The organism is Streptomyces sp. NPDC041784 (genome assembly GCF_055591025.1).
In genome coordinates this window covers 172,149-285,938 of sequence record NZ_JBVJAB010000013.1, presented here as the reverse complement: position 1 = coordinate 285,938, position 113,790 = coordinate 172,149, and the positions used below count along the sequence as shown (strand labels likewise).

Genomic DNA, 113,790 nt, shown 5'->3' with positions numbered 1-113,790 from the left:
CGGCGGGCGGAGGCGCTCAACGCGCTCGCCATGGGCGACGAGACCGCTGCCGCCCTCGGCGTCCCACCGGCCGTGCTGCGCCGGGAGCTGTTCCTCGTCACCGCCGCCGTGACGGGCACCGTCGTCGCGGTCAGCGGAGCCATCGGGTTCGTCGGGCTGATGGTGCCCCACCTGGTGCGCATGGTGGCCGGCGCCGACCACCGCCGGGTGCTGGTCCTGGCCCCGCTCGCCGGGGCCGTTTTGCTGGTCTGGGCCGACCTGCTCTCCCGGCTCCTGCTCGCCCCGGCCGAGCTGCCCGTCGGGGTGATCACCGCCGTGGTGGGCGTCCCGGCCTTCCTGCTGCTCATGCGGCGCGCCAACCGGCCGCTCGGAGGCCGCTGACGATGACCCGTCCCGGAGGACACCATGCGTCTTGACCTCGACGGTGTGACGGTCGAAGCGGCCGGTGCCCGGATCGTCGACGACATCCGGCTGACCGTGCCCGACGGGCGGTTCGTCGGACTCGTCGGCCCCAACGGCAGCGGCAAGTCCACCCTCCTGCGCTGCGTCTACCGCGCCCTGCGCCCCGCCGCGGGCACGATCCGGCTCGACGGCGACGACCTGCACGCCCTGCCGCCCCTGGCCGCCGCGCGCGTTCTCGCGGCCCTCCCGCAGGAGTCCTCCGCCGAGTTCGACTTCACCGTCGCCGAGGTCGTCGCCATGGGACGGCTGCCCCACCGCGACCGCACCGCCCGGTCCGACGACGAGATCTGCGCCCGGGCCATGGACAGCACCGGCGTCACCCACCTCGCCGACCGCGGCTACCTCGCCCTGTCCGGCGGCGAGCGGCAACGGGTGCTCATCGCCCGCGCGTTGGCCCAGCGGCCGCGCGTGCTCGTCCTCGACGAACCCACCAACCACCTCGACATCTCCCACCAGTTGGAGATCCTCTCCCTGGTCCGGCGCAGCGGACCGACCGCGCTCGCCGCGCTGCACGACCTCAACCTCGCCGCCGCCCACTGCGATCTGCTGTACGTCATCGCCGACGGCCGGATCGTCGCCACCGGCACCCCGTACGACGTGCTCCGTCCGGACCTGCTCGCCGAGGTGTTCGGCGTCCGGGCCCATCCCGTACGCCATCCCGTCACCGGCACCGTCCAGCTCCTCTTCGACCTGCTCCCGTAAGGATCCCCCGTGCCCACCCTGCGTCCCCTCGTCCCGGCCGCCGCCCTCGCCCTCGCCTTCACGGCCACCGGCTGTGGCGCCACCGTCGAGACGTCCCCGACCGCCGACGCGAAGCCCGTCACCCTCACCAACTGCGGCCGGAAGGTCACCTACGACAAGGTCCCCGAGCGCGTGGTCACCAACGACGTCGGCATCACCGAGCTGATGTTCGCGCTCGGCCTGGAGGACCGCATGGCCGGCTTCGCCATGCCCGACGACAAGGGCGACCTGACCGGCGTCCCCTGGAAGGACGGCTACGACAAGGTGACCTGGCTGTCGAAGGACCAGCTCACCAAGGAGAACGTCCTCGACGCCCGTGCCGACCTGGTCTTCGCCGGCTGGAACTACGGCTTCCGCGAGGACAGCGGTTTCACCCCCGACGCCCTGGAGAAGCTCGGCATCCCGTCGTACGTCCTCACCGAGTCCTGCCACAACGGCCGCACCGACACCTCGCGCGGCATCATGCCGCCCCTCGACGCCCTCTACGCCGACCTCACCAACCTCGGCAAGCTGTTCGGCGTCGAGCGGCGGGCGGCCGCGCTCGTCGCCGACTTCAAGAAGCAGGTGGCCGACGTCCGGGCCGAGAACCCCGCCGCCGCGGACCGGCCCAAGGTCTTCCTCTACGACAGCGGCCAGGACCAGCCCTTCACCTCCGGCCGCTTCGCCGCCCCCGACCAGATCATCGGCGAGGCCGGCGGTACCAACGTCATGCACGACGTGCGGGACTCCTGGACGACCGTCGGCTGGGAGAGCGTCGTCGAACGCGACCCGGACGTCATCGTGATCTGCGACTACGGGGACGTGAGCGCCGAGCGGAAGAAGGACTTCCTGCTCTCCTACGCCCCCCTGCGCAACGTGTCCGCCGTCAAGCACCGCAGGATCTTCGTCCTCGACTACGTCGACCTGGTCGAGAGCCCCCGCAACCCGGCGGCGATCGCCCGCCTCGCCGCCTACCTGCGGACCGTGCCGCGGTCCGGCTGAGACTCAGCTCCGCCGGGGCTCGGGAGCCGCGCCGGCCACGAGCTGCGCCAGCGACGTCCCCCGCGCCCACAGCCGCAGCCGGGGCCCGTCGATCAGGAACGTCCGGCCCTCGCGCGCGGCCCACACCTCGTCGCGGTGGGTGAACGTGCCCCGGTGGACGACGAGCCGCAGCGGGGGACCGGACCGCGCCCGCACCCGCGGCCGCCGGCAGGAACAGGCCGCCTCCTCGTCCGGCAGCGGCTCGGCCACCGGCCGGAACGCCACGTCGAGCAGCCGCCCCCGGCCGTCCCGGGCGAAGAGATGGAAGGTGTCGTGCCGGGGCGGCGGCAGCACCCGCCAGCCGTCCCGCCGCAGCATCCGGGCCACCGCGACCACCAGCTCCGCCATGTCCAGCTCCGCCAGTTCCTCGTGCGTGTAGTGCCCGCCGCGCCGCCGGGCGGGCGACCGGGACCGCCGGCCCGCCACGACGGCGACGACGGCGAGCGCCACGACGACCAGGGCACACGCCCGGCCACCGAAAGCACGGGCGACGAATACCAGCCCCACGACCGCGCCGCACCCGGCCACCACCAGCAGGACGAGCGCGGGCAGCACCTCGAACAGCCGGGGCCCGTCCCGTCCCGCCGCCCGTAATGCGCCCACGGTCCGCTTCCGGCGGGCCCGCGCCGACTCGCCCTCCCGTGCCCGCGCCCGCTTGCGTATGTCTGCCATCCGGGTCGGCCCCCCACCCCCGTACACGTGATGTGCGTGTAGGAACGGAATACCCGCTGCGGCGCGCGGAATTCGGCAAACGCCTCCGCGCGCCCCCTCGTGGGCACGGCCCGCCGCTCCCGCGCCGGGCGCCGTTGTCAGTGGTGGATGCGAAGCTGCTGGTCATGGACGAGGCTGAGTTCTTGCGGGGCCGGGTCTACGGCGCCGATCACGACGACGCGGGACCCCGCCCGGACCGCGCGTACGCCGAACTGGTGGGCGGCCCGCTGGACGGTCTGCTCCTGGACGTCACGGGCCTGGCCGAGCACGACCTGCGCGAGGTGGCGCTGACGACGGAGATAGGCCGCTACGGCCCCGGCGGGCGCTCGGTGTACGTCCGGCGCGATGCCGACGGCCGCCGGTTCGACTGGCGGGGGGACACACCGGGCGCGCCCTGACGCGCCCTGGCCTGGCGGGAGCGCGGGGACGTTCGTTCGATCGTACGAACCTGTCGTCGATGGGTTACTTCTGCGTCGCGTACTTGATAGGAAACTTTCCTGTCAGTCGTAGTTCGGTTCCGTAACTCGGTTCCGCAGCTCAGTTCCGCGGCACAGAGACACCCCACCCCCCACTCCTCACCTGGAGCCACTGTGGTGCACGTATTCCGGTCGGCGGACGGTCTCGCCCGTACCTCCCGCCGTACGTTCCTCACCCTCACCGGCGCCCTGGCGGTCGTCCCGCTCCTCGACGCCTCCCACGCGACGGCCGCCCCCGCCGCCGTCCGCGGGCTCGACGACCCGGCGAAGAAGGAGATCGCCATGAAGCTGGTGTCGAGCGCGGAGAACTCCTCGCTCGACTGGAAGGCCCAGTACCAGTACATCGAGGACATCGGCGACGGCCGCGGCTACACCGCCGGCATCATCGGCTTCTGTTCCGGCACCGGCGACATGCTCGACCTCGTCGAGCTCTACGCCGACCGCAAGCCCGGCAACGTCCTCGCCAGGTACCTGCCCGCCCTCCGGGCCGTCGACGGCACCGACTCCCACGCCGGACTCGACCCGAACTTCCCCAGGGACTGGCGCAGGGCCGCCCAGGACACCGCGTTCAAGCAGGCGCAGAACGACGAACGCGACCGCGTCTACTTCAACCCGGCCGTCCGTCAGGGCAAGACCGACGGACTGCGCACCCTGGGCCAGTTCATCTACTACGACGCCATCGTCATGCACGGCGACGGCACCGACCCCACCAGCTTCCGCAACATCCGCAAGCGCGCCCTGAACAGGGCGAAGCCACCGGCCCAGGGCGGCAATGAGACGACGTACCTGAACGCCTTCCTGGACGCGCGCGTCTGGGCGATGAAGCAGGAGGAGGCCCACAGCGACACCAGCCGGGTCGACACCGCCCAGCGCGTCTTCCTCCGCAACGGCAACCTCGACCTCGACCCACCGCTGGACTGGAAGGTCTACGGCGACAGCTATCACCTGGACTGAGCGGCCGGTCCCCCTCGGTCGAGCGGCCGGGCGGGTCACTGTGACGCGCCTGTGACGCCGATTGTGACCTCCGTCACGGCTGGGGTGCCCCCTTCCGTCCAAGATCGACGATTACCGTCCGGTCCACGACAGAAGGCGAGCCCCAGCCGTGTTGGTTCTCCTGGCGATGGTGACGCTGCTCGCGAGCCCCGTGTGGTGCGTCGCGATCTTCGTCAAGTTGGTCTTCCTCGCTCTGCCGGGCCGACGCCCCGACCGGGCGGCGCACACCCTGCGCTGGTTCGCGTGGATGCTCGCCGCTGGGGCGCTCGGCCTCTACCTCGTCGCAGCCGGGGCGGTGCAGCTCTCCGTCCACGAGTCCCAGTCCGGCGCGAACTCCTCTCCGGCTCCCGCCTGCCGTGACGGCTTCGCGCGGGACACCGTCGAGGGCCTCGTCGGCCACCAGGCCTCCTATCTGCCGCCGCGCTTCGACTGCGTACGCGACGACGGCACCACATACCCGAGCAGCGGCGGCTACGCATGGTGGAACCAGCTCACCGTCGGGTTCGCCGTCGTTGCCGCCGTGACGGCGATCGCGGCCTGGTACGTGCGGGCCCACCCGCGGTCGGGGCAGGCCCCGGACCGCCGTCCGAGCGACGAGCCCGTGAGCGGCGCGCCCGGGGCGTAGTGGTCCGGTTCGTGGGTAGTCGCACCGATATGAACGGGGAAGTGAACGCCCAGAGGAGCGGGGAAATGAGGACGGTTCGAAGAGAACCGGTTCCGGTCACGGGAGCGACCGTCGAGACGACGGTGGCCCTGGACGGCGAGGACGGCTGCACAGCCCGCGCGCGAAGTCTCACGAGGGACTTCCTCACCGGCGTCCGACGAGGGGACGGACGGTCGGTACCGGCCCGGACCGTGGACCTCTCCCGGCTGGTGGTGAGCGAACTGGTGACCAACGCCCTCCAGCACGCCCCCGGCCCGGTCCTGCTCCGGCTGCGCGTCGCCGGCCCCCCCGTGGAGATCGTGGTGTGGGACAGGGACCCGGTCCTGCCACTGCCCTGCGCGCCGGATCCGACGCGGGTGGGTCGGCACGGCCTGGAGATCGTGAGGGCCGTGGCGGACGAGTTCGACGCCGTACGGGAAGCCGTCGGCAAACGGGTCGTCGCCCGCCTCGGCCTGTGACGTCTCCGGTGCTCTCGACGAGATCTCCGGTGCTCTCTACGAGACCTTCCGCGCTCGCTACGAGGTCTCCCGCGCCGGGGCCTCCGGCGCCTCGACGACGGCGAACGTCGCCCGCCCCACGGAGAGGACTCCGTCCGACAGCGGGGTGCACCGTACGCCGCCCTTCCCGCGCAGGGCACGCTGCGCCCCCGGTCCGACGGTGACGTCCATCCATGCGCAGGGCCGCGCCGGGCGGTTCACCGCGAACGCGACCGGACCGGACCCGCTGTCCAGCACGATCGTCGAGCCGACCAGGGAGTCGACGTCGACGCCCCGCAGCAGGATGTTCCGGCGGGTCTGCCCCAGTCCGGCCGAGGCGTTGACGTGCCGGGGCAGGTTCTCCTCGGACATGAGGGTCACGGCGGCGTTCCGGTGCGCCGGGCGGCCGAAGTAGCGGTCACCGACCAGCCCCAGACCGGCCCGCACCTCCACCTGTCGCACCAGTTCGTCGTCCGGACCCGCCGACGGGCCGTCCGCGGGCCGTCCGGCGAACCGGTGCGACGGCGACACCAGCAGCTGCACCACTTCCACGTCGGTCATGGTGTCCACGGTACGGCCGCCGCCGCGCGCTTCCGGTCGCCTCAAAGCATCAAGGCCTCAGGGCCGCAGGGGCAGGGTGGCGCACGTGGAGCCGGCCGGCTTGCCGGAGAGCCGGTCGGTCAGCCAGGAGATCGCGTCGCCCTGGTCGGTGAGCAGTGGCACGAAGTGGTTGATCAGCGCACGGCCGACACTCGGCAGGATCACCGGCTTGTACGTCACGGCCGCGCCCTTCGCGCACCAGGCGACCGCCAGCGCCCGTGCCTGCGCGTGGGGCACGAGGTCGTCGGCGGTGCCGGTCGCCAGCCGCACCGGCGACGCGGGCGCGATCGTCCCGATGAGCTGGTCGTCCAGGAACGCCTTCAGCGCAGGTTCCGACGCGACGATGTCGCTGATGGACCGCCCGTCCTTGGTCCAAGACGTGCTGCGCGCCGAGTTGTAGGCGAGCAGCGCGTCGCCCACGCACGTCGTGGACAGATCCTTGAGCGCCGCCTTGCCGGCCGCGTTGAGGTGCGCGTCGGCGATCGGTTCCAGCGCCGGGTCGGACTGGAGGAAGCCGTTGACCGACCAGCCCAGCGCCCCGGCCAGGTCGCTTCCGTCGATGGCCCGGGTGACGGCGGACAGGTCGGCGGGCGGCGCCCCGGCGTAGGTCCCCGCGAGGGTGAGGTCGGGGGCGTAGGACGGCTGGAGTTCAGCCGCGGCGGCCGTGGCCCCGCCGCCCTGGCTGTAGCCGAACAGCGCCACCCGGGAGGCCGCCGTCAGCGACGTGCCTGCCAGGGAGCGGGCGGCGCGTACGGCGTCCAGCACGGCGTGGGCCTCGTCGACCCGGTTGACGTAGGTGTGCAGCCGGTCCGTCGCGCCCAGTCCGGCGTAGTCGGTGACGACGACGGCGATGCCCCGGGCGAGCATGCGGTAGATCGCCAGGGTATCGTAACCGACGGACAGCGTCTGGCCGTTGACGATGAGCGGGTGTTCCAGGCCGAGGGACGCCGCGCACTGGTCGCCCTGGCCCATGGTGCCGGGCGCCACGGCGATCAGCGGCCGTGCCCCGGCGCCCTTCCAGGCGGCCGTGGGTTCGAGGTAGGCGCCGGTGACCGCCATGGGCCGGCCGGTGGAGTCCGTGGACTTGTACATCAGGCGGGTCGCTCTGCCGGGGAGCGGGCCGTCGATACCGGGCAGGCTCAGCGCGAGGGGGAGCGGTTCGCTGCGGACCAGGGCACCGTCGGCCGCCGGGAGCGTGGCCGGCGGGTTGTAGAACGTGGGGATGGTGACGCCGCGGGAGACCACGGCGTCCGTCTGCGGGGCCGCGTCGGCGGGGACGGCGGCGGTTCCGAGGCAGGCGGCCGCGGTGACGGCTGCGGCCAGCAGGCGGGTGGGGGCGGGCATGGCGGACCTCCGGAGAAGGGGGAGGCCGAGCCTTCGTCTGCGGCTCGGGTGGGGTGCGAGCGGGACGGGGCCGCAGTCGCCCACCGCTGCCCCGTACCGCTCTTAGACGAACTGTCAGGACGGTAGCGAGCACTGGGTTACCTCGGGTAGCGCCGGGAAGGTTACGGTTCAGTAATATGCGGGCGGGTGGGCGGACGCGCGGGGCCGCGGTCGGGGGAGGCGGAGGCGGAGGCGCCGCCAAGGGGTGCGCGAGGTGGCGCCGCGAAGGGGTGCGCGAGGTGGCGCCGCGAAGGGGTGTGTGAGGCGGTGGCACCAAGGAGCGCGCGGGGCGCCGGTGCCGCGCTCCCCGTCACGCGCGCCCCCGCCCCGGCGATCACTCCGGAGCAACAGGCGGCTGCAAACGGCCCATTGGCGAAGATTTCCGACAAGACGAGATCACGGCGTTTCGCCGCCACTAGCGTGCTCCTCCTGTCGCACAGCCCCGTCGGCCACAGAAGGCAGTTCCGTCATGCACATCGACCGCACGCGCGCCGCCCGAGCCGGCGACCACACCGCGCAGAACAACACCCACCTGCCGCCCCCGCCCGGCAGCCACGACTCCACGTCCCAGTCGGTGACCGCGGGCGACAACGCCCGGATCACCCAGAAGAACACCCAGGTGAAGTTCTCCATCCCCGTCGTCGGCCCCCTGCTGACCCTGGCCTGGGCCCACCCGCTGCTCGCCGGCGCCGTGGCCGTGGCGCTCGTCGGGGGCGGCGGGGCGGCGATCGCGGCCCTCCCCGACTCCACGTCCTCGCCGTCGACCGAACTGGTCCGCGGCTTCGTCATGAAGGCGGACAGTGAGAAGGCGCCCACGGGCTACGACTTCACACACACCCCGCCGCAGGTGGCCGACGCCGGCACCGACGCCCTGTACGTCCAGGGCAACTCCCTCTACTCCACCAGCGGCAAGATGACCCTGATGGCCTCGTCCGAGGCCCCCACGGCGGAGGGGTGCCGCGACGCCGTCACCCAGAGCCCGAAGCGCCAGATCTACATCAACGTCTCGTCCCTGGTGTGCTACGTGGACCGCAACGGCGACCCCGGCTACATCTCGGTCACCGCCTCCGACGTCGACTCCGTCACCGTCGACACCGCCCACCTGCGCTGACCGACCGGCCCCAACACGTCCGTACCACCGGTGTGGTTGACTACGGACGTGCTGCACGAGTCGGTCTTCCGGACCACGGACCTGCCGGCGGGCGACCGGTTCGAGGCATGGGTGCAGCGCATGGGCGGCACCCACGCGCCCATGCAGCTCAGCAGTAGCCACATCGCGGACTACCACGGCCACCAGCGCGTCATCGAGCTGGGCGACGTGACGGTGTGGCCCGCGACCTTCGACCCCCTGGTCTTCCGCCGTACGGCGAAACTGGTCCGCCAGTCCGATCCCGAGGTCTACCACCTGTCCCTCCTCCTGAAGGGGGAGGGAGCGGCCGACTGGGGCCGGGAGCGCGCGGCCTACCGGATCAACGAGTTCCACACCAACTCCTCCTCGCGCTGCTGGGATGTCGTCACCGGCGCCGACCCGGTCACCATCGTCGGCCTCGAGATACCCCGGTCCCTCGTGGCCGTCCCCGGACACCGCTTCGACCGGGTCATAGGGCGCATGGTCTCGGGCCGCGAGGGCATGGGGGCGCTGCTCGCCCAGTTCCTCCTCCAACTGGTGGCGGACACCTCCCCGTACCACCCCTCGGACGCGCCCCGGCTGGGCGCGGTGGCCACGGACCTGGTCACGGCGGTCCTCGCACACGCCCTGGACAGCGACCTCCGGCTGCCCCCGGAGCTCCACGGCCGGACCCTCACCCTCGAGATCAAGTCCTTCGTCCGCCGCCATCTCGCCGACCCGGACCTGACCCCCGCCACCATCGCCGCCGCCAACCACGTCTCCCGCAGCTACCTCTACCGTCTCTTCCAGGCCGAAGGGCTCGGCGTCGCCTCGTACATCCGCGACCAGCGGCTGGAGCACGCCCGCCGCGACCTCGTCGACCCCCGGCTGCGCGCCCTGCCGGTCCACGCCGTCGCCGCCCGCTGGGGCTTTCCCCGCGCCGCCGAGTTCACCCGGGCCTTCCGTACCGCCTACGGCCTCCCGCCCACCGCCGTACGCGAACAGGCCCTGACCGCGACGTACGACGACACCCCCGGCACCACCCCCGGGGCCACGACCACCAGCGCCACCCCCGGCACCTTCACCGCAACCGGCTCCGAAGTCGGCGCCACCACTGGCACCCTCACCGCAACCGGCTCCGAACCCGAAACCGGCACCGGCCCGCCGCCGCACCCGCCACCGGACGTGGACGCTCCGCCAATCATCCGTGGACGGCACGCCAACGACACACCGGTGGCCCCTGCCGCATCCTGGTGATCACCGCGGGCCCCTCCCGCGGCCGGCCGGGGCGGTGCCAGGACCACGGGGGAGTCCTGGCGTCCGCCCCGACCCGCCGGCGCGGGGAGCGACGGCACGCGTCCGGCCCGCCGTCGGCGCCGAGGGCGTGACCGCGGGGGCGCGACCGCCGTCCGGCACCGGCCCGCAGGCGAATGATCGAGTGGTGACCCCTCCGGCACGGGCGTACCGTCGGACGGGTGGACTGACGGCCGGCGCGACCGCGCCCCGTCTCCTCCCAACAGCCCGCCCCCGAGCGCGCGACACACCATGAGCAGCCTTCCGCAGCCCACCTCCGCAGCCGAGGCCTCCGCCCGAAAGAACGGCGGAGGCGGAAACGCGATGGCGCTGCTGGTCATCGCCTCCTGTCAGCTGATGGTGGTTCTCGACATCACGATCGTGAACATCGCGCTGCCGGACATCCAGCAGTCCCTGGACTTCTCGACCACCAGCCTGTCGTGGGTCGTCAACGCCTACACCCTCACCTTCGGCGGCCTGCTCCTGCTCGGCGGCCGGGCCGGTGACATCCTCGGCAGACGTCGGGTGTTCGTCGTGGGCGTCCTGCTGTTCGTGCTCGCCTCCCTGCTCGGCGGCCTCGCCCAGAGCTCCGGCCAGCTCCTCGCCGCACGCGCCCTCCAGGGCGTCGGCGGCGCCATCGCCTCGCCGACCTCTCTCGCCCTGATCAGTACGACGTTCCGCGAAGGGCCGGAGCGCAACCGGGCCTTCGGGGTCTTCGCCGCGGTCTCGGCCGGCGGCGGCGCGATCGGCCTGCTCGCGGGCGGCATTCTCGTCGAGTGGCTCAACTGGCGCTGGGTGTTCTTCGTCAACGTGCCCATCGGCCTGCTGATCGTCCTCGCCACCCCCCGCTGGATCAAGGAGTCCGAACGCCACCCCGGCCGCTTCGACTTCACCGGCGCGCTCACCTCGACCCTGGGGATGGTCTTCCTGGTCTACGGCTTCATCCGGGCCGCCCAGGACGGCTGGAGCGATGCGCTGACCGTGGCCTCCTTCGTTGCCGCGGTGGTCGTCCTGACGCTGTTCGTGCTGGTGGAGCGGCGCTCCCGGCAGCCCATCACCCCGCTGCACATGTTCGCCGACCGCAACCGGGCGGGCACGTACGGCATCATGCTGTGCCTCGCGGCCGCGATCTTCGGGATGTTCTTCTTCCTGACGCTCTTCGTCCAGGACGTGTTGGACTTCAGCCCCTTGGCGGCGGGTCTGGCCTTCCTCCCCGTCAGCGTGGTGATCGCCGTGGGAGCGGGCCTCGCCTCACGCTTCCTGCCGACGTACGGGCCGAAACCCTTCATGGTGGTCGGCGCGATCCTCGCGGCGGCGGGCCTGTCCTGGCTGACGCTGACGGACGTTCACTCCACGTACGCGGGCAGCATCCTGGGGCCGATGCTGGTGTTCAGCCTCGGCATGGGCATGGAGTTCGTGTCCCTCACCTTGATGGCGCTCTCCAACGTCGAGACCGCGGAGACCGGCGCGGCCTCCGGCCTCCTGAACGCCACCCAGCAGGTCGGCGGGTCCCTCGGCCTGTCCATCCTGGTCACGATGTTCGGCACGGCCAGCCGCAACGAGGCGGACGACCAGGTCGCCGACTTTCTGGCACAGGCGAGTCCGGCCGAACGCCTGCGCTTCCAGCGCACCGGCGAACTTCCCGCGCCCTGGTCGGACGAGGTCCTCACCGCCGGGATCTCGGCCGCCTTCGTCATGGCCGCGATCTTCACGGTCGTCGCCGCGATCATCGCCCTCGTGGTCATCCAGGTCCGCCCGTCGGACCTGGAACGCCTCAAGGGAGGCGCGGGCCCGGGGCCGGTCTGAGGTATGAGTGATCGCCCGGGGGCGCCGGGACGGGGCGCAGCACCGTCAGGGAGTCCTCGACGGCCGCGACCATCGCGAACGCGAAGCGATCCGCCTCCAGGCTGAGCCGGACGTCGTCGGGGTGGATACCGCGATACCCCCGGCGTACGCCTTCGGCGAGTTCCGCGGCCGCCCTCGACCCGGCCGCGCGCCGCACGTACGGCGCCGGGTCCACCGTCCGCCCCGAGGCCAGGCCGGCGATGTACCGGGCGCAGGCGAGGTCCTCCTCGGCGTGTCCGTCGTCGCCGGTGACGAGGTAGGTGACGGACGCCGGATTGCGGCGCACGAGGAGGCGGGCGGTCGCCGCGGCCACGCCGAACCCGGCGCACAGCAGCAGCGGGGCGTTCCTGGCGGCCATCGCCCCGGCCGTCCCGTTCGTGGTCCGCTGCACGAGGCTGCGTCCGGCGAGGTCGAGGGACCCCACGAGGGCGGGTGAGTTGACGGTGTCGAAGCCGGGGGCGGGCGGCCCGTCCGTGAGCGCGATCCAGTCGGGGTGACGGGCCCGGAGCGCACGGGCCGCCTCCGGCGACTCGGCCAGGACGATCCTCTCGGCGCCGCGGTCGAAGGCCACGGCGGCCGTGGCGAAGGCCCGCAGCACGTCGATCACGACGACGGCGGAAGGGATTTCGCCCAGGCCGGCGACACCGGCGAATCGGGACTCCACCCCGGCATCATGGCGCACGAGGACGTATCAGGGCGCGCCGCAGGCGCCGTACGGACTCCGGGTCAGGGTCCGTGCATGGTTCATGGAGACGTGGGAGTCCTGCATCCGGGTGCCATGGGGGCGGGCGTGGCGGCGCAGGCGGTGGCGGCGGGAGCCACGGTGTGGTGGCTGCCGCGGGGCCGCTCGGCGGCGACCCGGCGACGGGCCGAGCGGCTGGGGCTGCGGCCCGCCGGGAGCATCGGCGAACTCGCCGGGACCTGCGGCCTCGTCCTGAGCGTGTGCCCGCCCGCGAACGCACTCGATGTCGCCGAGGAGGTCGCGGCGGCCGGTTTCCGGGGTGTCTACGTCGACGCCAACGCGATCAGTCCCGAGCGGACGGCCGATGTCACCGCGGTGCTGGAGGGCGGCGGCGCGACCGTCGTGGACGGCGGGATCACCGGACCGCCGCCCCGTGAGCCGGGCTCGACCCGGCTGTACCTGTCGGGCGAGGACACGGCCGTCGCCCGCGTCGCCGCCCTCTTCGAGGGCACCGCGCTCACCCCGGTCGTCCTGTCCGGCCCGGTCGGGCGGGCGTCGGCCCTCAAGCTGTCCTTCGCCGCGTACAACAAGATCACGTACGCCCTCGCGGCCCATGCCTGCGCCCTGGCCGACGGCCATGGAGTCCTGGACGACCTGCTCGACCTGGCGCAGCATCTGTTGCCCGGCACACCGCTCGTCGGGACGGACCGGCTGGCCTCGGCCGGGCAGCGGGCCTGGCGCTGGGAACCGGAGATGCGGGAGATCGCCGAGGCCTGCCGGGCGGTCGGGGTGGCGCCCGCGTTCGCCGAGGCGGCGGCGGAGACGTTCGCGCGCTGGGAGGCCCACAAGGACGATCGGACGGTGACCGGCGCGCGGCTGATCGCGGATCTGTCCGAGGAGCAGCCTGGGGACCTCTCAGGGGAGACGGCCGGCTGACGACCTCTTGACCTCGGGCGAGGGCGGGGCTTGGCGGTCCGGCTTTCGCGAGGTCGAGGACTGGTACCGGAGGGTGGTCGGGGGGTAGGCGGGCGGCGGCTCGCCGGGGTGTAGGGGTGTGCCCCGCCGATGGTCGGGCCGTGGGGTGTGGGTGTGGGTGTGGCCGTGCCGCGGGGCGGGGGTCAGTGCCCGCCCCGCCCCCGGGTCACGCGGTTCAGGACGGCCTCCGCCATGGCCGCCTCACCCTTGGCGTTGGGGTGCGCGGGAGCCGCCGGGGAGGTGGGGCGCAACGGCTCGATCCAGCGGACCTCCGGCGCCTTGCACATGTCGTGGCCGATGGTCGGACCGTAGGTGTCCACGTACTCCGCGCGGTTCACCAGGGCCACCAGGCGAAGCATCAGGTTGAGTCGCTTGCCGGTGTCGCGGAGGTAGGGGAAGTCCCCTGCCGCGAACGGCACCTGGGGCGCGCAGCCGGTGCCGTCGTCGGGCAGGAGGTCCGGATAGCCGACGACGAGGACACGCGCGCGTGGGGCCCGGTCGTGCACGGCCCGCAGCACCTGCGCGATCTTGGGCGCGGTCCGGGCGATCGTGACGGCCAGCTGGTCGACGCCGGAGGCGCCGTAGTGGCGCCGGCAGGGATCGCCGGACGGATCCTGGGCGTACAGCCCGGCGCAGGTGCCGATGATCGAACCGAAGCCGATGTCGTTGCCGCCGATCTGGACGGTCACCAGGCCGGTGTTCCTGCCCAGCGCGTCGAGCTGGGGGCCGTTGGTGCCCTGCGACTTCCACATGTTCTCGGTCGTCGCCCCGCTGCAACTGACGTCCTTGAACGTGGACGTCCCAAGGCGCCCGGACACGAGCGACGGGTAGTTGTGGTCGGAGCGCGCACAGTTGGCGTCGACCTGCTGGGGGATGAAGGGGCCGGAGGTGTAGGAGTCCCCGAGCGCCACGTACGCCCGCGCGGCACCTGTGCCGTGTCCCGTGCCGGTGCCGGTGCCGGTGCCGTGTCCGGTGCTCTGCCCGGCGCCGTGTGCCGCGACGGGCGCCGCGGACGTGGCGACGAGGGCGCAGCCGCCGAGGGCGGTCAGGAACGCGACCCCCCTGCGGCGACGTCCGGCTCCTGCTCTCCTGCGTGCGTCGCGTTGCATCGCGGTCCTCCCCTGAACCCACCCCGCCCGTGACGATGCCGCTGACGCCACCGTCCTGATGTTCGACTGGGCTTGTATACCGCCCAGTAGGAGGGAGGGGCCAGAGTTGTGACGGCATGCGTTCGGGGAGGTGAGGGGAGGCGCGCACTTCTGTTCCGATGTGGCTTGAATTCGCCCCGAGCATGGCTCAAACGGCCGTAAGTGCCTATATTTCTTACCACCTGACTCCGACGTCCCTCGGTTCTTCCCTCGCGCACCGGACAGGAAAGGGGACCGGCGTATGAACTGGCGTGAGACGGCGGCCTGCCGCTCCGAGGACCCAGACCTCTTCTTCCCGATCGGCGACGAAGGCCTGTCCCGTCGGCAGATCGAGCAGGCTCGGGCCGTCTGCCTCCGGTGTCCCGTGATGAGAGCCTGCGGTGCCTGGGCCGTGCGCCACGGCGAGAAGCACGGGGTGTGGGGTGCCATGACGGCCGGTGAACGCCGGAGCCTGCGGCTGGGCCGTGCGCCGGAAGCGGTTCTGTGGACTTCCGGAAATTCCTCCGCCGATTCGTGAACCGTTCGGACGCCGTCGTCCGATGAGGGAGTGACGGGCGGTTCGAGTCGGACGGAATGGGAGTGAAGTCACATGATGGGTCTGCTGGTTGGTGGCCTGGTCCTGCTGGTGATCGCGCTGTGGGTACGGGCCGTGGTCGACTGCGTCCGCACCCCGTCGGAGCGCGTTCGGCACGTACCGAAGGTGGTCTGGCTGCTCTTCATCCTCCACGCGCCGCTCCTCGGCGCCATCGTCTGGGTGAACGTCGGCAAGGGGCCCGCGCCGGAGGGTGGCATAGCGAAGACAGTGCGGCCGGAGGCGGCGTTCGCCGACGTCTGCTGACCCTGGACCGCCGCCTGCGCGTCGCCCTATCCGGGGGAGTGCGTGAGCAGATGGTCGACGGCGTCCACGACGTCCGTGGCGCGGTGGTGGGGCACGGTGAGACCCTCGGGCCAGGGCAGCCTGCCCTCGACCCAGATGGTTCTCAGCCCCGTGCGGTACCCGCCGGCGATGTCGGTCTCCGGGTTGTCGCCGGTCATCCAGTCGCCGGCGGTGAGCTGGGTGCCGCAGCGCGCCGCCGCGAGTTCGAACAGTCGAGGGTCGGGCTTGCGGACGTCGATGTCACCGGAGGCGGCGATGCCGTCCACCAATTCGGCGAGCCCGGTGGCCCGCACCTTGGCGCGCTGGATGTCGGACGACCCGTTCGTGGCGACCCCGATGCTCCAGCCGCATTCCTTGAGCAGGCCGAGGCTGTTCAGCACGGCGGGACGGCAGGTGACGGCCGCCGCCAAGCGGTCGACATACACCCGCCACAGATGATCGGCGGACTCGCCCAGGCCGAACTCCGCGCGCAGCCGGGCGAAGTCGCTCCGGTCCGCGTGGTCGGCGAGCCGGGTCAGCAGCCACGCCTCGACCTCGGGCCCGTACCGGTGGTCCCGACAGAGGCCGGCTATGGCATCGGCGAACGCGGCGGTGCGGTCGACGAGGCTGCCGTCCAGGTCGAAGAGGGCGAGACGCATGATCACGACCCTACCCAGGCGCCGGCCGGTTCCGACACGGTCATGGGCGGCGCGGATGGGGAGGGCAAGGTTCCGCCGGGCGTGCACCGCCTGAACCGGCCCGTATCCGTGGACGGTTCACTCGGACGGCTGGTTCTCGGGTCGGTTTCCCGGGGTGCCCGCATGCCTTGGTCATATGCGGAGCAGCATCGCCGCATGGAGAATCCCGCAAGCGAAGGCCCGCTCTCCGCGAGGGGCCCCACGCCCGACGCCCCCGTCGTCTTCACGGCGGACTTCACGTCCACCAGCCAATGGGTGGCGGGACGTTCGTGGGCGTATCCGCAGGGAGGCCCGGTCAATCCGGGCGACGACAAACTGGATCACCTGGTCGAGGACCCCGCCTACAGCCGCTCGGGAACGTTTCGGGCCACCCGCCGCCGGGACGGACGGTGGAACACGGGGCTCCTCACCACGGAGGGAAGCGAGGAGGAGTTCATGGTCCGGGCGGGCGACGTGCTCGAGGCACGGGTCCGGCTGCCGTACGAGGCCGGGGCCTGGCCGGCCATCTGGACCTGGCGGGACGGCGATCAGGAGATCGACGTCTTCGAGTACCATCCCGACAACCCCGACCTGCTGGAACTCACCAACCATGTCCGCGGTGGCAACTTCTACTACCGGGACGCCGCGATCCGGCCCGGCGCGTGGATCGACCTGTGGGTCGAGTTCGGCGTGCGGTCCGTGGTCTGGTGGGTGAACGGCGCCCGGGTGTTCGCCGACCGGCAGGGCGTCGGCCGGACGTGGCACGCGTACCTCATCGTCAACCTCTCGGTGTGCGGCGGGCGTTACCATCCGCCGCCGGCTCCCAAGACCACCGAGATGTCCTACGAGGTTCGGGACCTGGTGGTGCGGCGTCCGGCCAGGGTCCTGGAGCTGCTCGACGACGAGGGGGGTGACGCGGCGGCCGAAGACGGCGACGAACGCTGACCGGCGGGCCGAGCGGTGCACGGCCGCCGGCGAGCGAGGGCGAGCGACTCAGAGGTCCGAGAACGCGAAGACCCCGCACCAGCGAAGTGGTACGGGATCTTCATCCGAGCGCCGGGCAGGCCTTGCACCTGCATTTCCCCGCAGGAAGCGGAGCGTCTTTCCTTGGACCACCAACGCATGACCGAGAACCGGGAGTTCCGGCTTCAGCTCTGACCAAAGCTTAGCGCATCGTCGCGGGGGTGGGATCCACTCCCCTCCCCGGTCCGACATCGTGGACATGGTCATCGGTACCCGAACGCAGCGGGCACAATGCGATGATGTCGTCGACACCGGTTTCTTCCGTATGACCGTCGGGCGACGTCATGGCACAGCGGATCCGCCTCGGCGGATCGGCCCGTGTACCCGAAGCCGTCCACCGCGTTCGGCCACGCCGACCGACCACGAAAGCAGAGCCTCTTCCGTGTTCTCCGTCTTCGACGACACGCCGATCTACCACCGCCTGGTCACCGAACGCGGCGACGTGCCCGCCCAGGTGCGCGGTGAGGCCGAACGCATCAAGCGCGACCTGGACCGCGTCATGTCCAACGCGCCCTCGCTCAACCCGGGGCTTCCCGCGCAGCGGTCGTTCTTCGGCTGAGGGGCGAGGGGCGGGCCGCGCCGGTCCTGTACGCCGGTCACGGACAGTCGTACGTGAAGCGCACCGCCGCCGTCCGCCGGGACGGCGACAGTACGTGCAACTCGGCTTCTGCCGCGTAGTGGCCGCGCCCCTGGAACGTCCAGAGAAGATGCAGCCGCACCTCGTGACGGCCACGGGCGACGCTCGCGTGCAGGACGTCGGAGGTGGTGCCGTCGTTGCGTACCCAGCGGTAGGTGAACTCGCCCGCGCGGCCGTCGGTCCGGACGACTCCGACGACGTCCGCCGTGTCATCGCATCCCGTGCCCGGCTCGGCGGTCGTCACCGAGACGTCCCGCACCGACAGGGTGGGCGTGGAGTGCCCCCGCCAGAACAGGAACACCACGGCGGCCACGAGGACCAGCGCGGGCAGGGTGTGCCGGCGCAGTCGGCGGTGCCGGCGGACCGGTGGCGGCACAGGGGCGAGCGTCGTGTGCACACCGTGCGACAGAGCCGCGGTGACGCCCGGTCCGAAGCGCAGCACCGTGCCGTCCACCCGACCGTGCGGCACGGTCGAGCCGGGGGCGTCCGGCGCCGTGGGCCCGGAGGTGTCCAGCACGGTCGTACCGTCGTCGTCAGGGCGCTGGACCCAGTGGCTCTCCAGCATCGTCGCGCTGTAGTCGTCGTCGTCCTCGACCCGGGTCTTCGCCAGGGGCGGAGGACTCGTCGTGTCGCCGGGGGCCGGCGGACGGTCGTGGGGTGTGGTCATCGGATGTCGCACCGCCGGGTCAGGAGCTGCTGGGACGCGCCGCCGTCGGCGGACGCGGGGGTCGTGGTGGCCCGCACGGTCCAGTAGCAGCCGAGGCCCTGGAAGGTGTGGTCGACCGCCAGCGTGTACTGCGTGGCGCCGCTGCGCCGGAACGAGACGGGGGCGCCGTCCGCGGACCCGGGCTGTCCGGCGGCGTCGCCCGTGAACCAGCCGACGGTGACGGTGAGAGGGCCGGGGCCGTCCGTGGTGACCGTGATCGTGGTGGTGGCCGTGGTGGCGCCCGTCTGCCGGAAGCCGGACACCGTGACGTCCTTGACGCCGGGGGAGACCGGCGGCTGGGAGGTGCTCGTCGAGGGGCTGGGGGAGGCCGACGGGCTCGGTGAACCGGAGGGGGTGCCCGGGTCGGCCGAGGTGACCGGTGGTGAGACCGGGGCGCTGGTGGTGGCCGACGGTGACGGCGAGCCGTCGGACGCCGACGCGCTGGGCGAGGGGGAGAGCGTCGGGGCGGACGACGACGGCGATGCCGAGGGGAGCGCGCTCGCCTCGGACACGGGCGAGGCGCTGGTCGTGGCGACGGCCTGCGTGGGCCGCCCGGAGCCCGCCTCCGCCTCCGCCCCCGCGCCCTGGCCGATGCCCTGGCCGAGGAGGAGCGCGACCAGCACGGCGGCCGTCGCCACGACCACGCCCGGCCAGGTGGGCCGCCACGGATGCGGCCCGCCCGCCCCCGGATCGCGGTGGAGCACGGTGCGGGCCGTGTCGGAGGTCGTGCCGGACGGCGGCCGGGGGACGGGCGGCATCAGGAAGAGCAGCAGCGCCACGAGCGCCGCCAGCCGGCCGCGGCCGCGTTCCTCCCAGTCCTGCCCGTACCCCGCCACGGCGGCCCGCTCCAGGTCCTCGACGAACGCCGCAGCGTCCACGGGCCGCTCCGCCGCCGTCTTCGCCAGCCCCCGGCGCACCAGTGCCCGCACCGCCTCGGGCACCTCCTCGGCCGGCACGGCGCCCTCCACATGCTGGAGCGCCAGCTGTGCGAGGTTCTCCCCCGAGTACGGCTTACGGCCCGTCAGGCACTCGAAGAACGTGGCGGTGGCCGCGTACACGTCCCCGGCGGGCGAGGCCGGCGCGCCCGTCCACTGCTCCGGCGCCATGTAGGCCGGCGTGCCCGCCACCCCGGCCCGGATGCCGGCGTCCACGGCGATGCCGAAGTCGACGAGCTTGGACACCCCCTCCGGGGTGACCAGGACGTTCTCCGGCTTGTAGTCACGGTGGACCACACCGGCCCGGTGCGCGTCGGCCAGGCCGAGCAACGAGCCCTTGAGCACGACCAGCGCGGACTCCGGCGACAGCGGGCTCTGCCGGGCGAGCACGGCCCGCAGGGAGACGCCGTCCACCAGCTCCATCACGATGGCGGCGCCCTCCGGGGCCTCCACGTACTCGTAGAATCCGGCCACGTACGGGCTCTCCAGCCCGCCGAGCAGTTCCGCCTCGGCGCGGAAGCCGTGCACGAAGCCCGGGCGGGTGCGCAGCGACTCACTGAGGTACTTCACGGCCACCGGCAGGCCGGTCGGCTCGTGCACGGCGAGAACCACCCGTCCACTGGCTCCGGAACCGAGTTCGAGCGACTCGGAGTATCCGGGTACGGCCCATGTGGTCATCGCCCCTCCCCCTGCCGTTGTGCGTGTCGTGCCTGTTGTGCCTGTCTAGCGTGTTGTGCGTGTTGTGTCGCCGTGGTCCCGGACAGTGCGGGCCACGGCAGCTGAGACACGATTTCGGCCGGCGCGGTTGCAGGGCGCGGGGAGCGTCGGCCGCTCGGAGGGCCGTGTGCGGGCTGAGTCAGGGTCAGATGCCGTCGGCCGACGGGGGATTGTCAGTGCCGTGTTGAAGAATGTGCGGAAGCGAGATCAACTTCGCCGATTCGGGGTAGGTGATCTTGAGTCGCTACCCCTGAAAGAGGTCACCTCCCTTGCCCGACGCCCGCTTCCGCGCTCAGCTGACCGCAGCCGAGGCCGATGTGCTGCGCATCGTCTCCGATGCACGACGCCCCGTGTTCGTCACCGTGCACACGAACGGGCGCCGCAGGTACAGCTATTGGCGCCCGTTGGACTCCGGCGCCGCCAAGGGAGGCTGCTATGTGGCCCTGCCCACGGAGGAGTGCGACCGGCTGCACGCCGCCGGCCGGATATCCCTCGGCGAACCGGTCACCGACCCCGCCAAGACGACCTACCGGGTCAGCGCGGTCCGTACGGCGGCCGCGCCGCTCCGACTCCCGGTCGCCGCCGCGCCCGCGCCCGTCCCCGTACGGGCCGTCCAGGACCCCGGCCGCGGCCGGGGCCGAGCCGCCTGAGGAGGTCAGTAGAGGGTGTCGCCGGGGGCGACGGGGAGGGTCTCCAGCAGCGGAGAGGCCAGCAGCTCCTCGATCAGCGCCCGGGACCCACCGACGTAGGTGCTGACCAGGTCCACGTCACCGCCCAGGCACCAGGCGCGGTCCTCGGGCCACCACAGGTCCGGCAGTTCCGCGAACTCGTCCAGGGTGACGGGGGAGCCGGCGTCGCCGAGGGACCCGGAGAGCAGCACCTCCTCCCGGCCGGGTGTCTCGAAGCACGGCACCCCGTCGAAGTCCCAGCGGCCGTATCCGGCCCACAGACCGAACCAGCAGCGCTCGGCGGTCCGGGTGTGCCGCGCCAAGACAGGGATGAGGTCCTCGGCAACGCCGGGCGGCGTCGGCCCCTCCGCCGGATGCTCGTCCCAGACGCCGGCCAGGCCGTACTCGGACGCGTTCTGGTAGAACCGCTCCATCCCGATCAGCCGGTGCCACTCCGCTCCCGGCTCCACCGCCCGTCCGTAGGCGGCGGCCACCGCCGACCACGTAACCGGCCGCTCGTCCAGCGACGCCGGATGCAGCACCCGTACGTACGCGTCGAAGCCGGGCGCGGCGACACCCGCGACCGTCCCGAAGTCGCCGTACCCCGGCGCACGTTCGGTCAGCCAGCGGGCCGGCCCGAGATCGGCGTGCTCCACCCGCAGGCGCCCGTAGTGTTCGGGAGCGGGCGTCCGGTCCAGCGGTCGATAGTTGTCCACCCGGCCCATTGTGCCTGGCCGCGGCCTCGCGCCTCCGGGGGACGGAAGGGGGAGGCCCGAGGCCGAGCGGGGACGGGACCCGGCCGGCGCAGGCGTTGGAGCAGAAGCGCCGAGTGCGGGTGCGGATGTGGGAGTCGTCGACGTGGAAGCACCAGGGCCCTGACGCCCTCCAGGACCTGCTGAGGTGCTGGACCGGCACCTGCACCACCTGCACCTCCTACACCACCTGCGGCCACCCCCCAGGGGGAACGCCCCACCGTGTTTCCGGGGCGCGCCGTCCTCCCGTACGACGCCCGGCGGTACCCCGGCCGGGTCTGCTGGGAGGCATGGACTTCAGCAGGCGTACGGCGATGGCGGCGGGGCTCGGCGCCACGGTCGCGGTGGGGACGGGGGCCGCAAGCGAGGGAGCTGCCGCTGCCGCACCGGTCCAACGAACCCGACGTCGACACCACCTTCGGTACCGCCGACGCGCACGCGGCGTTCGTGAAGGCGGCCGCGCTCGGCATCAAGGGCTCCTCGGCGAGGCCCCCGCTCGTCGTCCTGCCCGGCCTCGCGCAGTCCGGCCCCTTCCAGGATCTCCTGCTGGCCAACGACGTCGTGCGGTACGCCGACGCGTGGGCCTTCCACGGTTACTCCGACCCCGCCGAGCAGACCGACCCGCAGGTACCGGGCGCCTCGGCCGAACAGCACGCGCTGGCCTGCCGCCTGGGCGCGGACGTACCGCTGTGGATGACGGAGTGCGGCGCCTTCCTGAACACCGACCGCGATCTGACCGAGGCTCAGCAGATCGTGCAGGCACGGTACCTGGTGCGCTCGACCGTGGAGGGGCTGGCCACCGGGAACGCGCGGCAGTTCTGGTTCGCGGGACCGCCGCTGCACGACGACGGCGTGTACTTCGGGCTCCTGGACCGCGACTTCCGTCCCCTGCCCGCCTACAGCGCCTTCGCCGCCCTCACCTCGCTGCTCGGCGCGGCAGACTTCGTCGGACCCGCACCCCGACTGCCCGACGGCGTGCGGGGGTCGGTGTTCGACAGCGGGCGTGACGGCGAGCGGGTCACGGTCGTGTGGACGGCGGGGCGGCACACGCGCGTGCACCTGCCCGGCGTGGCGTACGACCTCATGGGGCGCCGGATGCACGGGCCCGTGACCGCCTCGCCGGACCCCCTGTACGTCGTCGCACGCGCCGACCCTGGCGGCATACCGGAAACCGCTGCCGAGCAGGGGCGTCGCCCCCTCACCCCGGCCGAGCACATCGTCCTGGGCCAGCGGTACCCCGCCCGCAACGCCGCCCCCGGCAAGCAGGACGGGGACGCCCCGCCGCCGTACGGCTACCGCCTCGGCCGCCGTACGCGCGTGGCCGTCGACGTCTACAACTTCTCCCCGGTACCCCGGCGGGTGACGGTCACCGCCCGGCAGCCCGGTGGCGGCTGGACGGTCCGCCCGCGCGGCACGGGGCAGGTACGGGTGGCGGCCGGGGGCAGGGTGAGTGTCGGCTTCCGGATCGACGCGGGGCGTCCGGTGGGCCGCAGGGTGGACGCGCGCCTGACGTTCACGGCGGAACTCGACGACGGCACGTCCGTGCCCGCGTCCGTGGCCCTCGTGCACCTCGGGTAGCGGGCGGCCCCGGACCCGGCCCGGCGCCCGCGTCCGGACCCATTGTCAGTGGTGGGAGGCAGGATGAGAGGCATGACAACACCTGGTGCAGTGATCGAGGATGCCGCCGCCTACGCGCAGGCGGTCGAGGACGCGGTGAAGGCGGCTGCCGCCTACTACGAGGGCGGTACGTCGGTGCTGGACGACGACGCCTACGACAGGCTGGTGCGCTCCATCGCGGCGTGGGAGGCCGGACACCCCGGCCAGGTGCTGCCGGAGTCGCCCACCGGGAAGGTAGCCGGTGGCGCCGTGGAAGGCGACGTACCGCACACGGTGGCGATGCTGAGCCTGGACAACGTGTTCTCGCCGCAGGAGTTCACCGCGTGGACGGCCTCGCTCGCCCGGCGCGTCGGCCACGACGTGACCCGGTTCAGCGTGGAGCCGAAGCTGGACGGCCTGGCGATCGCGGCGCGCTACACGGAGGGCCGCCTGACGCGGCTGATCACCCGCGGCGACGGGACGGCCGGGGAGGACGTCTCGCACGCGATCGGCACCGTCGAGGGCCTGCCGGAGAGGCTGACCGAGCCGTTCACGGTGGAGGTGCGCGGTGAGGTCCTGATGACCACGGCCCAGTTCGAGCACGCCAACGAGGTGCGCACCGCGCACGGCGGCCAGCCCTTCGCCAACCCCCGCAACGCCGCGGCGGGCACCCTGCGCGCCAAGGAGCGTGCCTACACGGTGCCGATGACCTTCTTCGGCTACGGCCTGCTGCCCCTTCCCGCCACCGAGGCGGCGCTCGCCGAGACCCTCGCCGAGGGCGCGCACAGCGACCTGATGGCCCAGGTGGCCGGGCTCGGCGTGAACACGACGGCCACCACCGCCGTGCCCGGCATGACCGCCGACACGGGCGAGGAGGTGCTGGCCCGGGTGCAGGAGATCGCCGCCCTGCGCGCGGAGCTGCCGTTCGGGATCGACGGGATCGTCGTCAAGGCCGACCTGGCCGCCGACCAGCAGGCCGCCGGGTCGGGCTCGCGCGCACCGCGCTGGGCGATCGCCTACAAGCTGCCGGCCGTGGAGAAGATCACCCGACTGCTCGGGGTCGAGTGGAACGTCGGCCGCACCGGCATCATCGCCCCCCGCGCGGTCCTGGAGCCCGTCGAGATCGACGGCTCGACCATCACGTACGCCACCCTGCACAACCCGGCCGACATCACCCGCCGCGACCTGCGCCTGGGCGACCAGGTCATGGTGCACCGGGCCGGGGACGTCATCCCGCGCGTCGAAGCCCCCGTCGCCCACCTGCGCACCGGTGACGAGCAGCCCATCGCCTTCCCCGAGTCCTGCCCCCGCTGCGGTGCCGACATCGACAGCAGCGAGCAGCGCTGGCGCTGCGCCAACGGCCGCAACTGCCACCTGGTGGCCTCCCTCTCCTACGCCGCCGGCCGCGACCAGCTCGACATCGAGGGACTCGGCCACACCCGTGTCGTCCAGCTCGTCGAGGCCGGTCTGGTCGCCGATCTCGCCGACCTGTTCACCCTCACCCGTGACCAGCTCCTCGGCCTGGAGCGGATGGGGGAGACCAGCACCGACAACCTCCTGGCCGCCCTCGCCACCGCGAGAGACCAGCCGCTGTCCCGGGTGCTGTGCGCGCTCGGCGTCCGCGGCACCGGCCGCTCGATGTCCCGGCGCATCGCCCGCCACTTCGCCACGATGGACCATCTGCGCGCCGCCGACGCCGAGGCGATCCAGCGGGTCGAGGGCATCGGTACGGAGAAGGCCCCGTCGATCGTGGCCGAACTCGCCGAACTCGCCCCGCTCATCGACAAGCTCGCCGCGGTCGGCGTCAACATGACCGAGCCCGGCGCCACCCCGCCGCCGGCCCCCGGCACCGACGCCGATGCCGCCAGCGGCGAGGACGGCACGGCTGCCGCGCCGCCCGCCGGTCCGCTGGCCGGACTGGCGGTGGTGGTCACGGGCGCGATGACCGGCCCCCTGGAGAAGCTCAGCCGCAACGAGATGAACGAACTGATCGAACGAGCCGGCGGCCGTGCCTCCTCCAGCGTCTCCAAGAAGACCAGCCTGGTCGTCGCCGGAGAGGGAGCCGGATCCAAGCGCACCAAGGCCGAGACCCTCGGCATCCGCCTCGTCACCGCGGACGAGTTCGCCGCCCTCGTCGCCGACTGCCTCGACACGGCGGGCAGCGGGGAGGCTGCCGGACAGTGACCACCGCGCACCCGCCGAGGAACTCGGGCACGACGCAGGACGAGCTGGTCGAGGCGATCCGCGCGGCAACGCCCCTGGACAACCTGACGCCGGTGGCGACGCTGGAGGAGGTGGCGGCCGTCGAGGCGGAACTCGGCTTCCGGGTACCGCGCTTCCTGCGCAGGCTCTACACGGAGGTGTCCAACGGCGGCTTCTGCGTCGACGGCAGGGCGGTGGTGTCTCTGACCCCGGTGGACAACTGGTTCTGCGAATTCGAGGACGTCCTGGACGCGCACCGGAGCTTCACCGGACCGACCGACGACCCAGACGACGAGGAGGTGCCGACCGGACTCGTCCCGGTCATCGACCGCGGCTGCTGTATGTGGACCCTCGTGGACTTCCGTACGCCGGAGGGACGGATCTGGGACTGGGACGCCAACACCTGCTGCCGGCTCACCCCCACCACCATCACGTCGGTCGAGCAGTTCTTCGCCGACGGCATGGCGGGGCGGCTCGACCATGCGGGTCCGCACCGGCGGCAACGACTGCACAAGGAGACATGCCGGGAGGGATGAGCCTCTTGGCCGGTCCGGAAGGTCTCCGCGCCCTTCGTGCGGAGACCTCCACGGTCGCCCCGTCAGGGCTTGCGGGCGAGGCCGCCGTGTTCGGCGATGACCTTGGGCGCGGGGGAGGCCGCCTCGGGGCGCCACAGGGGGACGGAGACGACGCCGGGGTCGAGCAGCTCCAGCCCGTCGAAGAAGGACGTGATCTCGTCGACCGTACGGAGGTTGTACGGGACCGCGCCGCTCTTGTTGTAGCCGTCCTGGGCCTGCTCGAAGACCGGGTCGATGCCGCGCGAGCCGTCGTTGATGGAGAGGTAGCTGCCGGAGGGCAGCGCGTCCATCAGGCGGGTGGCGATGGCACGGGCCTGGTCGTAGTCGGCGATGTGGCCCAGGATGTTGCTGAGGATCAGGGCCGTGGGTCGCGTGAAGTCCAGCGTCTCGGCGGCGGCCGCCAGGATGCGCTCGGGGTCGAGCACGTCGGAGTCCACGTAAGCCGTCTTGCCCTGCGGCGTGGAGTAGAGCAGCGCGCGGGCGTGCGCGAGGACCATCGGGTCGTTGTCGACGTAGACGATCCGGGTCTCCGGGGCGATCCGCTGGGCGACCTCGTGCGTGTTGTCGGCGGTGGGCAGGCCGGTGCCGACGTCCAGGAACTGCCGTATGCCCGCCTCGGACACCAGGTACCTGATGTTGCGCTGGAGGAAGGCGCGGCTGCTGCGGGCGATGGTCACAATGCCGGGGAAGACTGCCGTGTACGCGTCACCGGCCTCCTCGTCGACGGGGTAGTTGTCCTTCCCGCCCAGCCAGTAGTTCCAGATCCGGGCCGAATGCGGCACCGACGTGTCGATCTTCTGCTGCGCCGCTGAGCCGGGCGTGGGGGCGTGATCGGTCATGAGCAGTGTCCGTCTTTCAGCCGAGTCATGGAGGGTTCAGCGCACAACATATGCGGCAACGACCCTACTGCGTAAACCAGTTCACTTTTCCGGTGGGTCAGGACCGGGCGCGCACGTGAACCGGCACGTGAACCGGCTTGCCGGGCCGGGGCCGAGCCCCCGGGCACGGTGTCGTGGCTGACGCGGTGGTTGATGTCGTGGCCGAGTCGTGGCTGATGCCGTCGACGCCGTGGATACTGCCCGCATGCATCTCGGCGTGGTCATGGGGATCCTCTACTGCGTGCAGTTCAGCCGTGAGTTGGGGGACGAGGAGGTCGGGCGGATCGCCGACATGGTCCTGGAGCGGCCGCTGTACGACCTCACCGCCGAGGAGCAGTACGCGGCGGTCAAGGCCGCCCTGGCCGCGGACGTCTGGGAACAGGACCTGTCCTGGCAGCCGCACGACGAACCGGCGGTCCGCGAGTTCCTACGGCAGGTGCTGGTACGACTGGACGCGGAGCGCCCGTGGCGGGAACCTCCGCTGCGCGCCCTCGGGTTCGACCGCTGGGAGCAGTACAAGCACGGGACGCGGCTGGCCCACGTACGGCTGTACGCCCTGTCGCAGGACCGGCTGCACGCCCGGCTGCGCACCGTGCCCGGAGATCCGGACGGGCTGCGGGGTGTGGTGCTGCGGCTGCGGTCGGGTGACGAGGTCGCTCTGGTGGCACCGCCGTTGCCGGACGGCCATGACGCGGTGCTGATGGCCGTGGAGCCGCACCGGCCGGCGGCGGAGGTGATCGAGGCGTTCCTCACGCACACCGCGTACGAGCGGGAGCGGGTGTCACCGGCGGCGGGGCGGTCGCGCCGGTCGGCGCGAGGGAGGGGAGGGCTGTGGCGATGGCGGTGGGTACGGTGACACACGCGTGAGGGTGGGCACCACGGAGACCCGGCTCGTCGTGCTGCGCGGCAACTCGGCCTCGGGGAAATCGTCGGTCGCGGCCGGCCTGCGGGACAGCTTCGGACGAGGGCTGGCGCTCGTCGGCCAGGACAACCTCCGCCGAACGGTCCTGAGGGAACGGGACGTGCCCGGCGCGGCCAACATCGGCCTCATCGACACCGTCGCCCGCTACGCGCTCGACGCCGGGTACCACGTCGTGCTCGAAGGCATCCTCTACGCCGACCGCTACGGCGAGATGCTCGCGCGCCTGAGCGCCGACCACCGTGGCCGCACCCACGCCTACTACCTCCACGTGCCCTGGGAGGAGACCCTCACCCGGCACGCCACCAAACCGATCGCCCACGAGGTTCAGGAGACCCAACTCCGTGACTGGTACCGGGAGCTCGACCTGCTCCCGGACGGCCACGAGACGATCGTCCCCGCCCACAGCACGCTCATGGAAACGATCGCCCGCATCATGACGGACACGGGCCTGGCCGGCCTCCCGGCACGGGACTGACGTCCTCAGGGAGTCGCCCGCGCCGGTTCGTCCACCTCCGCGTCCGCCTCCCGCACCGCCCTGAACTCGACCGCCACCACACCGTCGACGTTCCGGCACAGCTCCTCCAGGACGGGTACCGCGACCCGGGAGGAGAGCAGGCCGCTGAGGACGACATGGCCGTGCGCCACGTCCACCTGCACCGCCGAGGGCGACTCGCCCAGCGTCTTGACCAGGACCTCCTCGACGATCTCCGTGCGGATGGCCTGGTCCTTGCGGAGAAAGACGCGCAGCAGGTCACCCCGGCTGACGACGCCGACCAGCCGCTGGTCGTCGTCGACCACCAGGAGCCGTTTGATGCCGTGCCGGGCCATCACCCGGGCGGCGTCGACGACGCTCCAGTCCTCACGCGCGCAGAGGGCGGGCGATGTCATCAGCCCCGCCGCGTCGGTCGCCCAGGCCTTGGCGGGCCGTGGCGCGACGCCGTCCTCCGCCGAGTCGTGCTCCGCCGAGTCGTGCTCCGAGCGCCCCCACATCTTGTGCAGCAGGTCCGCCTCCGACACCACGCCCACCGGGCGGTCGTCGTCGTCCACCACGGGCACCGCGGTGATGTCGTACTCCTGGAGCAGATGGGCGATCTCCTTGAACGGCGTACCGCCCTGGACTCGCACGACCACATCGCTCATGAGGTCGCGTACCTGCTGGTGGTTCATGGGGGCTCCCTTTCTCAGACCACCGTCGTAGAAGGAAACGTCCGGCGGCGCCCCGGTGATCCCCCCTGACTCACACCTCCAATTCTGCCGGACTTGTGCCGGTACGACCGCTGGTACGACCGCCCGTACGGCCGCCGCGCCGGATCCGGCGCGCACGGGGCGGATCGAAGGGGGATCGAATATGGAACCGATCGGTTTACGATGGGTGGAAACCGATCGGCTTCCCGCTGTCGGGAGCCGCTCCCCCTCTGGAGATGATCACGACTGCCATCAAGAACTCCGTCGTCCTCGTGACCGGCGGCAGCCGCGGCGTGGGCAAGGCGCTGGTCGAGGAGCTGTACGCACGCGGCGCCGGCAAGGTCTACGCCACGGCCCGTGACCCGCGCGCCGTGACCCACCCGGACGCGGTTTCGCTGGCGCTGGAAGTGACGGACCCCGCCTCCGTGGCCGCCGCCGCGCAGCAGGCGCAGGACGTCACCGTCCTGGTCAACAACGCCGGCGTGGCCACCGGCGCGCGCTTCCTGACCGCCCCGGTCGAGGACATCCACCGCGAGTTCGACATCAACTTCTACGGGCCGCTCCTGCTCACCCGCGCCTTCACCCCCGTCATCGAGGGCAATGGCGGCGGCCACATCCTCAACGTCCACTCCGTGCTGTCCTGGTTCGCCGACGGCAGCACCTACAGCGCCTCCAAGGCCGCGATGTGGGCGCAGACCAATGCCCTGCGACTGGAGCTGCACCCGCGCGGCATCGGCGTCACCGGCCTGCACATGGGGTACGTCGACACCGACATGACGGCCGGCCTGGACGCCCCCAAGTCCAGCCCCCGCGACATCGCCGTGGCCGCGCTCGACGGCGTCGAGGCGGGAGCCCACGAGGTCCTCGCCGACGACATCACCCGCTGGGTCAAGGGTGCCCTGTCGGGGGACGTGACATCGCTCTACCAGCAGCTCGCCCAGTAGCGGCCCGGCCGTGCGACACAAAGCGATCGTCTTCCTCCGGGGGTGAACGGAGTTAGCCTCCCACCATGACCATGGAAGCGAAGCCCAGCTCCCGCGACCGGCTGCTGGAGGCCGCCGCCGCTCTCGCCTACAGCGAGGGCGTCGGCATCGGTGTCGAGGCGCTGTGCAAGGCGGCGGGCGTCTCCAAGCGGTCGATGTACCAGCTCTTCGAGAGCAAGGACGAGCTGCTCGCCGCGAGCCTGGAACGTCGTGCCGCCGCCTACGCCGCCGTGCTGCTGCCCGAGAGCGAGGCTCCGGGTGCGCCGCGCGAGCGCATCCTGCACGTCTTCCGCATGCTGGAGTCGCAGTCGACCGCCCCCGACTTCCGGGGCTGCCCGTATCTCGCCGTGCAGATCGAGCTGAAGAACCCCGAGCACCCCGCCAGCCGGGTCGCGCACGAGGTCAAGCAGGGGCTCACGGAGTTCTTCCGTGCCGAGGCCGCCCGCGGCGGCGCGAGCGATCCGGAGCTGCTGGCCCGCCAGCTCGTTCTCCTCTTCGACGGAGCGAGCGCGCGCGCCGGTATCGGCGCCGACGACCTGTCGGACCTGGTGACACCGACCGCGGTCACGCTCATGGACGCGGCCGGCGTCCGCTGACGGGCCCCGCGGAGGGCAAGGGGCCCCACGGAATACCGGGGCCCACACGGAAATACGGATGCCCGACCGCCCACGACCTCAATAGCCTCCTCCCATGCCCCACGATTCCGCCCTCCTGAACGTCATCGACGTGGAAGCCACCTGCTGGGACGGGCAGCCGCCGCCCGGCTCGGTGCACGAGATCATCGAGATCGGCCTCACGGTCGTCGACGTGGCGGCCCGGCGTCGGGTGTCCCGGCACCGGATCCTGGTCCGCCCGAGGAGGTCCAGGGTCAGCCCGTTCTGCACCGAGCTGACCGGCCTGACACAGGCCGAGGTGGACCGGGGCGTGTCCTTCGCCGAGGCCTGCCGGATCCTGGCCGACGACTACGACGCGGCGGAACGCCCCTGGGCGAGCTGGGGCGACTACGACCGCCACCAGTTCGCCCGCCAGAGCCGGGCCGACGCGGTGGCCTACCCCTTCGGCTACCCCACCGAGCGCACCCACACCAACGCCAAGGCCGTCTTCACCACGGCCTACGGTCTGCGCCGCAAGCCCGGCATGAGCCAGGCCCTCAAGATCGCCGGGCTGCCTCTGGAGGGACGCCACCACCGGGGCGAGGACGACGCGTGGAACATCGCCGCGCTCGTCCTGGAACTGGTGACGCGCGACGCCTGGCCGGCCACGGCCCCGGCGTGAGCGGACCGGGTCAGCCGCGCGACTGTGCTTCCGCCGTCGTCACGATGGTGCTCTCGCCGTCATCGTGACCGGGCTTCCGCCGACATGCGGACCGCCGCGTCGTGGACCAGCCCGGCGTGCAGTTCGAACAATGCCACCAGGTCGACGTCGTCGCCGGTGACCTCTCGCTGGATGAACAGGCCGTCGGCGCCGGCGATGGCGTAGGTGGCGAGGGTCCGCACGGCGGTCTCGTCCAGGGCCGGGAACAGGGTGGTGATCACTTCGGTGATCTTCCGGCGGGAGATGTCGCGGACCTGGAGGAAGACGGTCCGGCCGCGGGGCTCGGTGGGGCGGCGCTCCAGGGCGAGCATCAGGCCGAGGCGCAGGAAGTCGGGCGCCTCGACCAGGGACCTGGCCACGTTGCCGGCCATCCGCGTGACCCGTTCCGAAGGGGTGCCCGTCTCCTCTCCGGGCAGTTCGACGGCCGTCAGCCAGGTCTCGAAGCTGCGCTCGATGACCGCCGCGATCAGGTCGTCCTTGTCTTTGAAGTGCCAGTAGATCGAGCTGGCCGGCAGGCCGCACTTGGCGCTGACGGCCGCGATGGAGGTGCCGTCGTAGCCGCGCTCGCCCGCGATCTCCACGGTGGCGTCGAGGATGCGCTGCCGCGACTCCACCCCGTTCGCCCGCTTCCTGCGTGACGTCTGCGGACTCGTCATGGGGGCGCCTCTCCCGTTCGTGCACGACTCATGACCTGCTGGAACGGCCATCTGCTGAAGCGTCCACTCTAATTGGACCGGGCTCTGTGGCAGGAGGGCCTGATCCAGGGATCTACGGCAGGAGGTCCGCACCGGGTGCGCCGAGCCGGACCTGCTGCTGCACGGCGGCGGCCCCGGCGCCTCCGGCGTCTCCAACTACGCCCGCAACATCGCCGAACTGGCCAAGGAGTACCGGGTCGTCGTGCCCGACCTGCCCGGCTACGGCCGCAGTACCAAGGGCATGGACGGCGCCGACCCGTTCGGGTACCTCGCCGACGGCATCCGCGGGCTGCTCGACAAGCTGGGCCTGGACAAGGCCCACCTGGTCGGCAACTCCTACGGCGGTGCCTGCGCCCTGCGTCTGGCCCTGGACACGCCCGACCGGGTCGACCGGATGGTGCTGATGGGCCCGGGCGGCATCGGCACCACCCGCGCGCTGCCCACCCCCGGCCTCAACAGCCTCCTCGACTACTACTCCGGGGACGGCCCTTCGCGGCCCAAGCTGGAGAAGTTCATCCGCAACCACCTCGTCTTCAACGCCGCCGACGTGCCCGACTCCGTGATCGATGCCCGCTACGAGGCGAGCATCGACCCGGACGTGATCGCGGCCCCGCCGCTGCGCCGGCCGTCCGGCCCGAACGCGCTGCGCACGCTGTGGAGGATGGACTTCACCCGCGACGAGCGCCTGTCCCGGCTGCCCGTGCCGACGCTGGTGCTGTGGGGCGCGGCCGACAAGGTCAACCGCCCGTCCGGCGGCCGGATGCTGGCCGGCCGCATGCCCGACTGCGACCTCTACGAAGTCGCCAACACCGGGCACTGGGTGCAGTTCGAACGCGCCGGGCTGTTCAACCGGATCTGCGCCGACTTCCTGGCAGGCCGCCGATGAACGCCTCGGTCTTCGGCGCGGTCCACCTCGGCTACATCGTCATCGAGACCGACCGCTTCGCCGACTGGCGCCGCTTCGGGACCGACGCCATCGGCATGCACCACGACGACCTCGACACCGGCCTGATGCGGTTCCGGCTGGACGACCAGGAGTGCCGCTTCCTGCTGCGGCGCGGCCCCGCCGAGGACGTCGTCGCCACCGGCTGGCACCTCGACGACCACACCACCTTCGAACAGATCGAGGCCCGCGTACGCGCCCATGGCGTCCCCGTCGTCGTCGGCACGGCCGAGGAGGCGAAGACGCGCGGCGTCGAACGCCTGCTGCGCTTCCCGGGCCCGAAGGGCATCACCCAGGAGATCTACACCACGCCCGTCACCTCGCCCGAACCCCTGCGGATGCTGGCCTCCGGCTGGGTCACCGGCGACTCCGGCATGGGCCATGTCGCGATCACCTCGACCAGACCCACCCTGATGCGCGGCTACTTCAACACCGTCTTCGACGCCCGCCTCACCGACCACATCGACGAGACCATCAGCGGCGTCAAGCTCAAGATCCGCTTCCTGCGGGTCAACGAACGCCACCACTCCGTCGCGATCGCCGCCGTACACGGGCTGCCCATCGACCCGGTCCGCACCCGCGTCCAGCACCTCAACATCCAGGCCGCCACCCTCGACGACCTCGCCCGCAGCTACGAGCGCGTGCACGAACTCGGCTTCGAGATGGCCCTCTCCGTCGGCCGGCACACCAACGACAAGGAACTCTCCTACTACGCCCGCACCCCCTCGGGCTTCGAGTGGGAGGTCGGCTGGAACCCGATCGTGGTCGACGAGACCACCTGGGAGCCCAGCACCCACCAGGGCATCAGCGTCTGGGGCCACACACCGGTCGGCCGGACCATTGTCGACAAGCTCGAACAGTTCCGCCTCGGCGCCCGCTCCCTCACCCGCCCGGAGAAGACCGTGCCCGCGCTCAGCGGCGCCGGACGCGCCGGAACGCGCGACGGGTGACGGTCCGGGCCGCAGGCCCCGCCGGGCTGGGCTCAGCGGGGCCTTTCGAGCGCGACCCCGGCAAGATCCACAAGCCACCCCCTAGGGTGGAGCCAAGAGGACAGCAGTCCGTCACCCGGGACGCGGCGGCCGGCTGACCGGTCGGCGACCGGGTTCGGTCAGGCCCGTGAGGAGGGCGAGTGGAGCCGAAGAAGGGCGCGCCTCAGCGCTCGGACGCGCAGCGCAACCGGGAGCGCATCCTGGAGGTGGCGCTGGCCGAGCTGACGCGTAGCCCCGACGTCCCGCTGAGCGTGATCGCCAAGAAGGCAGGGGTCGGGCAGGGCACCTTCTACCGCAACTTCCCGAGCCGTGAGGCGCTCGTGCTGGAGGTCCACCGTCACGAGGTGCGCCAACTGACGGACAGCGCGGCGGAGTTGCTCCGGACGCGGGATCCCGCTCAGGCCCTGCGCGCGTGGATGGACCGGCTGGCCGAGTTCGCGATGGCCAAGACCGGCCTGGCCGACGCCCTGCGCCAGGCCACCAGCGCCACGGGCGGCCCCGCGAGGCCGGGGTACGCCCTGGTGGTCGCCGCCATCCAGCTCCTCCTCGACGCCAACCGCGAAGCCGGCGCCATCCGGCCGGGCGTGACGGCCGACGACTTCGTCCTCGCCATCGCCGGCATCTTCCAGATCGACCCGGACGGGGACTGGCGACCCCAGGCCACCCGACTCCTGGACCTCGTCATGGACGGATTGCGCGCGGGGGCTCCCGGCCGCTGAGGGGCGGTGATCGGGACCGCTCGGGCCGTTGGGGACTGATCGGATCGCTTGCTGACCGGACAGCTGTCCGCTACGTTCGGCCCGTAGTGGACAGCTGTCCGCTTAGCGTGTCGTCGTTGCGGCACGGGGGGACGGTGACATCGGCACCCCATGCCCCCGCGCCCCGCACCTCGCACCCCTTTCCCTCTCGACCCGGAAGATGCCCCTGCCATGAAACTCCTCGTTCTCGGCGCCACCGGCCCCACCGGCCGTCATCTCGTCGACCTGGCCGTGCGATCCGGCGACTCGGTCACGGCCCTCGTACGCAACCCGGCGGGCCTGGGCGACCTGGCCGACAAAGTCACAGCGGTCACGGGCGACGCCACCGCGCAGCGCGACGTCGCGACCGCCGCCATGGGGCACGACGCGATCGTCTCCGCCCTCGGCAGGGGCAACTCGGTGCGCGCCGACGGCCTCTTCACGCGCTCCTCGACGGCCGTCATCGGCGCGGCCGGGGAAGCGGGAGTCTCCCGGCTGGTGTGGCTGTCGTCGTTCGGCGTCGGCCGCACCTTCGACTGGTCGAGCGGACCGCAGAAGCTGATCTACAGCACGCTGCTGCGGTCGATCTACGCCGACAAGGAGATCGCGGACGACAGCATTCGTTCCAGCGGGCTGGACTGGACCGTCGTCTACCCGACCCGGCTGACCCACGGGTCCGCCAAGGGCTCCTTCCTCGCCGACGACCGCCTGCCGATGAAGGGCAACCCGACCATCAGCCGGGCGGACGTGGCCGCCTTCCTGCATCGCGCGGTGCACGGCGGCGAGTGGATCCACCGCAGCCCCGTCATCACCGACTGACCCTGCTGTTGCCGGCCCCGCTGAAGACCTGACATCCGAGTCAGGGTCATGATGTTTGCGTACGTGACGTGTGGTAACTCGTCGTGAGGTAGACATCGTCCCGGGGTTGTCCGGCCCACTTCCGGGCTCGCGAAACCCGGACGCAGAAGGCGGATGAAGAGCCGTGACCATGCAGACCGAGGAGAAGGCCGCCGTTCGAGTGGCCGAGACCGGCTGGGCGAAGGCCCGTCACCCGCGAGGCGAGGGCGTGCGTACCTGCCTCGCCGCCGTCGCGGACGAGAACGCCCCGCCCGCCGCCCGCACGAGCGTCGAGGGGAACATCGTCAGGGGCGAGGACTGACCGGTCTCGCCCGGCAGTCGACCCCACGGCGAGGTCTACCCCACGGCGAGGTCTCGGTGCCGGGCGAGGTGCTCAGCGGCGGGTGCGGCCCAGCAGGGCCATGGCCTCGGTCAGCCGCTCGCGGGCCCAGTCGTACTGCGCGGTGTCGGTGTGGCCGCGGTACACGGTCTCGATCACCATGATCAGCACCAGGTGCAGGCAGTACAGGCGGCGGCGCACGGTCTCGGTCCCGGTCAGCGGAGGGTGTCCGTAGCCGCGCATGAAGGCCGTGGAGTCACCGAAGGCCGTGGGCATCTGGGTGCCGGCGAAGCCGAACTCGATGAGCGGATCACCGTAGAAGGCCCTCTCGTGGTCGATGACGCACGCGATCGCCCCGTCGCGGACCATGACGTTGCCGTCCCACAGATCCCACTCCACCAGTCGCGGCTCGCTGACCTCGTCCAGGCTTCCGGCATGCTCGGCCAGAACCTCGCGCACCGTGCCGTAGTCCCAGCCCAGGTCGACCCGGCGGCGTTCGCCGTCGGCCAGGACGTCCTCGACCATGCCCGTGAACACCCGCCGCCAGCAGGGGTCCCCGGGGCCGGCCAGCGGTCCGAACGCCGTACCGCGGACGGCGTTGATCGAACGGTTGGCCGCGCCGACCTGCTCCTTGTAGTCGGCCAGCTCCCGCTCCGGCAGTCCGGGGCCGACGACGCCGAGGTTGTCGGCGTCGACGAACGGCATGAGGAACCAGTCCGCGTCGCACAACTCGTGGCTGCGGTCGGCGAAGTCGACACGGGGGACCGGCACGTCCGTGTGCTTGCCGATCAGGTCCAGCACCGCCAGTTCGATCCCCATCGCGCCCCGCTCGTAGGTCATCACCTCCACCCCGGGCGGAGGCGCGATCTTCAGGACGGCCTCATGGCCGTCGCGCAGCCGTACGCGGTAGGAGACGTTGAACCAGCCGTGCCCCAGCTCGCTCACCCACCCCTCGCCCTCGGGCACCCGGGCCGGACCGTAGGCCCGCTCGACCATGGCCCGCAGAACCTCCGGCGACTGCCGGTTCTTCGTGATGCTCTCCACGCCCACTCCCCGCCTCGACACGACCGACACGACCGATACGACCGATACCGCACGGTCGGAATCCCCGGACCGAGACATCTTCCACCGGTGGCCGAAATCCGGGCCAGCGGATTGCCCCCGGGTCGGGCGTACCCCGTGTCGCCTCCCTCCCCACGGGTACGCGGTGGGTCAGCCCCCGAGCATCTGGAGGGAGACATGCAGCGAGGCAGTGACCGGCTGAGCGTGCACCGGGACGAGGAGATGAAGCACGAGCTTCAGGGCCTGCTCCGGTCCGGGCACCCCACCCGGTCCGAGGAATGGCACGACCCGGAGCCGTCCGCCGAGGACGATCCACAGATCTGGGGCGGCCCGGTGGTGCCGGGCAGCTCCCGGGCGTCGCTGGCGACAGTCCGCCTGGAACTGGGCCGCACCCTGGGCCGCGGCCCCTTCCCTGCGGGCCCCGGCGAGCTGTCCAGGGCCCTGCGCCGCAGGAACGCCCCGGACGGGCTCGTGGAAGCCGTACGGCGCCTGCCGGACAAGGAGCGCTACACAAATCCGCAGGAACTGGCCGAAGCCCTGGTCGGCGGCGGCGGCCGATGACCGCGGCGCCGACCCCGCAGGACAACGAGCGTGCCGGGGCGGTGCGGCCCCGGCACGCCGTGGGTCTTCCTCCCTCTCCTTGCGGCGCGAGGCCGTGGTCTTGCGCGCGATCATGGCGAACACCCGTCCGCTGCCACGGCGAACCCTCGTCCGCCTCCCTCTCCCCGCTCCCTTCCAAGGGCCCCGCGCGCACCGCCGTGGCATGCTCGGAGCATGGAGAGCGAGCCCGCACTCCCTGAGGACAGCGCCGCCCCCGGAGTGCTCGCCCTGGCGAGGGTCGTGGCCAGGCTGCGGGCCGAGGTCGTGGACCTCGAAGGCGTGGCTTCCATGACGGCTGTCGTCGAGCGCGCCAAGGGCGTCGTCATGGCACAGGCGGGCGTGTCGGCGGACGCGGCGTACGAGTTGCTGCTCGCACGTGCGTGCCGGCGGCGGCGCACGCTCATGGAGGAGTGCTGGATCACCCTCGGCCGGACCGGCCAGCCCGGCCGGGACGGCGCCCCGCCGCCGGTGCGCGCCGTCGGCCCGGCGATCGGCACATCCCCGGAGGCCGGCCCCTCCCCGTTCAGCACCGGCCAGAACCTGGCGGGCACTGGCGAGCCCACCCTGCCGGCCGGGCTCGCCGACGCCCTGGCCGGCGCGCGCACGCCCCACGACGTGGCGCGTCTGCTGCGGACGGCGCTCGGCCACGCTGCGGACGTGGACGCCGTCATGATCTACACCGTGGGCGCCGCCGGCAGCCTGGAGCTGGCCGGACACGCCGGCGTCGACGACGCCCTCGACGAGCCATGGAGCCACATCCCGCCCGTCGCGGGTGTCGCGGCGCTGGAGGCGATCGCCGAGGGCAAGCCCGTCTGGCTCGAAGCACCGGAGCGGGACGCCGCCCGCCATCTGCTCATCGGCTCCCCGCCCGCACGCTGGCCGTCCCGCGCCTGGATCCCCGTGTCCGGGGAACGGTCGGCGGCGGCCGTCGTCGGCTTCCTCCGCACCCGCCGCGGCGCGTTCGACACCGGAACACGCACCCTGCTGCGCCGGGCCGTCCGCCTGTGCGGCGGGCCGCTGCGCGTCGGCCGGGTCACGAACGCCGCCGACCCGGCCCAGGACGACGTGGACACCATCCAGCGGATCTTCGACGCCCTGCCCGGACCCGCGGTCCTGCTCACGCCCCTGCGGACGGAGACGGGCACGGTCGAGGACTTCCGGATCGAGGCGGCGGCACCGGAATCGGTCGACGTGGCCGGCCGCCGGGGCAAGGAGCTGGTGGGCCGAAGCATCCTGGAGACGTACCCGACCGTGGCCGGCAGCGCCCTGTGGGACGGGTACCTGGGCACGCTGACGACGGGAACGGCCTACGAGAGCGAACAGTTCGGCTACGAGGAGGTGCTGGCCGGTGTCCCCCGGCGGTCCACCTACTCCGTACGGTCCTCCCGGCTGGGGGACCGCCTGGTCGTGTCCTGGATCCGTCACGACACGAGCGTGCGCGAGGCCCGCCGCCTCGCCGACCTGCAGCGCCTGGGCAACCTCGGCTGGGCGACATGGAACCTCACGACGAACACCATCACCTGGTCCGAGCAGGTCTACGCCATCTTCGGCCGCGACCCCGCCCAGGGGCCCATGCCCCTGGAGGAACTGCCCGAGCAGCTGGTCCCCGACGACCTGCCGAGACTCGGTACGGCCGTCCGGCGGCTGCTCGACGAGGGCGCCCCCATCGACCAGCCGTTCCGGATCACCCTCGCGCAGGGGGTACGGCACCTGCGGATCGTCGCGGAGGCACAGACGGACGCCGATGGCACCCCCGTCGAGGTGCACGGCTTCTTCCAGGACCTCACGGCGCAGCGCGACGCCGAGATCGCCCTGCGCGAGAGCGAGCGCGCGGTCCTCGTCCAGCGCGGCATGCTCCAGGCCGAACGCGCGCTCGCCGCACGCCTCCAGGAAACCCTGCTGCCGATCCCCGAACAGTCGCTGGATCTCGCCGGTCTGTGCGTGGACGTCGCCTACGTGCCCGCCGACAGCGGAGTGAACGTCGGAGGCGACTGGTACAGCGCCATCGAACTCCCGGACAAGAGCGCCCTGTTCGTCGTCGGGGACGTCGCAGGCCACAGTCTCGCCGCGGTAGGCGCGATGGCCCAGCTCAGGTTCACCGCGAAGGGGATGGCCGTCACGGGATCGCCGCTCCCCGACGTCCTGAGCCGCCTCAACACCCTCCTGCTCCACACCCCCGGGGACCCGTACGGGACCACCGCCACCATGGTCATGGCCCACTACCGCCCCTGGAACCGCCAGCTGACCTGGGTGCGGGCCGGGCATCTGCCGCCCCTGCTGCTCCGAGGCGAGGAGGCCGTGTTCCTCCCGCAGCCCGAGGGCATCCTCCTCGGCGCCGCCCGAGCACCCGTGTTCCGGGAGGCCGTGATCGACCTGCTGCCCGCGGACCACCTCCTGCTGTACACCGACGGGCTCGTGGAGGAACCGGGCGAGGACATCGAAGCGGGCCTCGGGCGGCTCGCGGACACCGCGCTCCGGTTCCTGCGCGCCGACCCCGACGACCCCCTCGCCCCGGCCCTGGCCGCGCTGCGACCGCGACACCGCGACGACATCTGTGTCCTGGACATCCACGTGCCCCCGCGCCTCTGAGAGTGCCCGCGCGCCCCTGAGAGTGCTCCCGCGCGTCCCTGAGGTGAGCCCCGGACAGCCCCCGTACCGCGCGGATAGACAGCCCCCGTACCGCGCGGGGTGGGGTGTCCCGAAACAGACTAGTGTTCATATATGGGTGGATTTCGCTCTGCGGGGTGGGGCCCGGTTCCGCCGGAGCCGGACGTGCGTCCCCGGGCCGCCGGTCGTGGTCGCGGTGGCGTGGCCCCGGCGGGTGCCGGACGGCGCCCGGGAGGCGGAGTGACCGGGCGCGTGGCCGAGTCCGACGCCGTACCCGATTCGGTGGAGTCGGTGGATTCGGTGGATGCGGGGCTGCTGGCGGCGGTCGAGGAGTGCGGCGCGTCCCGGGGCCTGCTCTACGTCCTGCCCCCGTCCGGTGACGCGCTGTGGCTGGTGGCGATGACGGGGACGCCCCGCGAGATGACCCTCCCGTGGACCCGGGTCGGCATGTCCGAGTCCATTCCCGTGGCGGACGCCGTACGCGGGGATGAGCTGGTGTGGATCGGCGACACGGAGGAGATGGCCCGCCGCTACCCGCGCACCTCCCTCGTGCTCCCGTACGCCTTCGCGCTGGCCGCCGCTCCCCTCACCGCCGAGGGCGCGGCCGTCGGCGGGCTGGTGCTGCTGTGGCCGGCCTCCCATCCGCCACGGCTCAGCGACGGTGAGCGCGAGGCCGTCGAGGCCGGCTGCCGCCGCCTGGGCCTCCTGCTGCACCGGGCGGCCGAGCGCGACGGACCGCACCCGCCGGACGCGCCGCGGATGCTGCCGCACCCGGTGCGCGCCCGAACCGTTCCGGCCGAGGCGGGCGAGCTGGCCGCGTTCATCGCCCGGCTGCCGGGCGGGGCGTGCGCATTGGACATGACCGGCCGGTTGACCTTCGTCACGCCCGAGGCCGCGACGCTCCTCGGTGTCGACGCCGCCGACCTGGTGGGCGCCCTGCCCTGGGAGGCACTGCCCTGGATGGACGTCCCCGAGATCGAGGACCGCTACCGGTCGGCCGTGGTCAGCGAGGAGCCCACCCGTTTCAGGGCCGTGCGCCCGCCGGACAGCCCCCTGGTCTTCGAGCTCTACCCGGACCCGTCCGGCATCAGCGTCCGGATCACCCCGGGCGCACCACAGGACGAGGACCCGGCGGCCCCGGCCCGGCCGGCCGCCGACCCGTTCGCGACGGAGGAACCACCTGTCGCCGGACCCGGCCGGGCCGGTCTCCTCTACCACCTGATGCACCTGGCCGCCACGCTCACCGAGGCCGTCGGCGTCAAGGACGTGGTGAACCAGGCCGCCGACCAGCTCATGCCCGCGCTCGGCGCCAAGGCCATGGCCCTGATGGCACCGCGCGACGGCCGGTTGAGGATCCTCGGCCACCGCGGCTACGACGCCGAGCTGATGGAACGTTTCGACGACCTGCCCCTCACCGCGGACACCCCCGCCGCGCGCGTGCTGGACACCTGCACCCCGCACTTCTTCGCGACCTTCGACGAACTGCGGCGCTCCTACCCCAGTGCCGTCCACCTCGACGACAAGGTGTCCTGGGCGTTCCTCCCGCTGATCGCCTCCGGCCGCGCCATCGGTTCGCTCGTCCTCGCCTTCGACCGTCCCCAGCACTTCCCGCCCACCGAACGCGCGGCCCTCACCGCCCTGGTCGGCCTGGTCGGCCAGGCCCTCGAACGAGGTCGCCTCTACGACACCCAGTACACCGTGGCCCATCAGCTCCAGGCCGCGCTGCTGCCCCGGCACCTGCCGGAGCTCCCCGGTCTGCGCGTCGCCGCCCGCTATCGGCCGTCCGGCCACGGGGTGGAGGTCGGCGGCGACTTCTACGACCTCATCCGCCTGGACGACACGACCGCCGCCGCCGCGATCGGCGACGTCCAGGGACACGACATCGACGCGGCGGCGCTGATGGGACAGGTGCGCACCGCCGTCCACGGCCACGCGGCCACCGGAGCGTCCCCGGCCGACGTCCTCGGCACGACCAACCGTCTGCTCGTCGACCTGGACCCCGACCGGTTCGCCAGCTGTCTCTACGTCCATCTGGACCTGGTCCACCGGGTGGCCTGCCTGGCCAGCGCCGGCCATCCGCCCGCCGTGCTGCGGTACGCCGACGGCCGCACCGAGGTGCTCCGCGTCCCGCCCGGCCTGCTCCTCGGCATTGAACGCCGGGCCGACTACGTCGCCGTCGAGTACCCGATGCCACCGGGCTGTGTCCTCGTCCTGTACACGGACGGACTCGTCGAACGACCCGGCCTCGACCTGGACGACTCCATCAGCGCGCTCGCGGACCTCGTCGCCCGCGCCGACCCGGGCGACCTCGACGCCATGGCCGACGACCTGATCGGCCGGACGTCCGAGCCGGTCGACGACATCGCCCTGCTCGTCATAGGCGTCGGCCCGTTCCCCTGAGCCCGGTGGCGACGACGACGCACCTCGCCCGCGTTCGTCGCCGGGTGGGCGGGTACGCGGCGCCGATCCTCTGAGGCTCCTCAAGTCGCTTGGCAGGCGCGGGAGACGATGTCCAGGATGATCCACATGACAGGAATCGCGGGGCTGAACAAGAAGCACACCTTCGTGCTGACGATCCGGGACGCGGACGTGGTCGCCACGGCGCTGCGCCAGGCGCTGGCCGAGGCCTCGCCCGAGGAACGCCCGGGACTGGAGCGCGCCGCCGCACTCGTCGAGTCCACCGCCGCCGCCACCGAGACCCGGCTGCGCGCCCACTGGGTCCGCTCCCGGCTCGCCGCCGTCGGCTTCCAGGGTGACATCGCCTCGGTCTCGGCGGTGAAGGCGCTGCGCCAGGCGGAGCCGAAGCTGAGTCTGCTGGCGGCCGTGCAACTGCAGCGGGACGCGGTGGCCCAACCGGAGTGATCCGCCGCGCCGTTCCAGGGCCGCTCAGCCGGACCGATAGATCCCCTCGGGATCGTCGTGGGCCCAGGCCGCGTACTCCTCGAAGCCCAGGTTGCCGATGCTCAGGTTCGCGTGGACGCAGTGGACGCCCGCGACGGTGGTGCGGAACTCGCGCCCGAACTCGGTCAGTTGCTCGTAGTCCTCTTCGTCGACGCACTCCTCCCGCGTCAGCGTGGTGACCGCCGGCAGGGCCTGGCCACCGGCCCGCAGAGTCGTCCGGTCGGCCAGGAAGACGACGGCCAGGTCCTCGTCGGCGCGCACCGCCGCCAGCACCTCGTCGACGGTCGCCCCCGCCCAGGCCGGATCGTCGACGAAGTGGACCTGCGCGTCGTACGGTCCGTCGCCCCAGGGCTCCGCCAACGCCGCCGTCACGTCCTGCCACGCCTGGTCGTCGTCGTAGTCGGTCCTGACGACCAGGGCGGCGAACTCGTCTCGGCGGGTGACGGTGGGAAACCTTCTCACGGGTCTTTCTCCTCGGTGGTGAGTCGGTGGCCGAGTCGGTGTCGTGTGCACGACGGCGGTGTTTCCCCGGGGCGGGCCCGAGTGTCACGCGAGCATCTGCCGTGCCGCGTCCCGGAGTTGGTCGTCCAGGGAGCGGAGCGCACTGCCGGAGGCGAGGGTGTACGACGGCAGCAGCCGTCGCTCGGACGTCGACCAGCGCAGCAGACGCGGCCGCAGGTCGGTGGCGAAGGGCGGGCCGATCAGCAGGAGGGTCTGAAGGGCGCGGACGCCCACGGGGAGGGGCGACGCGAGCGAGGTCAGGACGGGACGGGCCGTGGACGCGTCACCGGTGATGCGCCAGTGGGCCTCGGCCGCGTGCATGCGGTGCCACTCGTAGCCGTTGTGCAGGTACTCCTCGACCAGGGGCAGGAGCGGTGCGGCCGCCGGGCCCAGCAGGCCCACCTCCTCCAGGCACCAGCCGTTGTCGCCGAGGCGGCGCTCCAGCAGCCGCAGCGCCGGGTCCGGGTCGGCGCCCAGCCGGGCGGCGGCGACCACCGCGGCGCCGGCGAGCTCGTCGTCGCCGCTGCCGGCGACCTCGTCGAGCAGCCGCAGTACGTCCCCGTCCCGCAGGCCCCAGTCACCGAACCGGCGGGTGAGCGCCGCGTCCGGACGGCGGCGCGACAGATCGACCAGGTCGGGCAGGAGGCCGCGTGCGGTGTCGGGGGAGAGGGTGTCGAGGAGTTCACCGAGCCCGGCGGCCGCGGGGTGGCGCAGGGCGAGTCGCCGGTGCTCGGGGCACCGAGTGCGCGCGGCGAGCGCGGCGAGCGCGACTCTCGTGGCCCTCTTCACGCTTTCCTCGCATAGTGAACACGCTTTGATCACCTCAGGTAGGCTCCACACGCTCCATTCGCACCACTGAGGGGGGATTTCCTCATGTCGATACGCCATGCCTTCGCCGCGACTGCCGCCGCGACCGCCGCCGGCACGCTCGCCCTGGTCGCCGCCGTGCCGGCCCAGGCTGCCGAGTACTCGTCCGCGCTGAAGGTCAAGGGCGTCCAGTACGACGCCCCGGGCAGCGACTCCAACCGCTGCTCGGGCGGCAACACCAAGGACGAGTACCTGACGATCAAGAACTACTCCCGCACCGCGACCGTCAACCTCAAGGGGTACGTCGTCAAGGACGCCGTGGGCAACACGTTCACGTTCACCGGGAGTCACAAGCTCGAGCCCGGCGACTACGTGAAGCTGCGCGGCGGGCGCGGCACCGACTCCGACGCCGGCAATGTCGTCTACCGCCAGAACTGCAACTTCATCTGGAACAACGACAAGGACACCATCTACCTGCTCAAGCCCACCGGGGCCCGCGCCGACGTCCACTCGTACACCAAGCGCGCCAACGACGCGGACGGCAACGGCTACATCAACTACCACGGCTGACACCGCGGCTGACACGCTCAGTGGCGGCAGGTGGCGAGCCCCGGGCGCCACGGGCGGGCGATCGCGGCGAACCCGCCGTCGGTGACGACGTGCACCCCGGGATGCGCCGGAAGGCCGACTGCACCACCGGCGACCCGGGTCGCGCGCCCGTCCCGCGCGCCCGCGTCGCGCGCCCGCCTTTGGGGTGAGCGGCGGGTGTGTCGGTGCCGCGGCTGGGTGGGGCGGCGGTACGACAGGTCGTGGTGCGGGCCGGCCACGACTTGCCGGTCCGCCGTCGACCGGTTCAGCCGCCGTGAAGGGACACCCGCCCATGACCGTGCCCACCGCCATCGACCACCGTGCCGAGGGCTACAGCCTCCAGCACGCCTACAGTCTCGCCCGGGCCGCCGAACTGGCCTACAAGGACCGGGAGACCATCGAGCGGACGGCGGTCTCCTGGGGCTTCGAGCGGGTGCGCCACCACGAGACCCGGTTCACCCCGCCGTTTCCGCTCCAGGACACCCAGGCCTACACCGCGGCCAGCGAGCACATGATCGTCACCGCGTTCCGGGGCACGGAACCGATGCGGATCAAGGACTGGCTGACGGACGCGACCACCCCGCCGCGCCAGGGGCCCGGCGGCACGGGCCACGTCCACCACGGCTTCGCCGAGGCCCTGGAATCGATCTTCCCGGACGTCAGGGACGCACTCGAGGAACTGCGCACCGACGGCCAGACCGTGTGGTTCACCGGGCACAGCCTCGGCGGCGCGCTGGCCATGCTGGCCGGCGCGCGGATGTACCTCGACGAGCCCCGGCTGGCGGCCGAGGGCGTCTACACCTTCGGTCAGCCCCGCACCTGCGACCGGACGCTCGCCGCCGCCTACAACAAGGGCTTCAAGGACCGCATGTACCGCTTCGTCAACAACAATGACGTGGTGCCGCACCTGCCCCCGGAGCCCGTCTACACGCACGTCGACGTACTGCGGTACATCGACTCGCGGGGCAAGGTCCACGAGTCCATGCCACTGGTCGGCGGCCTCACCGACCGGGTGAGGGGACTGACCGCCGACGCCCTCGCGCCCGCGGGCGACGGTGTGCGCGACCACTTCATGAAGAGCTATCTGACCGCCCTGGAGAAGAACCTCTCGTGACCCGGCCGGTACCGGCAATTCGCCCGCCTGCCCGGATCAGGCGCACCTGACGGGCGGGTGGCGAGGCCCGGTGCCAGGCTGAGGACACACGCTCCGTGAAAGGGAACCGTCATGATCACCACTGACTTCGCCCCGGGCAGCCCCTGCTGGCTCGACCTCGGTGCTCCCGACGTCCGGGCCGCCGCGTCCTTCTACGGCGCCGTACTCGGATGGGAGTACGAGTCGATGGGGGAGGGGGAGGAGATGGAGGGCGGCATGTTCCGGAAGGACGGCAAGATCGTCGCCGGGCTGGGCAAGCTCACCGAGGACGGAGCCCGATCGGCCTGGATGATCTACTACAGCGTCACCGATCTGGACGCCACGGCCGGGACCGTCGAGCGCCTGGGCGGCACGGTCCGGGTGGCGCCGATGGATCTCGAGGAGTGGGGCCGGATGGCCCAGTTCAGCGACCCGCTGGGCGGCCAGTTCGCCGCCTGGCAGCCGGGCACGAACAAGGGCGTGGAGCTGGTCGACGCGCCCGGCTCGCTGTCCTGGGTCGAGCTGTACACGACCGACGCCGCGGCCGCCAAGCAGTTCTACGGCGAGGTCTTCGGCTGGACGTTCGGCGACATGGAACTCCCGGGCGGCGGAGGTACGTACGCGCTGGTCACCCCTGCCGGGCTGCCCGAGGAGCGCATGCATGGCGGGGTCATGCAGATGTCCGAGGAGAACCTCGCCCTCGCGAACGGGCGGCCCTACTGGCACCCGGTGTTCGCCGTCGAGGACTGCGACGCCGCGGTCGCGAAGGTCACGGGGAACGGCGGCAGCGTGCAGATGGGCCCGGAGGACGCCCCGGGCGTCGGCCGTCTGGCCGTCTGCCTCGACCCGTCGAACGCGGACTTCGTTCTGCTGACCCCGGAGCCCGAGGCGACCTGAACCGGGGACGGGGCGCACGGCGGCCCACCGGGAGTCTCCTCTTCGCATGCAGGGCGTTCTCACCGGGGCTTCGAACGGAAGCCCCGGTTCTGTCTGTGTGGTGCACCCCGGCGGAGACGTGCAGTGAATTTCGGTGGACCAGGCGAACCGAACCTTCTCCGGTGGCACCCGGCGCCGGTCGCGTTCGGAGCGAACTGGCCGGTCTGGGACTCGGGGTCGGCGTCGCGTCCGGCTCGTCGCAGGCGTCCGACGCCGTCGTCACGTCCAGCGCGCTCACGGTCGGGAGCGGGGTCGCGGAGGGCAGCACCGTGATCGTCGTGACCGAGGAGACGCCGTCCGCCGACGACGAGGGGACGTCGAGCGAGTCCCCGGCACCGACGACGGGCACGACCACGCCGTAGCGATCGCGCGGAAACCGCGCGGAAACGACGGGCAGGCGCCGGCAGCTACCGCATACCGCCTACCAGCTACCCCCTACCGGACGTCGAGATCGGGCAGCGGGCGGTGGGCGATCTCCCGGCACTCCTCCGGCGGCACGCCCAGCATCCGCAGCACCATCTCGGCCAGGTTCGACGCCGCCTCGTCGCCGTCCAGGTCCGGGCGGGTGAAGCGCAGCTCGACCAGGGCGAGCAGCGTGCCGCCGAGCGCCGAGAGGGCGACCGTCGGGTCGGCGAGGGCGAAGCGGCCCGACGCGGCGCCGGCCTGGAGGTCGCGCAGGGCGCGGGGGGCCAGGCCCGTGTCGGAGTGGATGTGGCCGAGGCCCCGGTGGCGCAGCACCTGCATCAACTCGGGGTGGGAGTCGGCCATCCGCGCGCTGAGCCGGAAGCTGGTCGCGACGAGCTCCGCCGGGTCGTCGATCTCCTCCAGGAGCAGGTCGAAGGCCTGGCCGAACTCCTCCAGGGCGTCCCGGACCGCCGCCTGGAACAGCTCCGTCTTCGACTCGAAGTGGTTGTAGAAGGAGCCGATGCCGACGTCCGCGCGCTCGGCGATCGTCTGGATGCTCGCGCTGGTGTCCCCGGTCTCGGCCAGGATCTGCCGGGCCGCGCGGACGAGTGCCTGCCGGGTCTCGGCGCGACGGCGCTCGAAACGGTTCGTGGGCGGCGGCACGGCCCTCAAGGCCCCGTCCAAGCCGGTCGAGAAGATCGGCGCGCTGCTGCCGGCCGAGGTGAAGTGGAAGGCGTTCTTCAGGGGCCAGGCCCGCAACCCGCGCTACCTTCACGCGGGCGACCTGATCACCGCCGGCATCGCCACGCCCGACGGCCGCATCGACCTCGGCGAGCAGCGCACCCCTGTGGCCGACGCGACATGAGACAGCAGGTGAGCCGCGAGCCGCGCACCACCGCGGAATCGGCACCCCACACACCGGTAGCGATCGTCGGGGCGGGCCCGGTCGGCGTCCTGGCCGCCCTGCTGCTCGCCCGGCGCGGAGTCCGCAGCGTCCTCCTCGAACGCCACACGGACGTCTACCCGCTGCCCCGGGCCGTCGCCACGGACGACGAGGTCTGCCGGATCCTCCAGGCCGCCGGCGTCGACGAGGCCTTCACCGCCGTCTCCCGCCCGGCGAACGGACTACGGCTGCTGGACGCCCGGCACCGGGTGATCGCCGAGGTGCCTCGCTCCCCGCGCGGACGCCACGGCTACCCGCAGACCAGCATGTTCGACCAGCCCGAACTGGAACGGCTGCTGCGGGACGCCCTCGCCGCCCATCCGGAGTGCGAACTGCGGGGCGGCGTCGAGGTCACCGCCGTGGAGGAGGACCCCGAGGGGCCCGTCCGCGTGACCTTCCGCGCCGGCGACGGCGACCACCTCCTGCTCGCGGACGCCGTCCTCGGCTGCGACGGCGCGGGCAGCGCGACCCGCGACGCCATCGGCGCCCGCTGGGAGGACCTGCGCTTCGAGGAGCGGTGGACCGTCATCGACGTCCGCACCACCGCCCGGGTCAGATCGTGGGAGGGCGTCGACCAGGTCTGCGACCCGAACCGGCCCGCCACCTTCATGCGGGTCGGCGAGGACCGCTACCGCTGGGAGTTCCGTCTGCGGGACGGCGAGCACCTCGACGGCCCGGACGGCCGCGAGCGGCTCCGCGAGCTGGTGGCTCCCTGGGTGGACCTCTCCCACGCCGACGACTTCGACGTCGTACGGCAGGCGCGCTACACCTTCCGGGCCCGGGTCGCCGACCGCTGGCGCCGGGGCCGGGTCTTCCTGCTCGGCGACGCCGCCCACCTCACCCCGCCCTTCATAGGGCAGGGCCTGTGCGCCGGACTGCGGGACGCGTACAACCTCAGCTGGAAGCTGGCGCTCGTCCTGCGGCACGGCGTGGACGAACGGCTGCTGGACAGCTACGAGAGCGAGCGCAAGCCGCACGTCCGCCGGCTGATCCGGCTGGCCGTCGCCACCGGCTGGGCCATGACGGGCGGGCAGGACGGCGCCGCCGCGCTGCGCCGCACCGCCGTGGGCATGCTCTGCCGCGTCCCCCGGCTGACGGCGGCGCTCGGCCGGGACCTCAGCCCTCCCCTCACCCCGGGGCCACTGGTCCGGCGGAGCAGACTGGGCGGCACCCTGTGCCCCCAGCCCGACGTGACCGCCGGACGCCGCCGGGTACGCCTCGACGACCTGCTCGGGGACTCCTTCGCCGTGCTGACCGCCGTCCCGCCGACGCCTTCCCTGACGGCGGTCGCCGAAGCCCTCGGCGCGCCCGTCCTCGCCGTGGGCACCGACGACACGCTCACCGACTGGCTGCGCGCCGGCCGCGCGGACGCCGTCCTGCTGCGCCCCGACCGCGTGGTCCTGGACGTGGTCCCCGTGGGCGCCGACGGCTTCACGGACACCGCAGCCTGGGCCCCACTGCTGTGCTCGGCCCGCGTTCCCGCACACCTTCCCCTGTCCGCCTCGACGTCGAGGAGTGCTGCCCGATGACGAACGCGCCCCCCTTCTGGTCGCCCGCGCCCGAGGACGCCGCGCACAGCCGTATCGCGGACTTCGGCCGCTGGGCCGCCCGCCACCGGGGCGTCGAGGAGGCCGACGACCACCTCGACTACGCCGCTCTGCACCGCTGGTCGGTGACCGACCTGGAGGGCTTCTGGAGCGCGGTGTGGGAGTACTTCGAGATCGACGCCGACAGCGACTACGAAGGGGTGCTGGCCGAGGAGACCATGCCGGGCGCCCGCTGGTTCCCCGGCGCCACCCTCAACTACACCCACCACGCCCTGCGCAGCCAGGACGGCGACGAGATCGCGGTCATCGCGCTGGACGAGACCGGCGCGGGACACGAGGTGTCCTGGGGCCGGCTGCGCGCGCAGGTCGCCTCGGTCGCCGCCACCCTGCGCGACCTGGGCGTCGGCCGGGGCGACCGGGTGGTCGGCTACCTGCCCAACACCCCGCACGCGATCGTCGCGTTCCTCGCCGCCGCGAGCCTCGGCGCCGTCTGGTCGGTGTGCGGCCAGGACTACGCCCCCACGGCGGCCGCCGACCGTTTCGCCCAGCTCGAACCGACCGTCCTCGTCACCGCGGACGGCTACCTCTTCAACGGCACCACCCACGACCGCCGCGACGCCTCCCTCGAACTGGCACGCGCCCTGCCGACCCTGAAGGCCACGCTCCTCGTCGGCCACCTCGGCCTGCCCTGGCCCGAGGAGGCGCACCCGTCGCTCGTCGTCCCCTGGGAGGACGCGGCCAACCGGACCGAGGAACTGCGCTGCACGCCGGTGCCGTTCGACCACCCACTGTGGGTCGTCTTCTCCTCCGGCACCACCGGACTGCCCAAGGGCATCGTCCACGGCCACGGCGGCGTGCTGCTCGAACACCTCAAGACCCTGGGCCTGCACTGCGACCTCGGCCCCGGCGACCGGCTCCTCTGGTACACCACCACCCACTGGATGATGTGGAACCTCGTCGTCTCCACCCTCCTGACCGGCGCCACCACCTGCACCTACGACGGCTCCCCGGCCCTGCTCACCCAGCCGGACGTCCTGTGGCGACTGGCCGCCCGCCACCGGGTCACCGTCTTCGGCACCAGCCCCCAGTACCTGCTGGGCATGGCCAAGTTCGGCATCGACCCCTCCACGCACGACCTGTCCGCGATCCGTGCGATCGGCTGCACCGGCTCCACCCTGCCGGCCTCCGCCTACCCCTGGGTGCGCGCCCATGTCGGCGCCGCCGTTCAGCTCGCCTCCACCAGCGGCGGCACCGACATCGTCTCCGCCTTCGCCGGCAGCGCCGCCACGACCCCGGTGTGGGCGGGGGAGCTGTCGGCCCCGAACCTCGGCGTGGCCCTCGCGGCCTACGACCCCGACGGCCTCCCCGTCGTCGATCAGGTGGGCGAGCTGGTCGTCACCCGCCCCCTGCCGTCCATGCCGCTGTACTTCTGGAACGACCCGGACGGCAGCCGCTACCACGCCGCCTACTTCGCCACCTACCCCGGCGTCTGGCGGCACGGCGACTGGATCACGCTGACCTCGCACGGGTCGGTGATCGTGCACGGCCGCTCCGACTCCACCCTCAACAGAAACGGCGTCCGGCTCGGCAGCGCCGACATCCACGACGTCGTGGAACGCCTCCCGGAGATCTCCGAGGCCCTGGTCATCGGCGCGGAGGAGGCGGACGGCGGCTACTGGATGCCCCTGTTCGTCGTCCTCGCGGCCGGCGTCGAACTCGACGACACCCTGCGCGAGCGGATCCGGGACGCCATCCGCACCGGCGCCTCTCCCCGCCATGTCCCGGACGAGGTCCTCGCCGTGCCCGGCATCCCGCACACCCGCACCGGCAAGAAACTCGAGGTCCCCGTGAAACGGCTGCTCCAGGGCGCCCGCGTCGAGGACGTCGTCAACCCCGCCGCCATCGACAGCCCCGACCTCGTCGACCACTTCGCCCGCCTCGGCATCGCCCGCCGCCTGAGGCCGGCACAGGTGCGGGAGGCCGGCGGCGGCGCATGACAGAGGGGAGGCGGCCTACAGCAGACCCGCTCCCGCCAGGTACTTCCCCACCCGTTCGGTCTCCTCCGCCGACAGCGGGACCTGCGGCTCGGCGGTCGCCGGGCAGGCGATGACATCCCGCAGGTGCAGCGCCGCCTTGAACGCGCCCAACGCCGCCGAGCTGCCGCCCATCCGGGCCGGGTCGCCGACGGTCACCATGCCGAACAGGGCGCACAGCCGCTCCTGTTCGGCCCGCGCCCGATCCAGGTCGCCCGACCGGCACAGGCGGTCGAGACGGACGTAGCCGTCCGGGTCGACGTTGGCCAGCCCCGGCACCGCCCCGTCCGCGCCCAGCGCCAGCGCCGCGTCGACGATCAGTTCGGAGCCGGTGAGGGTGCTGAAACCCGGGAGCGAGCGGGCGCCGGCGACGACCTCGCGGAAGCCCGCCAGGTCGCCGCTGGAGTCCTTGAGCCCGGCCAGCACCCCCTCGTCGGCCAGCTCCAGGACGAGCCGGGCGGGGAGCTTGGTGTGCACGGCGACCGGGATGTCGTAGGCGATCACCGGGACGGGACTGCGGGCGGCCACCAGCCGGTAGTGGCGGGCGATCTCGGCCGGGTGGGTGCGGGTGTAGAACGGCGCGGTGACGACCACCGCGTCCGCGCCCGCCGCCGTGACCGCCTCGACATGCTCCAGCACACGGGGCGTGGTCATGTCGATCGCCCCGGCCAGCACGGGCAGTCGGCCGGCCACGTGCGCCACCACCGTCTCGGTGACCAGCCGGCGCTGCCGGTCGGTGAGGTAGGCGACCTCCGAGGTCGAGCCCAGCACGAACAGCCCGTCCACTCCGCCGTCCACGAGATGGTCGACCAGCCGGCGCAGCGAGGGCACGTCCACCTCGCGGTCCGGGGTCAGGGGGGTGCAGACGGGCGGGACCACTCCGGTCAGCGGGGCGGGAAGGGTCATCGGTGCTCCCTGGGCAGGCTCTCGCGTACGAGGTCGTCGGTCGACTCGTCCTCCTGCACAGGATGGTGACAGCGGTAGCGGTGTCCGGGCCGTGACGCGGCCGAGAGGCCGGGCATCGCCTCGGCGCACACCTCGTCGGCCCGCCAGCAGCGGGTGCGGAACGGACAGCCGCTCGGCGGGCGGGCCGCCGACGGCACCGGCCCGGTCAGCGGGATCGGATCGCCCGGGCGCAGCAGACTGGGCGTCGCGGAGAACAGGGCACGGGTGTAGGGGTGTCGGGCCCGGTCGGAGACCCGGTCGGCCGGGCTCTCCTCGACGATCCGGCCCAGGTACATCGTGATCACCCGGTCGCTCATCCGCCGTACCGTCTGGATGTCGTGCGAGACGAACACCAGGCTCAGGCCGAGGCGTTCCCTCAGGTCCAGCAGCAGGTTGAGGATCTGGGCGCGGACCGAGACGTCCAGGGCGCTGGTCGGCTCGTCGGCGACCACCAGAGCGGGGTCGAGGGCGAGCGCGCGGGCGATCGCGACCCGCTGGCGCTGGCCGCCGGAGAGCCGGCCGGGCAGGGCGTCGGCCAGGGCCCGGGGGAGACCCACCAGGGACATCAACTCCCGTACACGGTCCTCCCGTTCGGCCTTCGAGCCGCGCCGGTGCACATCGAGGGGGTCGCGCAGGATCCGTCGTACGGGCAACCGGCGGTTCAGGGCCGTCGACGGGTCCTGGAAGATCATGCCGGTGTGCGCGCCGACCGTCGTCCGGCGCTCGTCCGGGGACATCGCCCACAGGTCGCGGCCCCGGAAGGACACCGTGCCCGACGTCGGCCGCTGGACGCCCACCAGCACCTTCGCCAGCGTCGACTTCCCGCACCCCGACTCACCGACCACACCGACCGTCTCACCGGGCGCGACCGCGAGATCGGCGCCGGTGAGGGCGTACACCGGCCCCCGGTGGACCACATGGACGTCCTGTACGTCCGACACGGCCGTCATGTCACGGGCTCGCTCTCCGCCGAGGTCGGTTCGACCGCCGGGTGGTGGCAGGCGGTGGTGTGCGTGCGGGTGCCGGTGAGGACCGGCGCGGTCGTGTGGCAGACGTCCGTCGCCGACGGGCAGCGGTCGGCGAACCGGCAGCCCGCCGGGAAGTCGGCGGGGGACGGCACCACCCCTCGGATCTGTGTCATGCGTTCCTCGGCCGACTCCAGCGAGAGCACGCTGCCGAGCAGGCCGCGCGTGTAGTGGTGGGCCGGCGCCTCCACCAGGTCGGCGGTCACGCCCGCCTCCACGATCTGTCCGCCGTACATCACCACCATCCGGTCGGTGACGTCGGCGACGAGCGCCAGGTCGTGCGAGACGAGGAGCAGCGCGAAGCCCAGTTCCTCGCGCAGCCGCAGCAGCAGTTCCATGACCCGGGCCTGGACGGTGACGTCCAGGGCGGTGGTGGGTTCGTCGGCGACGATCAGCCCCGGGTTCCGGGACAGCGCCATGGCGATCAGCACGCGCTGGCGCTGTCCGCCGGAGAGTTCGTGCGGGTAGCTGCGCAGGGTGCGCTCCGGGTCGAGACCGACCATCTCCAGCAGTTCCCGGGGCGTGCGCCGACCGCCGCGCCGTACCAGCTGCCCGAGCTGGGCGCGGACGGTCATCGCCGGGTTCAGGGCGGACAGCGCGTCCTGATGGACCATCGCCATCTCGTGGCCGAGCAGCCGTCTGCGGACCCGGGCCGGCTCGGCGAGCAGGTCGCGCTGGTGGAAGCGGACCTGTCCCCGGACGCGGGCGCCCTTCGGCTGGAGTCCCATGACGGTGAGCGCGGTCAGCGACTTCCCGCAGCCCGACTCGCCGACCAGGCCCAGCACCTCTCCGGGATACAGCTCGAAGCCGACCCCGTCGACGATGTCGACGTCCCCGTGCCGGCCCGGGAAACCGATGGCGAGGTTCTCCACCGTGAGCACCGGCTGTCCGCTCCGGTCGTGCGGGGGCCGGGCCCGCGCGCGCAGCCGCCGGGCCGCCTCGGCGAGACCGGGCAGCGCGAGCACCTCGCCGCCACCGGACTCCGGACACTCCGCACTCGCCGGAGTCTCCGGACGGTCGTCGTGTTCCTCGGGTGCCCGCGTCTCCTGGGCGGCCGGGGCCGCCCAGGCGTCCGAGACGCCCTCGGACAGGACGTTCAGCGACAGCACGGTGACCAGCATCAGCAGCCCGGGGTAGACGGTCGCCCACCAGCCGCCGGTCAGCACCATGTTCTTGCCGTCCGCGATGACACTGCCCCAGGACGGGTCCGGCGGCCGGACGCCCGCGCCGACGAAGGACAGCGACGCCTCGAAGACGATCGCCTCGGCGACCTGGACCGTGCAGAACACCAGGACCGGCGCCGCGCAGTTGACCGCCACGTGCCGCAGCACGATGTGGTGCCTGCGGGCACCGATCACCCGTTCCGCCGTGACATAGTGCTCGCCGTACTGGTCGAGGACGTTGGCCCGTACGACCCGTGCCACCGGCGGGGTGAACAGGAAGGCGATCGCGCAGATCAGGACGGTGATCCCGCCGCCGAAGACCGCGACGAGGACCGCCGCGAGCGCGATGCCCGGGAACGCCATCACCACGTCCAGGCAGCGCATCAGCGTCTCGTCGACGCCCTTGCGGGAGGTGGCGGCGAGCGCCCCGGCCAGCGCGCCCACGACCAGGGCGAGCGCGGTGGCACCGAGCCCGATCGCCAGGGACCAGCGGGCGCCGTACATCAGTCTGCTGAGGATGTCCCGGCCGAGGCTGTCCTGGCCCATCCAGTGCGCGGCCGAGGGATGCCCCGTGCCGTCGACCGGGTCCCGCTGGTCGAGCGGGTCGTGCGGGGCGAGCAGCGGCGCGAGGACGGCGACCAGGACGACGACCGCCAGGAAGCAGACGGCCGCCTTCGACAGCGGCGGCAGCCGACGCCATCCCCGCAGCCGTACGCCGGGCCTGGACAGCCGCTCGGCGAGGCTCGCGCGCGTGAACATCAGACCGTCCTCAGTCGGGGGTTGAGGGCAAGGTGGAGGAGGTCGATGGCGAGGTTGACGACGACGAACCCGGTGGCCGTGGTGAGGACGACGCCCTGGACGACGGCCGGGTCGCCGTTCTGCACGGCGTCGATCATCAGCTTGCCCATGCCGGGCAAAGCGAAGACCGTCTCGATGACGACGGCGCCGCCGAGCAGATAGCCGATCCGCAGGCCGAGCACGGTCAGCGGGTTCACCAGCGCGTTGCGCAGCACGTTGCGGCCGACCACCACCCGGGGCGGCAGCCCGCTGCCGAACGCGGTGCGCACGTAGTCCTTGTCGAGTTCCTCCACCACCGACGTCCGCACGACCCGGGTCAGCTGGGCCGCGACGGGCAGGGAGAGGGCGAGCGCGGGCAGGGTCATCGTGCGCAGCCAGCCGGTGACGGAGTCGGCCGGGTTGACATAGCCGCCCGCCGGGAACCAGCCCTTCGCCACGGCCAGGTACTGGATCATCAGCAGCGCCAGCCAGAACCCCGGCGCAGCCACCCCGACCAGCGAGACGGCCCGCACGGCCTGGTCCGGCCACCGGTCCCGGTACACCGCCGCCGTGACCCCGCCCGCCAGCGCCAGCACCACCGCGATGCCGAGGCCGAGGACGGCCAGCTGGAGGGTGAGCGGGAGCGCGGTGACGATCTGGTCGGCGACCGCGGCGCGGGTCAGGGTGCTGGTGCCCAGGTCGCCGTGGAGCAGGTCGCCGACGAAGTGGACGTAGCGCACCGGGAGGGGGTCGAGCAGTCCGTTGCGCTCGCGGAAGTCGTGCAGCTGCTCGGGGGTCGGGTTGGCGCCCTGGAAGAACGCGGAGGCCGGATCGGCGTCGGAGAACCGCATCACCAGGAACGCGAACAGCACGATGCCGAGCAGCAGCGGCACCAGCAGGGCGACGCGGCGCAGCACGATCCGCAGCACGGCCGGCATGTCGTCAGACCCACTTCGCTTGCAGGAGGTTGATGCCGGGGTAGGGCTGGGCCCTGGTGCCGGTGAGTTCGTGCGGGTCCCACGCGGTCATCAGCTCGTTGTGCACGACCGGGTACAGGACGGCCTGTTCGGCGACGACGTCGACGCACTCCTGGATCATCGCCCTCTTCCTCGCGGGGTCCGGCTCGCGGGTGGCCCGGTCCATGTCCGTGAACAGGCGCCGCGCGACAGCGTTGTCGGCCCAGCGGGCGTAGCCCGTCCAGAGGTTCTGCGGGCCGTAGTTGTAGCGGAGGATCAGATCGGGGTCGAGGCCGAACTGGTTGGGGTTCGAGGCGGCGGCGACGACCTGGTAGTCCCGCTTCTGGTCCAGTTTGGTGAACACGGCCGTCGTCTCCTGCGGAGCCAGCGTGGTGGTGACCCCGACGGCGTCCCAGGACGCCTTGACGGTCGGCAGACAGTCGACGATCCAGCTCACGTTCACGGCGAGGATCTCCACCTCCAGCCCGCTCACCCCGGCGGCGTCGAGCAGCGCCCGTGCCTTGGTGGGGTCGTGCCGGTAGACGGTCCTCGCCGGCCGGTGGGCGGGGTTGGCCTCGTCGAGGAACGAACTCGCGGGCCTGCCGTGCCCCTTGAGGGCCACCTCGATCATCCGGTCGGTGTCGATGGCGTAGTGCAGCGCCTGCCGCACCCGTACGTCGTCGAAGGGCCTGCGCCGGGTGTTGAACATCAGGAACAGGTTGTTCATCCCGGCCGCGCCCGCGACCTTCAGACCGCCCCGCTCGAGCCAAGGGATGTGGGCGTAGGGGATGTTGTCGGAGATCTGCGCGCCCGCGCTCCGTCCCGAGATCCGCGCGACGCGCGAGGCCGCGTCGACGATCGTCAACCAGTTCATCCTCGCGAAGGCGGGCCGGCGTGGCCCGTTGTAGGCGGCGAACGCCTCGAAGGTGGTGTTCGACTTCGGGTGGTGCGCGGTCAGCCGGTACGGTCCCGAGCCCACCGCGAGTCCCCGGATCGCGTCGTCCCAGGCGCCCGGCCGGGAGAACACGTGCCGGGGCATGATCTTGGCGAGGGTGAGCCGGGCGACCCCTTCCGGGAAGGGGAAGCGCAGGACGAGTTCGACGGTACGGGCGTCGACCTTGCGGACCTCCTTCAGCCAGTTCGCGAAGAATCCCCTGGCGAGGGTCTGGGTGTCCGGGTCGAGGATCCGGTCGTACACGAACAGCACGTCGTCGGCGGTGACGGGCCGGCCGTCGTGGAAGGTGGCGCCCGGCCGCAGCGTGAACCGCCACACGGTGGCCTTCGGCTCGGCCGGCAGGCCGGTCGCCAGCGCCGGGTACGGCGCGCGCGTGATCGGGTCGGTGTCGACCAGCCCCTCGTAGACGTGGTTGTTGGCGGCCATCGCGAACGCGGACGCCGTCTGCGTCGGGTCCCAGCTGCCGTCGTTGCCGTATCCGATGACCGTCGTCAGGGTGCGGTCCGGGCCGCTGCCGCCGGTGTCGTTGGTGGACTCGGGGCCACAGGCCGCCAGCGACGAGGAGAGCGCCCCCGCCGTCCCGAGTGCGCCCGTGCAGGTGAGGAACGTCCGGCGGTCCGGCGCCGGCACGTCGTGGACCACGGTTCCTCCAGCGGCGACGGATGTCCCCATTTGTCGGCTTGATCAGCGCGACCATAGGAGGGGCCGTGGGGGCGGTCAAGGTGGTGCACCCGAATGGCGCAGCGGTCGGGAACGGGCGGCCGGCTCTAGGCCCGGCTCTCCTCCGTCCACGGTGGCGCCAGGCGTCCGCGGTCGAACCAGTCCTTCGTCTCCCGGCCGCCCGAGAGGGCCACCAGTGCCCCGCCCCAGGCGATACCGGCGCCCCAGACGTGGTCGTACGTCAGAAACCCGGCCATACCTCCCAGAACGGTCACCCAGCCGACGGTGACCGCTCCGATCCGCACCGCGGTGCCGCCGTCGGCGAACCTCGCCGCGACGACCAGCGCCGCCGCGGCCGTCAGTGCGCACCCCGTCGCCGCGAGCAGCAGCAGTGCGAGGAACGGTGCGCCCAGGGTCCCGGTCTCGAAGGCCGCGGCGGCGGCCCCGAGCCACACCGCACAGCCGGCGCCCGCGACGGCGAGGGCGGCCAACAGTATGCGAGCGCACCGGGTGGTACCGGGCATGCGGGTCATATGCGGTCCTTGGGGTCTTCGTGGCGAAGCGGATGCGGGCGAAGTCGGCCGGTCTGAGCGGATGTGACCGCCCTCATAGCGGTGATGACGTTCGCACAGGGAGTCTCTCCTCGCACGAGTTTCCGAAGAACTGTTATCCGCCGCTACCGCAGAGATCTCCCCTTGTGACGGACAGCATCGTTCGACGTCGACGACAGGGAAGCAGCGATGAGTACACGGCACACGAGGGAACCGGCGGAACTGGTCAGCGCCGCGCGGGCGGGCGACCAGGCGGCCCAGGACGCGCTCGTCAGCGCGTACCTGCCGCTGGTCTACAACATCGTGGGCCGGGCGCTGAACGGCTCGGTGGACGTGGACGACGTCGTGCAGGACACCATGCTCAAGGCCCTCGACTCGCTGGGCGCCCTGCGCGACCCCGAGAGCTTCCGCTCCTGGCTCGTGGCCATCGCGATGAACCAGGTACGGGCTCACTGGCAGCGGCAGCGGCCCGCCCAGGGCGACATGGAGGAGGCCGACGAGGTCGCCGACCCGGGGGCCGACTTCGTCGACCTGACCATCGTTCGGCTCCAGTTGTCCGGCCAGCGGCAGGAGACCGCGCGGGCCACGCGCTGGCTGGAGCCCGACGACCGCGGACTGCTGTCCCTGTGGTGGCTGGAGTGCGCCGGTGAACTGACCCGGGCCGAGATCGCCGAGGCGCTGGCGCTGTCGCCGCAGCACACGGCGGTCCGGGTGCAGCGGATGAAGGCGCAGCTGGAAGCGGCCCGCGTGGTCGTGCGGGCGCTGGACGCCCAGCCGCCGTGCCCGGAACTCCAGGGGGAACTGGCCGGCTGGGACGGCCGGCCCTCGGCGCTGTACCGCAAGCGAATAGCCCGGCACGCGCGCGGCTGCGCGCGCTGCTCCGGTCTGTGGAGCGGACTGATGCCCGCGGAGGGGCTGCTGGCCGGTCTGGCGCTGGTCGCCGTGTCGTCCGCGCTCATGGCGAGGATGCGGTCCGCCGCCGACACGCTGGCCCTGGCCGGTACGGCGTCCCCGCTCGCCGCCGAGGGTGAGACCGGGGCCGACGGTGTGTCCTCCGTGGCGGGCAGGCACCGGGCCGCGAAGGAGCAGGGTGTCTCCCGCGGTGCCGCCCGTCGCAAGCGGCGCATCCGGCGGCGCGCGGTCGGCGGGGCGGTCGTGGCGGCCTGCGTGGTCGGCGGCGGCCTCTACCACTTCGGCACCCAGCAGGGCGGCGGGACGGAAGAGGGCACTGCCGCGCGGCCCGCGAACGACGCGCTCGTCTCGGACCGGCCCACACCGGACGGTGGCCGCGCGACCTCCACGTCACCGTCGCCGTCCCCTTCCCCGACGGCGTCCGCGTCGAAGTCGCCGAGCCCGAGCGCCTCCCCGAGCCCCCGGACGGAGAAGAGCACGCCCGCCCCGAAGAAGACGGCCGAGCCGAGACAGAGCGCCTCCCGCACGCCGGCCGTGCAGTCGGGGGGTTCGTCCGGCCTCGGGGCGCAGGTGATCGCTCTGGTCAACGAGGAGCGGGCGTCCGCGGGCTGCGGCCCGCTCACGGACGACAGCCTGCTGCGCAAGGCCGCGCAGGGTCACTCCGAGGACATGGCCGCGCGTGACTTCTTCGACCACACCAATCCGGACGGCGCCGACCCCGGTCAGCGCGTCACCGCCGCGGGCTACCGCTGGTCCACGTACGGCGAGAACATCGCCAAGGGGCAGCAGACGGCCCAGTCGGTGATGACGTCCTGGATGAACAGCCCCGGCCACCGAGCGAACATCCTCAACTGCGACTTCAAGAACATCGGCGTGGGCATCCACGACGGAGCCGGCGGCCCGTGGTGGACCCAGAACTTCGGCGCCAAGCTGTGAGGGGTGCGGTGGGCGCCGTGGTCTTCGTGGACGTATTGGGTGCGGCGGAAACACGGGCGTCCGCCGGCGGGTGATGCCGTTCGTCGATCCCCGCGTACGGACCGCTGATCTCCCTCCCTGGCTGTACGGAAAACATCGGATTGTCCCGAGAGGTCCCGTGCGTTTGTGGGGGTAGGTCCTGGGCGGGGGGCCGGGGATGGGCGCGGGGGACGGGCCCTGGGCACCCCGCGCATCCGATGACCGTGCGAGGGGGAACCGCATCCATGCGCAGCAGATGCGGAGCCGCGGTGACAGGCGTCTCAGACGGGTAGTGCCCCGGGCGGATGGCCGTGTTCCCGGCCGCAGTCGGTCAGGGCGAGGACCCCCTGACCGGTGAGCCGTGTCGTGGGGCCGATCGATCCCGGGTCGACCGAGAGCCGGGCGGCGATGTCGACGGCGTAGCAGGTGTCGGGCACGCCGAGTTCCTCCTTCTTCCGGCGGTACGCGGCGGCGAAGGCCTCGAAGTCGGACGTGTCCACGTCCTCGAGGGCGTCGTCGGGCAAGCCCCTCTGGTGCGGGAGCAGATACCCGGATTCCGCGGGATGGCCCGGCTGCCGGTCGCCGTGCTGCCCGGCGTCGAAGGCGTCGTAGTACCGCAGCACGTCGCCGTCCTCGGCGATGCACCAGGCGGTCCAGTTGTCCCCGCAGCTCATCCCGTACCACTGCGCGGCGCCGAACTTCCGGCTCAGGGCGGCGCACCGTTCGCGCACCACCTGCTCCCGCACTTCGTCGCCGTGATCGTCGGCGGCGTCCTTGAAACGATGGGTGTCGGGGGAGGGGTGCCCGAAGACGAGGGTCCAGCCGTCGAGGACCGGGCTGACGAACACCCGCGCGCAGGCCGCGTGGCCGCGGTCGCGCCACCAGGTGTGTCGGTCGTGGTTCCAGGCGCCCGCACCGGTCCGCAGCGTGACGGGCTCCTCGGCCCCCAGCGCGAAGGCATCCAGCACGGCGCCCTGATCGGCGGTCGCGACGGCGTACCAGGACCCGCACAGGTGCAGTCCCTCCGGCACCTCCGTGCCCCGCTTGACGCGCGTCAGCCGCCGCAGCGCCTCCTGATCCCCGCGCTCCAGGGCGCCCGGACCGCCGATGGCGGCGAGGGCCTCCAGCGCGCCGGCCCGTACCCGTGGCCCCGGCGCGGGGGCCCGGCGTATCCGCCGCAACGCGGGTACGGCAGCGGGCCCGATGGCCTCGAACGTCCCGACGGCTCTGCGCCGGACGTCGTCGTCGGTGTCGGCCAGCAGCGGTACCAGCCGGTCCGTGTACTCCACCGCGGCCGCCCCACAGCTCCGGAGGGCGGCCAGCGTGTTCTCCCTGACCCTGGGGTGCTCGTGGAGCAGCAGCGGCAGAAGGGCCGCCATGTCCGGCAGCTCCATCCGCGCCAGCGTCCAGCCGGCCCGCTGGGCCGCCTCCGGGGAACCGGCGCGTGCGACGGCCTCGGCGAGCGGGAACAGCGCGGGCTCGCCGATCCTGCACAGCACGTCGGCGCTGACATTCCACGCCACCGGTGACCGCTCGTCACAGAGCACGTCCAGCACGGCGCCCACCACCTCCGCGCCCCGCTCGACGAGAGCGTCGCGCATCGGTTGGGTCCGCTCCCACGACCCGGAGAGCCCTTCGGTCAACACATCCCTGTCCACGCCTGGCACGCTAACCCGAGCCACTGACAATCCAGCACCTGTCACACTGTGGGCCGATGGGAAGCGGGGGAGGGGGCAGACATGGTGTCCGACTGGATCGAGTTGTGGCTTCGCAGAAGCGGCAAGCCATGGCTGATGGGCGTCGTTCTCATCGGGTTCGCCGCCGTCCGGGACTGGGTGTTGCCTCTGAGGGTGCTCGCCCTGGCAGCTGGCGTGGGCATGCTGGGTCACGGGACGGCCGAGACCTGGAGACTGATCCGCGACCGCAAGCAGGCGACCGCCATGCTCGACCGTCTCGAAGCCGAGGAGCGCGGCGCGCTCCGCGGGTGAACGGCTCCACGCTCGCGCCGTCGGGGGCCACCCCGAGCGCGGGATGGGGGTAAACCCCCATGGGAATGGGGCGGTTCCCCGGATGGGCGGGGTGGGTCGGCTCGGCGAGGCTGATCCGCATGAAGCAGATCACCAAGCAGCTCAGGAGAAATGCGGCCCTGGTCGCCGTGTCCGCCGTCGTCCTCGGCCTGGTCGCGCCGGTCACCGCGTCCGCCGCGTCCAGCGCGTCCGCCAAGCCTCTCGTGTGGGGGGAGTGCGAGGGCAGCGGGCTCGATCCGCGGCAGCAGTGCGCGACCGTCCACGTGCCGATGGACTACTCCCACCCCGGCGGCAGGACGATCGGCATCGCGGTCTCCCGGATCCCGAGCGAGAATCCCGAAGCCCGGCGTGGGGCACTGCTGTTGATTCCCGGCGGGCCCGGCGGCTCCAGCCTCGACGAGCCGTCGGAGCGGGGGCAGCGGTTACCGCAGGACGTACGGGACGCCTATGACCTCATCGGATTCGCGCCGCGCGGCAACGCGCCCTCGGCCCCCGTCGACTGCCGCCTCGACCACTCCGACCTCGCCACCTCCAAACTGCGTCCCTGGCCGGGGCCCGACGGATCGGTCACGGAGAGCATCGCATTCGCGCGGCGGACGGCGGACGCCTGCGCGCTCAACGGCGGCGAGATGATGAGGCACATCAGCACGGCCGACAACGCCCGTGACATCGACCGCGTCCGCGCGGCGCTCGGCGAGCGCAGGATCTCGGCCTGGGGTGTCTCCTACGGCACGTACATCGGCGCCGTCTACAGCGAGCTGTTCGCGGACCGCACCGACCGGATCGTGCTGGACAGCAATCTGGATCCCACCGGCGACTTCGGCCGTACCCAGGTCTCCCGGGGCTGGCTCGCCGGGTTCGAGCAGGGCGTGGAGGACGTGTTCGCCGAGTTCGCGCGGTGGGCGTCCGAGCCCGGCAACCCCGACCGGGTGGCGGACACCCCGGCCGGCGTCCGCTCGGTCTTCCTCTCACTCGCCGCGCGCCTGGACCGGGCACCGCTGCCCTGGCCCGGCGCCAACCCCGAGGTGCTGAACGGCACCACGCTGCGCCAGAGCATGCTGGACTCCCTGTACGACCCCGACGACTTCCCCACGCTGGCGAAGCTGATCCGGGCCGCACGACAGGGCACCGTGCCGCCCGCGCCGCCGGCTCCGCCGGAGGATCTGCTCCAGAACGTGGTCGCGGTCGGCGTGGCGACGATATGCAACGACAGCGCGTGGCCCACCGCGGCCGCCGTGTACGAGAAGGGCGTCGCGGAGAGCCGGGCGAAGTATCCCCTGACCGCGGGCATGCCGAGGAACGCGATGGTCTGCGCCGCCTGGCCGCGCCCGCAGCAACAGCCGGTGCGGATCACCGGCCGGGGGCCGTCGAACATCCTGCTCGTGCAGAACGAGCGTGACGTGGCCACTCCGCTCGCCGGTGCCCGCAAGCTCCGTGCGGCGCTCGGTGACCGCGCCGTCATGGTGACGGTGAACTCCACCGGCCACGACGTCTACCTGGCCAACGGAAACGCGTGCGGCGACGCCACGGTCTCCCGCTTCCTGGCCACGGGCGAACGGCCTGACCGGGACGTCTCCTGCGACTGACCGCGCCCCGACCTTCCCGTAGGGCCGGGCCGGCCGCGCGGCACGCCTGCCGCGCTTCCGGCACCGGCCCGGCCGAGGGGTCAGTAGGTGTGCAGGGTGAGCCCGTACCGGCCGAGTATCTCGTTGACCGGCTGGAACCATGTCTCGCCGCCGCCGGAGCAGTTGCCCCAGCCGCCCGAGGTGACGCCCTGCGCCTGGTCGCCGCTGATGAACGACCCGCCGGAGTCGCCCCCTTCGGCACACACGTTGGTCTTCGTCATCTGGTGCACCGCACCCTGGCTGTAGTTGACGGTCTCGTTCTTGGCGAGCACGGTGCCGCAGTGCCAGTGCGTGGTGGAGCCCGAGCGGCAGACGGAGGCGCCCACGGGCGCTTCGGCGGAGCCGCGCACGAGCTGGTCGGACACCGTGCCCCAGCCCAGTACCACCGGAACGGTCCACCACCCGCTGCCCACGTTCACCCAGGCGTAGTCGTTGTCCGGGAACGAGGACCCCTGGAAGGCGCCGATGTACGAGCCGTCCCAGCCCCGGACACCCGCTCCGGCCCGGCCGCAGTGGCCGGCGGTGATGAACCCGCCGTGGACCGAGAAGCCGATCGAACAGCGCACGTTGCCCGTGTAGTAGGGGTCGCCGCCGACCGTGCCGGCGGCGAGGGTACGAGGGGCCGCGGCGACGGTCTCGACGGTGACGGGACCGGCGGCGCGGGCCCGTGTCAGGAAGCCTCGGACATCGTTGTCGGCGACCCTGTCGCGCACCACCGTCACGACGACCGAGTTCGCCGCCGGGTCGACATGCCAACCGGCCACCCCCGAGGGGGCGGAGAGCCCGTCGAGGCGTGCCCTCGCCGCGTCCAGCCGCCGTGCGCTGTGCTCGACGACGCGGACGGCGGCGCCGGCCTCGCGAAGTGCCGCGCGTGTCGCCCGGGAGGCATCCGGCGTGACGGCCACGGTCAGCCGCCCGGCGTCGGCGTCGAACCACGAACCGCCGTACGCGGCTCCGGCCGTACGCCGCGCCTTCGGTTCCAGCGCGGTCGCGGACCGCTCGGCCGCGAGACGCGCCACCGCCTCGTCCTCGGTGAGCCCGAACTCCTGCCGCATGGCGCGCAACAGGCCGGCGGAGGCAGTGGCGGTGGCGGTGACGGTGGCGGTCGTCGGGGTGGCGGAGGCCGATGTCTCGCTGCCGCTCGCCGTCGCGGGGAACGTGCCCGCCCCGCCCAGTCCGGCCAGCAACAGGATCGCGGCCACGCCGATGTGCTTGAGCCCTGTGCGTCTCATGGGAGTTGCCCTTCGTCGTTCCAGGGAGTGGGGATGGAACAGCCGATGCGTGAGAGCGCTCTCAGGTGTGGCGTGGCAGAGCCTAGCCGCGCGAGGGTGTCAGGTCTATGCCAATGCGGAGCCGTTTTCACCCGACCGGCAGCCGTCGTACGCCACGCACACCTCCGGCGTACGCCGGAGCATCACGGAGACGTACGGCCGCGCCTCGCGGGGCGCGAACGGCTCGCGCGCCAGGCAAGGGGGTTACGCCCGAGGAGCACCGGGTTGGGCGGGAAGCCGAGGACCACCGGGTTGGGCCCACCGCCGGGGGCACCGGGTTGATCCGGACGCCGACGGCGTGAGCGGCCTGCGCCCGGTGGCTGGCCACGGCCGGGGAGTACCGGTCTGGGCCGGACAGTGAGGACCTCCCGGGCTGGCCCGGACGCGGAGGCGCCACTCGACCGGGCCGGGCGCTGGCGGCGTGAGGGCCCCGCGCGCCCGGTGGCTGGCCACTGCCGAGGACCACCGGTCTGGGCCCACCGCCGGGGACCACCCGGGCTGGCCCGGACGCCGAGGCGCCACTCAACCGGGCCGGACGACAGCGGCGCGAGCGCCCCGCTCGCCCGTCGGCCGACCACTGCGGGGGACCACCCGGTCGGGGCACACTGCCGGGGACCAGCGGGTTGAGGCCCACCGTCGGGGACCACCGGCCTGCCCCGGCCCCCCGAGAGCCACCAGTCTCCCCAGGCCCCCAAGGCACCACTCAACCGGGCCGTACGCCGCCCCCTCACTCCGGCGAGCGTCCCGCCCCCTCACCTCAGCGAGCGTCCGCCCCCTTACCTCAGCGAGCGTCCCGCGCCCTCACCCCGCCGAGCGTCCCGCCCCCTCACCCCGCCGAGCGTCCCGCCCCCTCACCCCGCCGAGCGTCCCGCGCCCTCACCCCGCCGAGCGTCCCGCCCCCTCACTCCGGCGAGCGTCCCGCGCCCTCACCCCGCCGAGCGTCCCGCCCCCTCACTCCGGCGAGCGTCCCGCCCCCTCACTCCGGCGAGCGTCCCGCCCCCTCATCCCGCCGAGCGTCCCGCCCTTGCTCCCGCCCCGCCCCCGCTCCCGCCACCCCCTCGCATCGCCCCCGTGCTGCCCCGCACGATCAGGCCCGGTACGGGTACCCGCACCGTCCCCGCGGATCCGCCGTCGAGCAGGGACAGCAGTTCTCGCGCCGCCGTTCGCCCGAACTCCGCGCTGTCCCGGGACAGCGCGGACAGCCATGGCTTCACCATGCGGCACAGGGCGGAGTCCTCCCAGGACACCACCGACACGTCGTCCGGCACGGCGAAGCCCAGTTCGGCGGCGGTCGCGACGCCGGCGACGGCCATCACGTCGTTGTCGTAGATGAGCGCGGTCGGGGGAGCGGCGGCGCCCAGCACCCGGCGGGTGACCGCCGCGCCCTCCGTATCCGAGTAGTCGGTCGGCACCGACAGCACCTCGGTCAGCCCGCGCCGCTCCGCCTCCGCGCGCAGGGTACGGATCCGGCGCTGGGTGTGGGCGAGGTCCGGCAGCCCGGCGATGTGCACGATCCGCCGGTGGCCGAGCGTGGACAGCTCGTCCACCACCGACGCCATGGCCCCCGCGTCGTCCGCCCACACCGTCGACAGACCCGGGTGGCGCTCGTCGGGCGCGCCGCCGATCACCACCGCGGGCAGCCCGAGTTCGTCGAGCAGCCCGGGTCGCGGGTCGTCGGTGCACGGGTCGACGACCAGGACACCGTCCACCCGGTGCTCGGCCCACCAGCGCCGGTACACGGCGCACTCCTCGTGGACATCCCGCCCGATCTGGAAGAGCAGCCCGAGGTGACGCTCCGCCAGCACTTCCTGGATCCCCGAGACGAGCTGGAGGAAGAAGGAGTCCACACCGAGGGTGTGCGCCGGGCGGGCCAGCACCAGGCCGACCGTGGCCGCGCCCTCACCGGACAGCGCGCGGGCCGCCGTACTGGGCCGCCAGCCCAGCTCCTCGGCGACCCGGCGTACCCGGTCCCGGGTGGCCTCCGAGACCCCCGGACGCCCGTTCAGCGCGAACGAGACCGCGCTCTGGGAGACACCGGCACGCTGCGCGATGTCCTGCATGGTGGGCCGACGCGCCGGCAACCGCTTACCCGACAAGGCGTTCCCTCATTCCCGCGACAATTTCCGGCCAGTATGCACTAATGCGCTTCAGCTCAACCACCCTAATGCGCATAAGCAACTAATGAAATTAGCTCGGTATGCGCCATTGACGGGCCCCTGAACGGGCGTGCAAGGTCTGCGTCGTTGGCCAACCCCACCGACTCAGACCTCCGAACTCAGACCTCCGAACTCAGATGTCCGAACTCGGATCTCCGAACTCAGAACTCAGAACTTCGAACTCCACCGCAATGGAGGCCGTGCCACCGTGAGAATTTCCCGCAGAGCCCTCGCCACCGCCGCTGCCCTCTGTGTCGTCCTGCCGCTGAGCGCCTGCGGCTCCGGGGGCGACGACGGCGGTCCGGCCGACGCCTCGGGCAGGATCGAGGGCGACATCACGTTCCAGACCTGGAACCTGCGCGCCAACTTCAAGTCCTACTTCGAGGGTGTGATCGCCGACTTCGAGAAGGAGTACCCGGGCACCCACGTGAAGTGGATCGACCAGCCCGCCGAGGGCTACGCCGACAAGATCAGCGCGGACGCGGCCGGCGGCACCCTGCCGGACGTCGTCAACGTCTCGCCCGACCTCGTCGCGCCCCTCGCCAAGGCCGGGCTCGCCCTCGACCTCGACAAGGCCGCCGGAAAGTACGAGAAGGAGTACCTGGAGGGAGCCTGGGCGAGCCACCGGATACCCGGCACGACCGGGACGTACGCCTTCCCCTGGTATCTCAACACCGGGCCGCTCTTCTACAACAAGACCCTGTTCCGGCAGGCCGGACTCGACCCCGACCAACCGCCGAAGACGTACGACGAACTCTTCACCGACGCCCTGGAACTGGCGGACAAGAGCGACGGGAAGGTCGCCACGCTCGCCAACGTGCCCACGATCGAGGACTTCGGCCGCTACGGCGTCCCGCTCATGAACGACGAGGGCACCGCCTTCGCCTTCGACGACGCGAAGGGCGTCGAACTCCTCACCCAGTACAAGGAGCTGTACGACGCCAAGGCCCTGGACCCGCAGGCACTGACCGCGACCCCGGAGTCCTCCGGCAAGAAGTTCCTCACCGGGGCCGTCGCCATGAACCCCGGCAGCGCCCTCGACCTGGGCAACTTCAAGAAGCAGGCGCCGAACCTCTACAAGAACATCGGCATCACCGACCAGATCACCAGCACCGGTCACGTCAACATGTACGTGATGGGCGTGATGGTGAACGCACAGAGCAAGCGGACGCCCGCCGCCGTCGCCTTCGCCCACTACGTCACCGACGCCGAGCACCAGATGTCGTTCGCGAAGCAGGTCGCCATCTTCCCGAGCACCGCCGGCTCGCTGGACGACCCGTACTTCACCAAGGAGGACGGCACCGACGAGACCCGCGTCCGGATCGCCGCCGCCAAGTCCCTGAAGAACGCCGTCAACTACACGCCGGTGCTGTTCAGCGAACAGATGAAGACCGCGCTGCGCAACGAGGTCGCCAAGGCGCTCCAGGGCAGGCAGAGCCCGAAGGAAGCCCTGGACAACGCTGTCAAGGAGTGCGACACCCTGCTCCGGCAGCAGGGATGAGCCGATGGCAGTGCCGAGAACGACCACCGTCTCCCGCGTCCGCCGCCAACTGCCCACCAGCCCCTGGCTGTTCGCCGCCCCGGGCTCCTGATCGCCGGCGCCTTCGTGCTCTACCCGTTCCTGACCACGCTGACCAACTCCTTCACCGACCGCCGCACGCTGATCCCGGGCGAGTTCGTCGGCCTCGCCAACTTCCGCGAGATGCTCCACGACGACATGTTCTGGATCGGCCTGCGCAACAGCACGCTGTACGTCCTCGGAGTCGTCCCCGCCCTCGTGGTGCTGCCGCTGCTGCTCGCGCTCCTGGTGCGGAAGAACATCCCCGGCATCACCTTCTTCCGGTCCGCCTTCTACACCCCGGTCGTCGCCTCGATCGTCGTGGTCGGCCTCATCTGGGTGTGGCTGCTCGACGAACGCGGCCTGGTCAACTCGCTGCTGGAGACGGTCGGCGTCGGCCGTGTCGGCTTCCTCAGCGACCAGTGGCTGCTCCTGCTGAGTGCCATGGCGGTCACGGTGTGGAAAGGCCTTGGCTACTACATGATCATCTATCTGGCGGCGCTGGCCGGCGTGCCGCGCGAACTGCACGAGGCCGCCGCCGTCGACGGCGCGGGCGCGGTGCGCCGCTTCGTGACGGTCACCGTGCCCGCCGTCCGCTCCACCATGGTCCTGGTCGGGGCGCTGTCCTCCGTCGCCGCCTTCAAGGTGTTCTCCGAGGTGTACCTGATGGCCGGTCCCAGCGGCGGCCCGGCGGGCGAGGACACCACCCTCGTCATGCTCGTCCAGCGCACCGGCACCGGACTCACCGGCCGCGTCGGCTACGCCTCCGCCCTCTCGGTCGTCGTCTTCGTCGTGACCGTCGCCCTGATGCTGCTCGTGCTGCGCGCCGACCGGAAGGAGGAGCGGGTGTGAGCGTGCTGGAGAAGACACGGCCCGCCGCGACGGAGGCCGTCACCCGCGAGCCTCGCGTCACCGACGAACACGGCCGCCGCGTCCGGGCGGGGGAACTCGTCCTGCGCTACCTGCTGCTGCTCGCCGTCCTCGCCCTGACCGTCGGGCCGTTCCTGTGGCAGCTGTCCACCTCGCTCAAGGGCCCCACCGAGGACATCTACAGCTCCCCGCCGAGCTTCCTTCCCGGCGATCCCACCCTGCACAACTACGAGCGCGTCGCCGACACCATCCCGGTCTGGGACTACGCCCTCAACTCGCTCAAGGTCGCCACCGCCAACGTCGTGACCAACTGCGTCGGTTCGGCCCTCGCCGGCTACGCCCTCGCCCGGCTGCGCTACCGGGGACGCCGGGTGGCGACGCTCGCCTTCCTGCTCGCCATGCTCGTGCCGGTCGAGGGCATCATCATCGCCCAGTTCACAACCATGCGGGACCTCGGCCTGAACAACACGCTCGTCGGCGTGGTCCTGCCGGGCTGTATCGGCGCCATGAACGTCCTGCTCATGCGCAACGCCTTTCTCAACCTGCCGTACGAGATCGAGGAGGCGGCCTTCGTCGACGGGGCCAACGTGTGGCAGCGGTTCCTCAGGATCGCCCTGCCCTCGGTGAAGGGCACCCTCGCCGTCGTCGCGATCTTCGCCTTCATGGGCGCCTGGGACGACTTCCTGTGGCCGCTCATCGTGCTCAGCGACCCGTCGAAGTTCACCCTGACCATCGGCCTCAACTACCTGCACGGCACCTTCGCCAACGACGAACGGCTGGTGGCCGCCGGCACTGTCATCGCCGTGGCACCGCTCATCGCCCTCTTCGCCTGCCTCCAGCGGTACTTCTTCCGCGGGGTCGGCGAGGGCGCGGTCAAGGGCTGACACCCCCACTCAGTGCAAGGACACCGCATGCCTCCTGCCGTGCGCTTCGGCGTCAACTACACCCCGAGCGAAGGGTGGTTCCATCACTGGCTGGACTTCGACCTGGACTCCGTACGAGCGGACCTCGACTCCGTCGCGGCGCTGGGCCTGGACCACATCCGGGTCTTCCCGCTGTGGCCGTACTTCCAGCCCAACCGCACACTGATCCGCCCCCGCGCCGTCGACCAGCTCCGCGCGCTCGTCGACGCCGCGGGCGAACGCGGGCTCGACGTCACCGTGGACGGCCTGCAAGGACACCTGAGCAGCTTCGACTTCCTCCCGGCCTGGACCCGCACCTGGCACCGGCGCAACCTCTTCACCGACCCGGACGTCCTCCAGGGGCAGGCCGCCTATCTACGTACGCTCGCCGCGGCCCTCGCCGACCAGCCCAACTTCCTCGGCATGACCCTCGGCAACGAGGTCAACCAGTTCTCGGCCGGGCCGCATCCGGACCCCGACCGGGCGTCCAGTGCCGAGATCGACGCCTGGCTGGAGCGGATGCTCGCCGCCTGCGCGCAGGGCGCGCCCGGCCGCCTCCACCTGCACGCCGAGTACGACGCGACCTGGTACCAGGACGACATGCCGTTCACCCCCGCCCAGGCCGCACGGCGTGGCGCGGTCACCGCCGTGCACTCCTGGGTCTTCAACGGCACCGCCCAGCGCCACGGCCGCGCCTCCGTCCAGGCCGAGCACCACGCCGCCTACCTCGTCGAGCTGAGCAAGGCCTGGGCGGACGACCCGCACCGGCCCGTCTGGCTCCAGGAGGTCGGCGCGCCCGCGCCCCTCGTTCCTGCCGAACACGCCGCCGCCTTCACCGAGGCGACCGTACGCAACGTCCTGGACTGCCCCGACCTGTGGGGCATCACCTGGTGGTGCTCCCACGACGTGTCCCGGCGGCTCGCGGACTTCCCGGAACTGGAGTACGGCCTCGGCCTGCTGACCAACGACCGCGCACCGAAGGACACCGCCCTGGCGCTGGCCCGAGCGGCGGCCGAGCCGGCCCGCACACCCGCGACCCGGACCACGGCGCTCGTCGTCCCCGCCGACCCGGCCGGCCGCTCGGTCTGTGCCCCGGGCGGAGCCGTCTACGACGCCTTCTTCCGGCTCACCGCCGACGGCGCCCGCCCCACCACCGTCCTCGACACCCACGCCGACGACAAGGACCACCTCGTCCGGCGCGGCATCACCGAAGTCGTCGCCCCCGATCAGGTACTCCCCACCCCACAAGGAGGCACCCGCTCGTGAACCCCACCCGACGCACCGTCCTGCTCGCCGCCGGCGCGGCCGCCCTGCTGCCCGCCCGGACCGCGACCGCCGCCCCCCGGCAGGCCGCCGCGGCGCCCGCGCCGTACGCCGCCTACTGGTACCCGGACTCCCTACCTGCCGGAACCCCCGGCACCGGCATCACCTGGCGCAGCCTGAAGACCTGGAGCGCCGCCACCGACACCGATCTCGCCTTCAACGCCGCGTCCGTGCCGCTCGCGCCCCGCTTCACCCCCACCCCGGCGAACCCCACCGCCCGCTCGGGCCAGGCCCGTATCCAGTCGCTGGTCTCCTTCGGACCCACCTCCGCGAACCCCTCCCAGGGCTCGGCCACCGCCGACCACTACGCGTTCACCCACTGGGCCTACATCGACGAGCTGGTGTTCTGGGGCGGCTCGGCGGGCGAGGGCCTGATCCTCGCTCCGAACGCGCCGATCGTCGACGCGGCCCACCGGCACGGCGTACCGGTCCTCGGAAACATCTTCCTGCCGCCCGTCGCCTACGGCGGACAACTCCGGTGGACCCGTGACCTGGTCCAGAAGGACGCCGGCGGCCGCTTCCCGCTCGCCGCGCGGCTCGTCGAGGTCGCCGCCACCTACGGTTTCGACGGCTGGTTCGTCAACGCCGAAACCAGCGGCGGGAACACCGCACTGGCCACCGACATGCTGGGCTTCCTGACCGAGCTGAAGTCCCTCGCCGCGGCCCGAGGGCAGCGGGTGACCTGGTACGACTCGATGACCGTCAACGGCACGGTGAGCTGGCAGGGCGCCCTCAACACCCAGAACCAGGCGTTCTTCCGCACGGCCGACGACATGTTCGTGGACTTCCGCTGGTCGGCGGGCACACTCGTCTCCTCCGGGCAGCGGGCCGAGCAACTCGGCCGCAGCCGGTACGAGTTGTGGGCCGGTGTGGACGTCGAGGCGAACGGCTGGAACCGCTCGGTGAACTGGGACGCGATCGTGCCCACGAACAAGGCGCACATCGTGTCGCTCGGCCTCTACCGGCCGGAGTGGACCCGCAACCACCTGCCCGCCGGCGGCAGGACACCGGGCGACTTCCACGCGGCCGACGACCGGTTCTGGACCGGACGCTCGCTCGACCCGTCCCGACCGGACGGCACGGACACCTGGCGGGCGCCCGCCGTGTCGGTGGCCGACCGGTCGACCGTCACGGACATGCCCTTCGCCAGCGTGTTCAACACCGGGCACGGGCTGCGCTGGTACGAGAACGGCACGGTCACCTCCGACACGCCGTGGAACCACCTCGGACTGCAGGACCGGCTGCCGTCCCGGCAGTGGGCGGTGCGCACCGAGGGCGAGCGGCCCGCCGTCGCCTTCGACTTCGCCGACGCGTGGCGCGGCGGCAGCAGCGTGCTGGTCACCGGCGCCCTGGACGAGCCGACGGTGGTGGACCTCTACGCGACACGGCTGCCGCTCACCGACGCCACGGTCGTGGAGCTGACGCACCGGACCGACGCCGGGGCGGTGACCGTCGAGCTGGCCGTCGCCACCGCGGACCCGGACACGCCGGGCGCGACACCGCCGTACACGTATGTGCCGGTGGAGTCGGGAGACGGCTGGCGGACCTCCACCGTGGCGCTGACCGGGCTTTCCGGAACCGTGCACGCGGTCGGTGTCCGGCTCACCGCGACCGAAGGACCGGTGACCTGGCGGCTCGGCGGGATCGCCGTCCGCGACGAGCCCCGTACGCCCGCCGCCCCCTCCGGGCTGCGGATCACCGCGGCCGCGGGCGGCGACCTGCGCCTCGCCTGGGACGCCGCCACGGACGGCGTACGGCACCACATCCTGCACCGCGTCCTGCCCGACGGCACCCGGCGCTTCCTCGGCGGCACCTGCCAGGCGGCCTACTTCCTCGGCGGACTCGCGCCGGAGCAGGGCGAGCGGACGACACGGTTCGAACTGCGCGCCGTGGGGGAGCTGTACACAGCGTCGGCCCCCGTCACCGTGACCCACACCTGGTAACCGTCCACCCATGGCCGCCACCCATGACCGTCCACCCACATCACCGTCGACCCAGTCTTGGAGCACCCCGCATGCATGACGACCGCAACCTGGTCGAAGCCCGACTCAGGCGCGTCCTCGACGAGCGCGTCCGTCCCGCCGTGTACCCCGAGTCCGTGCCGCTGGACGTGGCGGTGTGGCACGCGCCCGGCGAACCGGTGCCGGTCGCCGAGGGGCTCGCGGCCGAGCCCGAGCCGATCGCGGTGGGCGCCCGATGGGGTGCTCCCTGGGGGACCAGCTGGTTCCGCGTCACCGGCACGGTCCCCGAGGCGTGGGCCGGCCGGACCGTCGAGGCGCTGCTCGACCTCGGCTTCGACGAGAACATGCCCGGCTTCCAGTGCGAGGGCCTCGTCCACCGCCCCGACGGCACCCCGGTGAAGGGCCTCAACCCGCGCAACCAGTGGGTCCGCGTCGGCGCGCCCGTCGCGGGCGGCGAGGAGGTACGCCTGCACGTCGAGGCCGCCTCCAACCCCGTGATCCTCGACTACCACCCCTTCCTGCCCACGCGGTTGGGCGACAAGGAGACCGCCGGCAGCGAACCCCAGTACACCCTCGCCCGTATGGACCTCGCCGTCTTCGACGAGACGGTGTGGCAGCTGGTCCTGGACCTGGAGGTGCTCGGCGAGCTGATGGCCGAACTGCCGGTGGAGTCCGCGCGCCGCTGGGAGATCCTGCGGGCCGTGGAGAAGGCCCTCGACACGATCGACCTCCAGGACGTGAACGGCACGGCGGCGCGGGCCCGCACCCGGCTCGCCGCCGTCCTCGCCACGCCCGCCGTCCCCTCCGCGCACCGGATCAGCGCCGTCGGCCACGCCCACATCGACTCCGCCTGGCTGTGGCCGCTGCGCGAGACGGTCCGCAAGGTGGCCCGTACGACGTCCAACATGACGGCCCTCCTCGACGACGAACCCGACTTCGTCTTCGCCATGTCGCAGGCCCAGCAGTGGGCCTGGGTGAAGGAACACCGGCCCGAGGTGTGGGCCCGGGTCAAGAAGGCGGTGGCGGACGGGCGGTTCGTGCCGGCGGGCGGTATGTGGGTGGAGTCGGACACCAACATGCCGGGCTCGGAGGCGATGGCCCGTCAGTTCGTGCACGGCAAACGGTTCTTCCTCGACGAGTTCGGCATCGAGAACGACGAGGCCTGGCTGCCCGACACCTTCGGCTTCGCCGCCGGCCTGCCGCAGATCATCAAGGCGGCGGGCTCGAAGTACCTGCTGACGCAGAAGATCTCGTGGTCGCGGACGAACAAGTTCCCCCACCACACCTTCCGTTGGGAAGGCATCGACGGCACCCGGATCTACACCCACTTCCCGCCGGTCGACACCTACAACTGCTCCATGAAGGGCAGCGAGATCGCCCACGCGGTCCGCAACTTCAAGGACAAGGGCGTCGCCCGCCACTCCCTCGCCCCCACCGGCTGGGGCGACGGCGGAGGCGGCACCACCCGCGAGATGGTCGGGAAGGCCGCCCGGCTCCGCGACCTCGAAGGCTCCGCCACCGTCACCTGGGAGACCCCGGCGGCCTTCTTCGCCAAGGCCAGGGCCGAACACCCAGAACCCCCTGTCTGGGTCGGCGAGTTGTACCTCGAACTCCACCGCGCGACCCTCACCAGCCAGGCCGGCACCAAACAGGGCAACCGCCGCAGCGAACACCTCCTGCGCGAGGCCGAACTGTGGGCCGCGACAGCCGCCGTACGCACCGGATTCCCCTACCCCTACGAGGAGTTGGACCGCGTCTGGAAGACGGTGCTGCTCCACCAGTTCCACGACATCCTGCCCGGCTCCTCCATCGCCTGGGTGCACCGGGAGGCCCGGGCGACGTACGCCCGCGTGGCCGCCGAGCTGACCGCGATCACCGAGGCGGCCCAGCGGTCCCTGGCCGGCGAGGGCACCACCCCGCTCGTCTTCAACTCGGCCCCGCACCCGCGTGACGGCGTTCCGGCCGGCGGCGCGAACACTGCCGCCCCACAGGGCCGCACGACCCTCACCGCCCGCCCGGACGGCGGACACGTCCTGGACAACGGTCTGCTGCGGGTCGAGATCGACGCCCGCGGACTCGTCGTGTCGGCCTACGACCTCGAGGCGGACCGCGAGAGCGTCGCCCCCGGCCGGACCGCCAACCTCCTCCAGCTCCACCCCGACTTCCCGAACATGTGGGACGCCTGGGACGTCGACGAGTTCTACCGCAACACGGTCACCGACCTCACCGACGCCGAGGAGGTCACCCCGGGCGAGGACGGCGCGTCGGTGCGGATCGTACGGTCCTTCGGGGCGTCCCGGGCCGTCCAGGTGCTGGCGCTGCCGCCGGGGGAGCGCCGGCTGGTGATCGACACGGAGGTCGACTGGCACGAGACGGAGAAGTTCCTCAAGCTCGCCTTCCCCCTCGACGTGCACGCCGAACGGTACGCGTCCGAGACCCAGTTCGGGCACTTCCACCGGCCTACCCACACCAACACCAGCTGGGAGGCGGCGCGGTTCGAGGCCTGCAACCACCGGTTCGTCCACCTGGAGGAGCCGGGCTGGGGCGTCGCGGTCGTCAACGACTCGACGTACGGCCACGACGTGACCCGCGCCGTCAGCGACGAACCCGGCGCCGACGGCGGGACCACCACCACGCTGCGGGTCTCCCTGCTGCGCGCACCGCGATTCCCCGACCCCGAGACCGATCAGGGTGTTCACCGCTTCCGGCACGCCCTGGTGCCGGGGGCGACGATCGGTGACGCGGTGCGCGAGGGGTGGCGGATCAACCTTCCCGCGCGCACGGTGGACGGCGCCCGCGAGGTCGCCCCGCTGGTCCGCGTCGACCAGGACCAGGTGGTGGTCACGGCAGTCAAACTCGCCGACGACGGCAGCGGCGACGTGGTGGTGCGGTTCCACGAGGCACACGGCGGCCGCGCGCGGGCCACGCTCACCGCGGGCTTCGACCTGGCCGGCGCCGCCACCACCGACCTGCTGGAACGCCCCCTCACCGACACCCCGGCCCCACAGGTCGAGGGCGACCGGATCACCGTACGACTGCGCCCGTTCGAACTCGTGACGCTGAGGCTGCGGCGGGGGTAGCCGGAGGCGGTACCGGGAGGGGGAGTTCGCCGGAGGCGGCCGTCAGTTGTTCGAGCCCACGACGTTGTCGTCGCCGGCGTTGAAGACGTCGTCCCCGGCGAACTGACCCCAGTCGCCGAACACGATGGTGACCGAGGGGGCTTCGGAGTCGTCCACGGTCACCCCGGCACACGCGGTGCCGCCGGCGACGAGGACGAGGGCACAGGCGGCGAGGGCGGTGAGCCCGGAGCGAACAGATCGCATGGTGAGGCACCTTTCGGCGAGAGCGGACGAGCAGCGGACGAACAGCGCCCGAACCTAGACGCGCGGACGCCGTCTGTCCGCGTGCCTGTCCGCCGTGGCGCGAGTCCCATCCGAATGGCCGATCGCGGCGGGTCGCCGGCCCGGCCCGCTCCGCCGATCCCTGAAGGCGCGTTCCCGTAGCCTGAGAAAGGTATTTGACCGATCGGGGTCGGCAAGTGGGGGGCTGGGGTCGACCTGGCGGCCGGGATCCCTGGGCTCCGGTGTGCGGGCCGGTCAGACGACCGACGCCTTCTCCGGAGCCTCGAACCGGGTGATCCGCCGCGTGTGCTCGTGGCGTTCGGCCCAGCGGACGGCCAGTGGTGTCGCCAGGCCCGTCAGTGCGAACACGGCTCCCACGACGTACCACCCGGGGCGGCCCCAGGTGATGGTGAGCGCGATGAGCAGCCCGGGACCGAGGGCCTCGGCGAGTCCGGCGCCGAGGCCGAACACGCCCAGGTACTGACCGGTGGCGTGCCGCGGGACGAGGGCGAAGGACACCTCGAAGCCGGCGGCGGAGTGCCACAGTTCGCCGACCGTGTGGATCACCACCGCGGTGAGGAGCAGCGTCGCGGCGGCCCACGCGGGGATGCCCGCGGACAGCGAGATCAGCGAGCACGAGACGAGAAAGGCGACCCCCGCTCGGCGGTAGGCGTGTCCGGCGGCCACGGGGGTGTCGATGCCGCGGCTGGCGCGCACCTGGAGGGCGACGACCATGACGGTACCGGTGAGCATGGTGCCCGAGATGAGCCAGTGCGGGGCGGTGGTGGCACCGACCAGCCAGAGCGGGATGGCCACGGTGAGCACCTTGAACTGGATGGCCATGACGCCGTCGAGGGCGGTCAGCAGCAGGTAGGGGCGATCGCGCAGGGCGATCCAGCGAGGTCCGCCGGTGGCGGGGACGGGCGGGACCGGCGGGAGGAGGACCAGGAGCGCCGCGGAGACGGCGAAGGCGAGCGCGTTGCCGATCACCATGAGCCGATAGGCGCCGAGGGTGTCCACCTGCACCACCCACCCCGCTCCCACCGCGCCGAGGGAGATGCCCACGTTGGTCACCGCGCGCAGATAGGCCCGGAACTCCTGCGGACGGTCCCCTCCGTAGTGCCTGATGAGCGGGGAGCGGGCGGATGTTCCGGCGGCCTTCGCCCCGGCGGCCACGCCGACCACGAGGACGAACGGCCAGAAGCTGTCCGCCAGTACGAAGCAGGCCGTGGCCAGCGCCTGGACCACGAGGGTGGTCGCGTAGACGCCCCGGGCGCCGTGCCGGTCCGCCAGATGGCCGACCGCGACCCCCAGGCCCAGTGCGACGAGTCCGGCGATGCCGAGCCCGAGGCCGACCTGGCCGGCCGGGAGGTGGACCGCCTGGGTGAAGTACAGCACCCCGGCGGTCAGATAGAGGCCACTGCCGACGGTGTAGACGAAGTTCGTGGCCGCGAGGACGCGTTGCGGTCCGGTGTTCGGTATCAGGCGGGGCATGGCAAGGCTCCACGTCAAGGCGGGTCGGTAAGGACCGGCCAAGCTTGTTGCATATTACTTGCAAGAGCAAGAGGGGAGCAGAAAGAGGTCCATGTCGTGTCAGGCGGGCGTCCCCAAGGCCGAATCGCCGCGCCCCGCCCCGGAGTTGCGGTGAGCGAGCAGTGCCGCGCCCAGGTCCGCCACCGCGCGTGGATCCGACAGGGGACGGCCGAGCAGTTCCTCGACACGGCGCAGGCGGTACCGGACGGTGTTGGGGTGGACGAACAGGGTCCGGGCGGCCTCCGCGGCGGAGCCGGCCGCGGTGAACCAGTGGTCCAGGGTCTCCAGCAGCCGGGCCCGTTCCGCCGCGGGGAGGCCGAGCAGCGGGGCGAGGACCACCTCGGTCAGATGCGCCGCCTCGGACGGGGCGGCCGCGACCAGCATGGCCAGCGGGTTGTCGTCGAACCGCGCGACCCCCGGCCCGGTGCCCGCGAGCCCGGCCAGCGCCAGGCGCGCGAAGCGCAGGGCCTGGGGAGCCTCCCGCAGCGAGTGGAAACAGGGGCTGACGCCGACCCGGGCACGGGCCCGGCGCAGGACGCGCAGCCAGGTGGCCTCCGCCGTCGGCGCGGTCAGCGCGACCACGCCGATCTGCTGGTCGGGCAGCAGACGCCATGCCGAGGGAAGCCGGGCGCGCCGCAGTGTGGCCTCCACCCCCGCCAGGGGTTCCTCACCGGGCGCGCTCGCCACCGCCGCGGCGACCGCGTACGGCCCCTGCTCGGGCAGGCCCAGCTCGCGCGCGGCCTCCCACAGCGTGGTGCGGTCCACGAGGACACCCGTGAACAGCGCCTCTACCAGGGCCGAGCGCCGCGCCTCGCGCTGCTGCGTCAGCTCGGCGGTGGTCTCCCGGTGGGCCGCCGCGACGGCCTCCGCGTAGCGGCCGAACAACGCCCAGATCTCCGCCGACCGCGTCACCAGCTCGGCGTCGGTGACCTCGGGATGGGTGCGCGATTCCGCGATGATCTCCGACCACAGCAGCTCGAAGCCGATCCGGTACGCGTGCAGCGTGTCGGCCAGCGGCATGCCCTGCTCGGCACGCAGACGGCCGGTGTCCCGGGCCGGGCTCGGGTCCGGATCGCCCCCGTGGCTGAAGTGGCTCAGGGTGAGATCGGCGTTGGCGGTGCAGGAGCGGCGCAGCGAGTCGAACGGGATGAGTGACGCGTTCTGGTAGGCGTCGACGTCCGAGCGGATGCGCTGCGCCATCCGCTCGCCCAGTTCCGGCAGTCGCGCGTGGAGGGCCGAGGCCACCCCTGAGAGATCCATCGCCGCAGCTTAGCGCCGCCTTCTTGTTCCTGGGAACAATCTGGGAGGGTGGATGCTGTCGCCCCGCCCATAGGCCGTCCCCCTCCGTGGCAGCACCATGTCGTCCACGTGAACGGCGGATTTCGACGATGACATTCGTGGAGGCGGAAATGGCCAATCTTGCGGAGTTCCTTCAGGAGACGGCCGCGCGGCAGCCGGAACGCCCCGCACTGCGGTTCGCGGGGCAGGTCACCGGCTACGCCGAGCTGGACGAGCGCAGCGCCCGCGCCGCCGCCCTGCTCCGCGCCGAGGGGGTCCGCCCGGGGGACCGGGTCGCCCTGATGCTGCCCAACGTCCCCGAGTTCGTCGTCCTGTACTACGGCGTCCTGCGCGCCGGCGCGGTCGTCGTACCGATGAACCCGCTGCTGAAGACACGGGAGACCGCGTACCACCTCGACGACTCCGGGGCGGTGCTGCTGTTCGAGTGGCACCAGGCGCCGGGGGAGGGCGCGCAGGGCGCGGAAGCCGCCGGGGTGCGGCACATCGCCGTGGAGCCGGCCGCGTTCGCCGGTCTGCTGGCCGGGCACGAACCGCTGCGGGAGACGGCCGCGACGGCGGACGACGACCTGGCCGTACTGCTGTACACCTCCGGCACCACCGGCCGGCCCAAGGGCGCCGCGCTCACCCACGGCGGGCTGCGGCACAACACCGAGGTCAACACGGTCCATGTGCAGCGCATGACGCCCGAGGACGTGGTGGTCGGCTGTCTCCCGCTGTTCCACATCTTCGGCCAGATCTGCACCATGAGCGTGGCCGTCCGGGCCGGCGCCTCGCTCACCCTGGTCCCGCGCTTCGACCCGCAGGCCGTGCTGGACGCCATCGCCCGTGACCGGGCCACGGTCTTCGAGGGCGTGCCGACCATGTACGCGGCCCTCCTCCAGCACCCGTCCGACGCGGACGTGTCGACGCTGCGGATGTGCGTCTCGGGCGGGGCCTCGCTGCCGGTGGAGATCCTGCACGGCTTCGAACAGCGCTTCGGCTGCGCCGTGCTGGAGGGCTTCGGCATGTCCGAGACCAGCCCGGTGGTCACGTTCAACCACCCCGACCAGCCGCGCAAGGCCGGTTCCATCGGCACCCCGATCCAGGACGTGGAGGTGCGGCTCCTGGACGACAAGGGCCAGGACGTCGCCCCCGGGGAGATCGGGGAGCTGGCGGTGCGCGGGCCGAACGTGATGAGGGAGTACTGGAACCGGCCGGAGGAGACGGCGGCGGCGATCCCGGACGGCTGGCTGCGTTCCGGTGACCTCGCGCGCCAGGACGAGGACGGCTACTTCTACATCGTCGACCGCAAGAAGGACATGATCATCCGCGGTGGCTACAACGTCTACCCGCGGGAGATCGAGGAGGTGCTGCACGAGCACCCGGCGGTCGCGCTGGCCGCCGTGGTGGGCCGGGCGGACGCTCACCTGGGCGAGGAGATCGCGGCCGCGGTCGTCCTGCGCCCCGGCGCGCACGCCACCCCCGACGAGCTGAGGGAGTTCGTCAAGGAGCGGGTGGCGGCGTACAAGTACCCGCGCGAGGTCTGGCTCATGGACGCCCTGCCGACCGGCCCCAGCGGCAAGATCCTCAAGCGGGAGATCACCGCGCCGACGGCGTGACCCTGACGCGGGGCGGGGCGGATCCGCGGGCCGAGGCGGGCGGATCCGGGAACAGGGGGGGCGTCTCCGGAACGGGGGAGGCGGACGGCATCGACCTGGCGACCGTTCCCTCGTAGGGTGGCAGCCGCCGTTCCCGGTACCCCCCCGCCCCGCCCCCGCAGAGGACCAGGATGCCGTCCAGATTTGTCACGCACCTGACAGTAGTGGCAGTCGCAGTGCTCACCCTGCTCACACCGGCACCGAGCGCGGGCGCTACGTCCGCCGCCGCAGCCACCGAAGCCGGCCCCGCCCGGGCGGCCGCCGACACCTGGCAGCCGCCCCTGTCCACCCGCGGCCGGTACGTCGTCGACGCCCAGGGACGGCGCTTCCGCCTGAAGTCCGCCAACTGGGACGGCGCGCAGGGCTCCTGGACGGGCAGCGGCAGCACCGCCGACCCCGCCAACCACCACGCCGGCCAGAACTCCTACGGCATCCCCCTCGGCCTGGACCGCGTCCCGCTGCCCGAACTCCTCGCCGACTTCCACGAACTCGGCATCAACAGCGTCCGGTTGCCGTTCTCCAACGAGATGATCCACGCGACGGCACCCGTACCGGACACCGCCGTCAGGGCCAACCCCCAGCTGCGCGGCCGGACGCCCCTGGAGATCTACGACGCCGTGGTGACCGCGCTCACCGGCAGCGGGTTCGCGGTGATCCTCAACAACCACACCAACACCTCCCGTTGGTGCTGCGGCGTGGACGGCAACGAGCGGTGGAACAGCGGCCAGTCCACCGAACGGTGGGCGGACGACTGGGTCCTCATGGCCCGCCGCTACGCCGCCGACCCCCGGGTGGTCGGCGCCGATCTGTACAACGAGGTACGCCGTGACGTGCTGGACGACCCCAACTGGGGCCTGGGCGACGCCCACGACTGGTACACGGCGGCCCGGCTCGCGGCCGACCGCATCCTCACCGAGGCCAACCCCGATCTCCTGATCGTCATCGAGGGCATCAACTGGACCGGCCTGCCCGTCGACGGACTCCCGCACGAGCGCCCCACCCTCGCCCCCGTGCGCACCCTGTCGCACACCCTCGTGAACGCCCACAAGCTGGTCTACTCGGCCCACTTCTACGGCTACACCGGCCCCCGGCACAGCGGCGCCACCGGAATCGGCGAGACCCACGACCCCCGCTACCAGGACCTGACCCGCGACCAGCTGTACCAGACCCTCGCCGACCAGGCATTCTTCGTCACCACGGAAGGACGGCACCACACCGCCCCCGTGTGGATCAGCGAGTTCGGCGTCGGAGGGAACGAGACGGGGGCCGCCGCCCGCACCTGGTTCGGCAACCTCACCGACTATTTCGCCGACCACGACGCCGACTTCGCCTACTGGCCCCTGGTCGGCTGGGAGGGCCACGACGACTGGGCCCTGCTGCGCTACGACACCGCCGGGCGGCGCCACGGCCTCCTCGACGGGGCCGACTGGCGCAACGCCGCCTGGCAGCACCTGATGACGGCGCCGAGCCGCACGGGCGTGGTCGAGCAGGTACCCGACTGGCGCATGCTCACCACCGACCACGGCGACGACGTACGGTCACTGCGGGTACGGGCCGGCGGCGACTGGGATCCGGGGGCGTCCAAGGCCGTCTGCCCCGACGGGCTGCGGCTGGCCGGGCTCAGCCACACCGGCGGCCGGGGCCTGTGCACCGACGTGACCGCCGGCGACCTGCGCGCCGACGGGGACACGCAGACGGTCGTCACCGACGAACGCCATGTCCCCGCGAACGGCGACTGGGCCGGCGGCTACACCAAACTCCAGTGCCCCGCGGGCCAGTTCCTCGTCGGCTACAGCCGTCGCGGCGAGCGGGTCTCGGCAGCCCTGTGCGTACCCGCCCGTACCGCACTGAGCCGTACGGGCCGGACCGTCTGGTTCGACCGGTCCGACAACCGGCCCGCCGACGGCACCGGCGGCGACTTCGCCCAGGGCCGCTACAAGGGCCAGTGCGCCGCCGAGGAGTACGCCGCGGGCATCGCCTTCACCACCCGCGTGGGCAGCAGGCAGGGCCCCGCGGCCCTGCTGTGCAGCCCGCTCCGGCCCTGAGCCCGTGGGCCGACCCGCCTCAGGGGCGGATTCCGTCGCAGGCGATGTGCAGATGGCGTGGTCCGCGCAGGACGGCGTTCTGCCGGTACGGCGGCGGATCCTCCAGGAGACGCGGGTTCTCCAGCCTGCGGACCAGTTCCGACAGGGCGAACTGGGCCTCCAGCCGGGCGAGCGGCGCGCCGAAGCAGCTGTGGATGCCGCTGCCCAGGCCGAGGTGCTGGATGTCCCGGCGGTCCGGGTCGAAGCGGTCCGGGTGCTCGAAGCGCTGCGGGTCACGGTTGCCGGAGGCCAGCACCAGCCAGAGGGACGAGCCCTTCGGGATGGTGACGCCACGGACCTCGATGTCGGCGAGGGGAGTGCGCTGCGGCACCAGCTGCACCGGCGGCTCGAAGCGCAGCAGTTCCTCGACGATCGGCACGGCGAGCCGCGGGTCCGCGCGCAGCCGCCGCAGGACGTCCGGGTTGCGCAGCAGGGTCAGCATGCCGTTGGTGACCAGGTTGACCGTGGTCTCGTGCCCCGCGATCAGCAGCAGCGCCGCGGTGCTGAGCAGTTCGATCGTGGTCATCGTGCCGTCCGGGCCCTGGGCCGTGGCCAGTTCGGAGAGCATGTCGTCCCCGGGCTTGCGGCGGCGCTCCTCGATCAGGCCGGCCAGGTACATGCCGAGCTGCATCCGGGCGTCGTGCGCGCCCGTGCCCCGCTCGGCGGGATCGGCGTCCGGATCGGGGTCCAGGCTCGCGGCGATGGCGTCCGCCCAGCCGTGGAAACGCGCCTCGTCCTCGCGGGGCACCCCGAGCAGCCGGCAGATCACCGTCACCGGGAAGGGGTAGGAGAACTCGTCCACCAGGTCGATCCGGCCGGGGTCGCCGATGCCGTCGATGAGCCCGGAGACGATGCGCCGCAGCTCCCCGCGCATCCCGTCGACCCGGTAAGGGGAGTGCGGCGGGCCGAAGGGCCGGTTGGTCATCCGCCGCAACCGGTCGTGTTCCGGCGGATCGAGCCGCAGGAAGCTGGGCGGCAGCGTGCTCTGCTCCCCATTGGACGGCTCGGCCAGCGGGTCGTGGCCGGCCGAGCCCAGATTGCGGGCGTCGGAGCTGATCCGCGGATCGTGCAGCAGGCTGCGGATCTCGTAGTAGGTGCTGACGACGTACGGCCCGTCCTCCTCGTGATGGACCGGCGTCTTGCGCAGCTCCTCGTAGATCGGGTACGGATCTGCGCGGTTGGCGTGGTCCAGGATCTGGTGCAGCAGGGATTGCGTCATGGCGGGTCCTCGTGGCCGTGCGGTCAGTGCGCGGGCGTGAACGTCATCCGGCGGTCGGCCGGCGAATAGCCGCTGAGGGTCACGGTCGGGCCGTGGGTGGGGACCGACGGGTCGGGGAAGTCCGGGTCCCTCGGCCGCTGTCCGTCCGGGCGCCGGTCGACCGTGGGGAACAGCGGCGGGAAGGGCGCCCCGGTCTCGATCAGCTCCTGGTAGAACGGCAGCCACCGGGCGTGGTCGAAGGAGACCGCGCCGATGACGCGCCCCTGGTGCCCGTAGACACCGACGAATCCCCGACCGTCGAGCGCGCCCTGCGTGATGACGATCTCCGTCCCCAGCGTCGGCACACCGACCGACTTGATGGTGACCCCGAACTGCGAGGACCAGAAGGCCGGCACGTCCAAGTGGGGGAGGCGGTCGGTGCTCTCGCTGATCATGTTGTGCGCGGCGATCTCGGCCTGGGCGACGGCGTTGCCCCAGTGCTCCAGGGACAGGAACTGGTAGCCGAACAAGGGGTGCGGGCAGCGGGCGACATCGCCCGCCGCGTACACGTCGTCGGTCACGATGCCGCGGATGTCGAAGGCCCGGCAGCCGGCGTCGCAGGCGATGCCGCGGGGACCGGCGCCGAGCCCGGACCCGGCGAGCCACTCGGTGTTGCGCAGGGCGCCGAGCGAGACGACCACCACGTCGGTCTCGACGGTGGAGCCGTCGGACAGCTTCGCGGCGCGCACCCGGCCCGAGGTGTCGCCCTCCAGCGCGGTCACCATGACCCCGCACCGCAGGTCCACGCCGTGGGCGCGCTGGAGTTCGGCGGCGACCGCGCCGACCACTCCGCCGAGCGCGCCGACCAGGGGCGCCGCGCCGCGCTCGGCGACGGTGACGGCGATACCGCGTTCGCGGCAGGCGGAGGCGATCTCCGAGCCGGTGAACCCGGCCCCGATGACGAGAACCCGCCGGGGACCCTCGGCGAGCCGCCGTGCGAGCGCGGCGCCGTCGCCACGGGTCCGCAGCACGAAGACGCCGTCGAGGGCCGCCTCGGCCTCGTGCGGCCAGGGCCGCGCCCGCACACCGGTCGCGATCAGCAGCCGGTCGTACGGCACCTCGTCGCCGTCGGCCAGCCGCACCCGTCGGGCGGCCATGTCCAGGCCGGTGGCCGCCGTGCCGAGCCGCCAGGTCGCGTCGAGGGCCCGGCGTCTGGGCAGCGCGGTGCGGTCGGCGTCGGCCATGCCCAGCAGCACCTGTTTGGAGAGCGGAGGCCGGTCGTACGGCTCGTAGGGTTCGTCGCCGATGAGCGTCAGGGATCCGGCGAAGCCCTCGTCCCGCAGAGTCTCCGCGGCGCGCAGACCGGCCAGCGAGGCGCCGACGACGACGATGCGTCCCTCGCCCCTGAGCCGTTCCAGGGACACGTCACGGTTCATCCGGACACCGCCTCGGCCGGTCCGCCCACCGCTTCCGCCGCATCCCGCGTATCCTCCGCGTCCGCCGTGGCCTCCGCGTCCGCCGTGTCCAGCGCGTCCACGAGAACGGCCTGCACGGGGCAGGCCGCAGCGGCCCGGGCCAGCTTCTCGCGGTGTTCCGGCCCGGGCTCCGGGTCGTACAACAGCCCCTCCTCGCCGTGCATGGTGAAGACCTCTGGGGCGAGGAACGCGCACTGCGCGTATCCCTGACAGCGGTTCAGGTCGACGACAAGCCTTACCAAGGGTTCGGTCCTCTCCGGTGGCCCGGTTCCCCCGCCGCCATCCTCGGCGTCCGGCGGGGCCGCGGCGAGGAGGAGTCGACCGTTGGAGTGAGACGGCCGCCTCAGGCCGGTGGGGCGGGCCGCGAGCCGGTGTCGTGCCGGCCTCGCAGGATGTGCACGCCGACGATCAGCGCCCAGCCCGGGAAGACCAGCTCGGACCAGGGCACATTCGCCGCCACCAGGAGCAGCGTCAGGCCCACGAGGAGGCTGAGGACGACGAGCGGGCGCGGGAAGAATCCGAGATGGTGGCCGATGGCCGAGGTCGTGAAGACGAACACCGCCGCCATCCGCAGCGCGTACGTGGTCAGCAGGACGTAGGCGAAATGGCGGCCGAACGCCGAGTGGTCCTGCCCTTCGGCGAGTACGGACCCGGTCGCCGCGGCACTCCCGAACAGGGTGGCCACGAAGACCAGCCCGCTGCCCAGGAACACGGTGGACACGAATCGGTCCTCGCCCGCACCGGCCTGCTCGCGCAGGGCGCCCATGAACCACAGGAACGCGATGCCCGCGTACGGCAGCAGTTCCAGCGCGGTCCGTACCGTGCGCCGCTGCCCGGGGTCCACGGCGATGTCGGTCCCGTCCGCCCCGCCCGGCAGGGCGAGGCGCACCAGGACGATCGCCGTGGCCAGCAGGATCGCGAACACGATCCCGGCGATCCCGGCTGCCCGGGGTGTCCCGAGGCGCCTGCGCTTCGGCCTCATGGTTCCTCGCTCTCTGTCTGCACACCTCCCTACAGACAGCGGCAATCCCGGAACTCGCGCCACCGGGATCCCCCCGCGACTACGTCTCCTCCAGTGCCGTGGCGGCCGCGTCGACGAAGGGTCCGATGAGCCGGATGTAGGCGCGCAGCGTCTCCCGGAACTCACGACGGTTGTCCCGGCTCGCGTCCTCGGCCGCGGCCGCCAGCGCGGTGGCGAGCGTGCCCGACATGATCAGCAGGTTCGACGCCGCGACCTGGACCGGGGAGGGGCCTTCCAGATCGACCAGCGTCACCGCCCGGCGCAGCTTCTGATGCCGCTCCCGGTGAGCGGCCAGGGCGGCCTCGGACTCGGTGGCGGAGAGGGCGTCGACGCTCCGGAGCCCGTCGGCGACGATCTGGGCCTGCTCGATGAGGGCCAGATAGGCGGCCCGCCGCGTCTGGCGGACACCGTCGCGGCGCTGCGCCTCGGTGGTGGCGTCGACCTGGATCCGGGCGGCGTGGGCGTTGCCCCTGCTGGTCAGCCAACTCGCCAGCGAACTGGCCACGATCGCCGTCGCACCAGTGAGGCCGGCGATGAACAGCGAGGTGTCGGACATGCCCAGGAGTCTCTCCGAGAAGGAGACGCCAGGGGTGGTGTTCGGACCGTCCGGTGACGCGGGCCGGCCGGGGGCGGTGCGGGCGAGGTCCGCGTGTGTGGACCCGCGCACCGGACACCCGGCGGTGGAGCGTGTTCACATGGTCGGCGCCCATGGTGTGCCGGCGCCGATCACTCCGACCCGCACGGTCCTCAGGCCAGGCTCACCCACGCCCCCCGCTCGGCCGAGCGGCTCATCGCGTCCAGGGCGGCCGCGCTGTGCACCGCGTCGTCCAGGGTCGCCCCGTGCGGGGTGCCGTCGGCGATGGACCGGAGGAAGTGGTGGGCCTCGATGACCTTGAGGTCGTCGTACCCCATGCTCGAGGCCGCACCGGGCTGGAAGGCCTGGTACTCGCCGTGGCCGGGGCCCACGTAGAGGGTGCTGACGGGCTGGTCCTGGTAGGAGTCGCCGCGGCTGACGCCGAGTTCGCCCATCCGGCGGAAGTCCCAGAAGACCGCGCCCTTGGTGCCGTGCACCTCGAAGCCGTAGTTGTTCTGCTCGCCGACCGAGACCCGGCAGGCCTCCAGCACACCGCGGGCACCGGAGGCGAAGCGCAGCAGACAGTTCACGTAGTCCTCGTTCTCCACCGGGCCCAGCTCGCCGCCCGCCGCTCGGGTGTGGCCGGCCGTGGCGCCGGTCGGACGGGCCCGTTCGGGGATGAAGACGGCGGTGTCGGCGGCCAGCGAGGCGATGTCGCCCAGCAGGAAGCGGGCGAGGTCCACGCCGTGCGAGGCCAGGTCGCCCAGCACCCCGCTGCCGCCCCGCGCACGCTCGTACCGCCAGGTCAGGGCGCCGTCCGGGTGGGCGGCATAGTCACTGAAGAGCCGGATGCGCACATGGGTGACCGAGCCGATCTCGCCGGAGGCGATCAGCTCGCGGGCGTACGCGACGGCCGGGGCGTTGCGGTAGTTGAAGCCGACGGTGCCCTGTGCACCGGACTTGGCGAGGGCGTCGGCCACCGCCCGGGCGTCGTCGGCGGTCAGGCCGACCGGCTTCTCGATCCAGATGTGCTTGCCCGCCTCGGCCATCGCGACGCCGATCTCGCGGTGCAGGAAGTTCGGGGCGGTGATGCTGACGGCCCGTACGCGCGGATCGGCGGCCACCTCGCGCCAGTCCCGGGTCGTCGAGGCGAACCCGAACTGCGCGGCAGCCTCCTCGGCCCGGCCCGGCACCTCCTCGGCGACGGTGACCAGCTCGGGACGCAGGGCCAGCTGCGGATAGTGGTGCTGGAGCCGCGTGTACGCCTGGGTGTGCACCCGTCCCATCCAGCCGAATCCGACGACGGCGACACCGAGCGTACTCACCATGGGGCTGCCCCTCTTTGGACCGTTCCATTTTCCTGTCCGCCCACCATGGAGGCCCCCTGATGCCGGTGTCAAGGTCCCTTCCGGGCCCCTTCTCGGTCCCTTCCAGGCTCCTTCAAGGTCCTCCCAGACCCTCCGGAGATCCTTTGGGGTCTTTACAAAGGAGGCCTTGGCATGGAACGGTCCAAGCATGAGGACTCCGACCATCCGTGATGTCGCCGCGCGGGCGGGCGTGTCGAAGTCGTTGGTCTCCCTGGTGCTGCGGGGGGCGGAAGGGGTGCGCCCGGACAAGCGGCGGGCGGTCCTCGCCGCGGTCGAGGAACTGGGCTACCGGCCCAACGCGGCGGCGCGAAGCCTGAGCGAGCGCCGCACCCGCACGGTCGGCGTGCTGCTGAACGACATGCGCAACCCCTGGTTCGTGGACCTGCTCGACGGACTGAACTCCCGTCTGTACGACAGCGGACTGCGCATGCTGCTCGCCGACGGCCACCTCAACCGGCGCCTCGGCGAGGACCTCACCCACACCTTCACCGAGCTGAGGGTGGACGGCCTGATCGCCGTCGGGACCCTCCAGGACCCAGGAGTGCTGCGCACCGCGGCCGGTCGGGTCCCCACGGTCGTCGCGGGCGCGCGCGAACCGGTGCTGCCCGCCGTGGACATCGTCGCGAACGACGACGAGCACGGGGCCCGGCTGGCCACGGAACACCTCATCGGCCTCGGGCATCGGGACATCGCCCACATCGCCGGCCACGGCGCGGTGGGCGAGCTGCGCCGCCGCAGCTTCGAGACCACCATGCGCGAACACGGCCTCGCCGATACGGCCTCGGTGGAACAGGGCGACCTGACCGAGGAGGGCGGCTACCGGGCCACCGTCCGGCTCCTGAGCCGTCCCCGCCGTCCCACCGCGATCTTCGCGGTGAACGACATGACCTGTGTCGGAGCGCTGTCGGCCGCGGAGGAGAGCGGTCTCCTCGTCCCCCGGGACCTGTCCCTGGTCGGGTACGACAACACCTACCTCGCCCAACTGCGCCATCTCTGGCTCACCACCGTGGACAACGCCAGCCATGACGTGGGCCGTCGCGCCGCCCAGCACCTGCTCGACCGCATCGCGGACCCGGACCGCCCCGCCCGGACCGACCTGGCCACGCCTTCCCTCGAAGTGAGAGGAACGACAGCGCCGCCGTCGACGGACGCCGCCTGACGGTAGGTTCGCCGGATGGAGTCGAAGAGCCCGGGTGGATGTCCCGTGCACGGAGCGGGCGTATGTCCGGGGTACCTGGTCGGGCGGCGCCTGGAGCGCGTACTGGCGTCGTGGCACGTCTACGGTGCGGAGCCTCCGTCCGGCCCGCTGGACGTGTGGCTGATCGACGGCGAGGGGGTCTCCACGCGCGTCACGACCGGGTCGGACTGGTGCCTGGTTGTCGAGACGTCGGCCCCCAACGACGGGTACGACATGGCGGAGAGCGGCCGGGTCGAGGTGGCGCCGGTCAGCAGGGGGACACCGTTCTCGGACCACCTTGGCGAGCGGGTCCTCGCGGTGCACGAGGAGGACGACCCTGCCATGGGGCGCCTCGCGCTGAAGATCACGTTCGACTCCGGCGTCGTCCGGTGCGAGAGCTGGTCCGGAGAGCTGCGGATCACGAGCGAGTGATCGCCCCGCGCCCCGCGGGACGCCCTCGCGCCGACGGTCCGCACCCCGTGCCTTCGCTCTTCATCGATTCCAGCCGGCCGGCCCGTACGCCGGCCGGCCGGCTTTCTGTCGGGCGGCGCGGGGTCAGCCCAGGTGGACGGGGGGGGCCTGCCCTCGGTGGGCTGTTGCTTCCTCGCGTCGACGGCGGTCGCGGTGACGACCAGGGCGGCGAGGAACATGGCCGCCGCGGCGGCGAAGGCCACCGTGTAGCCGTGGGTCAGCGCTTCGCTCATCACGCGTCCGCGGCCCTGATCGCGTATCCCACGCCGCGCACGGTGCGGATCATCGGCGTCCGCCCCTTGTCGATCTTCGCGCGCAGACCGTGGATGTAGACCTCCACCAGGTTTCCTTCGCCGTCGAACGAGGCGTTCCAGACGTGGTCGAGGATCTGCGCCTTGCTGAGCACCTGGTGCGGATGGCTGATCAGGAACCGCAGGAGGTCGAACTCCTTGGTGGTCAGCTGGATCGGCGTGCCGCCGCGCTGCACCTCACGGGTGTCCTCGGCCAGGACGAGGTCGCCCAGCACCCGCACCGGTCCCCGGTCGGACGCCTCGGCGGGGCCCGCGCGACGCAGCAGACCGCGCAGCCGCAGCATGACCTCGTCCAGGGAGAAGGGCTTGGTCACGTAGTCGTCCGCCCCGGCCGACAGCCCGTCCAGCCGGTGTTCGAGGGCGTCGCGGGCGGTGAGCATCAGCACGGGCAGCCGGGTGTTCTCGCTCCGCAGCCTGCGCAGGACCTGCACCCCGTCCACGTCGGGCAGCATCCCGTCGAGGACGACGACGTCCGGCGCGCAGTCACGCGCCATGCGCAGCGCGCTGCGGCCGTCCTCCGCGGCGAAGGACCGCCACCCCCGCTCGGTCACGGCCGCGCAGAGCAGCTCGGTCAGCTCGGGCTCGTCATCGACTATCAGCACGCGAACCGTGCCGTCACGGGTACCGGAGACGCCAGACATGCTCCGATCTTCCGGTGATCGGCTGTGAAAGCCCTGTGCGCGGGCTGAGCGCTCAGTCGGCGTGGACCCTGCCCTGCTTCACCAGGTGGTGCGTCGGCTCGGAGCAGCCCAGGGAGGGCGTGAGCAGCAGGCTCACCGTGAGCGGCGCCGGTTCCGTGCCGGCGGTCGAGAACTGGCAGACGGCGCCCGCGCCCGTGAGGGGGTACCAGAACCATCCGTCCACCTCGCCCACGGTCACCCGGTCCGACTCCTTCCAGGCGCCGTTGGCCCGCGTGTAGACCTGCAGGCGGACCGAGGCGGCGTACTCGTCCCCGGCCGAACGCAGTGCGGTCAGGGTGATCTTGTAGTCGGAGCCGAGGACGGACGAGGCGATCTGACGCTTCTGCGGCGCGGCGGCCGCCGCGGCCGCCGACGGGGAGGCTTCGGCCCCGCCGGCCGCGAGCGTGGTCGCCGCGAGGGCGACGAGGGCCGCGGCCGTGACGGCGCGGCTGCGCATGCGAGTGAGGCTCATGGTGTCCCCTGTTGGAACGAGCTGCGATGGATGACGCGAATCATCCTGTTTGCCGTAAAGACACCCATCGCGCCTCGACGGTTGCAGGCGATCCGGCCAACCTCGGGCCCGGCCTGCCGGGCCCGAGGGCTACCAGGGGAGCGGTCCGGCGTCAGCTCACCGCCTGCTTCACGAGCGCGCCGATCCTCGTCTCGTCGGCGGCGGTCAGCTCCTTCAGGGCGTACGCGGTCGGCCACATGGTGCCCTCGTCGAGGTTGGCCGTGTCGTTGAAGCCGAGCGTCGCGTACCTCGTGCCGAACTTCTGTGCGCACTGGAAGAAGCAGAGGACCTTGCCGTCCCTGGCGTACGCCGGCATCCCGTACCAGAGCTTCGGCGCGAGCTCCGGGGCGCTCGCCTTGATGACGGCGTGGAGTCGTTCGGCCATGCCGCGGTCCGGCTCCTGCATCTCGGCGATCTTCGCGAGTACGGCGGCCTCGGCCTCCGCCGCCTTGTCGGCGCGCGACCCGCGGCGGGCGGACGCCTTCACCTCCTTGGCGCGCTCCTTCATCGCGGCGCGCTCCTCGTCCGTGAACCCCTCATACGTCGTGTCGGTGGCGGCGGTGTCGCCGGCGGCGGTGCGCTTGGCGGGCTTCTGTGCGTCCTTCATGGCAGGTTTCCTTTCAGCATTTGACAGTTTTGACTGTTTCAACGGTTCTGACAGGTTTTGCGGCCCGTGATGGGCGTGATGCGCGTTATGTGCGCGATGGGTGCATTTTCGTATGTGAGAGGTGCCGCAGCGAGAGCTGTTTCGGAGCGGTCACGCGCCGGCGATCTGGCGGGTCGTGACGTTGACCCGGTTGAACAGGTTCGTCATGCCGACCATCAGGACGATCGAGGCCAGCTGCTTCTCGTCGAAGTAGGTCGCGGCCGCGTCCCAGATGTCGTCGCCGACCGGGTCGGGACGGTCCGCCAGCCGCGTCGCGGACTCGGCCAGCGCGAGGGCCGCCCGCTCCGACGCGGTGAAGTACGGGGACTCCCGCCAGGCGGCGACCGCGGCCAGCCGGTCGTCGCTCACTCCGGCCCTGCGGGACGTCCTGGCGCCGCTGTCGACGCAGGCGCCGCATCCGTTGATCTGGCTGACCCGCAGGTGCACCAGCTCCAGCGTCTGCCCGTCCACACCGGCGGCGCGCACGGTCTTGAGGATGTCCTGAAGGGGCTGCATCGCGTCGGACAGGACGACGACAGGGTTCTGCATACGGGACCGCACGTCGGTTTCCCTTCTTCCGGGTCTGTTACCGGGTCGGTGCCCCGTCGCTGCGGGGCATGGGTCCATCACAGCCGGGCCGGCGCGGCCCGACCACGGGGATGGGACACCGTGGGACAGATGAAACGGCCTTGACCAGCGGCGACTTGGCTGGAGAGACTTCGGCCGGAGCGGGACGGGAAGGCGGGGGCCACAGTGAACGCGTACGACGGGACGGCGAAGGTCGATCCACAGGAGGAACTGGCGGCCCGACTGCGCCTGCTCCAGGAACTGTCCGGGCTCGGCGTACGGGCCCTCGCGCGCGACGCCGGCCTCAGCTCCTCGTCGCTGTCGCGCTACCTCAACGGGCAGACCGTGCCGCCCTGGCCCGCGGTGGTCGCCCTCTGCCGCCTCGTCAAGCGCGATCCCCGCCCCCTGCGTCCGGTGTGGGAGCGGATATCGAACCCGTTGCCGGCGCCGCCGAAGAGCAGCCGCCAGGTCCGTCCCCTGCCGCGCAACGATCTGCCGCGCGACGTGCCCGACTTCACCGGACGCGAGGAGCGGCTCGCCGCCGTGCTCGCCGCGATCGACAGCCATCGGGTGGTCTCGGTCGACGGCATGGCCGGCGTCGGCAAGACCTGTCTGGCCGTGCACGCCGCGCACCGGCTCGCCGCCGACTTCCCGGACGCCCAGCTCTATGTCGACCTGCACGGGTTCACCGAGGGCCGGCCCCCGCTCGACCCGGACTCCGCGCTGCGGATGCTGCTCGGCGCGCTCGACGTCCCGTCCGAGCGGGTGCCCCAGGAGGGTATCGAGCAGCTGGCCGCCTGCTGGCGCTCGGAACTGGCCCGCCGCCGGGTGGTCGTGGTCCTCGACAACGCCGCCGACGTCGACCAGGTCCGCCCGCTGCTGCCCGGCGCCGGCCACTCCGTCGCCCTGATCACGAGCCGCAACCGGCTCCTCGGCCTGGACGAGGTGCCCCCGGTCTCGCTCGACGTGCTCAGCCCGCAGGAGAGCGCGGAGCTGCTGGCCCGGGCCAGCGGTGACCCCGGCGGCCCCGACGGCAGACTGGCCCGCGATCCGGAGGCGGCCGCCGAGGTGCTGCGGCTGTGCGGCCATCTGCCGCTGGCCCTGCGTCTGGCCGCCGCCCGGCTCCGGCACCGTCCGGGCTGGACCGTCGGCATTCTCGTCGAGCGGATGGCGCAGGGCGCGAGCGAGTTCGACACCGCGTTCGCCATGTCGGTCCGGCAGCTGGACCGCTCCCAGGCCCGTCTGTTCCGGATGCTGGCCCTGCTGCCCGGGGAGTCCTTCGACGACTACGTGGTGGCGGCGCTGGCGGATGTGCCGCTGCGCAGCGCCCAGGCGATGCTGGAGGACCTCCTCGACGCGCACCTCGTCCAGCAGCCGACGGCGGGCCGCTACCGGCTGCACGACCTGGTGCACCAGCACGCGCGCCGGGCGGCGGCGGAACAGGACTCGGCGGCCGAGCGGGAGCGGGCACTGGGCCGGGTGCTCGACTACTACGTGCACGCGGCCGCGGCCGCCGACTCCGCCATGCCGTTCCTGTCGCCCGCCCGGGCCCCCTCCGCGGGTCGGCCACCGGCCGAGCTGCCGCGGTTCGCGGACAAGAACGCGGCCCTCGCCTGGCTCGTCACGGAGTACGGCAACCTGATCGCCGCCTTCGAGACGGCGGCCGCCGTCGGGGCGGACGTCCACGTGTGCGAGCTGCCGCGCTTCCTGCGGGCCTACTTCGCGCGGCGCTGCGGCACCACCCACCTCAACGTCCTCTTCGAACGGTCGCTCGCCGCCGCCGAGCGCCTGGGCGATCCGCTGCAACTGGCCGAGGCGCACAGCGATCTGGGCTTCGCGCGCTACAACGCGGGCCGCACGGCGGAGGCCGCCGCCGCGTACGAGGCGGCCGGACGGCGGGTGTCCCAGGCGGGGGACACCCGGGCGGAAGCCGAACTGGCCATGCGCCGCGGCTACCTGAGCTGGGACACGGGACATGTCGAGGAGCCGCTCGCGCTCTTCCGGCAGGCGGCGAAGCTGTACGAGAAGACCGACTGTCCGACGGACGCGGCCCACGCGGCGGCGTCGGAGGCCTGGACGATGCTGCAACTGGGACACCGCGAGGAGGCGGCCCGACGGGCCCGTGACGTACTGCGCACCCCGCACACGGACCCCGCGTGGCCGCCCGCTCTGACGGCCCGGATCACCCTCGGAGTGGCCATCGCCCCCGAGGAACCCGACGAGGCGGCACGGCACCTGCACCAGGCGTTGGACGTGGCCCGCGACGACGGGCACCTGAACAACCAGGCCTGGTGCCTCAACTGCCGGGGAGTCGCACTGCGCCAGATGGGCCGCTACGAGGAGGCACTGGCCAGCCACCGCGAGGCGTTCGCCCTGCTCGACGAGTTGTTCGAGGAACACTGGAAGATCCATTTCCTCAACGGCTACGGCGAGACCTGCCGGCTCGCGGGCCTCCCCGAAGAGGCCCTACGACTGCACCGGCAGGCCCTGGAACTGGCCCCGCGCCTGGGAAACCGCCACGAGGAAGCACTGGCCCACGAGGGCATCGCGACGGTACTCGACGCAACGTCCCCGACCGAGGCCGCCGAACACCGCGCGGCGAGCCAGGCCCTCTTGCGCGAACTCGACTCCGCGGCCTGCTGACATCGACGGGCCGGCGTGGCGTGGCCGTGGCGCAGGGGGCGGCAGCTCGCCCCGCGTCACTCGGTATCCGACGCGACCGCGGCAGCGATGCCGGACTCCCGCAGCTTGCGGGCCAGGTGTTCCATCTCGGGCAGCGTTCCTGAGTGGTCACCGCTCAGCACACGGCGTGCCACGGTCCTGGCGTTCGGCAGGTCGATGCCGAGCTCGGCCCGCAGCACCCGCATCAGGACGACGCTCTTCGCCGACGGACCGCCGACGTGAAGCCTGCTGGGTCCGTGCTCGGACAGCATCTGATCCCGCCGCTCGGGCGGCAGATCGCCACCGCACACGGCGATCGCGAACCCACATGCGGAACACGTCGACTCGGTGTCCCACCGCAACCTGCCCTCGACCAGGGCCTGGACACCCCGGCACTCCGACTCCGCGCCGCAGTCCTGGCACGCCTCCCGGTACCTGACGGACTGGAAAACCGCCTGTTCCATCTCCACCCCCTGAGAGGAGTGTCCCGCCCGCGTGCGGGCGTGCGCCCGTCGGGGCGGTGATGTCGCCGCCCTCGCGCCGTGTGAAGCTCGGGCGCAGTAGCCCCAGGTCATGCCCGAGACCTCGGCGGCCGGCTTCGACGACGCGCCGGCCGACGGCTACCACCTGATCCACACGGACTGGGACGCGAGCATGCATCGGACCGGCCTTGCGGGGACATCTCGTCGCCGGGACGGACCTCAGCCCCCGCGCGCCCGGACACCGTGCCCACCCGTGAGGGGGTCGACTGGCGCGGTGGGCGCGAGGTGTGCCCGAAAGGGTGTCCTTGCGGGCATGGGCGGGCGGGTCCGGGTGCGGCACCCTGGAGCGTTCATCGTGTGATGGGTCGTCCGACCAGGGGAAGAGGGGGCCGTGCGCGCACAGCGACAGGTATCCGGCGGGGGGCGTGGGCAGGACCGTGACCGGCGGGACGGCCGCGGCGGCGCTCCGGCGGTCGTGCCGGGCCGCCTCGGCGGGATGTCGCCCGGGCAGGCGCTGGCGTTGCAGAGGTCGGCCGGCAACGCCGCGACGGCACGGGCGCTGCGGGACGAGCGGGAGCGGTCGGCCCGGCCTGGAGCCCAGAAACCCGCGATGGAGCACCCCGCGGCTCACCAAGGCCCGACGGGGGCGACGGGATCGGCGGGATCGGCGGTGCAGCGCTCCACGCCCGGCCGGTCCCCGGCGGAGCCCACGGTGCAGCGGTCCAGCGTGCATCAGGTGCTGGCGGGAGCCGGGCGGCCCCTGGACGCCGACACACGCGCCGACATGGAGGCGCGGCTCGGAGCCGACTTCTCCGACGTGCGCCTGCACACCGGTTCCGTCGCCCAGCGGTCGGCCGCCGAGATCGGTGCCCGGGCCTACACCTCCGGCAGCCACATCGTGCTCGGCGCGGGTGCCACGGACCGGCACACCCTCGCCCACGAACTCACCCATGTCATCCAGCAGCGCAAGGGCCCGGTCGCCGGTACCGACCACGGGGACGGACTCAGCGTCTCCGATCCGTCCGACCGCTTCGAGCGGGAGGCGGAGGCCAACGCCGGGCGCGCGCTGAGCCTCCCGGCGGGGCAGGCCGCGGCCGCGCGGCCGGAAGCGTCCGAGCACGGCCGTACGCCGTCGGGCGGTGCCGTCGTGGCGCAGCGCATGTGGAACGGACATGCGCCGGTGGACAACGCCACGCTGGCGCGCGAGCAGCGCGACCAGATGCAGTACCTCCCCGCCCTGTACGTCCCGGCGGAGGCCTTCGGCCCCGACGGCAGCCTGCCCGCACTGCCCACGCACGCCTCCGCCGCGCCGCACGCGGGCTCCGTGGAGATCCTCCAGATGGACGACCCGCCGCTGCCGGCCATCCCGCACCGCAACCCCGGACCCCGGGCCTCCTGGCCGCTGAAGTACCAGTCCGGGCACTTCATCTACCGCGTCGAGATGGTCAACGACCCGCAAAGCACGGGCACCGCCCTCATCGACCCGGGCCTGCCGTTCCGCATCGTCCGGCGGACGCTGAAGATGCGCCAGAGCGGCGCGTCGGCGGGCCGCACCTACCGGTTCGGGGAGCGCTGGGCCCCCAACCCGGCGCACTGGAATCTGGGCAACCCCCAGGAGGCCGCCCGGGCCGACGCGACGGCGCAGCAGCTCGGACTGGCCGCGAACAGCCGCCTGGGACCGTACGACCTGGCCGCCTTCACCGCCCTGCCGACCGACCGCAGTCAGCCCTTCGTCTTCTACGTCTCCTCGACCGGCGTGGACCCGCACTTCCAGCACGCCGACGGAACGCAGAAGAACGAGCGCAGGTACCGCAGCGCCGCACGCTTCGACAACACCGTCGCCGCGGGCGCCGAGGTGACCGGTCTCGCCCATCAGGGGTACACGGCCCTCTCCTCCCCGCCCCAGGTCGACCGCCGCAGCGCCCGCCGCGACCCGTCCCGTGCCATGGGCCGCAGACAGGCCAACGAGCTGATGGGCGACGAGGGGATCAAGGGCTCCACCGGTGAACGGCTGGCCTCGCACGAGTGGTGCCACCTGGTCGGCGACGGCGACGGCGGACCCGACCTGCCGGGCAACCTGGTGATCGGGACCAACGCGGTCAACACCGAGCAGCTCGCCATGGAGACCGCGCTGCGCCCGTTCGTCGGACATCTGGAGGCTCTGGGCTGCTCGATCCAGCTCCGCGTCGAGGTTCTGCTCGACAGCACCGCCCAGCACCATCCGACCGTCCCCAACAGCCCCTGGAACGTGGCAGAGTTCATCAGCTACGACATCTCGCTCGTCCCCCGCGGCCAGCTGAACTCGCCTCAGTCCCGCCCGGTCCACCGGCAGATCATGGACGGCAGGCGCGGCACCATCACGGAACTGGAGTTCACTTACCTGCACCACCTCGTGCGCGCCAAGCTCCGCGAGGTCACGGCCGACCTCCAGGCCCAGCAGCAGGCACCGGCCGGCTACGGCCAGGCCCCGCAGCCGGCGTACGCGGGGGCGCAGGGCCAGGGCCACTACTGAGCCTCCCGGACCGACGGGCCGACGGGCGGCGCGGCCCGCTTCCCCGACCCCCACCGGACAACGGGTGTAACCCGGTGGCCCGTACCGGACATAGAGAGGGTGTGAAGGGCGGGACCCGACGGGAGGAGACCGCGTGCGGGGGGACGACGAGGAACGGTTCAGAGCGCTCTTCGAGGCCACTACGAACGCGTGCTGCGCTTCGCGGCGCGAAGAGTACCGCCCGAGGCGGCGGGCGACGTGGCCGCCGAGACCTTCCGGTCCCCGAGCCCGAGTCGGCGTACCGCACCATCGAGGCGCTCGACGCACAGGGCGAGGTGGTAGCCGGCGACCCCTATGCCCAGGACCTGTCCTGGCCGCTGCTGCGCCGTGGCGGTCGAGCGGGGGAGGGAGAAGAGATGTCAACGCCTCGCGTGGCGGATCTTCAACCGTCCGAACCCCATGATCCCGGAGATCCGGATCCTCGGCCCGCCGGGGCGGGAGTGCCGCCGGGGCTTGTAGCGCGTGTCCTTCCACCCGGTGTGCAGACCCTCGATGTCGACGATCGCGTCGCGAGGCACCGTGATCCTGGCCCTGCCGGTGCCGAGGTTCAACTCGATGTCGACCACCGGATGCTCGATGACCGCCCGGGACAGATCCAGGTGCACCCTTCCCAAGGCGGACTCGACCTTGAGGAACCGAGGGACCCGCCATACGCCGCGCCGCTTGATCCGGCCGGCGGCGACGGCGATCGTGGACACGGTGCCGGCATCCTCCTCCGGAAGCGAGGCCAGGGCCGACACGACCTCGCTGTGCGTCCTGGCGGTGAGTACCCGGTCGAGGCGGTCGTCCATCTCCTCGTGCGAGATGTGCCCTTCGGCGTACGCCTCCTGCACGCGCCGCACGGCCGCGTCGCGGTCGTCTTCTCTGATCAGTCGCGTCGGATCTTCCGGCAGAGAGGTCACCGTTTCACTCTAGTGCCGGGCCGGCGATGTGAACGGAGCGTTCCTGGACGCTGATCCCGGAGACCGAGCCGGAGCGGCTGTGGCAGCGGCTGCTCCAGAACCAGCGCGGCGCAGTCGTCACCCCTGCCGTGCGCAGGGGGACCGACGCGGGCATCTGCCGGCCGCGTTTTCGGCTGCCGTAAGAGTCCCGTCAAGGGGGAGCGCAGCGCCGTTAGGGAGCCGTCGACGGCGCTCGATTCCGGCCAGGAGCGAGGTTTGCTCCAAGCGTCCGCGGAAGCGGATCCCGCCCACCCCCGCCATCTCATCACCGAGCCCGGCATGGGCTACCGCTTCGAAGGGTGACCATGGCCTGTGCTCACCGCAGGGAGCGTGCGAGCAGTGTGTGGCCCTCGGCGATGACGGTGACGAGCGGGCGGGTGGCTGCCGGGCGTTGCTGGACGGCCATGAGGGCCTCCTCCACGAGGGGACCCGACGCGCCGCCCTGGGGACCGTACAGACGGCGCAGGATGCGCAGCCAGGCCCCCAGTCGTCCGGCCAGCTCGTCGGAAGAGCTGGTGAGGGCTTCGGAGTCGGCGTGCAGTTGGGCCGTGGCCTCCTCCAGCAAGGCGGACAGCGACGGGGTGGGGTACGGGGGGACGGCGGAGGGCGCCGTGGCGGCCGTCCGACGGGTGCGCTTGCGGGGAGGCATGGCGGCTCCGGGGTCAGGGGAGTGGGAAGGGCTGGTTCATCGTGGCCCAGGGCTGTTCCAGCGGTGCCTGGTTGACGAGGTACGCGGTGTTCTCCCGGCCCGGGCGAACCACGTTGCCGAGCACGGTGTACCGACGCTGTTCGGCCGTCAGGTCCAGGCCGACCACCCAGCCCTCGGCCTGATTGCCGCTCACCACCGCGGTCTCACAGACGACATGGAGGGCCGCGGGCTCCACGTCGGCGTCGGGCCGCAGCAGCCGGTTGTCGCTGACGGCGGCGGAGACGGTGTCGGTCACCGAGACGAGGGATCCGTCCCCCAGCCCCGCCAGCCGACAGCCCCGCAGCCGCACCTCGCTCACCAGGGCGCTTCGGCGTACGTCGGTCGCGGTGAGCTCCAGCAGCACCTGCCGCTCACCGTGGTAGAGCACCCGCGATCGCTCCACCGCCCACCGCCAGCCGACCGCCGCCCGGTCCTCCTCCGGTACGTCGGGGGCGTTCGGCAGGCCCTGCACCGACACGGCCCGATAGCCGTCGCCGGTCCGCGTCCCGTCCGAGGAGGCGATGAGGTCCCGTGCACGGATCGCGCAGTCCAGGACCGCCACCTCCCGTGCCGGACCGTGGGCATCCAACCCTCTTGTGCCGCCGATCAGTTCGCAGCCGCGCAGCTCCACCGAGCCGCATGCGCGCGCGGCGACGCACGGGCCCTGCGCGGTGTCCGCCCCCGCGTCCTCACGCACCACGCGGTGGTCCCGGACGGTCACCCGGTCCAGCAGCGCCAGGTCCAGCACGGCCCGACCGGCGAAGGAGGTGGTGGGCCCGCCGCGAAGCCGCAGCGAGTTGTTCCGCAGCTCCGCGCTTCCCGTGCGGTCGCCGTGCACCAACACCGCCGAATCGCCCGACCAGTCCACGGTGTTCCCGCCGACGATCAGTCCGTGTGTACGCGCCCGCACCGCGACGCCACTGCCGCCCAGGCCGGCCACCGTATTGCCCTCGACACGGCATCCGGCAAGGGGACGGTCCAGTCCGCTCTGGTCCACCAGCCGGATGCCGTCCCCGCCCCGGGGCACGATCGGACGCGGCCCGGCCACGTCGGCTTCGGGGCGGCACGTCACGGTGTTGTCCGCGATCACGGCGGCGTCGGTCCCGCACACGATGCCGTGGCGGCGGCTGCGCACGGTGTTGCCGGTGATGCGCACGGCGGCGGGTCCGGCGGCGCCGTCGGCCCGGGCGATCCGGCCCGTCACAGCGATACCGATCGCGGCGGCGCCGCGCACGGTGTTGCCGTCCAGCAGCAGAGGGCCCGCCACCAACAGCGGCTCGGTCAGGGTGATGCCCGCTGCCGACGCCTCCCGCACGGTGTTGCGCACCAGCCGTGCCTCGTACAGCAGCAGCGCGCCGCGCACCGCCCGGACGGTGAGGCCGTCGTCGTCGCTCCGCCCCTCGGTGCCGGTGCCGGTGCCGAGGGGCGGGTTGCCGATGCCGAGCGGGCCGCGCAGTCGGTTCCCCTCCGCGAGCAGGCCGGTGGTGGGGCCGGTGAGGCACAGCACGGGCAGCGGATGGGGCTCCCCGGTCCCCCCGGTCCCCCCGCTCTCCTCGGACCGCGCGGCGTCGAGAGTGCAGCCGCGCACGGTCGTCTCCGAGCATCCGGACAGCAGCACCGTCCACAGCTCGTCGTCGAAGGTGCCGCGTGGCGTCTCCACGGCCGGCGGGTCGAGGTGGCGCGCCGCCCAGAACGCCTCGGCCTCCCGCGCGTCGACCACCACCCCCGTGACCTCCGAGTCCCGCAGCACCAGGCCCCGGGCGTCGGTCGCCACCACGGCGCCCTCGACGGAGAGGGACTCCATCAGCACGCGAGTGCAGTCGGCCAGCCGTACGGCGACGCCCTGGTACGAGAGCCACAGCTCGCGGAGCACCAGTCCCCGCACTCCGGCCGCCGACAGCGGGCCCTGGACGGCCAGCGCCTCCAGCACCACCTCGGCGTGCCCGGCCACCTCGACCGCCCCCACCAGCCGGGTGGCGGCGCCCGAGCCCCGGATGCGCAGGCCCTGCGGAGCGACGACCCGCAGCGGCGCCTCGAGCACGTACTCGCCCGGGGCCACGCAGACGACGGCACCGGTGCGCGCGGCCAGATCCACGGCGGCCTGCACCGTACGGCGGCCGGAGCGGTGGCTGTCCGGACTGACCGCGACCGTGCGGCAGCCGATGCCGGGATGCAGGGTGCGCAGGTCGGTGACGGTGGCCGGCTTTCCGGGCCGGACGACGGCCAAGGGGGCGTAGTGGTGGTGCGGGCCGTGCGGCGGCGCGTCGGTCAGGTGCACCACGGAGTGGGCGGGGTCGCCGGTGGTACGCGCCGCGAAGGTCCAGAACTCACCGCTGCGGCAGCGGCCGCCCCGGGCCGGCGAGAAGGTGATCCGCAGCCCGGTGCCCCCGTCGATGTCCGTGGGGTCGCCGGTGACCCGTCCTCCGGTCAGCAGGCCGCTGACGGGCTCCCTCGGCCCGTCCCAGCGGCGCACCAGCAGACCCGGAGGGAGGGAAGGGGCGGCGGCCAGCTCCGGCGGCCACAACGCGCCGATCGCAGTCCCGTCCGGTACCGGGAAGGCGAAGGTGAAGTGGTCGCCGTCCTCGTCGCTGCCGGGGGAGCCGACCAGGCCGAGCACCCCCGGGCGGCCGTCGTCCCGCAGTGCGTCGCAGGTCAGCTCGACCAGGTCGCCCTCCGCCAGACGCAGATAGCTGTCCCGTCCCGGCCTGGTCACCTCGAGCCGGACGCCGGCGAGACCCGAGGGCGCGACGGCCACCTCGCCCATGCCGACCACCGGCACGGCGACCGAGGCGTTGTCCCGCGACCACACGAACGTCGCCGCGTCCTTGCCGCCGCCCGCTGTGCCCCCGCGGTGGATCTGCACCCGGTAGAGCCGGTTCTCCGGGCCGAGGTAGCCACCCGCACCCGGTACGTCGCACAGGTGTCCGGTGGCTGCGTCGGGCACATCGGCGGAGGTGCTCAGCGCGCACCCGGGCGGCGTGGCGAAGGGCTCGGCCGGGGCGGCGTGCTCGGCGAGGAAGGCCGCCAGATCGGTCTCCGGCGTGTACTCGGCCCCGCCCAGCGCCAGGACCCGGACCCGCCAGGTGGTCTGCACGCGGACGGCGGTGTCCAGACCGTGCAGCGCGGGATCGAGCAGCGCGGGCTCCTCCACCCAGGTGCGCTCGCGCTCGCACACGTCCAGGTAGACGAGGTAGGGCCCCTTGGGCAACGCGGGCGGGTCCCCGTCGTACGGCTGGCGCAGATAGCCGGGCGCCTCGGCGGTGCGCGGCTCGGCGAGCATCGGGTCGAAGGGGGCGGACAGCGGGGCATGGTTGTCCACGCCGATGCCGTCCACGTAGATCCGGCCCGGTCCGATCCGGAGATCGTTGCCGGCGAGGGTGACGGCGAAGGCGTCGGGCGTGGTGCGGGGGACGGTGGCTCGCGCACCGTCCTCGGCGGCCAGCACGTCCGCGGCCAGGGCCCGCAGCCGGCGGTCGGTGATCTCGGCCTGCTCGTTGGGGTCCGCGTCGAGCGAGACCCGGCCCTGCTGGAGCAGCACCATACGGCGGTCGAGCGCGGGGTCGTGTGTGCGGCGGCTGAAGTCTCCTGGCACGGTGCTCGTTCTCCCGGGGGCTGCGGACGGCGGTGACGGGCGGGTGGGGCGAACGCGGTGGCGTCAGGTCTCCGGGACGAGGGCGGCCGACAGCCCGAGCGGCAGGTACTCGGCGAGCCGGTCGCGCAGATTGGCCAGCCGCACGGCGGAGCGCAGCCCGCACCCCACGCCCATCTCCGAACCGTCTTCGGCACCGGCGGCGATGGCCTCGGGGCAGTCGGGGTGCAGCAGGGCGTACGCGGGCGAGCCGGGGGAGCGGGAGGCGAAGCGCGGCCGACCGCCCGATGGTCCGGCCGTGGCGCACCGATGGCGGGGCGGAGTGTCGGAGCCCGGCGCGAGGAAGCTGAACCGGGCACAGCCCTCCTGGGTGCGCTCGACCCGTACCGGCCCGGTGACGATCGACTCGGACAACTCGAGCGACGTCGCGTCCACCGTGCCCAGCACGGTGCAGCGCTCGACGTGCAGCGCCGGGGCCACGACGGCGGGCAGGCCGTCGTCGCCCGCGTCCACCACGCTGTCGAGCAGCCACATCCCCTCGGCGGTGGACGGCAGACGCAGCGGACCGGTGATGCTGTGCGCGACCTCGACGCGCAGCCGTACGGCGCCGGCGGGGTCCTCGGTGGCGACGGAGGGCCCGGAGCCCGACAGCACGGTGCTGTGCCACAGCCGCAGCCTGGCCAAGCCCTCACCCGGCTCCAGCCGGCCCTCGAGAAGCAGCCCCGAGAGGGTCAGGCCGGCGGTGGAGTCCTCGTGGGGCTCGCTGACGCCCACCCGGCACGGGGTGTCGTCGCGCACCCGCACGTGCGGGCGCTCCCCGTCGGCCGCCTGGATGACCAGATAGCCGTCGGGCGGGAGCGTCAGGGCCCCGGGGAGCCGGTACGTTCCGGAGCCGGTCAGCGTCAGCACCGTCGGGCGTGGCTCCCTCGTCCAGGACAGCAGGGCCGCCTCCAGGCCGCCCGGCTCGACGGACGTGCGCCGGACCTCCGGGGAGGGCGGCAGCAGCCAGGCGCGCCGGTCGTAGCCGCCCCCGCCGAACCTCGCCGGGACGGCCGCGTGCAGGCTCACGCTCACCTCGGGGTGGGCGGGATCCGGAGCGACGGCGATCCGGCCGAGGCGCACATCCACCAGCACCGTGCCGCCCTCCACCCGGGACGGCCACGCGCGCAGGCAGGCCGCCCGGATCCGCTCGGCGCGCACGGTCTCGCCGCCGCGCCGGACGCACAGCACAGCCGTGGGGGAGAGCCCTTCGGCCACGGCGGGTGCGCCCGGCGGCTGCCGGAACTCCCCGTACAGCGGGGTGCGCGCGGCCGCCGTGGCACGCGCCGTGCGCAGCTCCCCGGCGAGCCGCGCCGGCTCCAGCGGCGCCGGCACGTCCCGCTCGGTGCTGGTGCCGTCCGCGCCGGCCGGCCGCCGCCAGGGCGTGAACAGCGGAGCGTCCAGCCCGGCGGGATGGCAGGTGAGGCCGATCGCGTGCGGGCCGCTGTGGACCTGTCGGGCCGTCACCCCGGCCAGCGGGAACACCTCGGCCCGCCAGGTGTGCAGGGTGACGGTGGCCGGCGAGCGGTGGCCGTCGGCGGGGGCGCGGGGCGCGAGTGCCGGGGCGCGGACGTCGGCCGTCCACACCGCGGTGTCGAAGGGACCGCCGATGCGGGCGCAGGCGGCCGGGTCGTGCAGGTCGGGCAGGGCGGCCTCGGGGCGCACATGCGCCGTGTGCTGGGTCCAAGCCAGCCGCCGCAGCTCCTCCACCGCGTGCGCGGGCCGCCCGGTCGCGTCCCTGACCGCCTCCTCGAGCGCGGGGAGGGTCCCCTTGCGGCGGCGTCGGGCCAGGGTTCTGGCCAGGTCGGAGCGAGGGCGGGAGGGAGGCGGCGGGGCAAGGTCGTGCGGGGCGAGGTCCGGGAAGAGCGCGGTGGCCGTCGCGGCGGCGTCGGCCGGGCCGGTCCGCAGCGGCAGGGCGGCGACCAGCGTGCCGATCAGCGCCAGCCGGTCCTCGGCGCAGGTCTCCACGAACAGGTCCCGGTAGGCGTCCAGTTGGGCGGCCTCGGCCGCGTCCAGCCGCCGGTCCAGGGCGGCCACCAGCGCGCCGAGCAGACCGTCGCCCTCGGCGAGATCCTGCTCCAGGAGATAGGCGGGCAGCAGCCGCCGCAGACGGCCACCCGACGAGAGGGTCATGCGGTGCTCCCGGTGGTCGCGGGGAGGATGTCGATGCCCGCGCCCGGCGGGCCGGCCACCACGAGTTCGGCGGGCAACACGCGCCGGGAGCGGTCGCCCGCGGGGCGGGCGGGGAAGGCGTACACGTGGTCCTGCACCGGATCCGGCGTGACGCCGTCGGGCAGCAGCCGGATACCGCGCCCGGTCCCGCGATCGCCGTAGAAGTCCCGTTCGGCGTAGCCGAACACGTCGAGGTCCACCCCCAGCACCCCCGGCACGGCGGCCAGTGCCGCCACCGCCCGCGACCGCACCACCGCCCGCCCGTGTACCGCCCCCGTGGGAGAGGACGGGTGCACGAGGGCCCGCGCGGCCTCGGCGGACGCCGCCAGCACCGCCCGGGGATCGGTCAGCCGCGGGTCGGTCTCCACCACGGCGACCAGCCGCAACGGGACCGGCACGTGGTCCGCCACCCGCAGCGGGTGCAGCGCGTCCCGGCGCGCGTCGAGCGCCCGCCCCAGCTCGGCGCAGCGCCGGGTGCCCAGCGGACGGCCGTCCGGCGCGGTCACCGTCAGCAGCAGCACCAGGTCGTCGCCGCTCCACACCGGTGCGCAGCTGGCCTGGGCCAACCGGCCCAGGTGCACGGCCAGATGCTCCAGGTCGGCGGGGGAGACCGCCCGGTCCAGGGTCCGCACCGCCGCCGGGGCGGCCGTGCGCAGCCGCGTGGCGTCGTCCGGGTCCGCGCCGCCGACGGCGGGCAGCGGGTTGCCCGCGCCACGCACCCCGGCGACCGGATCGGCCAGACCGATCACCGACCCCGCCGGTACGTTGCCGGCGGCGCCGCCTCCGGTGCGGTACACCGCGAGGACGTTGCCGTGACCGCTCGGCAGCCGGGACCCGCTCCCGCCGCCGTCGGAGGCGCCGCCCTCGCCGCCCAGCACCGCGGTACGGCCGTCCGGACCGGTCTCCAGGGCCACCGCGTCCCCGTCCGGCCCCTGCCCGTACAGGCTCTTCAGCACCGGCCGCGCCACTCCGTCCACCGCCACCAGTACCGTCGGTGGCCCCGCGACGCCCGCCGGAAGCTCGGCGGCCGGGCCCCGCGACAGCGGGAAGCGCTGGAAGGGGCGGGTGGCGTCTCCGTCGCCCAGCACCTCGCGCACCCAGGTGCCCTGGGCGGCGCGCACCACGTTGCCGTGCAGGGTCAGCTCGGCCAGCGGCACGCCCCGGGGCAGGTCGCCGTCCACCGGGATCAGCGGCAGCAGCAGGTGCCCGGCGTCGCCCGGGGACGGCGGAGCGCTCTCCACGGGAGCGGGCGGAGGCCACTCGGCCCGGGGACGCGCGGGCCCGGGCGGGGCGTGCACGGCCTCGGGGGCGACCAGGTCACGCAGCCTCAGCCGCAGTGCCTCGGAGGGGATGTGCAGCTGCCGGTAGACGCCCTGGTACGCGGAGCCGACGGGCTCCACGGGCGCGGGACGGGCGGCGCGGGACGCCTCGGCCGAGTGCCGCGCGTCCCGCTCGGCGGCGTCCGGACCGCCGTCGGCCGAGACCGGGCTGAGCCGCGAGCCGAACCCGGACGGTCCGGGTGGGGACGGCCGGTCGGGCACGAACGTGGCTCCCGGGCCGGTGACCGCCACGAAGGGCGCCGACGCGGACTCCCCGGCGGCCTCCGCGGCCCTCGGCCGTACCAGGAAGGGCCGCCCCTCGGCGAACTCCGTCAGCGCGACGACCGTGCCCGGTACCCATCGCCCCGCGCGGACCGTGCGGCCGAGTTCCACGGCCGCCGTTCCGTCCGGCAGCAGCGCGTGCCGGGCAGGCAGCCGCACCGCCGTGGCGGGAGGCCCGGCCAGGGCGGCGGGCGGCGGCGGGCTGCCCGAGAGGTCCATCCGGGGGCCGTCGAGCACATGGACGACGGTGGTCCGGGCATCCAGCGCCAGCTTGTTCACGCCGTCGGGCAGGCCCTCCTGGTAGGTCAGCGTCACCTCCAGTGCGGGGCCGGTCTGCGCCCCCTCGCTGAACACGGCGGTCACCGGCCGCACCGCCACCACCCGCGTCAGCACCGAGCCGCCTTTGGGGGAGTGGACCACCGCCAGGGTGCCCGCCGGCACCGCGGAGGGCACCGCCGTCAGGTCCAGCACCGTCGTACCGGGCTGCGCGGGCGTGCCCCGGGCGATACTGTCGAGGGCGTACACGGTGGTTTGCTGTGACCACTCGGGCGTTGTCCCGGGGGTGAACTTCTGCCAGGCGGCCGGGGCGTCCGCGCCGAAGGGCCGAACGGTGGAGCGCAGCCGCCAGGCCGCGGTGAAGTCCGCCCGCCCCGGGGCATCGGGCAGCGGATCGGCCCACTCCACCACCGTCCGGTCGCCGCCCTCGACACGGACCGCCCGCACTCGCGCGGTCACCGGTGCGCCGCCGGGCGCCGCCAGGAGCACCTCGTCGCCCGCGCCCAGCGCCGCCGGGACGGCCGGGTCGGTGTCCCGGTCCAGCAGCGCGACCCGGGCCCCGGCGGCCCGGCCCCGTGCCGTGCCCGAGGCGGGCAGGGCGTCCAGCGAGGAGAAACGGCCGTCCACCGGCCGGGCGGTGAGGGTCTGGAAGACCAGCGGCGGCAGACCGGGGCCCGGGACGGCGGTGGCGGCGGTCCCCGCCGGGACCACGGTCGCGGCACCGGCGTCGGCGAGGAGTTCCAGCCAGACCACGGCCGACACCGGAGGCCGCGGAGCGTGTCCCAGATGCCGCACCAGCAGGCGCACGGACTCCTCCCAACGGGCCGTGCCCAGGTAGCCCTCCTGGGCATAGCGCTCGCGGTAGAAACCGAGCAGCTCCACGAGCGCCGCGCCCAGATCGGCCACCGCCACCACCGGGTCGGCCGCGTCGTCCCGCACCCCCAGCTCGGCCAGGAGCACGCGTCGTACGGTGCGGAAGTCCTCGTTCACGCGCGGCCTCCCCACGTGACGCGCAGACGGCCGCGCTCGGCGACCCCGAGGTCGTGGTCGCAGCGGGCGATCTCGTGCGGGTCGATGGGGATCACCCCGCTGTCGAGTTCCCCGGCCGCCGGGCGGGCGTAGCGCCGGAAGCGCGTGAAGCGCGCCGAGCCCACGCCCGGTACACCGGCCAGCGCCGCGTACAGGGCGGACAGCCGCACGGGCATGCCGAAGCTCCAGCGCGCCGGGTCGAAGAACCCGGTACCGCCGTTCGGCAGCGGGCCGGTGCCCAGTGTCCGCCGTACGGCCGCGGCGACCCGCGAGGGGGAGTGGCCGGGCGCGGGGCACAGGGTCAGGGCGAGGTCCAGCGGCACCTGGGCGGGAGCCCGTACCCGGACGTCCACCCCGGCCTGGCGCACGCGGTCCAGCCGGGCACGCACCGCCGCTTCGAAGGCGGGCGCGAGCCGTACCGCGGCGCCGGAACCGGGCAGCAGGTCCTCGGCGTCGGCCGGGTCCACGCTGACCACCACCGTGCGCCAGCTCCCCGTCCACCGGAAGACCGCGAAGGCGCCCTGCACCTGGGGCAGTTCGCGCACCGCCTCGGCGTAGTTGGCCTCGGTGACGGCCCGCCGCAGACCGGTACGGAAGCCCTGGGGTGCGTGGCGGCGCACCCGCTCGTCCGGCTCGGGCAGGACGGCTCCCCGCGCGGCCAGCGGATTGCGGGCCTCCAGCACCAGGGGCAGGGTCTCGGTGACGGGCGGCGGGATCTCGGACCTGGGCAGCGGGGCGGGCGGGGCGACATGCGCCAGGGAATCGGCGGCGGCCATGCCGTCCATGCCGTTGCCGACCCGCAGCGTGGCCAGGTAGTGCACCGGACCGCCGTCGGAGGCGGGATCGGCTCCGTAGCGGCCGTCACCGAGCCGCAGCGCGCAGGACTGCCGTGGAGTGCCCGCACCCGCCCCCGCCGGACCGGTGTTGAGCGGTACGGCCGGTCCGGCCCCGGTGGCGGGCTCCACGACCAGATGGCGGTCGTAGGGCGTGCTGTCCAGTAGATCGGGCACCGGCAGAAAGCGTCCGCCGTCGAGGCCGTCCGCCAGCAGCGCCACGGCGGGGACGGCCCGGTCGGCCGGGCCCGCCGGGTCGTCACGGGGCGCGAACGGATCGGCCTCGTCGCCGGGGGCCTGCCAGGTCAGCGGGGCGTAGGGAAGCCGGAGTTCGACCGGTCCCGCACCGGCCGCCGCCACGGGGGTGACCTCGCAGGACACCGTCAGCCCGTGGTCGGCCGGGACGACATTGCCCCAGGCCACGGTGAGTCCGGTGTGCCGCCCACCCCGCGGATCGACAGCGGCGATCCGCAGGGGCAGCGCCGGCGCGTCCTCACGCCGCCAGCGCACCCGCAGCAGCGGCAGCGGCTCCGGGTCGGCGGCGGTGAGCAGCCGGGGCTGCGGCGGGCCCCCGCCGGTGGCGGGGGCCAACTGCCGTGCGTACAAGGGGTCGGTGGTCGCCTGGGGTTCGCCCTCCAGTCGCACCAGGGCCCGGCGGGCGGGGTCGGGCGGTGAGCCCGGCCCGTCCGTGCCGCGTATCTCCTCCAGGATCAGCCAGTCCCCGGCTCCCAGCAGGGGCAGCTCGGCGCTCGGCGTGCCCGACCCGGTGGCGACCGCGTACAGATGGGCCTCGCGTGCGCCGGCCGGGAGTGTGGCATCGGCCTCGCCCCAGGTATGCAGCTGGAGAACGTTGTTGACGGACCGGCAGGTCAGCGGGCGGGTGGTCTCGAAGACCACGGCGGCGCGCAGCTCCGGGTCGCGCAGCAGTTCGGCCGGGGCCACGTCCTGCGCCGACAGGACGACCGGCCTGCCGGGCAGCGCGGTCAGCAGCCGCGTGCCGCGGGGCAGCACGGCTCCGGCGGCGGGGGGCGTCGAGGAGTCCACGGTCAGGACCGCCGCGAGCCACGCGTTGCGTCCCTCGTGGACCCGGTGGTCCAGCAGCAGGGCATGGCGGCGCAGCGAGCGGCGCAGCCGGGCGGTGTCCAGATACGCCTCGGTCGCCACGGCGTCCTGCTGGTAGGCGAGGTGGTCCCCCGCCAGGGCGAGTGCCTCGACCAGCACGGCGACGGGCGAGGCGGGATGCTCGGCGTCCAGGCCTGGCGCGCGAGCGGCCAGCAGCTCGGTGAACATCCGGCGCAGGCCGGCGTAGTCCCGGGCGAGGTAGTCCAGCAGGGGAGCCGCGGCGGCCGGGGACGTGTCCTCGGCTCGGCCCGGGCCCGCGCCGCCGCAGTCGGCGTCCGCCTCGCAGTCGTCGGTGAAGCGGAAGGACACCGTGCCCAGGACCGGGTCGATCCCCCGCGCCCGCAGCCGCAGGGTGTACACGGAGCGGTCGCCGCGCGCGGACAGGGCGAGCCGCAGTACCCGGGGACGGTCGGCGATCCGGGTGACGGCCGTGACCCGGATGCCGGTGATCCGCGTCCCGCCGGTGATCACCGCCGCGCCGCCCGAGAGCGGCCCCCGGCCGTCGGGCACCCCACTCAGAAGCTCGTCGGGAACCGCGCGCAGAAACGTCACCAGCAGGGCCTTGGGGTCGTCCGGGGCGATGCGCACATGGTCGATGCCGTGGGGCGCGGGCTCGGACGCGGAGCGCACATCGGCACGCCGTCCGGGACGGCCCGGCGCGCCGGACGGGAACGACTCGGTGGCCATGTCAGCTCCCCCCGCCGGGCCGCCGCAGTACGGCGGTGCGCTCCTGCCCGGTGTCCAGCCGGAGGTAGGACACCGTGACGCCGACCGTCGAGGCGTCCACCGCGACGGACACCTCCCGCAGCACGATCCGGCCGGACAGCCAGCGTTCGAGCGCGGCCTGCACCAGCACCCGGGTCGCGGTGGCGAGCACGTCGTAGGCGGGCTGGAAGACCAGCCCGTGCAGCGGGCTGCCGAAGTCGGGCCGGTTGGCGCGCTCGCCGGGCACCGTGAACAGCACCGCCCGCACCAGATCCAGCACCTCCTGCTCGGGCGAGGCGGCCAGGGTCCGCCCGGCGGGCCCCATGCGCAGCGGCAGCGCCGGCTGTCGGGGCGGCACGGCGGCGGGCACGGACACGGCGGTGCCGGCGGGCAGCACGGCCGCGCCCCACCCCGGCCCGCGGAACGGCGAGTCCCGGTCGTCCATCGGCTTCCCCCTCTCCCGCTCAGGCGACGGTGGCGACCGTGGACAGCAGGGCCGGAGGCGGCGTCGGCGCCGGGGCCGCGGGCGGCGCCGGGGTGACCGGGCCCCCGGTGGCGGCCGCCTGGCCGGGGTGCAGGTGGGTGCTGAACGCCTGTGCCAGCGTGTTCAGGTACTGCCGGAGGTCCTCGCCGCGCACCGCCGCCTGTCCGTCCTTGCCCAGGGCGATCCGCCCGGCCTCGATGGTGACCTCGCCCGCCGAGACGATCCGCACCGCCTTGTCCTGGGGGTGCACCACGATCAGGTTCGCCCCGTCCGCGTCCCCGATCGTCACCGACTCCGCCTCGTCGTCCAGGCACACCGTCAGCCCCGA

98 protein-coding genes and 4 pseudogenes (2 of these 102 running past the window's edge) are annotated in these 113,790 nt (G+C 72.9%); 55 read left to right on the top strand and 47 right to left on the bottom strand.

The features are described 5' to 3' along the window. The 3 genes in view from ACZ6D7_RS27730 to ACZ6D7_RS27720 are tightly spaced (at most 24 nt apart) and all read left to right on the top strand, a layout consistent with a single transcriptional unit that may run on beyond the window. Positions 1–381 carry the end of a FecCD family ABC transporter permease gene (locus ACZ6D7_RS27730; RefSeq protein ID WP_469496180.1) on the top strand. Its footprint begins 681 nt before the window's first position, so the window shows 381 of its 1,062 coding nt (coding positions 682–1,062); its start codon lies beyond the left edge, outside the window; its stop codon occupies positions 379–381. 24 nt (positions 382–405) lie between these two features. Then, positions 406–1,164 carry an ABC transporter ATP-binding protein gene (locus ACZ6D7_RS27725; RefSeq protein WP_469496177.1) on the top strand — a complete coding sequence of 253 codons (759 nt, stop codon included), beginning with the start codon at positions 406–408 and terminating at the stop codon, positions 1,162–1,164. A gap of 18 nt (positions 1,165–1,182) precedes the next feature. Beyond that, positions 1,183–2,184 carry an ABC transporter substrate-binding protein gene (locus ACZ6D7_RS27720; protein WP_469496214.1) on the top strand — a complete coding sequence of 334 codons (1,002 nt, stop codon included), beginning with the start codon at positions 1,183–1,185 and terminating at the stop codon, positions 2,182–2,184. 3 nt (positions 2,185–2,187) lie between these two features. On the opposite strand, the gene ACZ6D7_RS27715 is transcribed toward ACZ6D7_RS27720, so the two are convergent. Next, entirely contained in the window at positions 2,188–2,895 is a 708-nt protein-coding gene (locus ACZ6D7_RS27715; protein ID WP_469496175.1) for a hypothetical protein, read from the bottom strand. A 164-nt stretch (positions 2,896–3,059) separates the two neighbouring features. On the opposite strand from ACZ6D7_RS27715, the gene ACZ6D7_RS27710 reads away from it, so the two are divergent. The 4 genes from ACZ6D7_RS27710 to ACZ6D7_RS27695 all read left to right on the top strand — a co-directional run bounded on the left by ACZ6D7_RS27710 (position 3,060) and on the right by ACZ6D7_RS27695 (position 5,525). Beyond that, a complete protein-coding gene (locus tag ACZ6D7_RS27710; RefSeq protein WP_469496172.1) occupies positions 3,060–3,332 on the top strand; it encodes a hypothetical protein in 273 nt (90 codons plus the stop codon). Between the two features lie 192 nt (positions 3,333–3,524). Then, complete coding sequence (locus ACZ6D7_RS27705) at positions 3,525–4,364, top strand: chitosanase (protein WP_469496169.1); 840 nt, start codon at positions 3,525–3,527, stop codon at positions 4,362–4,364. Positions 4,365–4,512: 148 nt separating this feature from the next. Next, positions 4,513–5,028 (top strand): hypothetical protein, encoded by a 516-nt coding sequence (locus ACZ6D7_RS27700; protein WP_469496166.1) that lies wholly within the window; start codon positions 4,513–4,515, stop codon positions 5,026–5,028. Between the two features lie 65 nt (positions 5,029–5,093). After that, positions 5,094–5,525: an ATP-binding protein gene (locus tag ACZ6D7_RS27695; RefSeq protein ID WP_469496163.1), complete on the top strand. Its 432-nt coding sequence runs from the start codon at positions 5,094–5,096 to the stop codon at positions 5,523–5,525. A gap of 57 nt (positions 5,526–5,582) precedes the next feature. Here ACZ6D7_RS27695 and ACZ6D7_RS27690 read toward each other — a convergent pair whose 3' ends face one another. Both ACZ6D7_RS27690 and ACZ6D7_RS27685 read right to left on the bottom strand, forming a co-directional pair. After that, positions 5,583–6,104 carry a molybdenum cofactor biosysynthesis protein gene (locus ACZ6D7_RS27690; protein ID WP_469496160.1) on the bottom strand — a complete coding sequence of 174 codons (522 nt, stop codon included), beginning with the start codon at positions 6,102–6,104 and terminating at the stop codon, positions 5,583–5,585. A 57-nt stretch (positions 6,105–6,161) separates the two neighbouring features. After that, positions 6,162–7,487 carry a lipase family protein gene (locus ACZ6D7_RS27685; RefSeq protein ID WP_469496157.1) on the bottom strand — a complete coding sequence of 442 codons (1,326 nt, stop codon included), beginning with the start codon at positions 7,485–7,487 and terminating at the stop codon, positions 6,162–6,164. A 508-nt stretch (positions 7,488–7,995) separates the two neighbouring features. On the opposite strand from ACZ6D7_RS27685, the gene ACZ6D7_RS27680 reads away from it, so the two are divergent. The 3 genes and pseudogenes from ACZ6D7_RS27680 (at position 7,996) to ACZ6D7_RS27670 (ending at position 11,733) form a co-directional block, all read left to right on the top strand. Continuing rightward, positions 7,996–8,637, top strand: coding sequence for a hypothetical protein (locus ACZ6D7_RS27680; RefSeq protein WP_469496154.1), 642 nt, complete (start codon positions 7,996–7,998; stop codon positions 8,635–8,637). 48 nt (positions 8,638–8,685) lie between these two features. Further along, positions 8,686–9,648, top strand: a pseudogene (locus tag ACZ6D7_RS27675) (helix-turn-helix transcriptional regulator); the annotation flags it as partial. A 531-nt stretch (positions 9,649–10,179) separates the two neighbouring features. Further along, complete coding sequence (locus ACZ6D7_RS27670; protein WP_469496151.1) at positions 10,180–11,733, top strand: MFS transporter; 1,554 nt, start codon at positions 10,180–10,182, stop codon at positions 11,731–11,733. Here ACZ6D7_RS27670 and ACZ6D7_RS27665 read toward each other — a convergent pair. Further along, entirely contained in the window at positions 11,702–12,436 is a 735-nt protein-coding gene (locus tag ACZ6D7_RS27665) for a 2-phosphosulfolactate phosphatase (protein WP_469496148.1), read from the bottom strand. The genes ACZ6D7_RS27670 and ACZ6D7_RS27665 overlap by 32 nt on opposite strands. A 75-nt stretch (positions 12,437–12,511) precedes the next feature. Here ACZ6D7_RS27665 and ACZ6D7_RS27660 point away from each other — a divergent pair, with 75 nt between their 5' ends. Further along, entirely contained in the window at positions 12,512–13,390 is an 879-nt protein-coding gene (locus ACZ6D7_RS27660) for an NAD(P)-dependent oxidoreductase (RefSeq protein ID WP_469496145.1), read from the top strand. A 182-nt stretch (positions 13,391–13,572) separates the two neighbouring features. Here the strand turns inward: ACZ6D7_RS27660 and ACZ6D7_RS27655 are convergent, their stop codons facing one another. Beyond that, complete coding sequence (locus ACZ6D7_RS27655; protein ID WP_469496143.1) at positions 13,573–14,538, bottom strand: SGNH/GDSL hydrolase family protein; 966 nt, start codon at positions 14,536–14,538, stop codon at positions 13,573–13,575. A gap of 280 nt (positions 14,539–14,818) precedes the next feature. On the opposite strand from ACZ6D7_RS27655, the gene ACZ6D7_RS27650 reads away from it, so the two are divergent. Continuing rightward, a complete protein-coding gene (locus ACZ6D7_RS27650; protein WP_469496140.1) occupies positions 14,819–15,094 on the top strand; it encodes a WhiB family transcriptional regulator in 276 nt (91 codons plus the stop codon). A 72-nt stretch (positions 15,095–15,166) separates the two neighbouring features. Continuing rightward, the gene (locus ACZ6D7_RS27645; protein ID WP_469496137.1) at positions 15,167–15,415 is read left to right on the top strand and encodes a PLDc N-terminal domain-containing protein; all 249 of its coding nucleotides are present in this window, start codon (positions 15,167–15,169) and stop codon (positions 15,413–15,415) included. A gap of 26 nt (positions 15,416–15,441) precedes the next feature. On the opposite strand, the gene ACZ6D7_RS27640 is transcribed toward ACZ6D7_RS27645, so the two are convergent. Continuing rightward, a complete protein-coding gene (locus ACZ6D7_RS27640) occupies positions 15,442–16,092 on the bottom strand; it encodes an HAD family hydrolase (RefSeq protein WP_469496134.1) in 651 nt (216 codons plus the stop codon). 195 nt (positions 16,093–16,287) lie between these two features. Here ACZ6D7_RS27640 and ACZ6D7_RS27635 point away from each other — a divergent pair, with 195 nt between their 5' ends. Then, positions 16,288–17,055, top strand: a complete 768-nt coding sequence (locus ACZ6D7_RS27635) for a LamG domain-containing protein (RefSeq protein WP_469496131.1) — start codon at positions 16,288–16,290, stop codon at positions 17,053–17,055. A 460-nt stretch (positions 17,056–17,515) separates the two neighbouring features. Further along, a complete protein-coding gene (locus tag ACZ6D7_RS27630; protein WP_469496129.1) occupies positions 17,516–17,692 on the top strand; it encodes a hypothetical protein in 177 nt (58 codons plus the stop codon). Between the two features lie 37 nt (positions 17,693–17,729). Here the strand turns inward: ACZ6D7_RS27630 and ACZ6D7_RS27625 are convergent, their stop codons facing one another. Both ACZ6D7_RS27625 and ACZ6D7_RS27620 read right to left on the bottom strand, forming a co-directional pair. Next, complete coding sequence (locus tag ACZ6D7_RS27625; protein WP_469496126.1) at positions 17,730–18,437, bottom strand: hypothetical protein; 708 nt, start codon at positions 18,435–18,437, stop codon at positions 17,730–17,732. Continuing rightward, the gene (locus tag ACZ6D7_RS27620) at positions 18,434–20,089 is read right to left on the bottom strand and encodes a serine/threonine-protein kinase (RefSeq protein WP_469496124.1); all 1,656 of its coding nucleotides are present in this window, start codon (positions 20,087–20,089) and stop codon (positions 18,434–18,436) included. The genes ACZ6D7_RS27625 and ACZ6D7_RS27620 overlap by 4 nt, the downstream gene beginning before the upstream one ends. Positions 20,090–20,397: 308 nt before the next feature. Between ACZ6D7_RS27620 and ACZ6D7_RS27615 the strand changes: the two genes are divergently transcribed. Then, entirely contained in the window at positions 20,398–20,778 is a 381-nt protein-coding gene (locus tag ACZ6D7_RS27615) for a hypothetical protein (RefSeq protein WP_469496121.1), read from the top strand. A gap of 5 nt (positions 20,779–20,783) precedes the next feature. On the opposite strand, the gene ACZ6D7_RS27610 is transcribed toward ACZ6D7_RS27615, so the two are convergent. After that, on the bottom strand, positions 20,784–21,512 hold the full coding sequence (locus ACZ6D7_RS27610; protein WP_469496118.1) for a hypothetical protein: 729 nt from the start codon (positions 21,510–21,512) through the stop codon (positions 20,784–20,786). A gap of 258 nt (positions 21,513–21,770) precedes the next feature. Here ACZ6D7_RS27610 and ACZ6D7_RS27605 point away from each other — a divergent pair, with 258 nt between their 5' ends. From ACZ6D7_RS27605 to ACZ6D7_RS27595, 3 genes are all read left to right on the top strand, one after another. After that, positions 21,771–23,126 (top strand): hypothetical protein, encoded by a 1,356-nt coding sequence (locus tag ACZ6D7_RS27605; protein ID WP_469496116.1) that lies wholly within the window; start codon positions 21,771–21,773, stop codon positions 23,124–23,126. A 63-nt stretch (positions 23,127–23,189) separates the two neighbouring features. After that, positions 23,190–25,328, top strand: coding sequence for an NAD-dependent DNA ligase LigA (ligA, locus tag ACZ6D7_RS27600; RefSeq protein WP_469496113.1), 2,139 nt, complete (start codon positions 23,190–23,192; stop codon positions 25,326–25,328). Beyond that, on the top strand, positions 25,325–25,882 hold the full coding sequence (locus ACZ6D7_RS27595; protein ID WP_469496109.1) for an SMI1/KNR4 family protein: 558 nt from the start codon (positions 25,325–25,327) through the stop codon (positions 25,880–25,882). Before ligA ends, ACZ6D7_RS27595 begins: the two co-directional genes overlap by 4 nt. Before the next feature lie 62 nt (positions 25,883–25,944). On the opposite strand, the gene ACZ6D7_RS27590 is transcribed toward ACZ6D7_RS27595, so the two are convergent. Continuing rightward, on the bottom strand, positions 25,945–26,760 hold the full coding sequence (locus ACZ6D7_RS27590) for an SAM-dependent methyltransferase (RefSeq protein ID WP_469496106.1): 816 nt from the start codon (positions 26,758–26,760) through the stop codon (positions 25,945–25,947). A gap of 244 nt (positions 26,761–27,004) precedes the next feature. Here ACZ6D7_RS27590 and ACZ6D7_RS27585 point away from each other — a divergent pair, with 244 nt between their 5' ends. Next, entirely contained in the window at positions 27,005–27,655 is a 651-nt protein-coding gene (locus ACZ6D7_RS27585) for a hypothetical protein (RefSeq protein WP_469496104.1), read from the top strand. Between the two features lie 7 nt (positions 27,656–27,662). Continuing rightward, on the top strand, positions 27,663–28,196 hold the full coding sequence (locus tag ACZ6D7_RS27580; protein ID WP_469496101.1) for an AAA family ATPase: 534 nt from the start codon (positions 27,663–27,665) through the stop codon (positions 28,194–28,196). Positions 28,197–28,201: 5 nt separating this feature from the next. Here ACZ6D7_RS27580 and ACZ6D7_RS27575 read toward each other — a convergent pair whose 3' ends face one another. Further along, positions 28,202–28,888 carry a CBS domain-containing protein gene (locus ACZ6D7_RS27575; protein ID WP_469496097.1) on the bottom strand — a complete coding sequence of 229 codons (687 nt, stop codon included), beginning with the start codon at positions 28,886–28,888 and terminating at the stop codon, positions 28,202–28,204. A gap of 254 nt (positions 28,889–29,142) precedes the next feature. Between ACZ6D7_RS27575 and ACZ6D7_RS27570 the strand changes: the two genes are divergently transcribed. From ACZ6D7_RS27570 to ACZ6D7_RS27560, 3 genes are all read left to right on the top strand, one after another. Further along, entirely contained in the window at positions 29,143–29,850 is a 708-nt protein-coding gene (locus ACZ6D7_RS27570) for an SDR family oxidoreductase (protein ID WP_469496094.1), read from the top strand. 65 nt (positions 29,851–29,915) lie between these two features. Continuing rightward, complete coding sequence (locus ACZ6D7_RS27565) at positions 29,916–30,485, top strand: TetR/AcrR family transcriptional regulator (protein ID WP_469496091.1); 570 nt, start codon at positions 29,916–29,918, stop codon at positions 30,483–30,485. Positions 30,486–30,579: 94 nt separating this feature from the next. Next, positions 30,580–31,164: a 3'-5' exonuclease gene (locus ACZ6D7_RS27560; protein ID WP_469496088.1), complete on the top strand. Its 585-nt coding sequence runs from the start codon at positions 30,580–30,582 to the stop codon at positions 31,162–31,164. Between the two features lie 59 nt (positions 31,165–31,223). On the opposite strand, the gene ACZ6D7_RS27555 is transcribed toward ACZ6D7_RS27560, so the two are convergent. Then, on the bottom strand, positions 31,224–31,859 hold the full coding sequence (locus tag ACZ6D7_RS27555; RefSeq protein ID WP_469496085.1) for a TetR/AcrR family transcriptional regulator: 636 nt from the start codon (positions 31,857–31,859) through the stop codon (positions 31,224–31,226). 130 nt (positions 31,860–31,989) lie between these two features. Here ACZ6D7_RS27555 and ACZ6D7_RS27550 point away from each other — a divergent pair. The 5 genes and pseudogenes from ACZ6D7_RS27550 to ACZ6D7_RS27530 form a co-directional block, all read left to right on the top strand. Continuing rightward, positions 31,990–32,784 (top strand): annotated as a pseudogene (locus ACZ6D7_RS27550) (alpha/beta fold hydrolase); the annotation flags it as partial. Beyond that, positions 32,781–33,791, top strand: a complete 1,011-nt coding sequence (locus tag ACZ6D7_RS27545) for a VOC family protein (protein WP_469496082.1) — start codon at positions 32,781–32,783, stop codon at positions 33,789–33,791. The pseudogene ACZ6D7_RS27550 and the gene ACZ6D7_RS27545, both read left to right, overlap by 4 nt. Before the next feature lie 179 nt (positions 33,792–33,970). Next, positions 33,971–34,549 (top strand): TetR/AcrR family transcriptional regulator, encoded by a 579-nt coding sequence (locus tag ACZ6D7_RS27540; RefSeq protein ID WP_469496079.1) that lies wholly within the window; start codon positions 33,971–33,973, stop codon positions 34,547–34,549. A gap of 210 nt (positions 34,550–34,759) precedes the next feature. Further along, the gene (locus ACZ6D7_RS27535) at positions 34,760–35,386 is read left to right on the top strand and encodes an NAD(P)-dependent oxidoreductase (protein ID WP_469496076.1); all 627 of its coding nucleotides are present in this window, start codon (positions 34,760–34,762) and stop codon (positions 35,384–35,386) included. Positions 35,387–35,549: 163 nt separating this feature from the next. Next, entirely contained in the window at positions 35,550–35,726 is a 177-nt protein-coding gene (locus ACZ6D7_RS27530; protein ID WP_469496219.1) for a hypothetical protein, read from the top strand. A 72-nt stretch (positions 35,727–35,798) separates the two neighbouring features. On the opposite strand, the gene ACZ6D7_RS27525 is transcribed toward ACZ6D7_RS27530, so the two are convergent. After that, on the bottom strand, positions 35,799–36,788 hold the full coding sequence (locus ACZ6D7_RS27525) for a phosphotransferase family protein (protein ID WP_469496073.1): 990 nt from the start codon (positions 36,786–36,788) through the stop codon (positions 35,799–35,801). Between the two features lie 195 nt (positions 36,789–36,983). Here ACZ6D7_RS27525 and ACZ6D7_RS27520 point away from each other — a divergent pair, with 195 nt between their 5' ends. The 4 genes from ACZ6D7_RS27520 to ACZ6D7_RS27505 all read left to right on the top strand — a co-directional run bounded on the left by ACZ6D7_RS27520 (position 36,984) and on the right by ACZ6D7_RS27505 (position 42,875). Beyond that, positions 36,984–37,367: a DUF2795 domain-containing protein gene (locus ACZ6D7_RS27520; protein ID WP_469496071.1), complete on the top strand. Its 384-nt coding sequence runs from the start codon at positions 36,984–36,986 to the stop codon at positions 37,365–37,367. Positions 37,368–37,580: 213 nt separating this feature from the next. Next, entirely contained in the window at positions 37,581–39,995 is a 2,415-nt protein-coding gene (locus ACZ6D7_RS27515) for a SpoIIE family protein phosphatase (protein WP_469496068.1), read from the top strand. A 258-nt stretch (positions 39,996–40,253) separates the two neighbouring features. Further along, positions 40,254–42,413, top strand: a complete 2,160-nt coding sequence (locus ACZ6D7_RS27510) for a SpoIIE family protein phosphatase (RefSeq protein WP_469496066.1) — start codon at positions 40,254–40,256, stop codon at positions 42,411–42,413. Between the two features lie 126 nt (positions 42,414–42,539). Beyond that, positions 42,540–42,875: a hypothetical protein gene (locus ACZ6D7_RS27505; RefSeq protein WP_469496063.1), complete on the top strand. Its 336-nt coding sequence runs from the start codon at positions 42,540–42,542 to the stop codon at positions 42,873–42,875. A 24-nt stretch (positions 42,876–42,899) separates the two neighbouring features. On the opposite strand, the gene ACZ6D7_RS27500 is transcribed toward ACZ6D7_RS27505, so the two are convergent. Together ACZ6D7_RS27500 and ACZ6D7_RS27495 are read right to left on the bottom strand one after the other, a co-directional pair. Next, on the bottom strand, positions 42,900–43,376 hold the full coding sequence (locus ACZ6D7_RS27500; protein WP_469496060.1) for a DUF6924 domain-containing protein: 477 nt from the start codon (positions 43,374–43,376) through the stop codon (positions 42,900–42,902). Positions 43,377–43,460: 84 nt separating this feature from the next. Then, a complete protein-coding gene (locus ACZ6D7_RS27495; protein ID WP_469496059.1) occupies positions 43,461–44,204 on the bottom strand; it encodes a hypothetical protein in 744 nt (247 codons plus the stop codon). A gap of 84 nt (positions 44,205–44,288) precedes the next feature. On the opposite strand from ACZ6D7_RS27495, the gene ACZ6D7_RS27490 reads away from it, so the two are divergent. The 4 genes from ACZ6D7_RS27490 to ACZ6D7_RS27475 all read left to right on the top strand — a co-directional run bounded on the left by ACZ6D7_RS27490 (position 44,289) and on the right by ACZ6D7_RS27475 (position 47,240). Beyond that, on the top strand, positions 44,289–44,792 hold the full coding sequence (locus ACZ6D7_RS27490; protein ID WP_469496057.1) for a lamin tail domain-containing protein: 504 nt from the start codon (positions 44,289–44,291) through the stop codon (positions 44,790–44,792). Between the two features lie 310 nt (positions 44,793–45,102). Then, the gene (locus ACZ6D7_RS27485) at positions 45,103–45,924 is read left to right on the top strand and encodes a lipase family protein (protein WP_469496054.1); all 822 of its coding nucleotides are present in this window, start codon (positions 45,103–45,105) and stop codon (positions 45,922–45,924) included. Positions 45,925–46,035: 111 nt separating this feature from the next. After that, positions 46,036–46,839 (top strand): VOC family protein, encoded by an 804-nt coding sequence (locus ACZ6D7_RS27480; protein WP_469496051.1) that lies wholly within the window; start codon positions 46,036–46,038, stop codon positions 46,837–46,839. A gap of 161 nt (positions 46,840–47,000) precedes the next feature. Next, positions 47,001–47,240 (top strand): hypothetical protein, encoded by a 240-nt coding sequence (locus ACZ6D7_RS27475; RefSeq protein ID WP_469496049.1) that lies wholly within the window; start codon positions 47,001–47,003, stop codon positions 47,238–47,240. A gap of 73 nt (positions 47,241–47,313) precedes the next feature. Here the strand turns inward: ACZ6D7_RS27475 and ACZ6D7_RS27470 are convergent, their stop codons facing one another. Continuing rightward, entirely contained in the window at positions 47,314–47,946 is a 633-nt protein-coding gene (locus tag ACZ6D7_RS27470) for a TetR/AcrR family transcriptional regulator (protein ID WP_469496046.1), read from the bottom strand. On the opposite strand from ACZ6D7_RS27470, the pseudogene ACZ6D7_RS27465 reads away from it, so the two are divergent. The 3 genes and pseudogenes from ACZ6D7_RS27465 to ACZ6D7_RS27455 form a co-directional block, all read left to right on the top strand. Beyond that, positions 47,939–48,148: pseudogene (locus tag ACZ6D7_RS27465) on the top strand (fumarylacetoacetate hydrolase family protein); the annotation flags it as partial. The gene ACZ6D7_RS27470 and the pseudogene ACZ6D7_RS27465 sit on opposite strands and share 8 nt — an antisense overlap. After that, positions 48,145–49,755 carry a bifunctional 3-(3-hydroxy-phenyl)propionate/3-hydroxycinnamic acid hydroxylase MhpA gene (gene mhpA / locus ACZ6D7_RS27460; RefSeq protein ID WP_469496044.1) on the top strand — a complete coding sequence of 537 codons (1,611 nt, stop codon included), beginning with the start codon at positions 48,145–48,147 and terminating at the stop codon, positions 49,753–49,755. The pseudogene ACZ6D7_RS27465 and the gene mhpA, both read left to right, overlap by 4 nt. Beyond that, positions 49,752–51,770, top strand: a complete 2,019-nt coding sequence (locus tag ACZ6D7_RS27455; RefSeq protein WP_469496041.1) for an acetoacetate--CoA ligase — start codon at positions 49,752–49,754, stop codon at positions 51,768–51,770. The genes mhpA and ACZ6D7_RS27455 overlap by 4 nt, the downstream gene beginning before the upstream one ends. A 15-nt stretch (positions 51,771–51,785) precedes the next feature. Here the strand turns inward: ACZ6D7_RS27455 and ACZ6D7_RS27450 are convergent, their stop codons facing one another. From ACZ6D7_RS27450 to ACZ6D7_RS27425, 6 genes are all read right to left on the bottom strand, one after another. After that, positions 51,786–52,712 (bottom strand): dihydrodipicolinate synthase family protein, encoded by a 927-nt coding sequence (locus ACZ6D7_RS27450; protein ID WP_469496037.1) that lies wholly within the window; start codon positions 52,710–52,712, stop codon positions 51,786–51,788. After that, on the bottom strand, positions 52,709–53,701 hold the full coding sequence (locus tag ACZ6D7_RS27445) for an ABC transporter ATP-binding protein (RefSeq protein WP_469496034.1): 993 nt from the start codon (positions 53,699–53,701) through the stop codon (positions 52,709–52,711). The genes ACZ6D7_RS27450 and ACZ6D7_RS27445 overlap by 4 nt, the downstream gene beginning before the upstream one ends. Next, complete coding sequence (locus ACZ6D7_RS27440; protein WP_469496031.1) at positions 53,698–55,698, bottom strand: dipeptide/oligopeptide/nickel ABC transporter permease/ATP-binding protein; 2,001 nt, start codon at positions 55,696–55,698, stop codon at positions 53,698–53,700. The genes ACZ6D7_RS27445 and ACZ6D7_RS27440 overlap by 4 nt, the downstream gene beginning before the upstream one ends. After that, positions 55,698–56,654, bottom strand: a complete 957-nt coding sequence (locus tag ACZ6D7_RS27435; RefSeq protein ID WP_469496028.1) for an ABC transporter permease — start codon at positions 56,652–56,654, stop codon at positions 55,698–55,700. Before ACZ6D7_RS27435 ends, ACZ6D7_RS27440 begins: the two co-directional genes overlap by 1 nt. Before the next feature lie 4 nt (positions 56,655–56,658). After that, positions 56,659–58,299, bottom strand: coding sequence for an ABC transporter substrate-binding protein (locus tag ACZ6D7_RS27430; protein ID WP_469496025.1), 1,641 nt, complete (start codon positions 58,297–58,299; stop codon positions 56,659–56,661). Positions 58,300–58,394: 95 nt separating this feature from the next. Continuing rightward, positions 58,395–58,820 carry a hypothetical protein gene (locus tag ACZ6D7_RS27425; protein WP_469496022.1) on the bottom strand — a complete coding sequence of 142 codons (426 nt, stop codon included), beginning with the start codon at positions 58,818–58,820 and terminating at the stop codon, positions 58,395–58,397. Positions 58,821–59,027: 207 nt separating this feature from the next. On the opposite strand from ACZ6D7_RS27425, the gene ACZ6D7_RS27420 reads away from it, so the two are divergent. Continuing rightward, positions 59,028–60,686 (top strand): sigma-70 family RNA polymerase sigma factor, encoded by a 1,659-nt coding sequence (locus tag ACZ6D7_RS27420; protein ID WP_469496019.1) that lies wholly within the window; start codon positions 59,028–59,030, stop codon positions 60,684–60,686. A gap of 299 nt (positions 60,687–60,985) precedes the next feature. Here the strand turns inward: ACZ6D7_RS27420 and ACZ6D7_RS27415 are convergent, their stop codons facing one another. After that, entirely contained in the window at positions 60,986–62,305 is a 1,320-nt protein-coding gene (locus ACZ6D7_RS27415; RefSeq protein ID WP_469496016.1) for a HEAT repeat domain-containing protein, read from the bottom strand. 138 nt (positions 62,306–62,443) lie between these two features. Between ACZ6D7_RS27415 and ACZ6D7_RS27410 the strand changes: the two genes are divergently transcribed. Both ACZ6D7_RS27410 and ACZ6D7_RS27405 read left to right on the top strand, forming a co-directional pair. Next, on the top strand, positions 62,444–62,692 hold the full coding sequence (locus tag ACZ6D7_RS27410) for a hypothetical protein (protein ID WP_469496013.1): 249 nt from the start codon (positions 62,444–62,446) through the stop codon (positions 62,690–62,692). 119 nt (positions 62,693–62,811) lie between these two features. After that, positions 62,812–64,317, top strand: a complete 1,506-nt coding sequence (locus ACZ6D7_RS27405; RefSeq protein ID WP_469496010.1) for an alpha/beta hydrolase — start codon at positions 62,812–62,814, stop codon at positions 64,315–64,317. An 80-nt stretch (positions 64,318–64,397) separates the two neighbouring features. Here the strand turns inward: ACZ6D7_RS27405 and ACZ6D7_RS27400 are convergent, their stop codons facing one another. Together ACZ6D7_RS27400 and ACZ6D7_RS27395 are read right to left on the bottom strand one after the other, a co-directional pair. After that, a complete protein-coding gene (locus ACZ6D7_RS27400) occupies positions 64,398–65,588 on the bottom strand; it encodes a S1 family peptidase (protein ID WP_469496007.1) in 1,191 nt (396 codons plus the stop codon). 1,040 nt (positions 65,589–66,628) lie between these two features. After that, positions 66,629–67,687 carry a LacI family DNA-binding transcriptional regulator gene (locus ACZ6D7_RS27395; protein WP_469496003.1) on the bottom strand — a complete coding sequence of 353 codons (1,059 nt, stop codon included), beginning with the start codon at positions 67,685–67,687 and terminating at the stop codon, positions 66,629–66,631. Between the two features lie 304 nt (positions 67,688–67,991). Here ACZ6D7_RS27395 and ACZ6D7_RS27390 point away from each other — a divergent pair, with 304 nt between their 5' ends. The 6 genes and pseudogenes from ACZ6D7_RS27390 (at position 67,992) to ACZ6D7_RS27365 (ending at position 77,477) form a co-directional block, all read left to right on the top strand. Beyond that, positions 67,992–69,284, top strand: a complete 1,293-nt coding sequence (locus ACZ6D7_RS27390; RefSeq protein WP_469496000.1) for an ABC transporter substrate-binding protein — start codon at positions 67,992–67,994, stop codon at positions 69,282–69,284. Between the two features lie 4 nt (positions 69,285–69,288). Further along, positions 69,289–70,193 (top strand): annotated as a pseudogene (locus ACZ6D7_RS27385) (carbohydrate ABC transporter permease). Further along, the gene (locus ACZ6D7_RS27380; RefSeq protein ID WP_469495997.1) at positions 70,190–71,095 is read left to right on the top strand and encodes a carbohydrate ABC transporter permease; all 906 of its coding nucleotides are present in this window, start codon (positions 70,190–70,192) and stop codon (positions 71,093–71,095) included. The pseudogene ACZ6D7_RS27385 and the gene ACZ6D7_RS27380 overlap by 4 nt, the downstream one beginning before the upstream one ends. A gap of 27 nt (positions 71,096–71,122) precedes the next feature. Beyond that, entirely contained in the window at positions 71,123–72,379 is a 1,257-nt protein-coding gene (locus tag ACZ6D7_RS27375; RefSeq protein ID WP_469495994.1) for a glycoside hydrolase 5 family protein, read from the top strand. Then, positions 72,376–74,379, top strand: coding sequence for an endo-beta-N-acetylglucosaminidase (locus tag ACZ6D7_RS27370; protein WP_469495991.1), 2,004 nt, complete (start codon positions 72,376–72,378; stop codon positions 74,377–74,379). The genes ACZ6D7_RS27375 and ACZ6D7_RS27370 overlap by 4 nt, the downstream gene beginning before the upstream one ends. 71 nt (positions 74,380–74,450) lie before the next feature. Next, complete coding sequence (locus tag ACZ6D7_RS27365) at positions 74,451–77,477, top strand: alpha-mannosidase (RefSeq protein ID WP_469495989.1); 3,027 nt, start codon at positions 74,451–74,453, stop codon at positions 77,475–77,477. Between the two features lie 42 nt (positions 77,478–77,519). Here the strand turns inward: ACZ6D7_RS27365 and ACZ6D7_RS27360 are convergent, their stop codons facing one another. The 3 genes from ACZ6D7_RS27360 to ACZ6D7_RS27350 form a co-directional block, all read right to left on the bottom strand. Beyond that, a complete protein-coding gene (locus tag ACZ6D7_RS27360) occupies positions 77,520–77,720 on the bottom strand; it encodes a hypothetical protein (RefSeq protein ID WP_469495986.1) in 201 nt (66 codons plus the stop codon). Positions 77,721–77,993: 273 nt separating this feature from the next. After that, positions 77,994–79,232 (bottom strand): MFS transporter, encoded by a 1,239-nt coding sequence (locus tag ACZ6D7_RS27355; protein WP_469495984.1) that lies wholly within the window; start codon positions 79,230–79,232, stop codon positions 77,994–77,996. A 99-nt stretch (positions 79,233–79,331) separates the two neighbouring features. Beyond that, positions 79,332–80,531: a PucR family transcriptional regulator gene (locus ACZ6D7_RS27350; RefSeq protein ID WP_469495981.1), complete on the bottom strand. Its 1,200-nt coding sequence runs from the start codon at positions 80,529–80,531 to the stop codon at positions 79,332–79,334. A 149-nt stretch (positions 80,532–80,680) separates the two neighbouring features. On the opposite strand from ACZ6D7_RS27350, the gene ACZ6D7_RS27345 reads away from it, so the two are divergent. Both ACZ6D7_RS27345 and ACZ6D7_RS27340 read left to right on the top strand, forming a co-directional pair. Continuing rightward, positions 80,681–82,168: a long-chain-fatty-acid--CoA ligase gene (locus tag ACZ6D7_RS27345; RefSeq protein WP_469495976.1), complete on the top strand. Its 1,488-nt coding sequence runs from the start codon at positions 80,681–80,683 to the stop codon at positions 82,166–82,168. A gap of 170 nt (positions 82,169–82,338) precedes the next feature. Then, positions 82,339–84,252, top strand: a complete 1,914-nt coding sequence (locus ACZ6D7_RS27340; RefSeq protein ID WP_469495973.1) for a glycoside hydrolase family 5 protein — start codon at positions 82,339–82,341, stop codon at positions 84,250–84,252. Between the two features lie 19 nt (positions 84,253–84,271). On the opposite strand, the gene ACZ6D7_RS27335 is transcribed toward ACZ6D7_RS27340, so the two are convergent. The 6 genes from ACZ6D7_RS27335 to ACZ6D7_RS27310 all read right to left on the bottom strand — a co-directional run bounded on the left by ACZ6D7_RS27335 (position 84,272) and on the right by ACZ6D7_RS27310 (position 89,887). Beyond that, positions 84,272–85,510, bottom strand: coding sequence for a cytochrome P450 (locus ACZ6D7_RS27335; protein ID WP_469495970.1), 1,239 nt, complete (start codon positions 85,508–85,510; stop codon positions 84,272–84,274). A 23-nt stretch (positions 85,511–85,533) separates the two neighbouring features. Next, positions 85,534–86,925 (bottom strand): NAD(P)/FAD-dependent oxidoreductase, encoded by a 1,392-nt coding sequence (locus ACZ6D7_RS27330; RefSeq protein ID WP_469495966.1) that lies wholly within the window; start codon positions 86,923–86,925, stop codon positions 85,534–85,536. Continuing rightward, positions 86,922–87,206, bottom strand: coding sequence for a ferredoxin (locus tag ACZ6D7_RS27325; RefSeq protein ID WP_469495963.1), 285 nt, complete (start codon positions 87,204–87,206; stop codon positions 86,922–86,924). Before ACZ6D7_RS27325 ends, ACZ6D7_RS27330 begins: the two co-directional genes overlap by 4 nt. A gap of 101 nt (positions 87,207–87,307) precedes the next feature. Next, positions 87,308–87,946 (bottom strand): hypothetical protein, encoded by a 639-nt coding sequence (locus ACZ6D7_RS27320; RefSeq protein WP_469495960.1) that lies wholly within the window; start codon positions 87,944–87,946, stop codon positions 87,308–87,310. A gap of 79 nt (positions 87,947–88,025) precedes the next feature. Further along, a complete protein-coding gene (locus ACZ6D7_RS27315) occupies positions 88,026–88,541 on the bottom strand; it encodes a hypothetical protein (RefSeq protein WP_469495958.1) in 516 nt (171 codons plus the stop codon). A gap of 191 nt (positions 88,542–88,732) precedes the next feature. Beyond that, a complete protein-coding gene (locus tag ACZ6D7_RS27310) occupies positions 88,733–89,887 on the bottom strand; it encodes a Gfo/Idh/MocA family protein (protein ID WP_469495955.1) in 1,155 nt (384 codons plus the stop codon). A 187-nt stretch (positions 89,888–90,074) separates the two neighbouring features. Between ACZ6D7_RS27310 and ACZ6D7_RS27305 the strand changes: the two genes are divergently transcribed. Beyond that, positions 90,075–91,085 carry a LacI family DNA-binding transcriptional regulator gene (locus ACZ6D7_RS27305; protein WP_469495952.1) on the top strand — a complete coding sequence of 337 codons (1,011 nt, stop codon included), beginning with the start codon at positions 90,075–90,077 and terminating at the stop codon, positions 91,083–91,085. 15 nt (positions 91,086–91,100) lie between these two features. Beyond that, positions 91,101–91,535, top strand: a complete 435-nt coding sequence (locus ACZ6D7_RS27300) for a hypothetical protein (RefSeq protein ID WP_469495949.1) — start codon at positions 91,101–91,103, stop codon at positions 91,533–91,535. 271 nt (positions 91,536–91,806) lie between these two features. Here the strand turns inward: ACZ6D7_RS27300 and ACZ6D7_RS27295 are convergent, their stop codons facing one another. The 4 genes from ACZ6D7_RS27295 to ACZ6D7_RS27280 all read right to left on the bottom strand — a co-directional run bounded on the left by ACZ6D7_RS27295 (position 91,807) and on the right by ACZ6D7_RS27280 (position 94,283). After that, positions 91,807–92,526 carry a response regulator transcription factor gene (locus ACZ6D7_RS27295; RefSeq protein WP_469495946.1) on the bottom strand — a complete coding sequence of 240 codons (720 nt, stop codon included), beginning with the start codon at positions 92,524–92,526 and terminating at the stop codon, positions 91,807–91,809. Positions 92,527–92,578: 52 nt separating this feature from the next. After that, positions 92,579–93,037 (bottom strand): hypothetical protein, encoded by a 459-nt coding sequence (locus ACZ6D7_RS27290; RefSeq protein ID WP_469495940.1) that lies wholly within the window; start codon positions 93,035–93,037, stop codon positions 92,579–92,581. A gap of 151 nt (positions 93,038–93,188) precedes the next feature. Beyond that, positions 93,189–93,584, bottom strand: coding sequence for an iron chaperone (locus ACZ6D7_RS27285; protein ID WP_469496212.1), 396 nt, complete (start codon positions 93,582–93,584; stop codon positions 93,189–93,191). Between the two features lie 249 nt (positions 93,585–93,833). Beyond that, positions 93,834–94,283 (bottom strand): carboxymuconolactone decarboxylase family protein, encoded by a 450-nt coding sequence (locus ACZ6D7_RS27280; protein WP_469495937.1) that lies wholly within the window; start codon positions 94,281–94,283, stop codon positions 93,834–93,836. Between the two features lie 192 nt (positions 94,284–94,475). Between ACZ6D7_RS27280 and ACZ6D7_RS27275 the strand changes: the two genes are divergently transcribed. Further along, complete coding sequence (locus ACZ6D7_RS27275) at positions 94,476–96,932, top strand: ATP-binding protein (protein WP_469495935.1); 2,457 nt, start codon at positions 94,476–94,478, stop codon at positions 96,930–96,932. 56 nt (positions 96,933–96,988) lie between these two features. On the opposite strand, the gene ACZ6D7_RS27270 is transcribed toward ACZ6D7_RS27275, so the two are convergent. Then, positions 96,989–97,414, bottom strand: coding sequence for a hypothetical protein (locus tag ACZ6D7_RS27270; protein WP_469495933.1), 426 nt, complete (start codon positions 97,412–97,414; stop codon positions 96,989–96,991). Positions 97,415–97,823: 409 nt separating this feature from the next. On the opposite strand from ACZ6D7_RS27270, the gene ACZ6D7_RS27265 reads away from it, so the two are divergent. Beyond that, a complete protein-coding gene (locus tag ACZ6D7_RS27265) occupies positions 97,824–99,944 on the top strand; it encodes an eCIS core domain-containing protein (RefSeq protein WP_469495930.1) in 2,121 nt (706 codons plus the stop codon). Positions 99,945–100,342: 398 nt separating this feature from the next. On the opposite strand, the gene ACZ6D7_RS27260 is transcribed toward ACZ6D7_RS27265, so the two are convergent. From ACZ6D7_RS27260 to ACZ6D7_RS27225, 8 genes are all read right to left on the bottom strand, one after another. Further along, a complete protein-coding gene (locus tag ACZ6D7_RS27260; protein WP_469495927.1) occupies positions 100,343–100,885 on the bottom strand; it encodes a DUF1707 SHOCT-like domain-containing protein in 543 nt (180 codons plus the stop codon). Positions 100,886–101,240: 355 nt separating this feature from the next. After that, the gene (locus ACZ6D7_RS27255; RefSeq protein WP_469495924.1) at positions 101,241–101,573 is read right to left on the bottom strand and encodes a hypothetical protein; all 333 of its coding nucleotides are present in this window, start codon (positions 101,571–101,573) and stop codon (positions 101,241–101,243) included. Positions 101,574–101,586: 13 nt separating this feature from the next. Continuing rightward, a complete protein-coding gene (locus ACZ6D7_RS27250) occupies positions 101,587–105,204 on the bottom strand; it encodes a DUF6519 domain-containing protein (protein ID WP_469495921.1) in 3,618 nt (1,205 codons plus the stop codon). Between the two features lie 63 nt (positions 105,205–105,267). Beyond that, positions 105,268–107,373, bottom strand: a complete 2,106-nt coding sequence (locus tag ACZ6D7_RS27245; RefSeq protein WP_469495918.1) for a hypothetical protein — start codon at positions 107,371–107,373, stop codon at positions 105,268–105,270. Then, positions 107,370–110,279 (bottom strand): hypothetical protein, encoded by a 2,910-nt coding sequence (locus ACZ6D7_RS27240; RefSeq protein ID WP_469495916.1) that lies wholly within the window; start codon positions 110,277–110,279, stop codon positions 107,370–107,372. Before ACZ6D7_RS27240 ends, ACZ6D7_RS27245 begins: the two co-directional genes overlap by 4 nt. Further along, a complete protein-coding gene (locus tag ACZ6D7_RS27235; RefSeq protein ID WP_469495907.1) occupies positions 110,276–112,960 on the bottom strand; it encodes a baseplate J/gp47 family protein in 2,685 nt (894 codons plus the stop codon). Before ACZ6D7_RS27235 ends, ACZ6D7_RS27240 begins: the two co-directional genes overlap by 4 nt. A gap of 1 nt (position 112,961) precedes the next feature. Beyond that, positions 112,962–113,423: a GPW/gp25 family protein gene (locus ACZ6D7_RS27230; protein WP_469495904.1), complete on the bottom strand. Its 462-nt coding sequence runs from the start codon at positions 113,421–113,423 to the stop codon at positions 112,962–112,964. Between the two features lie 19 nt (positions 113,424–113,442). Next, positions 113,443–113,790 carry the 3' portion of a phage baseplate assembly protein V gene (locus ACZ6D7_RS27225; RefSeq protein WP_469495901.1) on the bottom strand. It continues 360 nt past the right edge of the window, so the window shows 348 of its 708 coding nt (coding positions 361–708); its start codon lies off the right edge, out of view; its stop codon occupies positions 113,443–113,445.

Excerpts from the sequence above, each read along its gene's own strand:
- ACZ6D7_RS27725 (WP_469496177.1), top strand. The coding sequence starts at position 406 with ATGCGTCTTGACCTCGACGGTGTGACGGTCGAAGCGGCCGGTGCCCGG.
- ACZ6D7_RS27715 (WP_469496175.1), bottom strand. The coding sequence starts at position 2,895 with ATGGCAGACATACGCAAGCGGGCGCGGGCACGGGAGGGCGAGTCGGCG.
- ACZ6D7_RS27710 (WP_469496172.1), top strand. The coding sequence starts at position 3,060 with ATGGACGAGGCTGAGTTCTTGCGGGGCCGGGTCTACGGCGCCGATCAC.
- ACZ6D7_RS27695 (WP_469496163.1), top strand. The coding sequence starts at position 5,094 with ATGAGGACGGTTCGAAGAGAACCGGTTCCGGTCACGGGAGCGACCGTC.
- ACZ6D7_RS27690 (WP_469496160.1), bottom strand. The coding sequence starts at position 6,104 with ATGACCGACGTGGAAGTGGTGCAGCTGCTGGTGTCGCCGTCGCACCGG.
- ACZ6D7_RS27685 (WP_469496157.1), bottom strand. The coding sequence starts at position 7,487 with ATGCCCGCCCCCACCCGCCTGCTGGCCGCAGCCGTCACCGCGGCCGCC.
- ACZ6D7_RS27680 (WP_469496154.1), top strand. The coding sequence starts at position 7,996 with ATGCACATCGACCGCACGCGCGCCGCCCGAGCCGGCGACCACACCGCG.
- ACZ6D7_RS27670 (WP_469496151.1), top strand. The coding sequence starts at position 10,180 with ATGAGCAGCCTTCCGCAGCCCACCTCCGCAGCCGAGGCCTCCGCCCGA.
- ACZ6D7_RS27660 (WP_469496145.1), top strand. The coding sequence starts at position 12,512 with ATGGTTCATGGAGACGTGGGAGTCCTGCATCCGGGTGCCATGGGGGCG.
- ACZ6D7_RS27655 (WP_469496143.1), bottom strand. The coding sequence starts at position 14,538 with ATGCAACGCGACGCACGCAGGAGAGCAGGAGCCGGACGTCGCCGCAGG.
- ACZ6D7_RS27650 (WP_469496140.1), top strand. The coding sequence starts at position 14,819 with ATGAACTGGCGTGAGACGGCGGCCTGCCGCTCCGAGGACCCAGACCTC.
- ACZ6D7_RS27645 (WP_469496137.1), top strand. The coding sequence starts at position 15,167 with ATGATGGGTCTGCTGGTTGGTGGCCTGGTCCTGCTGGTGATCGCGCTG.
- ACZ6D7_RS27640 (WP_469496134.1), bottom strand. The coding sequence starts at position 16,092 with ATGCGTCTCGCCCTCTTCGACCTGGACGGCAGCCTCGTCGACCGCACC.
- ACZ6D7_RS27635 (WP_469496131.1), top strand. The coding sequence starts at position 16,288 with ATGGAGAATCCCGCAAGCGAAGGCCCGCTCTCCGCGAGGGGCCCCACG.
- ACZ6D7_RS27625 (WP_469496126.1), bottom strand. The coding sequence starts at position 18,437 with ATGACCACACCCCACGACCGTCCGCCGGCCCCCGGCGACACGACGAGT.
- ACZ6D7_RS27620 (WP_469496124.1), bottom strand. The coding sequence starts at position 20,089 with ATGACCACATGGGCCGTACCCGGATACTCCGAGTCGCTCGAACTCGGT.
- ligA (WP_469496113.1), top strand. The coding sequence starts at position 23,190 with ATGAGAGGCATGACAACACCTGGTGCAGTGATCGAGGATGCCGCCGCC.
- ACZ6D7_RS27590 (WP_469496106.1), bottom strand. The coding sequence starts at position 26,760 with ATGACCGATCACGCCCCCACGCCCGGCTCAGCGGCGCAGCAGAAGATC.
- ACZ6D7_RS27585 (WP_469496104.1), top strand. The coding sequence starts at position 27,005 with ATGCATCTCGGCGTGGTCATGGGGATCCTCTACTGCGTGCAGTTCAGC.
- ACZ6D7_RS27575 (WP_469496097.1), bottom strand. The coding sequence starts at position 28,888 with ATGAACCACCAGCAGGTACGCGACCTCATGAGCGATGTGGTCGTGCGA.
- ACZ6D7_RS27570 (WP_469496094.1), top strand. The coding sequence starts at position 29,143 with ATGATCACGACTGCCATCAAGAACTCCGTCGTCCTCGTGACCGGCGGC.
- ACZ6D7_RS27565 (WP_469496091.1), top strand. The coding sequence starts at position 29,916 with ATGACCATGGAAGCGAAGCCCAGCTCCCGCGACCGGCTGCTGGAGGCC.
- ACZ6D7_RS27560 (WP_469496088.1), top strand. The coding sequence starts at position 30,580 with ATGCCCCACGATTCCGCCCTCCTGAACGTCATCGACGTGGAAGCCACC.
- ACZ6D7_RS27555 (WP_469496085.1), bottom strand. The coding sequence starts at position 31,859 with ATGACGAGTCCGCAGACGTCACGCAGGAAGCGGGCGAACGGGGTGGAG.
- ACZ6D7_RS27545 (WP_469496082.1), top strand. The coding sequence starts at position 32,781 with ATGAACGCCTCGGTCTTCGGCGCGGTCCACCTCGGCTACATCGTCATC.
- ACZ6D7_RS27535 (WP_469496076.1), top strand. The coding sequence starts at position 34,760 with ATGAAACTCCTCGTTCTCGGCGCCACCGGCCCCACCGGCCGTCATCTC.
- ACZ6D7_RS27520 (WP_469496071.1), top strand. The coding sequence starts at position 36,984 with ATGCAGCGAGGCAGTGACCGGCTGAGCGTGCACCGGGACGAGGAGATG.
- ACZ6D7_RS27515 (WP_469496068.1), top strand. The coding sequence starts at position 37,581 with ATGGAGAGCGAGCCCGCACTCCCTGAGGACAGCGCCGCCCCCGGAGTG.
- ACZ6D7_RS27505 (WP_469496063.1), top strand. The coding sequence starts at position 42,540 with ATGACAGGAATCGCGGGGCTGAACAAGAAGCACACCTTCGTGCTGACG.
- ACZ6D7_RS27490 (WP_469496057.1), top strand. The coding sequence starts at position 44,289 with ATGTCGATACGCCATGCCTTCGCCGCGACTGCCGCCGCGACCGCCGCC.
- ACZ6D7_RS27485 (WP_469496054.1), top strand. The coding sequence starts at position 45,103 with ATGACCGTGCCCACCGCCATCGACCACCGTGCCGAGGGCTACAGCCTC.
- ACZ6D7_RS27480 (WP_469496051.1), top strand. The coding sequence starts at position 46,036 with ATGATCACCACTGACTTCGCCCCGGGCAGCCCCTGCTGGCTCGACCTC.
- mhpA (WP_469496044.1), top strand. The coding sequence starts at position 48,145 with ATGAGACAGCAGGTGAGCCGCGAGCCGCGCACCACCGCGGAATCGGCA.
- ACZ6D7_RS27455 (WP_469496041.1), top strand. The coding sequence starts at position 49,752 with ATGACGAACGCGCCCCCCTTCTGGTCGCCCGCGCCCGAGGACGCCGCG.
- ACZ6D7_RS27450 (WP_469496037.1), bottom strand. The coding sequence starts at position 52,712 with ATGACCCTTCCCGCCCCGCTGACCGGAGTGGTCCCGCCCGTCTGCACC.
- ACZ6D7_RS27445 (WP_469496034.1), bottom strand. The coding sequence starts at position 53,701 with ATGACGGCCGTGTCGGACGTACAGGACGTCCATGTGGTCCACCGGGGG.
- ACZ6D7_RS27440 (WP_469496031.1), bottom strand. The coding sequence starts at position 55,698 with ATGTTCACGCGCGCGAGCCTCGCCGAGCGGCTGTCCAGGCCCGGCGTA.
- ACZ6D7_RS27435 (WP_469496028.1), bottom strand. The coding sequence starts at position 56,654 with ATGCCGGCCGTGCTGCGGATCGTGCTGCGCCGCGTCGCCCTGCTGGTG.
- ACZ6D7_RS27430 (WP_469496025.1), bottom strand. The coding sequence starts at position 58,299 with ATGGGGACATCCGTCGCCGCTGGAGGAACCGTGGTCCACGACGTGCCG.
- ACZ6D7_RS27425 (WP_469496022.1), bottom strand. The coding sequence starts at position 58,820 with ATGACCCGCATGCCCGGTACCACCCGGTGCGCTCGCATACTGTTGGCC.
- ACZ6D7_RS27420 (WP_469496019.1), top strand. The coding sequence starts at position 59,028 with ATGAGTACACGGCACACGAGGGAACCGGCGGAACTGGTCAGCGCCGCG.
- ACZ6D7_RS27415 (WP_469496016.1), bottom strand. The coding sequence starts at position 62,305 with ATGCGCGACGCTCTCGTCGAGCGGGGCGCGGAGGTGGTGGGCGCCGTG.
- ACZ6D7_RS27410 (WP_469496013.1), top strand. The coding sequence starts at position 62,444 with ATGGTGTCCGACTGGATCGAGTTGTGGCTTCGCAGAAGCGGCAAGCCA.
- ACZ6D7_RS27405 (WP_469496010.1), top strand. The coding sequence starts at position 62,812 with ATGAAGCAGATCACCAAGCAGCTCAGGAGAAATGCGGCCCTGGTCGCC.
- ACZ6D7_RS27400 (WP_469496007.1), bottom strand. The coding sequence starts at position 65,588 with ATGAGACGCACAGGGCTCAAGCACATCGGCGTGGCCGCGATCCTGTTG.
- ACZ6D7_RS27395 (WP_469496003.1), bottom strand. The coding sequence starts at position 67,687 with ATGCAGGACATCGCGCAGCGTGCCGGTGTCTCCCAGAGCGCGGTCTCG.
- ACZ6D7_RS27375 (WP_469495994.1), top strand. The coding sequence starts at position 71,123 with ATGCCTCCTGCCGTGCGCTTCGGCGTCAACTACACCCCGAGCGAAGGG.
- ACZ6D7_RS27365 (WP_469495989.1), top strand. The coding sequence starts at position 74,451 with ATGCATGACGACCGCAACCTGGTCGAAGCCCGACTCAGGCGCGTCCTC.
- ACZ6D7_RS27360 (WP_469495986.1), bottom strand. The coding sequence starts at position 77,720 with ATGCGATCTGTTCGCTCCGGGCTCACCGCCCTCGCCGCCTGTGCCCTC.
- ACZ6D7_RS27355 (WP_469495984.1), bottom strand. The coding sequence starts at position 79,232 with ATGCCCCGCCTGATACCGAACACCGGACCGCAACGCGTCCTCGCGGCC.
- ACZ6D7_RS27350 (WP_469495981.1), bottom strand. The coding sequence starts at position 80,531 with ATGGATCTCTCAGGGGTGGCCTCGGCCCTCCACGCGCGACTGCCGGAA.
- ACZ6D7_RS27345 (WP_469495976.1), top strand. The coding sequence starts at position 80,681 with ATGGCCAATCTTGCGGAGTTCCTTCAGGAGACGGCCGCGCGGCAGCCG.
- ACZ6D7_RS27340 (WP_469495973.1), top strand. The coding sequence starts at position 82,339 with ATGCCGTCCAGATTTGTCACGCACCTGACAGTAGTGGCAGTCGCAGTG.
- ACZ6D7_RS27335 (WP_469495970.1), bottom strand. The coding sequence starts at position 85,510 with ATGACGCAATCCCTGCTGCACCAGATCCTGGACCACGCCAACCGCGCA.
- ACZ6D7_RS27330 (WP_469495966.1), bottom strand. The coding sequence starts at position 86,925 with ATGAACCGTGACGTGTCCCTGGAACGGCTCAGGGGCGAGGGACGCATC.
- ACZ6D7_RS27320 (WP_469495960.1), bottom strand. The coding sequence starts at position 87,946 with ATGAGGCCGAAGCGCAGGCGCCTCGGGACACCCCGGGCAGCCGGGATC.
- ACZ6D7_RS27315 (WP_469495958.1), bottom strand. The coding sequence starts at position 88,541 with ATGTCCGACACCTCGCTGTTCATCGCCGGCCTCACTGGTGCGACGGCG.
- ACZ6D7_RS27310 (WP_469495955.1), bottom strand. The coding sequence starts at position 89,887 with ATGGTGAGTACGCTCGGTGTCGCCGTCGTCGGATTCGGCTGGATGGGA.
- ACZ6D7_RS27305 (WP_469495952.1), top strand. The coding sequence starts at position 90,075 with ATGAGGACTCCGACCATCCGTGATGTCGCCGCGCGGGCGGGCGTGTCG.
- ACZ6D7_RS27300 (WP_469495949.1), top strand. The coding sequence starts at position 91,101 with ATGGAGTCGAAGAGCCCGGGTGGATGTCCCGTGCACGGAGCGGGCGTA.
- ACZ6D7_RS27295 (WP_469495946.1), bottom strand. The coding sequence starts at position 92,526 with ATGTCTGGCGTCTCCGGTACCCGTGACGGCACGGTTCGCGTGCTGATA.
- ACZ6D7_RS27290 (WP_469495940.1), bottom strand. The coding sequence starts at position 93,037 with ATGAGCCTCACTCGCATGCGCAGCCGCGCCGTCACGGCCGCGGCCCTC.
- ACZ6D7_RS27285 (WP_469496212.1), bottom strand. The coding sequence starts at position 93,584 with ATGAAGGAGCGCGCCAAGGAGGTGAAGGCGTCCGCCCGCCGCGGGTCG.
- ACZ6D7_RS27270 (WP_469495933.1), bottom strand. The coding sequence starts at position 97,414 with ATGGAACAGGCGGTTTTCCAGTCCGTCAGGTACCGGGAGGCGTGCCAG.
- ACZ6D7_RS27255 (WP_469495924.1), bottom strand. The coding sequence starts at position 101,573 with ATGCCTCCCCGCAAGCGCACCCGTCGGACGGCCGCCACGGCGCCCTCC.
- ACZ6D7_RS27245 (WP_469495918.1), bottom strand. The coding sequence starts at position 107,373 with ATGACCCTCTCGTCGGGTGGCCGTCTGCGGCGGCTGCTGCCCGCCTAT.
- ACZ6D7_RS27235 (WP_469495907.1), bottom strand. The coding sequence starts at position 112,960 with ATGGCCACCGAGTCGTTCCCGTCCGGCGCGCCGGGCCGTCCCGGACGG.
- ACZ6D7_RS27230 (WP_469495904.1), bottom strand. The coding sequence starts at position 113,423 with ATGGACGACCGGGACTCGCCGTTCCGCGGGCCGGGGTGGGGCGCGGCC.